This is a genomic window from Mesorhizobium sp. 128a, from assembly GCF_053848025.1.
In genome coordinates, this window is sequence record NZ_JBSPKY010000001.1 from 113,899 (window position 1) to 226,806 (window position 112,908).

Annotated in this window: 106 protein-coding genes, 1 tRNA gene and 1 riboswitch (2 of these 108 cut by a window edge); of the genes, 43 read left to right on the plus strand and 64 right to left on the minus strand. The window is 63.1% G+C overall.

Annotated elements, in window-relative coordinates; all coding sequences use genetic code 11:
• Positions 1-186, plus strand: partial view of a hypothetical protein gene (locus tag ACWTU9_RS00525; protein WP_455856637.1) — the 3' portion only. The gene continues 129 nt to the left of window position 1, outside the view; 186 of the gene's 315 nt are visible here — the last part of the coding sequence; the start codon falls outside the window, past its left edge; its stop codon occupies positions 184-186.
• Between the two features lie 3 nt (positions 187-189).
• Here ACWTU9_RS00525 and ACWTU9_RS00530 read toward each other — a convergent pair whose 3' ends face one another.
• On the minus strand, positions 190-1,527 hold the full coding sequence (locus ACWTU9_RS00530) for an MATE family efflux transporter (RefSeq protein ID WP_455857113.1): 1,338 nt from the start codon (positions 1,525-1,527) through the stop codon (positions 190-192).
• A gap of 114 nt (positions 1,528-1,641) precedes the next feature.
• Between ACWTU9_RS00530 and ACWTU9_RS00535 the strand changes: the two genes are divergently transcribed.
• Positions 1,642-2,544 carry a histone deacetylase family protein gene (locus ACWTU9_RS00535; RefSeq protein WP_455856638.1) on the plus strand — a complete coding sequence of 301 codons (903 nt, stop codon included), beginning with the start codon at positions 1,642-1,644 and terminating at the stop codon, positions 2,542-2,544.
• An 89-nt stretch (positions 2,545-2,633) separates the two neighbouring features.
• On the opposite strand, the gene ACWTU9_RS00540 is transcribed toward ACWTU9_RS00535, so the two are convergent.
• Positions 2,634-2,897 carry a DUF6460 domain-containing protein gene (locus ACWTU9_RS00540; RefSeq protein WP_454588008.1) on the minus strand — a complete coding sequence of 88 codons (264 nt, stop codon included), beginning with the start codon at positions 2,895-2,897 and terminating at the stop codon, positions 2,634-2,636.
• Between the two features lie 182 nt (positions 2,898-3,079).
• Positions 3,080-3,391 (minus strand): hypothetical protein, encoded by a 312-nt coding sequence (locus tag ACWTU9_RS00545; protein ID WP_455856639.1) that lies wholly within the window; start codon positions 3,389-3,391, stop codon positions 3,080-3,082.
• A gap of 371 nt (positions 3,392-3,762) precedes the next feature.
• On the opposite strand from ACWTU9_RS00545, the gene ACWTU9_RS00550 reads away from it, so the two are divergent.
• Positions 3,763-3,836 (plus strand) — tRNA-Gly (locus tag ACWTU9_RS00550).
• A 103-nt stretch (positions 3,837-3,939) separates the two neighbouring features.
• Here ACWTU9_RS00550 and ACWTU9_RS00555 read toward each other — a convergent pair.
• Together ACWTU9_RS00555 and ACWTU9_RS00560 are read right to left on the minus strand one after the other, a co-directional pair.
• Entirely contained in the window at positions 3,940-4,395 is a 456-nt protein-coding gene (locus ACWTU9_RS00555) for a hypothetical protein (RefSeq protein WP_455856640.1), read from the minus strand.
• A 176-nt stretch (positions 4,396-4,571) separates the two neighbouring features.
• Positions 4,572-5,561 (minus strand): LysR family transcriptional regulator, encoded by a 990-nt coding sequence (locus ACWTU9_RS00560; protein WP_455857114.1) that lies wholly within the window; start codon positions 5,559-5,561, stop codon positions 4,572-4,574.
• A gap of 295 nt (positions 5,562-5,856) precedes the next feature.
• On the opposite strand from ACWTU9_RS00560, the gene chvE reads away from it, so the two are divergent.
• The 4 genes from chvE to araD1 all read left to right on the plus strand — a co-directional run bounded on the left by chvE (position 5,857) and on the right by araD1 (position 11,050).
• Positions 5,857-6,927, plus strand: coding sequence for a multiple monosaccharide ABC transporter substrate-binding protein (chvE, locus tag ACWTU9_RS00565; protein WP_455856641.1), 1,071 nt, complete (start codon positions 5,857-5,859; stop codon positions 6,925-6,927).
• A 100-nt stretch (positions 6,928-7,027) separates the two neighbouring features.
• The gene (gene mmsA / locus ACWTU9_RS00570) at positions 7,028-8,560 is read left to right on the plus strand and encodes a multiple monosaccharide ABC transporter ATP-binding protein (protein ID WP_454588014.1); all 1,533 of its coding nucleotides are present in this window, start codon (positions 7,028-7,030) and stop codon (positions 8,558-8,560) included.
• Complete coding sequence (gene mmsB / locus ACWTU9_RS00575) at positions 8,557-9,843, plus strand: multiple monosaccharide ABC transporter permease (protein ID WP_454588015.1); 1,287 nt, start codon at positions 8,557-8,559, stop codon at positions 9,841-9,843. The genes mmsA and mmsB overlap by 4 nt, the downstream gene beginning before the upstream one ends.
• 211 nt (positions 9,844-10,054) lie before the next feature.
• Positions 10,055-11,050 carry an AraD1 family protein gene (gene araD1, locus ACWTU9_RS00580; protein ID WP_454576518.1) on the plus strand — a complete coding sequence of 332 codons (996 nt, stop codon included), beginning with the start codon at positions 10,055-10,057 and terminating at the stop codon, positions 11,048-11,050.
• Positions 11,051-11,220: 170 nt separating this feature from the next.
• Here the strand turns inward: araD1 and ACWTU9_RS00585 are convergent, their stop codons facing one another.
• Positions 11,221-11,991: an ABC transporter substrate-binding protein gene (locus ACWTU9_RS00585; protein WP_455856642.1), complete on the minus strand. Its 771-nt coding sequence runs from the start codon at positions 11,989-11,991 to the stop codon at positions 11,221-11,223.
• A gap of 101 nt (positions 11,992-12,092) precedes the next feature.
• The gene (locus ACWTU9_RS00590) at positions 12,093-13,187 is read right to left on the minus strand and encodes a 2'-deoxycytidine 5'-triphosphate deaminase (RefSeq protein ID WP_455856643.1); all 1,095 of its coding nucleotides are present in this window, start codon (positions 13,185-13,187) and stop codon (positions 12,093-12,095) included.
• 79 nt (positions 13,188-13,266) lie between these two features.
• Positions 13,267-13,344, plus strand: a riboswitch (SAM riboswitch).
• A gap of 57 nt (positions 13,345-13,401) precedes the next feature.
• Here ACWTU9_RS00590 and ACWTU9_RS00595 point away from each other — a divergent pair.
• The gene (locus tag ACWTU9_RS00595; RefSeq protein WP_455856644.1) at positions 13,402-14,592 is read left to right on the plus strand and encodes an O-succinylhomoserine sulfhydrylase; all 1,191 of its coding nucleotides are present in this window, start codon (positions 13,402-13,404) and stop codon (positions 14,590-14,592) included.
• Positions 14,593-14,631: 39 nt separating this feature from the next.
• Here ACWTU9_RS00595 and ACWTU9_RS00600 read toward each other — a convergent pair whose 3' ends face one another.
• Entirely contained in the window at positions 14,632-15,786 is a 1,155-nt protein-coding gene (locus ACWTU9_RS00600) for a glycosyltransferase (RefSeq protein WP_455856645.1), read from the minus strand.
• 244 nt (positions 15,787-16,030) lie between these two features.
• Here ACWTU9_RS00600 and apaG point away from each other — a divergent pair, with 244 nt between their 5' ends.
• The gene (gene apaG, locus ACWTU9_RS00605) at positions 16,031-16,423 is read left to right on the plus strand and encodes a Co2+/Mg2+ efflux protein ApaG (RefSeq protein WP_112565540.1); all 393 of its coding nucleotides are present in this window, start codon (positions 16,031-16,033) and stop codon (positions 16,421-16,423) included.
• Between the two features lie 182 nt (positions 16,424-16,605).
• Here apaG and ACWTU9_RS00610 read toward each other — a convergent pair whose 3' ends face one another.
• The 3 genes from ACWTU9_RS00610 to ACWTU9_RS00620 form a co-directional block, all read right to left on the minus strand.
• Complete coding sequence (locus ACWTU9_RS00610; RefSeq protein WP_455856646.1) at positions 16,606-17,637, minus strand: Hsp33 family molecular chaperone; 1,032 nt, start codon at positions 17,635-17,637, stop codon at positions 16,606-16,608.
• A gap of 95 nt (positions 17,638-17,732) precedes the next feature.
• A complete protein-coding gene (gene argF, locus ACWTU9_RS00615) occupies positions 17,733-18,644 on the minus strand; it encodes an ornithine carbamoyltransferase (protein WP_455856647.1) in 912 nt (303 codons plus the stop codon).
• A gap of 17 nt (positions 18,645-18,661) precedes the next feature.
• Entirely contained in the window at positions 18,662-19,861 is a 1,200-nt protein-coding gene (locus ACWTU9_RS00620) for an acetylornithine transaminase (protein ID WP_455856648.1), read from the minus strand.
• 359 nt (positions 19,862-20,220) lie between these two features.
• Between ACWTU9_RS00620 and ACWTU9_RS00625 the strand changes: the two genes are divergently transcribed.
• A complete protein-coding gene (locus ACWTU9_RS00625; RefSeq protein WP_181056251.1) occupies positions 20,221-20,739 on the plus strand; it encodes a GcrA family cell cycle regulator in 519 nt (172 codons plus the stop codon).
• Between the two features lie 145 nt (positions 20,740-20,884).
• Here ACWTU9_RS00625 and ACWTU9_RS00630 read toward each other — a convergent pair whose 3' ends face one another.
• The 3 genes from ACWTU9_RS00630 to ACWTU9_RS00640 form a co-directional block, all read right to left on the minus strand.
• Positions 20,885-21,892, minus strand: a complete 1,008-nt coding sequence (locus tag ACWTU9_RS00630) for a magnesium and cobalt transport protein CorA (RefSeq protein WP_455856649.1) — start codon at positions 21,890-21,892, stop codon at positions 20,885-20,887.
• A gap of 83 nt (positions 21,893-21,975) precedes the next feature.
• Positions 21,976-22,701: a phosphate signaling complex protein PhoU gene (gene phoU / locus ACWTU9_RS00635; RefSeq protein WP_454588021.1), complete on the minus strand. Its 726-nt coding sequence runs from the start codon at positions 22,699-22,701 to the stop codon at positions 21,976-21,978.
• Between the two features lie 115 nt (positions 22,702-22,816).
• Positions 22,817-24,082, minus strand: coding sequence for an ATP-binding protein (locus ACWTU9_RS00640; protein WP_455856650.1), 1,266 nt, complete (start codon positions 24,080-24,082; stop codon positions 22,817-22,819).
• 204 nt (positions 24,083-24,286) lie between these two features.
• On the opposite strand from ACWTU9_RS00640, the gene ppk2 reads away from it, so the two are divergent.
• On the plus strand, positions 24,287-25,192 hold the full coding sequence (gene ppk2, locus ACWTU9_RS00645) for a polyphosphate kinase 2 (RefSeq protein WP_455856651.1): 906 nt from the start codon (positions 24,287-24,289) through the stop codon (positions 25,190-25,192).
• A 54-nt stretch (positions 25,193-25,246) separates the two neighbouring features.
• Here the strand turns inward: ppk2 and ACWTU9_RS00650 are convergent, their stop codons facing one another.
• The 3 genes from ACWTU9_RS00650 to ACWTU9_RS00660 form a co-directional block, all read right to left on the minus strand.
• The gene (locus tag ACWTU9_RS00650; protein WP_455856652.1) at positions 25,247-25,456 is read right to left on the minus strand and encodes a hypothetical protein; all 210 of its coding nucleotides are present in this window, start codon (positions 25,454-25,456) and stop codon (positions 25,247-25,249) included.
• Between the two features lie 120 nt (positions 25,457-25,576).
• Positions 25,577-26,215 (minus strand): acyl-homoserine-lactone synthase, encoded by a 639-nt coding sequence (locus ACWTU9_RS00655; RefSeq protein WP_454576531.1) that lies wholly within the window; start codon positions 26,213-26,215, stop codon positions 25,577-25,579.
• Positions 26,216-26,488: 273 nt separating this feature from the next.
• Complete coding sequence (locus ACWTU9_RS00660) at positions 26,489-27,220, minus strand: helix-turn-helix transcriptional regulator (RefSeq protein WP_455856653.1); 732 nt, start codon at positions 27,218-27,220, stop codon at positions 26,489-26,491.
• A gap of 259 nt (positions 27,221-27,479) precedes the next feature.
• Between ACWTU9_RS00660 and ACWTU9_RS00665 the strand changes: the two genes are divergently transcribed.
• On the plus strand, positions 27,480-28,331 hold the full coding sequence (locus tag ACWTU9_RS00665) for a transporter substrate-binding domain-containing protein (protein ID WP_454576533.1): 852 nt from the start codon (positions 27,480-27,482) through the stop codon (positions 28,329-28,331).
• Positions 28,332-28,487: 156 nt separating this feature from the next.
• Here ACWTU9_RS00665 and ACWTU9_RS00670 read toward each other — a convergent pair whose 3' ends face one another.
• Both ACWTU9_RS00670 and ACWTU9_RS00675 read right to left on the minus strand, forming a co-directional pair.
• On the minus strand, positions 28,488-28,901 hold the full coding sequence (locus tag ACWTU9_RS00670; protein ID WP_454588026.1) for a tellurite resistance TerB family protein: 414 nt from the start codon (positions 28,899-28,901) through the stop codon (positions 28,488-28,490).
• Entirely contained in the window at positions 28,879-29,076 is a 198-nt protein-coding gene (locus tag ACWTU9_RS00675) for a hypothetical protein (RefSeq protein WP_455856654.1), read from the minus strand. The genes ACWTU9_RS00670 and ACWTU9_RS00675 overlap by 23 nt, the downstream gene beginning before the upstream one ends.
• Between ACWTU9_RS00675 and ACWTU9_RS00680 the strand changes: the two genes are divergently transcribed.
• Positions 29,060-30,709, plus strand: coding sequence for a lysine--tRNA ligase (locus ACWTU9_RS00680; protein ID WP_455856655.1), 1,650 nt, complete (start codon positions 29,060-29,062; stop codon positions 30,707-30,709). The two genes, ACWTU9_RS00675 and ACWTU9_RS00680, sit on opposite strands and share 17 nt — an antisense overlap.
• Here the strand turns inward: ACWTU9_RS00680 and ACWTU9_RS00685 are convergent.
• The 8 genes from ACWTU9_RS00685 to ACWTU9_RS00720 all read right to left on the minus strand — a co-directional run bounded on the left by ACWTU9_RS00685 (position 30,672) and on the right by ACWTU9_RS00720 (position 40,071).
• A complete protein-coding gene (locus tag ACWTU9_RS00685) occupies positions 30,672-31,544 on the minus strand; it encodes a thermonuclease family protein (RefSeq protein WP_455857115.1) in 873 nt (290 codons plus the stop codon). The two genes, ACWTU9_RS00680 and ACWTU9_RS00685, sit on opposite strands and share 38 nt — an antisense overlap.
• Entirely contained in the window at positions 31,544-32,194 is a 651-nt protein-coding gene (locus ACWTU9_RS00690) for a S24 family peptidase (protein ID WP_454576536.1), read from the minus strand. Before ACWTU9_RS00690 ends, ACWTU9_RS00685 begins: the two co-directional genes overlap by 1 nt.
• A gap of 73 nt (positions 32,195-32,267) precedes the next feature.
• Positions 32,268-32,813: a thioesterase family protein gene (locus tag ACWTU9_RS00695; protein WP_455856656.1), complete on the minus strand. Its 546-nt coding sequence runs from the start codon at positions 32,811-32,813 to the stop codon at positions 32,268-32,270.
• An 11-nt stretch (positions 32,814-32,824) separates the two neighbouring features.
• Entirely contained in the window at positions 32,825-35,044 is a 2,220-nt protein-coding gene (locus tag ACWTU9_RS00700) for a 3-hydroxyacyl-CoA dehydrogenase NAD-binding domain-containing protein (RefSeq protein ID WP_455856657.1), read from the minus strand.
• 23 nt (positions 35,045-35,067) lie between these two features.
• On the minus strand, positions 35,068-36,276 hold the full coding sequence (locus ACWTU9_RS00705; protein ID WP_455856658.1) for an acetyl-CoA C-acetyltransferase: 1,209 nt from the start codon (positions 36,274-36,276) through the stop codon (positions 35,068-35,070).
• 33 nt (positions 36,277-36,309) lie between these two features.
• Positions 36,310-37,482, minus strand: coding sequence for an acyl-CoA dehydrogenase family protein (locus tag ACWTU9_RS00710; protein ID WP_455856659.1), 1,173 nt, complete (start codon positions 37,480-37,482; stop codon positions 36,310-36,312).
• A 51-nt stretch (positions 37,483-37,533) separates the two neighbouring features.
• On the minus strand, positions 37,534-39,324 hold the full coding sequence (locus ACWTU9_RS00715) for an acyl-CoA dehydrogenase (protein ID WP_455856660.1): 1,791 nt from the start codon (positions 39,322-39,324) through the stop codon (positions 37,534-37,536).
• Between the two features lie 288 nt (positions 39,325-39,612).
• Entirely contained in the window at positions 39,613-40,071 is a 459-nt protein-coding gene (locus ACWTU9_RS00720) for a MerR family transcriptional regulator (protein ID WP_454576542.1), read from the minus strand.
• A 483-nt stretch (positions 40,072-40,554) separates the two neighbouring features.
• Between ACWTU9_RS00720 and ACWTU9_RS00725 the strand changes: the two genes are divergently transcribed.
• From ACWTU9_RS00725 to ACWTU9_RS00740, 4 genes are all read left to right on the plus strand, one after another.
• The gene (locus ACWTU9_RS00725; protein WP_455856661.1) at positions 40,555-44,499 is read left to right on the plus strand and encodes a peptidoglycan-binding protein; all 3,945 of its coding nucleotides are present in this window, start codon (positions 40,555-40,557) and stop codon (positions 44,497-44,499) included.
• Between the two features lie 193 nt (positions 44,500-44,692).
• Complete coding sequence (locus tag ACWTU9_RS00730) at positions 44,693-45,616, plus strand: sulfite exporter TauE/SafE family protein (protein ID WP_454588035.1); 924 nt, start codon at positions 44,693-44,695, stop codon at positions 45,614-45,616.
• Complete coding sequence (locus ACWTU9_RS00735) at positions 45,616-46,407, plus strand: TIGR02186 family protein (protein WP_455856662.1); 792 nt, start codon at positions 45,616-45,618, stop codon at positions 46,405-46,407. The genes ACWTU9_RS00730 and ACWTU9_RS00735 overlap by 1 nt, the downstream gene beginning before the upstream one ends.
• A 184-nt stretch (positions 46,408-46,591) precedes the next feature.
• Positions 46,592-47,848 carry an Hsp70 family protein gene (locus ACWTU9_RS00740; RefSeq protein WP_455856663.1) on the plus strand — a complete coding sequence of 419 codons (1,257 nt, stop codon included), beginning with the start codon at positions 46,592-46,594 and terminating at the stop codon, positions 47,846-47,848.
• A 4-nt stretch (positions 47,849-47,852) separates the two neighbouring features.
• Here ACWTU9_RS00740 and ACWTU9_RS00745 read toward each other — a convergent pair whose 3' ends face one another.
• Positions 47,853-48,746 (minus strand): LysR substrate-binding domain-containing protein, encoded by an 894-nt coding sequence (locus ACWTU9_RS00745; protein ID WP_455856664.1) that lies wholly within the window; start codon positions 48,744-48,746, stop codon positions 47,853-47,855.
• Here ACWTU9_RS00745 and ACWTU9_RS00750 point away from each other — a divergent pair.
• Genes ACWTU9_RS00750 through ACWTU9_RS00765 form a run of 4 tightly spaced genes read left to right on the plus strand, consistent with a single transcriptional unit; the run spans position 48,696 to position 53,625 of the window.
• Entirely contained in the window at positions 48,696-49,028 is a 333-nt protein-coding gene (locus tag ACWTU9_RS00750) for a hypothetical protein (RefSeq protein WP_455857132.1), read from the plus strand. The genes ACWTU9_RS00745 and ACWTU9_RS00750 overlap by 51 nt on opposite strands.
• Complete coding sequence (locus ACWTU9_RS00755) at positions 49,025-51,955, plus strand: molybdopterin oxidoreductase family protein (RefSeq protein WP_455856665.1); 2,931 nt, start codon at positions 49,025-49,027, stop codon at positions 51,953-51,955. The genes ACWTU9_RS00750 and ACWTU9_RS00755 overlap by 4 nt, the downstream gene beginning before the upstream one ends.
• Positions 51,952-52,686, plus strand: coding sequence for a 4Fe-4S dicluster domain-containing protein (locus ACWTU9_RS00760; RefSeq protein ID WP_455856666.1), 735 nt, complete (start codon positions 51,952-51,954; stop codon positions 52,684-52,686). The genes ACWTU9_RS00755 and ACWTU9_RS00760 overlap by 4 nt, the downstream gene beginning before the upstream one ends.
• A gap of 3 nt (positions 52,687-52,689) precedes the next feature.
• Entirely contained in the window at positions 52,690-53,625 is a 936-nt protein-coding gene (locus tag ACWTU9_RS00765; RefSeq protein ID WP_455856667.1) for a dimethyl sulfoxide reductase anchor subunit family protein, read from the plus strand.
• A 7-nt stretch (positions 53,626-53,632) separates the two neighbouring features.
• On the opposite strand, the gene ACWTU9_RS00770 is transcribed toward ACWTU9_RS00765, so the two are convergent.
• Positions 53,633-54,511, minus strand: coding sequence for a LysR substrate-binding domain-containing protein (locus ACWTU9_RS00770; protein WP_455856668.1), 879 nt, complete (start codon positions 54,509-54,511; stop codon positions 53,633-53,635).
• A gap of 94 nt (positions 54,512-54,605) precedes the next feature.
• Between ACWTU9_RS00770 and ACWTU9_RS00775 the strand changes: the two genes are divergently transcribed.
• On the plus strand, positions 54,606-55,577 hold the full coding sequence (locus ACWTU9_RS00775; RefSeq protein ID WP_455856669.1) for a quinone oxidoreductase family protein: 972 nt from the start codon (positions 54,606-54,608) through the stop codon (positions 55,575-55,577).
• 11 nt (positions 55,578-55,588) lie between these two features.
• Here ACWTU9_RS00775 and pdeM read toward each other — a convergent pair whose 3' ends face one another.
• From pdeM to ACWTU9_RS00800, 5 genes are all read right to left on the minus strand, one after another.
• Positions 55,589-56,305, minus strand: coding sequence for a ligase-associated DNA damage response endonuclease PdeM (gene pdeM, locus ACWTU9_RS00780; RefSeq protein ID WP_455856670.1), 717 nt, complete (start codon positions 56,303-56,305; stop codon positions 55,589-55,591).
• Positions 56,306-56,308: 3 nt separating this feature from the next.
• Positions 56,309-58,867, minus strand: a complete 2,559-nt coding sequence (locus ACWTU9_RS00785) for a ligase-associated DNA damage response DEXH box helicase (RefSeq protein WP_455856671.1) — start codon at positions 58,865-58,867, stop codon at positions 56,309-56,311.
• Between the two features lie 210 nt (positions 58,868-59,077).
• Positions 59,078-59,950 carry a C40 family peptidase gene (locus ACWTU9_RS00790; protein WP_455857116.1) on the minus strand — a complete coding sequence of 291 codons (873 nt, stop codon included), beginning with the start codon at positions 59,948-59,950 and terminating at the stop codon, positions 59,078-59,080.
• A 16-nt stretch (positions 59,951-59,966) separates the two neighbouring features.
• On the minus strand, positions 59,967-60,317 hold the full coding sequence (locus ACWTU9_RS00795; RefSeq protein WP_455856672.1) for a MarR family winged helix-turn-helix transcriptional regulator: 351 nt from the start codon (positions 60,315-60,317) through the stop codon (positions 59,967-59,969).
• Between the two features lie 73 nt (positions 60,318-60,390).
• Complete coding sequence (locus tag ACWTU9_RS00800; RefSeq protein ID WP_455856673.1) at positions 60,391-61,752, minus strand: leucyl aminopeptidase family protein; 1,362 nt, start codon at positions 61,750-61,752, stop codon at positions 60,391-60,393.
• Between the two features lie 242 nt (positions 61,753-61,994).
• Here ACWTU9_RS00800 and ACWTU9_RS00805 point away from each other — a divergent pair, with 242 nt between their 5' ends.
• Complete coding sequence (locus ACWTU9_RS00805; protein WP_454588175.1) at positions 61,995-62,816, plus strand: tetratricopeptide repeat protein; 822 nt, start codon at positions 61,995-61,997, stop codon at positions 62,814-62,816.
• 124 nt (positions 62,817-62,940) lie between these two features.
• Here the strand turns inward: ACWTU9_RS00805 and ACWTU9_RS00810 are convergent, their stop codons facing one another.
• From ACWTU9_RS00810 to ACWTU9_RS00850, 9 genes are all read right to left on the minus strand, one after another.
• The gene (locus tag ACWTU9_RS00810; protein WP_455856674.1) at positions 62,941-63,957 is read right to left on the minus strand and encodes a type II secretion system F family protein; all 1,017 of its coding nucleotides are present in this window, start codon (positions 63,955-63,957) and stop codon (positions 62,941-62,943) included.
• Positions 63,958-63,997: 40 nt separating this feature from the next.
• A complete protein-coding gene (locus ACWTU9_RS00815; RefSeq protein WP_455856675.1) occupies positions 63,998-65,011 on the minus strand; it encodes a type II secretion system F family protein in 1,014 nt (337 codons plus the stop codon).
• A gap of 29 nt (positions 65,012-65,040) precedes the next feature.
• On the minus strand, positions 65,041-66,552 hold the full coding sequence (locus ACWTU9_RS00820) for a CpaF family protein (protein ID WP_454576559.1): 1,512 nt from the start codon (positions 66,550-66,552) through the stop codon (positions 65,041-65,043).
• A 29-nt stretch (positions 66,553-66,581) separates the two neighbouring features.
• The gene (locus ACWTU9_RS00825; RefSeq protein WP_454576694.1) at positions 66,582-67,865 is read right to left on the minus strand and encodes an AAA family ATPase; all 1,284 of its coding nucleotides are present in this window, start codon (positions 67,863-67,865) and stop codon (positions 66,582-66,584) included.
• Between the two features lie 54 nt (positions 67,866-67,919).
• Positions 67,920-68,657, minus strand: a complete 738-nt coding sequence (locus ACWTU9_RS00830; protein WP_455856676.1) for a CpaD family pilus assembly protein — start codon at positions 68,655-68,657, stop codon at positions 67,920-67,922.
• Positions 68,658-68,670: 13 nt separating this feature from the next.
• Positions 68,671-70,215 carry a type II and III secretion system protein family protein gene (locus ACWTU9_RS00835; protein WP_455856677.1) on the minus strand — a complete coding sequence of 515 codons (1,545 nt, stop codon included), beginning with the start codon at positions 70,213-70,215 and terminating at the stop codon, positions 68,671-68,673.
• Positions 70,212-71,027 carry a Flp pilus assembly protein CpaB gene (cpaB, locus tag ACWTU9_RS00840; protein ID WP_455856678.1) on the minus strand — a complete coding sequence of 272 codons (816 nt, stop codon included), beginning with the start codon at positions 71,025-71,027 and terminating at the stop codon, positions 70,212-70,214. The genes ACWTU9_RS00835 and cpaB overlap by 4 nt, the downstream gene beginning before the upstream one ends.
• A gap of 204 nt (positions 71,028-71,231) precedes the next feature.
• Positions 71,232-71,750 (minus strand): A24 family peptidase, encoded by a 519-nt coding sequence (locus tag ACWTU9_RS00845; RefSeq protein ID WP_455856679.1) that lies wholly within the window; start codon positions 71,748-71,750, stop codon positions 71,232-71,234.
• A 156-nt stretch (positions 71,751-71,906) separates the two neighbouring features.
• Complete coding sequence (locus ACWTU9_RS00850) at positions 71,907-72,077, minus strand: Flp family type IVb pilin (protein ID WP_454588054.1); 171 nt, start codon at positions 72,075-72,077, stop codon at positions 71,907-71,909.
• A 353-nt stretch (positions 72,078-72,430) separates the two neighbouring features.
• Here ACWTU9_RS00850 and ACWTU9_RS00855 point away from each other — a divergent pair, with 353 nt between their 5' ends.
• The 3 genes from ACWTU9_RS00855 to ACWTU9_RS00865 all read left to right on the plus strand — a co-directional run bounded on the left by ACWTU9_RS00855 (position 72,431) and on the right by ACWTU9_RS00865 (position 74,257).
• The gene (locus tag ACWTU9_RS00855; RefSeq protein ID WP_455856680.1) at positions 72,431-72,853 is read left to right on the plus strand and encodes a pilus assembly protein N-terminal domain-containing protein; all 423 of its coding nucleotides are present in this window, start codon (positions 72,431-72,433) and stop codon (positions 72,851-72,853) included.
• 152 nt (positions 72,854-73,005) lie between these two features.
• The gene (locus ACWTU9_RS00860; protein ID WP_455856681.1) at positions 73,006-73,596 is read left to right on the plus strand and encodes a TadE/TadG family type IV pilus assembly protein; all 591 of its coding nucleotides are present in this window, start codon (positions 73,006-73,008) and stop codon (positions 73,594-73,596) included.
• Between the two features lie 37 nt (positions 73,597-73,633).
• Positions 73,634-74,257 (plus strand): TadE/TadG family type IV pilus assembly protein, encoded by a 624-nt coding sequence (locus tag ACWTU9_RS00865; RefSeq protein ID WP_455856682.1) that lies wholly within the window; start codon positions 73,634-73,636, stop codon positions 74,255-74,257.
• Between the two features lie 10 nt (positions 74,258-74,267).
• On the opposite strand, the gene ACWTU9_RS00870 is transcribed toward ACWTU9_RS00865, so the two are convergent.
• Positions 74,268-75,233, minus strand: coding sequence for a phosphate/phosphite/phosphonate ABC transporter substrate-binding protein (locus ACWTU9_RS00870; RefSeq protein WP_455856683.1), 966 nt, complete (start codon positions 75,231-75,233; stop codon positions 74,268-74,270).
• A 174-nt stretch (positions 75,234-75,407) separates the two neighbouring features.
• On the opposite strand from ACWTU9_RS00870, the gene ACWTU9_RS00875 reads away from it, so the two are divergent.
• The 11 genes from ACWTU9_RS00875 (at position 75,408) to ACWTU9_RS00925 (ending at position 86,768) form a co-directional block, all read left to right on the plus strand.
• Positions 75,408-76,649 carry a phosphopentomutase gene (locus ACWTU9_RS00875; RefSeq protein ID WP_455856684.1) on the plus strand — a complete coding sequence of 414 codons (1,242 nt, stop codon included), beginning with the start codon at positions 75,408-75,410 and terminating at the stop codon, positions 76,647-76,649.
• Positions 76,642-77,532 carry a bifunctional DNA-formamidopyrimidine glycosylase/DNA-(apurinic or apyrimidinic site) lyase gene (gene mutM / locus ACWTU9_RS00880; protein ID WP_455856685.1) on the plus strand — a complete coding sequence of 297 codons (891 nt, stop codon included), beginning with the start codon at positions 76,642-76,644 and terminating at the stop codon, positions 77,530-77,532. The genes ACWTU9_RS00875 and mutM overlap by 8 nt, the downstream gene beginning before the upstream one ends.
• Before the next feature lie 41 nt (positions 77,533-77,573).
• A complete protein-coding gene (locus ACWTU9_RS00885) occupies positions 77,574-78,347 on the plus strand; it encodes an enoyl-CoA hydratase (RefSeq protein WP_455856686.1) in 774 nt (257 codons plus the stop codon).
• A gap of 238 nt (positions 78,348-78,585) precedes the next feature.
• Positions 78,586-78,852, plus strand: coding sequence for a 30S ribosomal protein S20 (rpsT, locus tag ACWTU9_RS00890; protein WP_023681995.1), 267 nt, complete (start codon positions 78,586-78,588; stop codon positions 78,850-78,852).
• A gap of 849 nt (positions 78,853-79,701) precedes the next feature.
• Positions 79,702-81,246 carry a chromosomal replication initiator protein DnaA gene (dnaA, locus tag ACWTU9_RS00895; RefSeq protein ID WP_454576571.1) on the plus strand — a complete coding sequence of 515 codons (1,545 nt, stop codon included), beginning with the start codon at positions 79,702-79,704 and terminating at the stop codon, positions 81,244-81,246.
• Between the two features lie 200 nt (positions 81,247-81,446).
• Complete coding sequence (dnaN, locus tag ACWTU9_RS00900) at positions 81,447-82,565, plus strand: DNA polymerase III subunit beta (RefSeq protein ID WP_454576572.1); 1,119 nt, start codon at positions 81,447-81,449, stop codon at positions 82,563-82,565.
• A 54-nt stretch (positions 82,566-82,619) separates the two neighbouring features.
• Entirely contained in the window at positions 82,620-83,759 is a 1,140-nt protein-coding gene (gene recF / locus ACWTU9_RS00905) for a DNA replication/repair protein RecF (protein WP_455856687.1), read from the plus strand.
• A gap of 100 nt (positions 83,760-83,859) precedes the next feature.
• Positions 83,860-84,615 carry a molybdopterin-synthase adenylyltransferase MoeB gene (locus ACWTU9_RS00910; RefSeq protein WP_455856688.1) on the plus strand — a complete coding sequence of 252 codons (756 nt, stop codon included), beginning with the start codon at positions 83,860-83,862 and terminating at the stop codon, positions 84,613-84,615.
• 4 nt (positions 84,616-84,619) lie between these two features.
• Positions 84,620-85,108, plus strand: a complete 489-nt coding sequence (locus ACWTU9_RS00915; RefSeq protein WP_455856689.1) for a GNAT family N-acetyltransferase — start codon at positions 84,620-84,622, stop codon at positions 85,106-85,108.
• Positions 85,105-86,358, plus strand: coding sequence for an aconitase X (locus ACWTU9_RS00920; RefSeq protein ID WP_455856690.1), 1,254 nt, complete (start codon positions 85,105-85,107; stop codon positions 86,356-86,358). Before ACWTU9_RS00915 ends, ACWTU9_RS00920 begins: the two co-directional genes overlap by 4 nt.
• Entirely contained in the window at positions 86,355-86,768 is a 414-nt protein-coding gene (locus ACWTU9_RS00925) for an aconitase X swivel domain-containing protein (RefSeq protein WP_455856691.1), read from the plus strand. Before ACWTU9_RS00920 ends, ACWTU9_RS00925 begins: the two co-directional genes overlap by 4 nt.
• Positions 86,769-86,777: 9 nt before the next feature.
• On the opposite strand, the gene ACWTU9_RS00930 is transcribed toward ACWTU9_RS00925, so the two are convergent.
• Positions 86,778-87,779 carry a 2-hydroxyacid dehydrogenase gene (locus tag ACWTU9_RS00930; RefSeq protein ID WP_455856692.1) on the minus strand — a complete coding sequence of 334 codons (1,002 nt, stop codon included), beginning with the start codon at positions 87,777-87,779 and terminating at the stop codon, positions 86,778-86,780.
• A gap of 157 nt (positions 87,780-87,936) precedes the next feature.
• On the opposite strand from ACWTU9_RS00930, the gene ACWTU9_RS00935 reads away from it, so the two are divergent.
• Positions 87,937-88,494: an SH3 domain-containing protein gene (locus ACWTU9_RS00935; protein WP_455856693.1), complete on the plus strand. Its 558-nt coding sequence runs from the start codon at positions 87,937-87,939 to the stop codon at positions 88,492-88,494.
• Positions 88,495-88,512: 18 nt separating this feature from the next.
• On the opposite strand, the gene ACWTU9_RS00940 is transcribed toward ACWTU9_RS00935, so the two are convergent.
• Together ACWTU9_RS00940 and irrA are read right to left on the minus strand one after the other, a co-directional pair.
• On the minus strand, positions 88,513-88,872 hold the full coding sequence (locus tag ACWTU9_RS00940; RefSeq protein WP_455856694.1) for a DUF4260 domain-containing protein: 360 nt from the start codon (positions 88,870-88,872) through the stop codon (positions 88,513-88,515).
• Between the two features lie 11 nt (positions 88,873-88,883).
• Positions 88,884-89,315: an iron response transcriptional regulator IrrA gene (gene irrA / locus ACWTU9_RS00945; RefSeq protein WP_454588073.1), complete on the minus strand. Its 432-nt coding sequence runs from the start codon at positions 89,313-89,315 to the stop codon at positions 88,884-88,886.
• Between the two features lie 242 nt (positions 89,316-89,557).
• Between irrA and fabA the strand changes: the two genes are divergently transcribed.
• The 4 genes from fabA to ACWTU9_RS00965 all read left to right on the plus strand — a co-directional run bounded on the left by fabA (position 89,558) and on the right by ACWTU9_RS00965 (position 94,107).
• Complete coding sequence (gene fabA, locus ACWTU9_RS00950) at positions 89,558-90,073, plus strand: 3-hydroxyacyl-[acyl-carrier-protein] dehydratase FabA (protein WP_455856695.1); 516 nt, start codon at positions 89,558-89,560, stop codon at positions 90,071-90,073.
• 124 nt (positions 90,074-90,197) lie between these two features.
• On the plus strand, positions 90,198-91,418 hold the full coding sequence (gene fabB, locus ACWTU9_RS00955) for a beta-ketoacyl-ACP synthase I (protein ID WP_455856696.1): 1,221 nt from the start codon (positions 90,198-90,200) through the stop codon (positions 91,416-91,418).
• 13 nt (positions 91,419-91,431) lie between these two features.
• Positions 91,432-92,244, plus strand: coding sequence for an enoyl-ACP reductase FabI (fabI, locus tag ACWTU9_RS00960; protein WP_454588075.1), 813 nt, complete (start codon positions 91,432-91,434; stop codon positions 92,242-92,244).
• Positions 92,245-92,553: 309 nt separating this feature from the next.
• Positions 92,554-94,107, plus strand: coding sequence for a putative bifunctional diguanylate cyclase/phosphodiesterase (locus tag ACWTU9_RS00965; protein ID WP_454588076.1), 1,554 nt, complete (start codon positions 92,554-92,556; stop codon positions 94,105-94,107).
• Positions 94,108-94,146: 39 nt separating this feature from the next.
• Here ACWTU9_RS00965 and ACWTU9_RS00970 read toward each other — a convergent pair whose 3' ends face one another.
• From ACWTU9_RS00970 to rimP, 10 genes are all read right to left on the minus strand, one after another.
• Positions 94,147-95,160, minus strand: coding sequence for a class I SAM-dependent methyltransferase (locus tag ACWTU9_RS00970; RefSeq protein WP_455856697.1), 1,014 nt, complete (start codon positions 95,158-95,160; stop codon positions 94,147-94,149).
• A 146-nt stretch (positions 95,161-95,306) separates the two neighbouring features.
• Entirely contained in the window at positions 95,307-97,454 is a 2,148-nt protein-coding gene (pnp, locus tag ACWTU9_RS00975) for a polyribonucleotide nucleotidyltransferase (protein WP_455856698.1), read from the minus strand.
• Between the two features lie 269 nt (positions 97,455-97,723).
• Positions 97,724-98,098 carry a 30S ribosomal protein S15 gene (gene rpsO, locus ACWTU9_RS00980; RefSeq protein ID WP_281401875.1) on the minus strand — a complete coding sequence of 125 codons (375 nt, stop codon included), beginning with the start codon at positions 98,096-98,098 and terminating at the stop codon, positions 97,724-97,726.
• A 96-nt stretch (positions 98,099-98,194) separates the two neighbouring features.
• Positions 98,195-99,289 (minus strand): magnesium/cobalt transporter CorA, encoded by a 1,095-nt coding sequence (gene corA / locus ACWTU9_RS00985; RefSeq protein ID WP_455856699.1) that lies wholly within the window; start codon positions 99,287-99,289, stop codon positions 98,195-98,197.
• 44 nt (positions 99,290-99,333) lie between these two features.
• On the minus strand, positions 99,334-100,296 hold the full coding sequence (truB, locus tag ACWTU9_RS00990) for a tRNA pseudouridine(55) synthase TruB (protein WP_455856700.1): 963 nt from the start codon (positions 100,294-100,296) through the stop codon (positions 99,334-99,336).
• Entirely contained in the window at positions 100,296-100,715 is a 420-nt protein-coding gene (gene rbfA, locus ACWTU9_RS00995) for a 30S ribosome-binding factor RbfA (RefSeq protein ID WP_454576588.1), read from the minus strand. Before rbfA ends, truB begins: the two co-directional genes overlap by 1 nt.
• Before the next feature lie 111 nt (positions 100,716-100,826).
• Positions 100,827-103,391 carry a translation initiation factor IF-2 gene (gene infB, locus ACWTU9_RS01000; protein WP_455856701.1) on the minus strand — a complete coding sequence of 855 codons (2,565 nt, stop codon included), beginning with the start codon at positions 103,389-103,391 and terminating at the stop codon, positions 100,827-100,829.
• Positions 103,388-104,038, minus strand: coding sequence for an RNA-binding protein (locus ACWTU9_RS01005; protein ID WP_455856702.1), 651 nt, complete (start codon positions 104,036-104,038; stop codon positions 103,388-103,390). The genes infB and ACWTU9_RS01005 overlap by 4 nt, the downstream gene beginning before the upstream one ends.
• A gap of 38 nt (positions 104,039-104,076) precedes the next feature.
• On the minus strand, positions 104,077-105,672 hold the full coding sequence (nusA, locus tag ACWTU9_RS01010) for a transcription termination factor NusA (protein WP_112566406.1): 1,596 nt from the start codon (positions 105,670-105,672) through the stop codon (positions 104,077-104,079).
• Positions 105,673-105,724: 52 nt separating this feature from the next.
• The gene (gene rimP, locus ACWTU9_RS01015; protein WP_112566409.1) at positions 105,725-106,357 is read right to left on the minus strand and encodes a ribosome maturation factor RimP; all 633 of its coding nucleotides are present in this window, start codon (positions 106,355-106,357) and stop codon (positions 105,725-105,727) included.
• A 349-nt stretch (positions 106,358-106,706) separates the two neighbouring features.
• On the opposite strand from rimP, the gene ACWTU9_RS01020 reads away from it, so the two are divergent.
• On the plus strand, positions 106,707-106,871 hold the full coding sequence (locus ACWTU9_RS01020) for a hypothetical protein (protein ID WP_454588084.1): 165 nt from the start codon (positions 106,707-106,709) through the stop codon (positions 106,869-106,871).
• A gap of 42 nt (positions 106,872-106,913) precedes the next feature.
• Here ACWTU9_RS01020 and trmB read toward each other — a convergent pair whose 3' ends face one another.
• From trmB to ACWTU9_RS01055, 7 genes are all read right to left on the minus strand, one after another.
• Positions 106,914-107,615: a tRNA (guanine(46)-N(7))-methyltransferase TrmB gene (trmB, locus tag ACWTU9_RS01025; protein WP_455856703.1), complete on the minus strand. Its 702-nt coding sequence runs from the start codon at positions 107,613-107,615 to the stop codon at positions 106,914-106,916.
• A gap of 20 nt (positions 107,616-107,635) precedes the next feature.
• On the minus strand, positions 107,636-108,901 hold the full coding sequence (gene metK, locus ACWTU9_RS01030) for a methionine adenosyltransferase (RefSeq protein WP_454576595.1): 1,266 nt from the start codon (positions 108,899-108,901) through the stop codon (positions 107,636-107,638).
• Positions 108,902-109,104: 203 nt separating this feature from the next.
• Complete coding sequence (locus ACWTU9_RS01035; RefSeq protein ID WP_112566421.1) at positions 109,105-109,524, minus strand: helix-turn-helix domain-containing protein; 420 nt, start codon at positions 109,522-109,524, stop codon at positions 109,105-109,107.
• 137 nt (positions 109,525-109,661) lie between these two features.
• Positions 109,662-111,254 carry an apolipoprotein N-acyltransferase gene (gene lnt, locus ACWTU9_RS01040; protein ID WP_455856704.1) on the minus strand — a complete coding sequence of 531 codons (1,593 nt, stop codon included), beginning with the start codon at positions 111,252-111,254 and terminating at the stop codon, positions 109,662-109,664.
• A gap of 87 nt (positions 111,255-111,341) precedes the next feature.
• Positions 111,342-111,560, minus strand: coding sequence for a VOC family protein (locus ACWTU9_RS01045; protein ID WP_455856705.1), 219 nt, complete (start codon positions 111,558-111,560; stop codon positions 111,342-111,344).
• The gene (locus tag ACWTU9_RS01050) at positions 111,551-111,808 is read right to left on the minus strand and encodes a hypothetical protein (RefSeq protein ID WP_455856706.1); all 258 of its coding nucleotides are present in this window, start codon (positions 111,806-111,808) and stop codon (positions 111,551-111,553) included. Before ACWTU9_RS01050 ends, ACWTU9_RS01045 begins: the two co-directional genes overlap by 10 nt.
• An 11-nt stretch (positions 111,809-111,819) precedes the next feature.
• Positions 111,820-112,908, minus strand: partial view of a hemolysin family protein gene (locus ACWTU9_RS01055; protein ID WP_455856707.1) — the 3' portion only. It continues 3 nt past the right edge of the window; only the last 1,089 of its 1,092 coding nucleotides appear in the window; the start codon falls outside the window, past its right edge — the gene reads right to left on this strand; its stop codon occupies positions 111,820-111,822.

Here is a 112,908-nt window from a genome sequence, read left to right on the forward strand (position 1 = left end):
ACAACCGCATTGCAGTCAGCGGCCGTTTGTTTCCTTGCCTATTCCGATATGCCTTATGCCGGGCACCCCGTCAGGAGCTGCGATTCAGTTGTAGCGGCGCTTGCGCCTTCCGCCCCCAAGACTGCCATCAACGTCTGCGAGGCGGCGGGCGAACTGACGCGAAATTGGGCCAGTGGCCGTTTCTGAGCGCTAAAACGCCGTCCGCACCCTTCGCGACAAAATCGTCAGCAGGCTGATGCCGCGCACCAGCAGGAAGACATGCAGCGCCGCCCACAGGCCGTGATTGCCCAGGGCCGGCCCCAGAGTGAGCAAGGCGGCGCTGAAGGCCAGGAACGACAACAGCATCATGTTGCGCATGTCGCGTGACCACGTTGCGCCGATGAAGACGCCGTCCATCTGGAAGGCCAGCACGCCGCTGAGCGGGGTTAGCGCGGCCCATGCCAGATAGACATCGGCGACGTCGCGAACGTTCTGCGATGTGGTGATCAGCGCGACCAGGCCGGCGCCGCCGAGCCAGAAGATCAGCGTGGCGGTTCCCGCCAGGCCGAAACCCCAGAACAGCGTCAATTGCACCGCCCGGCGAAACGAGGTTTCGGCGCGGGCACCGATGGCGCGTCCGGCCAGTTGTTCGGCGGCGGTGGCGAAGCCATCGAGGAAATAGCCGGCGACGAGGAAGAAGTTCATCAGCACGGCGTTGGCGGCCAGCGTCAGCGTGCCGAACTGCGCGCCCTGGCGGGTGAACAGCGCGAAAGCGGCGAGCAGCGAGAACGAGCGGATCATGATGTCGCGGTTTAGCGAGAGCATGCGCAGGAAGGCGGCCATGTCGAGCAGGCGATGGCGCGGCAGAACGGGCGCGGCCCTGAAGCGCCAGACGACGATGGCGAGGCCAAGCAGCATGGCCAGCAACTCGCCGGTGACGGTCGCCCAGGCGACGCCGGCGACGCCCCAGCCGAGCTTCAGGCCGAGCAGGATGCAGAGCAAGATGTTGATGCCGTTGAGCACCGCCTGCAGCATCAGCCCAAGCCCGCCCTCGCCGCGCCCCAGCACATAGCCGAGGATGGCGTAGTTGATCAGCGCGAAGGGGGCAGCGAGCATCCTGATCCTGATATAGACGCCCATCGCCTCGCTGACGCGCGGTTCGGCGCCGATGAATTTCTGGCCGGCGATGGCTATCAGCGGCGCAAGGGCGACAAGCGCGATGCCGGCGGCGACCGCGATCAGCACGGCGCGCCAGAACACCGCCTGCTCCTCCAACTGGTCGCCGCGGCCGAAAGCCTGGGCGACGAGGCCGGTGGTGCCGGAGCGCAGGAAATTGAAGGTGTTGAAGACGACGTCGAAGACCAGCGCGCCGGCCGCCAGGCCGCCGAGCAGGGCCGCGTCGCCAAACTGCCCGACCACCGCCGTATCGACGATGCCGAGCAGAGGCGTCGTCAGATAGGCCAGCGTCATCGGCACCGCGATGGCAAGCACCGAACTGTTGGTGACGGCGAAGGGCTTCGCGTCGGCTGGGATTGCGCCCTGGTCCAAGAGATTGCTGCCTTGCTGCTTGATCGAACAGCCGATGTGCCCCATTTTCCGGCCACCGCGCAATCACTCACGCCGCAATGGCCAACCGAATTATCGACCTTGGCGCGAGCCCTGATGCCCCTGCAGATCGTCCACCACCCCGACTACGATGCCGGCTTTGCCGTCAATCATCGTTTTCCGATGAGCAAATATCCGCTGCTGATGCAGGCCTTGCATACGCGAGGTCTGATCGGGTCCAGCGCACTGTCGATGCCGGAACCGGCGCTGGCCTCCTGGCTGAAGCTTGCCCATGCGGCCGACTATGTCGACCAGGTGATCGCTTGTGCGGTGCCTGAAAAGATCGAGCGCGAGATCGGCTTTCCCGTCGGGCCACGCGTTTCGCTGAGAGCGCAGCTCGCCGCCGGCGGCACGGTGCTGGCGGCACGGTTGGCGCTGGTCAGCGGCATTGCCTGCAACAGCGCCGGCGGCAGCCACCATGCGCGGCGCGCGCAAGGCGCCGGCTTCTGCACCTTCAACGACGTCGCCGTCGCTTCGCTGGTGCTGCTCGGCGAAGGTGCCGTGCAGAACATCTTGGTCGTCGATCTTGACGTCCACCAGGGCGACGGCACCGCGGACATCCTGAAAGACGAACCACGCGCCTTTACCTTCTCCATGCATGGCGAGCGCAATTATCCCGTGCGCAAGATCGCCTCCGACCTCGACGTCGCGCTGCCGGACGGCACCGGCGATGCGGTCTATCTCGAGCGGCTGGGCGTCCTCCTGCCGGAGCTCTCGGCCAAGGCGCCTTGGGACATCGTCTTCTACAATGCCGGTGTCGACGTCCATGCCGAGGACCGGCTTGGCCGGCTCTCGCTTAGCGATGACGGCTTGCGCACCCGCGACGAAATGGTGATCGGCCATTTCCGCGCGCTGGATATTCCGGTCTGCGGCGTCATTGGCGGCGGCTATTCGACCGATGTGGCGGCACTGGCGGCACGCCACGCCATCCTGTTCGAGGTAGCGTCAGTTTACGCCTGAGGAACCTCAGATTTGAGCATGATCTTTTCCGAAAACCGGCTTCCAAGTTTCGCTGACGCGGACCTGCGGTTCGGGATCATGCTCCCGACTCACTTCCGGTAATTTGCAACCCTGAGCAGGATGAAGACCGGCACCACGATCGCGGCGCCAAGCAGGATATAGCCGAAGAAGCGATAGACGGCGTTGAAGCCGAGATTCCACAGATCGATAAAGAATCCCTGGATGCGGTAGAACACGTCCATCGGCGTCCAGCCGAACGCGTTCATCACCAGGCCGACGAGGAACGACACGACCAACAGCTTGACGATCACCCTGACGGGCGAGTCGCCGAGAAAGCGCGTCAGTGCGGACAAGGGCCTGCCTCCAGATTCGGGTGCCGGATTCGGGCACAGGCTCAGAGATACGCACTTGGCCGCCTTGCATCAAGCCGCGGCGGCTCCGCAGTCGCCGAGCACCGTCTAGCAGGTATCCCTCCGACATATTGCGGACAAGCCGTGAGGTCAGCCGCTGCGGTTCGATCTTCGCCAATGCTTACCTAGCTTGCCCCGCCGAAGGGCAAGATGGAATTGGACCGATAGGTGTCCATCGTCGCGCCATTGCGATCTTCGTCGAACAGCGTCCTGCTGCCAAAGCTGGCGCGCAGACCGATCATGTACTTGTTGCTGGTGTTGAAAGTTTCGGATTCGACCGAAATTCGGTCGTGTTGGTAGCGGCCGAACAGCGACCATGGTGTACCTTCGAACCGATACGTGGCCTGGGCTGCAAGACTGACCGTATCGAAATCGGCAAAATCGAAGCCAACCCTGTTGAAGGCAACTTCGCCGTCGAGTCGCAGGTTCGGCTGCACGAAATAGCGCGCAACACCGCGAACGCCCCACTCGGTCGGATTGTCGAAATCCAGATCGACCTTGCCGTAGAAGGCTTGCCCATAGAGCGTCAGGTTGCCGAAAAGACCTGTGCCTCAGGCCCGACCGTGTAGTCGTCTGCAGCCGCAATCGCGCGGCGCCGGCCTCGGCCTCAACCTCGCCCGCCAGATCGCCGGGCTGCATGACGGGACGATCCGGATTCTGGATGGTTCATGGCGCGGCGCGCGCGTGCGCACGGAACTTCCCGGGCGAAAGTGATGCTCCCGCTGGCGAGGTTTCCAACAGCCGTTTCCCAACAGCTGTCCAAGGGCGATTGCCCGATGCAGGCCCATCATGATATCGAGAGACCGACGCGGGTATGATGTAATGGTAGCTTGTCAGCTTCCCAAGCTGAACGCGAGGGTTCGATTCCCTCTACCCGCTCCAGCAGAATCAAACGATTGGGTGGACCCTTTCCGGCGCCCTGCCGCAGGCCGGGCGCCGTCTGGTTAGGCGCGCCGGCAACCTGTCCGGCGCCGCCGCGGCCCGTTTATGCCAGCACGCCGCACAAAGGAAGGTGCTTTGCCACCTCGTCGGCTTCCATGCGCACTATGGTATGCGTCAGGCCGCCATGCTCATCGATCCATTGCCGCACCCAGTCCGGGTATTGCGAGATCAGGTAGTTGGCGGCGATCGCGTTCTGCCGCGCGCCGACCCCGAAAGGAAGGTGAAAGCCGAAGGAGGCGTGCGGGGTCACGCAAAGCTGCTCGACGGGCAGCGACAGGTAGAGCGTGCAGGCGCTGTCGCACGCGCCCTCGAAGCTCACCGGCTCGTCGGCGGCGCGCAGTTTGGCGATGTGCAGGGCGAAGTTCACGATCTGGCCACCGGGATTGTCGCCGACCGTTTCGGCATTCGCGGGCGGCGTCGTCAGAATGGCGGCGAAGAGTCCAATCGCCAAGGTCTTCAACGTCCATTCAAGCTTTGCAGGCAGCAGATCGATTTTCATTCCGGGGTCTCGCGTTTGTCTCGCGGGGCCTAGGCTAGCATCAAGATGGTTAACATTAGGCAACGCTCATCAATCTTCCGATCGGGCTGTTACACGAGCGCGAGCGCATCCTCCGAGCGGCCCTCGCGCGCAAGCACGGCGCCGCTCGGCCTTCGCTTCCGGCCGCAGCTCCGGCCCTACCCCACCTCGCGCAAAATGAAATCGTGCAGCATCTTGGCTGCCGGCGACAGCGCGCGGTTCTTTACCGTGATCAGGCTGTAGGGCCGGACCTCGATGTCGAACTCGGTCTGGACGACGTCGATGGCGCCGGCGAGACCGTCGGGGTTCTGGATGAATTTTGCCACCTGGATCGACACCGGGGCGATGGCGTCGGACTGCGCCACCATGACCAGGGTGAGCAGCAAAGAGCTGGTGTTGAGGATGCGGTCCGGCAACGCGATGCTGCGGTTCAAAAAATTGCTTTCCATCGCCTGGCGCAATGGCGAGCCGCCAGACTGGAAGACCCAGTCATAGGCGGCGGTATCCTCCAGCCGCACCGCCTTGCCATTGCTCAGCGGATGGCCGCGGCGCACGATCAGGCAGGCCTTCTCGACGCCGATGACGCGCGATTCGAACAGGCGCGGATTGAGGTCGTCGGGGATGCGCGCGATGATGAAATCATGGCGCGTGGCAATCAGCTCGCGCGCCAGCACGTTGGAGGTTTCGACCTGCATGGTAATCTCGATGCGCGGGTAGAGGCGGCGGATCTCGCGAATCGCCGGCACCGCCAGTTCGATCGCCGGCGCGGTGACCGCGCCGAGGAACACCGAACCACCCTTGCCGGCCTTGAGTTCGGATATTTCGCGGTCAGCCTCGCGCATTTCGAGCAGGATCGAACGCGCGCGCCTGGCCAGCGCCTTGCCGTAAGGCGTCAAGGTGATGCCGCGCGGCAGCCTTTCGCAGAGCTTCACCCCAAGCACTGCTTCCATCTCGGAAATCATGCGCGAGGCCGCCGGTTGCGAGATGTTCATCACCTGCGCCGCCGCGCTCACCCGACCGTGATCGTCGAGCGCCGCGATCATACGCATGTGGCGCAGGCTGAGCCCACTGCGCAGAAGTGTTTCACCATCGCCCGGCAATTCATCGTAACTGCCTGAAATTCCCCGATGATTTCCCAACGCCGCCATGCTCTTACCCGCTCCCGCCACGGTTCCGATCCGCATCAGTCATATACCGGTTTCGGTATAGCAACCACCGAAGATCGCATTTGACAGTTATGGCAAAGGGACACACCCTTCGCGCGTCCTCAAGACTTGACGGTCGATGACGAGCAGAATCGTATCGATTGAAATCAGGTACTGAGGGCCGATTGGGAGGATACCGGAGATCGATATGACGGCGGCGGCGCTTTGGCGCATCCGCCCGACTGCGCGGCCCGCGAAGCCCCGAGGTGTCGCGTCCATCAACCAGGGAGAGTTTTACGTGAAAATCATCAAGACACTGGCCGCAGTCGCGGCCCTTGGCATTGCTGCCATGAGCTATCAGGCGCACGCCGCCGACAAGGGTCTCGTCGGCGTGCTGATGCCGACCAAGACTTCGCAGCGCTGGATCAATGACGGCGACGCCGTCAAGTCCCAGCTCGAGGCTCTCGGCTACACGGTCGACCTGCAATACGCGCAGGACGACATCCCCAACCAGCTCAGCCAGCTGGAAAACGAAATCACCAAGGGTCCGAAGGCGCTGATTATCGCCTCGATCGACGGCACCACGCTCTCGGATGCGCTGCAGAAGGCCGCTGACGCCGGCGTCGTCGTCGTCGCCTATGACCGCCTGATCAAGAAGACCGCCAATGTCGACTACTACACCACCTTCGACAATTTCGGCGTCGGCGTGATCCAGGCGAACTCGCTGGTCAAGGGTCTCAAGGAGCGTTTCCCGAACACCAAGCCTTGGAACGTCGAGCTGTTCGGCGGCTCGCCGGACGACAACAACGCCTTCTTCTTCTACAACGGCGCCATCTCCGTCCTGCAGCCGCTGATCGATGACGGCTCGATCAAGATCAAGTCCGGCCAGACCGGCATGGACAAGGTCGGCACGCTGCGCTGGCTCGCCGCCACCGCCCAGGCGCGCATGGACAACCTGCTCTCCGCCAACTACTCGGATGGCAGCCGCGTCGATGGCGTTCTGTCGCCCTATGACGGCCTGTCGCGCGGCATCACCGCCTCGCTGCGCGCCGTCGGCTACGGCACCGACGCTCAGCCATGGCCGATCGTGACCGGCCAGGACGCCGAGACCGCCTCGGTCAAGCTGATCATCTCGGGCGAGCAGTACTCGACCGTGTTCAAGGATACCCGCGAACTGGCCAAGGCCACCGTCGAGCTCGTCGACAAGGTGCTCTCGGGCGGCAAGCCGGAAGGCCTCGATGAAAAGACCTACAACAACGACGTCAAGGTCGTTCCCTCGATCCTGCTGACGCCGCATGATGTCGACAAGTCGAACTACCAGGCACTGGTCGTCGACTCCGGCTACATCAAGGCCGACGAACTGAAGTAATCCGGTTGTAAAATCAGGGGTCCTGCGCAACGCAGGGCCCCTTTTCGTTCACCAGCGAGCCCGGTATTGTTTTCTACCGGCCTCGGAGGAGCTTGCCCTGATGACCTCGACGATTTTGGAGATGCGCGACATCACCAAGACGTTCCCTGGCGTGAAGGCGCTGTCGAACGTCAACCTCAGAGTCGAGGAAGGCGAGATCCATGCGGTGGTCGGTGAGAACGGCGCCGGCAAATCGACGCTGATGAAGGTGCTGTCGGGCGTCTATCCCGCAGGTACCTATGACGGCCAGATCATTTTCCAGGGCCAGGAATGCCAGTTCAAAGGCATCCATGACAGCGAACGCAAGGGCATCGTCATCATCCACCAGGAGCTTGCGCTGGTGCCGATGCTGTCGATTGCCGAAAACATTTTCCTCGGCAACGAGCACGCGAATTACGGCGTCATCGACTGGGACGCCAACGAGCAGCGCACCAGCGCGCTGTTGAAGAAGGTGGGCCTCAAGGAGGACCCCAAGACGCTGATCACCAATATCGGCGTCGGCAAGCAGCAGCTGGTCGAAATCGCCAAGGCGCTGAGCAAGGAGGTCAAGCTGCTGATCCTTGACGAGCCGACGGCGTCACTCAGCGAAAAGGACAGCCAGGCGCTGCTCGACCTGCTGCTCGAATTCAAGCGCCAGGGCATGACCTCGATCCTGATCTCGCACAAGCTCAACGAGGTCAACCGGGTCGCCGACAAGGTCACGGTCATCCGTGACGGGCGCACCATCGAGACGCTGGCCAAGAAGGACATCTCGGAAGACCGCATCATCACCTCGATGGTTGGCCGCTCGCTCGATGACCGCTATCCGCCGCGAGAACCGAAGATCGGCGAAGTCGTGTTCGAGGTGAAGAACTGGTCGGTCTATCATCCGCTCCATGCCGAGCGGCAGGTGATCAAGGGCATCGACATCAATGTGCGCAAGGGCGAGGTGGTCGGCATTGCCGGGCTGATGGGCGCCGGCCGCACCGAATTCGCAATGAGCCTGTTCGGCCGCTCCTATGGCCGCCGCATCACCGGCGAGGTGCTGCTCAAGGGCAAGCCGGTCGATGTCTCCACGGTGAGCAAGGCGGTCCAGCACGGCATTGCCTACGTGACCGAGGATCGCAAGACCTACGGTCTCAACCTCATCGACCACATCAAACACAACATTACGCTCGCCAATCTCGGCGGCGTGTCGCGCCACAGCGTGATCGACGATCTGCGCGAACTCGCGGTCGCCAACGACTATCGCAAGAAGACCAACATCCGGGCCTCCAGCGTCTATCAGATGACCGGCAATCTTTCCGGCGGCAACCAGCAGAAGGTGGTGCTGTCGAAATGGCTGTTCGCAGATCCGGACGTGCTGATTCTCGACGAGCCGACGCGCGGCATCGACGTCGGCGCCAAGTACGAAATCTACACGATCATCGCCCGCCTTGCCTCGGAGGGTAAGGCGATCGTGGTCATCTCGTCGGAAATGCCGGAGCTTCTAGGCATCACCGACCGCATCTACGTCATGAACGAAGGCCGCATCGTCGGCGAAATGCCCGCGACGGACGCAAGCCAGGAAAAAATAATGCGCGCCATCGTTCGGGGAGAAGGAAAAGCAGCATGAGCACCGAAACCGCCCCCGCCCCGCAGGGCAACGTCGCTGAAGAACAGCGTCCGCGCATCGCCGTTTCGGCGCTGACGACGAATTTGCGCGAATACGGTCTGATCATCGCGCTGATCGTCATCATGCTGTTCTTCCAGTTCACCACGTCGGGAACGCTGTTCAAGCCGGTCAACCTCAGCAACCTGGTGCAGCAGAACTCCTTCATCATCGTGATGGCGCTGGGCATGCTGCTGGTGATCGTATCGGGCTATATCGACCTCAGCGTCGGATCGGTCGCCGGTTTCATCGGCGCGCTGGCGGCAAACATGATGGTCATCTGGCAGCTCGGCCCGCTCAGCAATCCGCTGGTGGTTTCAATCGTCTGCCTGATCGTGGGCGGCCTGATCGGCGCCGCGCAAGGCTACTGGATCGCCTATCACCGGATACCAAGCTTCATCGTGACGCTGGCCGGAATGCTGATCTTCCGCGGCATCTGCCAGGCGCTGCTCGGCGGCGGATCCTCGGTCGGTCCGCTTCCGGGCGACTTCAAGGCGCTCAGCTCCGGCTTCATCCCAGACGTGATCGGCCCGCTGACGCTGATCCCGCCAACGGTGAACGCCGCCGGCAAGACCATCCTGGGCAGCGGCCTGACGCTGCACATGACGACGGTCGTGCTCGGCCTGATCGCCGTGCTGGCCTATGCCTATTTCGGGGTTCGCACCCGGCGCAAGCGCGAACGCCATGGCTATGAGGCGGAGCCCTTCCCCCTTTTCATCGTCAAGACGCTGGTCGCCAGCGCGCTGGCGCTGTTCCTGGTCTATGAATTCGCCAGCTACAGGGGCCTGCCGGTCGTGCTGCTGGTCATGGGCGTGCTGATCTCGCTGTTCGTCTTCGTCACCAAGCGCATGACCATCGGCCGCCGCATCTATGCGATGGGCGGCAACGCCAAGGCGGCGCAGCTGTCGGGCATCAACACCGAGCGGCTGACGCTGATGGTGTTCATCAATATGGGCGTGCTGTCGGCGCTCGGCGGCCTGATCATCGCGGCTCGTCTTGGCCAGGCGGTGCCGGCAGCGGGTCTCGGCTCGGAGCTCGACGTCATTGCCGCCGTCTTCATCGGCGGCGCCTCGGCGATGGGCGGCGTCGGCCAGGTCATCGGAGCCGTCGTCGGCGGCTTCATCATGGGCGTGATGAACAACGGCATGTCGATCATGGGCGTCAATGTCGACTGGCAGCAGGTGGTCAAAGGCCTGGTGCTGCTCGGCGCGGTGATCTTCGACGTCTACAACAAGAACAAGGCTTGAACAGGCTTAGGCGAGGCAACGAAGAAGGCATACGGGTCAAGATCGCGATGTTGCCGGCAACCTGCCGACATCAGCAAGTCCCCTGAGGGACCGAGCCCGCGAGCGCAATCCGGACGAAGAGTTCAACCCGTGGCGCGGCGTGGTCCGAGCCGCGCAGGTCAAGGTTTGCCAAGAGGCAACCGGGCCAAGGCACATGAGAGAGGGTTTCATCATGCTGATCTCCCAGATCCTCGACGACGCCGAGACGATCCGCGTCGTCGCCCGCAACGGCGGCGGCAAGACCAGGATCATCAATGGCGCCCGCAGCGTCTATTCGCTGGCGATGGAAGCCGCGCGCACCGGCACCGGTCTCGCCGCACTGATCGAGCGCAAGGGATACGGTGAGGCCGTGGACCTCGACGCCGCCTACAAGAAGGGCCGGCTGGTGTCGCCGATCAACCATCCCGATCCCGCGCATCTGCATCTGACCGGCACCGGGCTGACCCATCTCGGCTCGGCGGCGACGCGCGATTCCATGCACAAGAAGCTCAGCGATGGCGGTGAGGAACAACTCACCGATTCCATGAAGATGTTCCGCATGGGACTGGAAGGCGGCAAGCCGGCCAAGGGCCAGACCGGCGTGCAGCCGGAATGGTTCTACAAGGGCAACGGCACCATGGCGGTGGCGCCGGGTGCGGCGTTGATGTCGCCGGCCTTCGCGCAGGACGCCGGCGAGGAGCCGGAAATCGCCGGCATCTATGTCATCGGCGATGACGGTGCACCGTTCCGCGTCGGCTTCACGCTGTCGAACGAGTTTTCCGACCACGTCACCGAGCGGGTGAACTATCTGTTCCTGGCGCATTCCAAGCTGCGCAACGCCTCGTTCGGACCGGAGATCCTGATCGGCGACCTGCCGGCCGACATCAGAGGCGCCTCACGCATCCTGCGCGACGGCAATCTGCTGTGGGAAAAGCCGTTCCTGTCGGGCGAGGCGAACATGTCGCACACCATCGCCAATCTCGAGCATCACCACTTCAAATATTCAGCCTTCCGCCAGCCAGGCGACGTGCATGTCCACATGTTCGGCACGGCGACGCTGTCCTTCGCCGACGGCATCAGGACTGAAGCCGGCGACGTCTTCGAGATCGAAGCCGGGGATTTCGGCCTGCCGCTGCGCAACCCGCTGGAAATCGAGCAGCCGGTGAAGGTGGCGGTGAAGGCGTTGTGACGTAGCGCCCTTCCCTTCTCCCCCTGTGGGAGAAAGTGGATCGGCGCGCAGCGCCGAGACGGATGAGGTGTTCCAGGGAACACCAACGTCTCACTCCGCTGGAGCACCCCTCATCCGTCGCCTTCGGCGACACCTTCTCCCGCAAGGGGAGAAGGAAGAAGGTGCCTCCCTCAATAAATATCAAAATCGAAATACTTGGCCTGGATCTTCTTGTAGGTGCCATCGGCAACAATCGCGTCGATGGCCGCGTTGAGCTTGTCGCGGAGGGCGGTGTCTTCCAGGCGGACGGCGATGCCCGCTTGCGTCTCGGTGCCCTTGACGTCGCCGACCAGCTTGCAGCAGCCGTCACTCGCCTTCTTCAGCCAGTCCATCAGCACGAACTTGTCCGAAATCACCGCATCGAGGCGGCCATTCTGCAGGTCGGTGATCGCCTCTTCCTGGGTCGGGTAAAGTTTTGCCTCCGCACCGGCCTTGCCGTAGGCGTTCTGGGCGTAGTCAGCTTGGGTGGTCGAGGCCTGCGCGCCAACCGTCTTGCCGGCAAGGGCGGCCGGTTCGGTGGAGGTGAGGTCGGTGTCCTTCGGCGCCACAAGCGCCAGCGGCGTGGTGTAGTATTTGTTGGTGAAGGCAACCTGCTTCTTGCGCTCCTCGGTGATGCTCATCGAGGCGATGATGGCGTCGAATTTCTTCGCCTGCAGCGCCGGAATGATGCCGTCCCAGTCCTGGGTGACAATCTCGCATTCAATCTTCATCTGCGCACAGAGCGCATTGGCGATGTCGATGTCGAAGCCTTCGACCTTACCGTCCGCAGTGATGGTATTGAACGGCGGATAGGCGCCCTCAGTACCGATCTTCAATTTTTCCTGCGCCTGCGCCAGCGAGCCGGCCGCCATCACCAGCATGGCAGCGCCGGCTGCCGATATGATCCATCTTGATATCTGCATTTTTGGTTCCCCTTACACGCCGGTCTCTTGCCGGCCACCGAAAGGCAGCCAAGCATGGCGGGGCAACGCAGGCAAGTATTTTGCCTGGCGGTGATCGAGGTTCACCCGGCGGTGCGGAAATGCTTGGAGAGTTTCAGGCCTTGCGCCTGGTAGTTGGAACCGAGATCGGTGCCGTAGAGCGCCTGCGGCCGCTTCAGCATGTGTTCGTAGACCAGCCGGCCAACGATCTGGCCATGGTCGAGGATGAACGGCACTTCGTGGCTGCGCACTTCGAGCACTGCCCGGCTCCCGGTGCCGCCGGCCGCCGAATGACCGAAGCCGGGATCGAAGAAGCCGGCATAGTGGACGCGGAATTCACCGACCAGCGGATCGAAGGGCGTCATCTCGGCGGCGTAGAGCGGCGGCACGTGCACCGCCTCACGGCTGACCAGGATGTAGAATTCGTCGGGATCGAGCACCAGTTCGCCGGCGCCGCTCTTGTAAAGCGGCTCCCAGAAATCGACGACGTCCTGCGCGGCGCGCTTGTCTACGTCGACCAGCCCAGTGTGATGCTTGCCGCGATAGCCAACCAGGCCGTTCTGATCGCCGTCGAGGTCAATGGACAGCGCAATGCCGCCGCCGGAAATGTTGGGCGGCTCGGTCGCCACCAGCATCTCGGCGCGGTGCAATTCGTTCAGCTCTGCCTCCGACAACAGCGCATTGCCGGTGCGGAATCTGATCTGCGACAGCCGCGAGCCTGCACGCACGACGATCGGAAAGGTGCGCGGGCTAACCTCGAGATAGAGTGGACCATGATAGCCGGCGGCGATCTTGTCGAACTCGTGGCCGCGATCGGTCATCACCCGGGTGAAGATGTCGAGCCGCCCGGTCGAACTCTTCGGATTGGCCGAGGCGGATACGTTTGCAGGCAGTGCCAGGCTTTCCATCAGCGGCACGATGTAGACGCATCCGGTTTCCAGCACCGCCCCCTCGGCGAGGCTGAACTCATGCAGTTTCAGCCGATGAAGCTTGTCGGCGACCAGATGGTCAGGGCCGGGCAGGAAGGAGGCGCGCACCCGAAAAGCCTTGTCGCCGAGCCTGAGATCGAGGCTGGCCGGCTGGACCTGGTCGGCGTCGAGCGCGCGCGGCGACTTCAGCGCGCCGGACTGAAACAGCGCGGAAATGTCCTGATCGGGAAGAATGCCTGTCTGCCGCAAAAGGCTGGCTCCGTTCCAACTGGTACAAACCTCTTAATGAAGCCGGCAATTGACGCAAGCATGGCTGAGGTCTAAAGGGTCGTTATCCCGTGGTGATTTGGCCGGTCGGCTTGCAGCCACGTTAAACAAGTCGCTAAAGGACCGTCGGGCCGCAAGGCCGTATGGACCGGTTGCGACTTTCGCGGCCGGTTTTTTTGTGTCTGGAACAAAAACGATGAGCACCAAGAAGCGTAACTGGAAGCCTCAGACCGCACTCGTGCACGGGGGAACGCTGCGTTCCCAGTTCGGCGAAACGTCGGAAGCGATGTACCTGACCCAGGGCTATGTCTATGAGACGGCACAGGCCGCCGAAGCCCGTTTCAAGGGCGAGGAGCCTGGCTTCATCTATTCGCGCTACGCCAACCCGACCGTCGACATGTTCGAAAAGCGCATGTGCGCGCTGGAAGGCGCCGAAGATGCCCGCGCGACCGCATCGGGCATGGCGGCGGTGACGGCAGCGCTCCTGTGCAGCGCCAGGGCCGGCGACCATATCGTTGCAGCGCGCGCGCTGTTCGGCTCCTGCCGCTGGGTGGTCGAGACGCTGGCGCCGAAATACGGCATCGAGGCGACGCTGGTCGACGGCACCGACATTGCCAACTGGGAAAAGGCGGTGCGGCCGAACACCAAACTGTTCTTCCTGGAAAGCCCCACCAATCCGACGCTGGAAGTGGTCGATATTGCCGCCGTCGCATCGCTGGCGACCTCGATCGGCGCCAGGCTGATCGTCGACAATGTCTTTGCCACGCCCTTGCAGCAGAAGCCGCTGCAGCTTGGCGCCCACATCGTCGTCTATTCCGCCACCAAGCACATTGACGGCCAGGGTCGCTGCCTGGGTGGCATCATCCTGTCGGACAAGAAGTGGATCGACGAGAATTTGCACGACTATTTCCGCCACACCGGTCCGAGCCTGTCGCCGTTCAACGCCTGGACGCTGCTGAAGGGCCTGGAAACATTGCCCGTGCGCGTGCGCCAGCAGACGGAAAGTGCGGCCAAGATCGCCGATTTCCTGGCCGGGCAGCCGCAGATCGCCCGCGTCATCTATCCCGGCCGCGCCGACCACCCGCAGGCCGATATCGTCAAGAAGCAGATGACTGGCGGCTCGACGCTGATCTGCCTAGACGTCAAGGGCGGCAAGCAGGCGGCTTTCGCCTTGCAGAACGCGCTCGACATCGTGCTGATCTCCAACAATCTCGGCGACGCCAAGAGCCTGATTACCCATCCGGCGACGACGACGCACAAGAACCTCAGCGACGAGGCGCGCGCCGAGCTCGGCATCGGGCCGGGAACGCTGAGGCTGTCGGTTGGTCTCGAGGATACGGATGATCTGCTCGATGACGTCGAACAGGCGCTGAAGGCGGCCAAGTAGCGGCCTGGTCCGAAAAGCGAGGCAAAAGCCCGGCGTCGATCAGGCGCCCGACGAGGCCTCTTCCAGTTCCGTCATCGCCTTGGTGCGGATGGTCATGGCATTGCCGCGCCATTCGACCGCGCCGCCGAGCCAGCCCCGCGCCCAGATGGCGGGAAGCATCACATCGCGCACGATCATGGCGGTGACGATGCGCGGCGACAAATACCAGCCCTTGGCCCAGGCGAGCAGGCATTCCGGCACGTAGGCAAAGGCCAGGACAGCCAAGGCCGTGGTGGGCAGGCTGACGCCGGCGCTTGCCCCTGCGACCAGCGCCAGCAGCAACGGCACCGCCGCGCCGGTCAGGATTTCGGGCGTGTAGAACAGCGGGAAGGTGACGCGGCGCAGCCGCGCCCAGCGCGTCTGGCGCGACCAGATCTCGGCAAAGGTGCGCTGGCCGAGCGGCTGTTCGAACGGCGAGGCAACAAGATTGACGTGCAGGCCGAGCCCATTGACCAGCTTGGTCGCGGCAGCATCTTCGGCGATCTCGGCGGCAAGCGCCTCGATGCCGCCATTGGCGTCAAGCATCGGCTTGTTCCACAGCATGCTCTTGCCCTGGGCAAAGCCGAGGCCAAGGGCTTCGCCGGCATATTGCCAGCGCGCCTGCAGCGTGTTGAGGAAGGCGCATTCGACCTCGGCCCAGAACCCATCCGGCCGCGAGCCGATCGGGGTCGAGCAGACAAGCCCGGTGTCCGGCCGCCAGGCCGCCATCAGATGCTGTACGTAGTCGACAGGCATCAGCACGTTGGAATCGGCCAGGATGACCCAGTCGTGCTGCGCCGCCAGCCAGCCCTTGACGCAGTTGTTGAGCTTCGGGTTGGCGCTGACCCGGTCATCGCCGATGAGGAGCTGTGCCGGAATCTCGGGATGGTGGGCGATTGCAGCGTTGATAAGCTTGACCACGGGGTCTTCGGCATGGGCGACGCAGAAGATCAGCTCGTAATGCGGCCAGTCGAGGGAGAAGGCGCGCTGAAGCGTCTCCCGCGTGAAAGCCTCCACGCCGCGCGACGGCACGACGATCGAGACTGGTGCCGCCTTTGCAGCGGGCGGCGTGATGAGGAGCGGCCGCTTCAGGCTAAGCGAGGCCAGCACAATGCTGGCGAGGTTGGAGAGGAGCAGGAGTATCGAAAGCAGCGCTGCTATGAATGTCAGTTCCATCGAGATCTGGTCACTCCGGGAAAAAGCGGCCACGAGGGACCGTTTTCAACAGTTCGACAGAGCGCTGAGTCGCCCGACACGGTTCGTGCACACCATCATTGTCATGTGTCACTTAAATGACATTGTTGTTCGGCACCTGCCCATCAGGCCCCCACCAGGGGTCTGGCCAAGAATACGACGCGCACGGTTGACTGTGCGGGGGGGAGAGCGTCGACGATTTCGTCCGTATCGTTTGGAGCAGCCCATGTACCGCGCAGTCACGCGCAACATCGAAGTGCAGGTCAGACCGTTCTATCTGGAGGATCGCTCGGATCCGTCGGAGAACCGCTATGTCTGGGGCTACCAGGTGACGATCGACAACCAGTCGGACGAGTTCGTGCAGCTTATGTCGCGCTACTGGCACATCACGGACGGCAGCGGCCGGGTCGAAGAGGTGCGCGGCGCCGGCGTGGTCGGCGACCAGCCCGAACTCAATCCGGGCGACAGCTACCAATATACGTCAGGGTGCCCGCTCTCGACGCCGTCAGGCTTCATGGTCGGGCACTACACGATGCGCAACAAAAGGGGCGAGACGTTCGATATCGCTATCCCGGCGTTTTCGCTGGATCTGCCGGGGACGAGACGGACGGTGAATTAGCCTCTTTCTCCCCGTTTCACGGGGAGAAATGCCCGGCAGGGCAATGAGGGGCGGCGCCGGGCTGATGAGATTATCTTCCACGCAATGACGGATGTGCGCGCGGCCAACCGCCGAAGTCGGCGCTGCCCCTCATCCGCCCTTCGGGCACCTTCTCCCCGTGAAACGGGGAGAAGGAAGAAGCCTCACTGCTTCGCAAACTCCGCCGGGTCGAAGTCGTACTGGGTCGAGCAGAACTCGCAGGCGACGTGGATGCCGCCATCCTGCGTGCTCTCCCTGATCTCTTCGGCCGAAAAGCCTTCGAGGATGCCTCGGATCTTGTCGCGCGAGCAGGAACACTGGTCGGCGACAGGCACGCCGCCGAAGACGCGCACGCCATGTTCGTGGAACAGCCGGTAGAGCAGACGCTCGGCGCCGATGGTCGGGTCGATCAGTTCGGTCGGCTCGATGGTGCCGAGCAGGGCCAGCAACTCCTGCCAGGAATTGTCGGCCGGCTCGTTCGTCACGTCGCGCGGATCGCCGTCGCCGCCCGAAATGTCGGGCACGCGCATGCGCTCGGGCGACTGCGGCAGGAACTGCGCCAGGATGCCGCCGGCGCGCCACTGCTCGCGCGCCCCGCCAGGGCCCGGCGTCAGGAGCTTGGCAACCGAAAGCCTGATATCGGTCGGGATCTGCTCCGACTGGCGGAAGTACGTGCGCGCGGCGTCTTCCAGCGTCTCACCGTCGAGCTGGACGATGCCCTGGTAGCGCTGCGTGTGCGCGCCCTGGTCGATGGTCAACGCCAGCACGCCACTGCCCAGCAGCGTCTGCTGCGACGTTTCGCCGGCGGCGACCAGCGCCTCCAGCCGGTCGGCATCGAAGCGCGCATAGGCGCGCAATGCCGAGGGCGTGGAGAAATCCGCAACCAGCATGTCGACCGGCCCATCGGTGCGGGTCTGCAGGATGAACTTGCCCTCGAATTTGAGCGAGGTGCCAAACAGCACCGTCAGCACGCAGGCTTCCGCCAGAAGCCGGGCGACCGGCTCGGGATAGTCGTGGCGGCCAAGGATGGCGTCGAGCATCGGCCCGAGCTGCACGGTGCGGCCGCGCACGTCGAGCGGGCCGACCTCGAACGGCACGACATGATCGTCGCCGGCGTAGCCGAACTCGCCGAGTTTGGGGTGGTGTTCAGTCACTTGATGCGTTTCCAACATGACAATACTCCAGGGCGCGGCCATGCGGCCCGGAGGGGTGCATGCGTCCAAACGCGCTTGATTTGCGTGATGCGGCGCAAATAGGCATCGCGCCCCCGCAGATCAAGCGCCCAGACACTTCACGCGCCCAAGCACCAGGCCAAAACCGCCTTCTGGGCGTGGAGCCGGTTCTCGGCTTCGTCGAAGACCACCGAATGCGGCCCGTCGATAACCTCGTCGGTGACTTCCTCGCCCCGATGCGCCGGCAGGCAGTGCATGAACAGGGCGTCGGGCTTGGCCCTCGCCATCAGTGCCGCATTGACCTGATAGGGCGAGAAGACATTGTGGCCGCGCGCGCGGTGTTCCTGGCCCATCGACACCCAACAGTCGGTGACGATGCAATCGGCCTGGTCGACGGCTTCCTCGGGCGAGCGGGTGAAATGCAGCTTGCCGCCATTGGTCTTCGACCAGTCGATATGCTTCTGCGCCGGTTCGCTGCCTTCCGGCACGGCGACATTGAGGTTGAAGCGGAAGCGCGCCGAGGCTTCGAGCAGCGAATGCAGCACATTGTTGCCGTCGCCGGTCCAGGCGATGGTCTTGCCGGCAACCGGACCGCGATGTTCCTCGAAGGTCATGATGTCGGCCATCAGCTGGCAGGGATGGGTGTCGTCGGTCAGCCCGTTGATGACGGGGATGGTGGCATTCTCGGTCAGCTCGAGCAGCCGCTCATGCGACGTCGTGCGGATCATGATGGCGTCGACATAGCGCGACAGCACCCTGGCGGTGTCGGCAATGGTCTCGGAGCGGCCGAGCTGCATTTCGGTGCCGGTCAGCATGATGGTCTCGCCGCCGAGTTGGCGCATTCCGACATCGAAGGAGACACGCGTGCGCGTCGACGGCTTGTCGAAGATCATGGCCAGCACCTTGCCTTCGAGCGGCCTGGTGCGCTCGCCGGCCTTGAGGCGCGCCTTGCGCACCACCGCGTCGTCCAGCATGAACCGCAGATCGCCTTCGGAAACGGCGGAAAGATCGGTGAAATGGCGAAGTGACATCAGGAATGGTTCCGGGGTTACTTCGCGGCGGCCGCGGTGATGGCGTCGGCCAGGCCCTTGGCGCCGGCGCGGATGCGGTCGAGCGCCTCTTTGATCTCGGCATCGGTGACGGTGAGCGGCGGCAGCAGGCGAATGACGTTGTCGCCGGCCGGTACTGCCAGCAGATACTGGTCGCGCAACGCCATGTTGACCTTGGTGTTGGGCATGGCACATTTCAGTCCGAGCATCAGGCCGGTACCCCTGATGCCTTCGATGACATCGGGAAATTCGTCGGCGACTGCCGCCAGGCCCTGCTTCATCAGCAATGCCTTGCGCTGGACGTCTTCGAGGAAACCGTCTTCCAGCACCACGTCGAGCACGGCATTGCCGACCGCCATCGCCAACGGATTGCCGCCGAAGGTGGTGCCATGCACGCCTGCCGTCATGCCGACGACTGCCTCGTCGGTGGCGAGGCACGCGCCCATCGGGAAGCCGCCGCCAATGCCCTTGGCGATCGCCATGATGTCGGGCGTCACGCCGGTCCATTCATGTGCGAACAGCTTGCCGGTGCGGCCGATGCCGCACTGGACCTCGTCGAAGATCAACAGCAGGCCGTGCCGGTCGCAGAGCTGGCGCAGCCGCTTCAGCGATTGCGTCGGCACCGGGCGGATGCCGCCCTCGCCCTGCACCGGTTCGATCAGGATCGCCGCGGTCTCCGGCGTGATCGCCTTCTCGGCGGCATCGATGTCGTCGAAGCCGACCTGGTCGAAACCTTCGACCTTGGGCCCGAAGCCTTCGAGATATTTGTACTGACCGCCCGCGGCGATGGTCGCCAGCGTACGGCCATGGAAGGCGCCTTCGAAGGTGATGACGCGGAAGCGCTCGGGATGGCCCTTGACGAACTGGTAGCGCCGCGCCGTCTTGATCGCGCATTCCAGCGCCTCGGCGCCGGAATTGGTGAAGAACACCTTGTCGGCGAAGGTGGCCTCAGCCAACCGCTCGCCGAGCCGGGTCTGCCCAGGGATCTCGTAGAGATTGGAGACGTGCCAGAGCTTGGCCGCCTGCTCGGTCAGCGCCGACACCAGATGCGGATGGCCGTGGCCCAACGAATTGACCGCGATGCCGCCAGCAAAATCGAGATATCGCTCGCCCTTGTCGGTAACCAGCCAGGTGCCTTCGCCATGGTCGAAGGCCAGGGGTGCGCGAGTAAAGGTCTCGTAAAGCGCCGAACCGCTCATTATATGCGTCTCCGGTACCGGAAAATCAAAAAAGCCGCCAAAGCGGCGGCCTTGTGCGGCTTATCGTGTTTTTCGGCCATGAAGTCAACGAAAACGTCGTGCAAAGGCGCGCGGCAAGCTCCCCGACGGGACGCCGGCTCATAAGCGACCGGGCAAGTTGGGGAAAACCGAAAAAACCGATTCGTGTTGCACCTGGGACTCTTGTCACCGAGTCAACACATGAGGTAATTGTAGTCGGGAAATAACTAGATTTCGTGCGGCGGACCTAATCACCTAATATATGTGGTGTCTGCCCCGGCAAAGGTTGCCGGGTCGGGAATGGATTCCGGCTGCCGCACGCTTAGCAGGAGCGCGGTCTCATGAACTGGACTGACGAGCGGGTCGAACTTCTCAGAAAACTGTGGTCGGAGGGCTTGAGCGCAAGCCAGATCGCCGCACAACTTGGCGGGGTCAGCCGCAACGCCGTCATCGGCAAGGTGCATCGGCTGAAGCTGTCGGGCCGCGGACGCTCGACCGCAACGCCGGCGCGCCAGAAGAAGACGGCGCAGGGATCGTCCATCCAGAAGTCTGTGTCGCGCGCCGCAACCACGCAACGCCACGTCACCACCTCGATCGGTGCGACAGCGCTGCAGGCGCAGTTCGACGCCGAGCCGGTGGCTCGCCACTACATCCGCCCGGTCGAAAACGTCGTCGTGCCGATCTCGCGGCATCTGCAGCTTACCGACCTCACCGAGCGCACCTGCAAATGGCCGAATGGCGATCCGCTGTCGGAAGACTTCAACTTCTGCGGCAACGAGGCGGCCGAAACCGGTCCCTATTGCAAATATCACGCAAGGGTCGCGTTTCAGCCGGCTTCGGAGCGGCGGCGGAGCCGGTGAGCGAATAGCGAATAGCGAATAGCGAATAGCGAATAGCGAATAGCGAATAGCGAATAGCGAATAGCGAATAGCGAATAGCGAATAGAAACGGCTTGGCTTCTATGACAGGAGCAAGCTGTTTTTGCTATTCGCTACTCGCTCTCTTTCACAGCCAGCCATTTTTGCGAAACCGCCAGTACAAAAACACGCAGATGCAGGCGATCGCGGTCAGCACTACCGGGTAGCCGTATTCCATCTTCAGTTCCGGCATGTCATCGAAATTCATGCCGTATATGCCGGCGAACGCCGTCGGCACCGCCAGTATGGCGGCCCATGACGCCAGCTTCTTGGTATTCGCCGTTTCCTGGCTCTGGCCGACCAGCAGACTGGCTTCGAAGGCGAAGGCCAGAACCTCGCGCAGACTGTCGATTTTTTCCTGGACGGTGCGGATGTGGTCGGTCACATCGCGAAACAGCGGGTGCATGGCGGCATGGATCTGCGGCAGTTCGGCGCTGGTCAGCCGGCGGCAGACCTCGACCAAGGGAAGTGCGGCATTGCGCAGGCGCAACAGATCGCGGCGCAGCATATAGAGCCGCTCTATGTCGGGACCGGTCATCGGCTTCAGCAGGATCTTGTCCTCGATCGCCTCGACCTCGTCCTCGATCTGCTCCAGCACCGGCATGTAATTGTCGACGATGAAGTCGAGAATGGCATAGAGGACGAAGTCCTCGCCCTTGGCCAGCGAGTGCGGGCAGCTTTCCCAGTGCTGGCGCACGGCGGCATAGGAGGTCGACGGACCATGCCTGACGCTGACGATATAGCCTGAACCGACAAACAGATGGGTTTCGCCGAAGGTGACGCGGCCGTCGATCAACTGGGCGGTGCGGGCGACGATGAACAGGGCATCGCCATATTGCTCGATCTTTGGCCGCTGATGCGGATGCTCGGCGTCTTCGATCGCCAGCTCGTGCAAATGGAACTGCGCCTTGACGCGCAGCAACAGCTCGCGGTCGGGTTCGAGCAACCCGATCCAGACGACATGGCCGGATTTCTTCGCCCAGTCGCCGGCCTCTTCGATCGGGATGTCGGCGATGCGCTTGCCAGCGGTGTAGACGCTCGACGCGATGATGCCGGACAATGCCGGCGCCGGCTTGAACTCTCGGACATATTCCATCGCAGCCTCCGGAAGCAGAACCTGAGAAGCTTAACGCTGCGATAGCTTAGCGCAATATGATTAAGCGTTCGAGAGGCGGCCGTTCACTTGACCGGCACCGTCTGCGGAAGCGCAACCTTGTCGGTCTTGTCGCCTTTCGGCCGCTCGGCCGGTAACTGGTCGCCAGTGACGATGTAATAGATGGTCTCGGCGATGTTGGTGGCGTGGTCGCCGATGCGCTCGATGTTCTTGGCGCAGAACAGCAGATGCGTGCACGGCGTGATGTTGCGCGGATCTTCCATCATGTAGGTCAAAAGCTCGCGAAACAGCGAGGTGTACATGGCGTCGATCTGGTCGTCGCGATCGCGAACGAAGCCTATTCTGTCGACCGAGCGCGAGGCATAGACGTCGAGCACTTCCTTGAGCTGGGTCAATGCGAGCTCGGCCAGAGCCTCGAGACCGCGAAACAGGCTGGTCGGCTGGCGGCCGTCAATGACACTCACCACTCGCTTGGCGACATTCTTGCCGAGGTCGCCGACCCGTTCGAGGTCGGCGGAAATACGGATCGCGCCGACAATCTCGCGCAGATCCGTCGCCATCGGCTGGCGCTTGGCGATGATGACGATGGCCTTATCGTCAATTTCGCGCTGGCCCTCGTCGAGGACAATGTCGTCGCGGATGACCTTCTGGGCGAGGCCGGGATCGGCATTGACCAGGGCCTGGATTGCCTGCTCGACCATACGCTCGGCGTGCCCGCCCATCGCAGCGATGCGTTTCGACAGGTATTTCAGCTCTTCGTCATAGGCGCTGACGATGTGTACGGACTGCATGGATCAAATGCCTTCCTGGAATCCTTGGCCTTTTGAGTCGTTTCCTCGAATCCTGTGCTGATACGCTTGCCTGATGACAGAAAGAAGAAACAGGCAGTTAGCAAATAGTACTGCCTCAGCGCGCCGGCAAATGGACCGTGAACGCCGCGCCCTTGCCGACTTCCGACTTGATCGAAAGTCTGGCGTTGTGACGCGTCAAGATGTGCTTGACGATGGACAGGCCAAGACCGGTGCCTTTCTGGGTGCGGCTGCTCTCGACATCGATGCGGTAGAAGCGCTCGGTAATGCGCGGGATGTGCTCTTCGGGGATGCCTGGACCGTAGTCCCTGATGGTGACGTCGATGCCTGGTTCGGGACCGGCCTCGCTGCTGCCGATCGACACCGTGACACGTCCGCCCGGCTGACCGTATTTGCAGGCGTTTTCCAACAGGTTCTCGAACACCTGGAACAGCTCGTCGCGGTCTCCGGGCACGTCGAGCGGCCCCTCGGCATAGTCGCGCTCGATGACGACGCTGTTTTCCCTGGCGAGCGGGCCGAGCGAGTCGATGACGCTGTCGATGGTCTGGCGCAGATCGACCTCGGTGCCTGGCTTCAGATAGGGCTTCATTTCCAGTCGCGACAGCGACAGCAGGTCGTCGATCAGGCGTGCCATGCGGCCGGTCTGGTTCTGCATGATCTGCAGGAACTGCTCGCGCGCCGCCGGGTCGTTGCGGGCCGGACCGCGCAACGTTTCGATGAAGCCTGAGATCGAGGCCAGCGGGGTGCGCAACTCATGGCTGGCATTGGCGATGAAGTCGGCGCGCATGCGGTCGATTCGGCGCGTCTCGCTCTGGTCCTTGAACACGAGCACAAAGAGATCGGTGGCGTGGCCGACCGAGGACGCGCTGACCCGGTAGGCCCGTTCGACCGGCAGTTTCTCGGTGTAGTCGACGGCATCCGAGGCGACCGTTCCCGACAGCACGCTGTCCAGCAGTGCCTGCATCTCAGGGGCGCGGAATTTCAACGACAGCGACAGGCCGGGCGCGATCCCGCCAAAGGCGGCGAAGGCTGCGGCGTTGGCATGGACGATGGTGGCGGTGCGGTCGAAGATGATCAACGGATCGGCAACGGCTGCCGCGAGATATTCGCCGGAAAGCCGCTGCAGCCCGCTCGACTCGATCGCGGCATCGCTCTGGATGGACTGGCTGGCGCCGCCGGTCGGCAGCATCGCGGCGGCAAGCAGCACCGCACAGGCGAGCAGAACGACATAGACGGACATGCCGGCGAAACCATAGACGGCCGCGACAGCAACGATGCCCGCGGCGAGCAGCCAGCGGCCGTTCCACACCCTGGCCCTTAGCGCCCGCGCCGTGGTTATCCGCTCTGCGCCGGTGTCAGCCATTCGCGCGTCCTGCACCTTGCGCCGGCCGAATGAAACTTCCGCTGGACCGGCTTCCCGCATGACCCCGAAAATCGGAATCGATTTTCGGAAAGGATCATGCGCAAATCAAAAATGCTACAGCGTCCTTTGCGCGTCCAAACGGGACGCGCGGCGCTGTAGTGGCCCCCCATAGCATGAGTCCGCAAGCTGGAAAGGTTTGTCTCGATGAAAAAACCCAAGGAAAGTCCCGCGGCAGAGCCGGCAAAAGGTCCGCTAAAGATCAGGATCGACGGCAAGGAGCGGGAGTTCGATATCGAGAACCCCGAGCTTCCCAGCTGGATCGAGGACAACAAGCTGACCGCCGGCGACTATCCCTACGACAAGAAAATGAAGGGCGAGGAATATGACGAGACGTTGGAGCGGCTGCAGATCGAGCTGGTCAAGGCGCAGGCCTGGCTGCAGGCGACCGGCAAGCGAGTGATCGCGCTGTTCGAGGGGCGCGATGCCGCCGGCAAGGGCGGCACCATCTTCGTGCTGCGCCAGTATCTCAACCCTCGCACCGCGCGCAACGTGGCGCTGACCAAGCCGACACCGACGGAAGTCGGGCAGTGGTACTTCCAGCGCTATGTCGACCATTTCCCGACATCGGGGGAATTCGTCACCTTCGACCGCTCCTGGTACAATCGCGGCGGCGTCGAGCCGGTGATGGGCTTCTGTACGCCGGAGCAGCATGAGAAATTTCTCGACGAGACGCCGCATTTCGAACGGATGATCTCCAATGAAGGCATTTATTTCTTCAAATTCTGGCTGAACATCGGCCGCGAAACCCAGCTCGAACGGTTCCACGACCGCCGCTGGTCTCCGCTGAAGAACTGGAAGTTCTCGCCGATCGACATTGCCGGCATCACCAAATGGGACGATTACACCAAGGCCCGCGACCAGATGGTCGAGCGCACGCACAAGCAGTTCGCGCCATGGATCATCCTGCGGGCCAACGACAAACGACGCTCGCGGCTGGCCGCCATGCGGCGCATCCTGTTGTCGTTGCCCTATGATGGGCGCGATCTCGACGCCATCGGCAAGGAAGACAAGAAGATCATCGGCGAAGGGCCGTCATTCCTGGAGAAGTAGAGGCTGAAGGCACAGAGCCCATCCCTGATACAGGATGGGCTCTGTTGTCTGGCTTTACTGCAAACGTGCTGGCGTCATGCAGCCAGGCGGGCGATCCGCTGCAGCCGCTTCAGCGTGGTGTCGTCCTGCAGAGCCGCCTTGGAACGGGATGGTGCCGCCGACGCCGACGGCATCGCCGTCAACACAGGCCAGCACCGGCTTGGGGAACGTCGCCAGTGTGCGGAACATGTCGGTGACGGCGGCTTCATGGAAGGCCCTGGCCAAGCTTGCATAGGCGCGCCTGTCCAGAACGGTCGGCCGTCATGCGACGACACGGTGACGACCAGCGTGTGGGGCCGCGCAGTTCGGGTTGGGGCGTCAAAGCTCATCTCGTCGTCTCCGATCTCACGACGCCTGCCGCATGCCGATCATGTCGGGCGTGCCTCTGGCCAACACGGGGGCGTGATGGTTGCGGCGTGAGCGCACGACATCGAGCGTGTGGTCGTTGAAGGTCAGCAAGGTGGCGACGACCTGCTGGTTGCCATAGGTGCGCTGGTAACCGAGCGGCGTTGCCAGGAAATGCAGTTGCAGTGTCCGCAGCACCCACACCGGCTCGACCTCGATAATGACCTGATTGATATTGCGACCAAGGCCCCATTCGACGAAGCCGGCGATCAGCTCGGTGCCGACCGTAGACACGCCGCGCTTGCCATCGCGAAAGCCTGGCGCCACCGCGTAGCGGGTGAGCTCCCAGACATTCGGTCCCGAAGGGCGCCTTCCCTCGCAGAGTTCCGGCATCACGTCGCTCAGGAGATGCGGCCGCGTGGTCGGCAGCATGCGCTGATAGCCGGCAAGCTCGCCATTGCGGATGACAAGGTGGTGTTCGGCTGCATCATGGTCGAATTGATCGATCTCGAGGCCGTCCGGGCGATCGAGATCGGTCCACCGCATCTCATCGACGAAGACCTTGTAACGCAGGCGATGGACCGCCTCCCAAAGGTCGGGACGCTCCATCAATTGTTGAGTGTTGAGGGAAAATAGCATTGGCCGTCTCCTGGGCTTAAGAGGAAGATACGGTCGGGTTTCCCGAAAAAATTGCGCGAAGGTGTTGGCAAGAATTTCTGGGCTGCCACAGCCGCCATGGCTAATATAGCCGTGCCTAATCGCCTCCGCGACGGCTTGCCCGTTTGGCGGCGCCCAGTCTGCATTTGGCGTTAAGAAAGCATTAGCCGTCTCAAGAGGACGACAGGGTCGGTCTTTCCTGAATATAATTAGGCCAACGGGGCGGCCAATAATTTCGGGGCCGCCAGAACCGGCCTAGCTGATATAGCCGTGTCTGATTGCCTCGGCGACTGCCTGCACGCGATTGGCGGCGCCCAGTTTGCTCTTGGCGTTGAGAAGGTGTTTCTCCGAGGTATGCTCCGAGATGCCGAGGATCTGCGAAATTTCCCACTCGGATTTGCCAACCGCCGCCCATTGCAGGCATTCGCGCTCGCGCGGCGTCAATTCAATGTGATCGATAACCTTGCTGGCCGTCGTTTGAAGCTGCATGGCGCGGCCGAGGGCATAGGTGGAGGCCAGCGAGACCATTGCGAATTCGGCGTAGGACAGCTCGACCGCCTCACCGCCCAGCGAAACCAGCGCGATCTGGCCTTCGAGCGTGATCAGCGGGAAGGCGAGGCCATCACGCAGCTTGAATTCGCGAGCGTCGCGCATCACCTCGTCGCTGCTCTTGTCGGCGGGCATCCTTTGGACGGCCTCGCGCCATTGGAATGGCGCCCGCAACTGTTTCAAGTGGCTGACGACCGGATCGTGGTCGACATAGTTGCGCGTCAGGTAACGCTCCAGCCATTCATTAGGCCAATCGCAGAGCAGCACATGGTCCTTCTGCTGGCTGCTTGACATGCCGGGCTGCGGCACTGTCGCGGCTATCAGGGCCGTCAATCCGAAATTCGAGGTGACATTGAGTAGCCGTTCGCACACCTCAGCCGCCGTGCCGGCACGCTGCACCTGGTCAATATATTCCAGTGTCCGGTCAAAATGACCCATCGCAACATCAACCCCATGTTGCCTACTGCTCTTGAGACTGATGTTACGTGCCTGATCCGCACTTCGCCATCAACCCCGGATTGCAAGTCGCATATTTGGTTTTTCTAGCGCAGCGACCGTTTGCCCTCGGACCGAATCTGCGCAGCTATTTGCAACCTCACTAAAGCATAACCCGAAAGTTGCCACTTGAAATCAAAAACAATTGTGCCTGCACCGTTTTCGTACCAAAAGCCAATGGCAGAACGGTCGGAGTTCTTTCGTGACATTTCGCTGGATAGCCGTTGCCTTGCTGTCGCTGCTGGCCGGAGCGCAGCCGTTTGCCGGCGTTGCGCGCGCGGCGGGACCGCAGGTGCCGGTGCTTTGGGACGCCAAGGAACGGCTGCCGAAACCGGATCTCTCGGCGCTACCCAGGCTCCGATTCCTGACCACAACCGATTTCCCGCCCTTCAACTTTCTCGACGGCGCTGGCCGGCTGTCCGGCTTCCACATCGACCTGGCGCGGGCGATTTGCGCTGAACTCGACATCGCCGACAAATGCCAGATCCAGGCGCTGCCCTGGGCCGAACTCGACGAGGCGCTGCAGAAGGGCGAAGGCGAAGCGATCATCGCCGGAATCGCCGCGACGCCGGAATCACGGGCGAAATACAGTTTTTCGCGCTCCTATCTGCAGTTTCCGGCACGCTTCATCATGCCGAAGACCAAGGCCTTCGCCGAGCCTATCCTCGACAAATTGCGCAGCAAGCGGGTCGGCGTGCTGGCTGGCGCGGCGCATGAAAAGATGCTGCGCGATTATTTCGGCACGGTGCAGATCGTCCCCTTCAACAGCCCCGAAGACCTCTACAGCGATTTGAAAAGCGGCAAGATCGACGCCGCCTTCGGCGACGGCATGCGGTTTTCCTTCTGGCTTGGCGGCAAGGACGCGGCCGGCTGCTGCCGCTTTGCCGGCGGTCCGTACCTTGCCCCGGAATATCTGGGTTCCGGCATGACCATCGCCACAAGGGCCGGCGATCCGGCGCTGGCCGCGGCGATGGACTACGCGCTGCAGGAAATCTCGGTGAAGGGCACCTTTGCCGAATTCTATCTACGCTATTTCCCGGTCAGCTTTTTCTAGGGGCTGCTGATATTCAGAGGATGCCGGCCTGCGAACGGGCTGACACCTGCGCTTCAGGCGCTCACATACTTCAAGTACGCTCCGCTCCGGTTCTCGGCATCAGCCATTCTCGACTCGGCCTGACCTGAATTTCAACAGCCCCTACCAGCGAGACTTTCAAGTCAGCGTGCGTAGCCGCGCCTTGGCCCCGCGGGCGATTGCCGCGACGGTCAGCGTGTCGAGATCGAGTTGGCGCCGAATGAGCTGCAACACCCGCAATTCCTCCATGCGCATTTCGAGATCGACGGCGGCGACCTCGAAGGCGGCGGCATAGGCGGTGTCGTGCAGCCGCTCGGGCAAAGCCTTGCCAACACGCTCGAGAACGCCTTCCAACCCGTCCTTTTCATTCAGCATCTTCTGGCAATCCTGCGCGATGGCAATCAGCCTGTCCTGCTTGAAATCCTCGAAAACCGGCCAGCTGCGGACGACGTCGCCGATGCGCGCCAGTTCGACATCGGTCATGTCGCGGTCGGAAGCCGAGGTGATGACCATCAGGTAGATCAGGGCTTCATGCGTGGACGGCAGCGGCATTCAAAACTCCTTGATATTGGGTTTCGAAGGTAGGAGCGCGGTCTCCGCGCCGCAAGGAAAAACCGCCGCGCGCGTTGACGCCCAAGGCGTGCACGCCTAGAGACCGGTTGAAAAACTCCGATCCGGCGATGCCGGTGCATAATTTGGAAGACAGCGACATGACGGGATCAAACATCGCCGATCTCAACCCCGAAATGCTTGCGGCGGCAGCCGAAAGCAAGGCCTGGCCGTTCGAGGAAGCCAAAAAGATCATCGAGCGCTACAAAGGCGCCGACTTTCCCGAGACCGTCCTGTTCGAGACCGGCTATGGTCCGTCAGGCCTACCGCATATCGGCACGTTCGGCGAGGTGGCGCGCACCTCGATGGTGCGCCATGCCTTCCACGTGTTGACCGGAAACAAGATCAAGACCAAGCTTCTGTGCTTCTCCGATGACATGGACGGCATGCGCAAGATCCCGGACAATGTGCCGGATCGCGCCGCCCTTGAGCCATACTTGCACATGCCGCTATCCTCGGTGCCCAATCCGTTCGGCGGCGACTATGCAAGCTTTGCCGACCACAACAATGTGATGCTGTGCCGCTTCCTCGATACGTTCGGCTTCGACTACGAGTTCGCCAGCGCTACGCAGTACTACAAGGCCGGCCGCTTCGACGCGATGCTGGTGCGCGCCGCCGAGCGCTATGACCAGATCATGGCAGTGATGCTGCCGACGCTCGGGCCGGAGCGCCAAGCGACCTACAGCCCGTTCCTGCCGATTTCGCCGAAGAGCGGCCGGGTGCTCTACGTGCCGATGAAGCATGTCGACGCCAAGGCGGGCACCATCACCTTCGACGATGAGGGCACCGAGACCACGCTTTCGGTGACCGGCGGCAGGGTCAAGCTGCAGTGGAAGCCGGATTTCGGCATGCGCTGGGCAGCACTTGGCGTCGATTTCGAAATGTTCGGCAAGGACCACCAGACCAACGCCGTGGTCTACGACCGCATCTGCAACATCCTCGGCGGACGCGCGCCGGAGCATTTCGTCTACGAGCTGTTCCTCGACGAGAACGGCCAGAAGATCTCGAAGTCGAAGGGCAACGGGCTGACCATCGACGAATGGCTGCGCTATGCGCCGACCGAAAGCCTCGGCCTTTACATGTACCAGCGGCCCAGGCAGGCAAAAAAACTCTATTTCGACGTCATCCCGCGCGCCGTCGATGAATACTACACCTTCCTCGGCGCCTATCCGCGCCAAGACTGGAAGGAGCGGCTGGGCAATCCGGTCTGGCACATGCACGGCGGCGAGCCGCCGGCGATCGACCTGCCGGTGCCGTTTTCGCTGCTGCTCAACCTGGTCAGTGCCTCCAATGCGCAGAACAAGGATGTGCTGTGGGGCTTCATCTTGCGCCACACATCCGGCGTGACGCCGTCAACGCATCCCGAACTCGACCAGCTGGTCGGCTTCGCCATCCGCTACTTCGACGATTTCGTGCGGCCGGCCAAGGTCTATCGAACCGCCGACGCGGTCGAGCGCGAGGCACTGACGAAGCTGTCGGAGGCGTTGGCCGCCCTGCCGGCCGGTGCTGACGGCGAGGCTATCCAGAACGCTTCGCTCAACGTCGCGCGCAAGATCGAGCGCTACCAGGACCATTCCAAGCAGAGCCCGGACGGCGGTCCCGGCGTTTCCGGCGCCTTCTTCCAGATGATCTACCAGGTGCTGATCGGCCAGGAACGCGGCCCGCGCTTCGGCTCGTTCGCAGCGCTTTACGGCATTGCCGAGACGCGCGCGCTCATTGAGCGGGCTCTGGCTGGTCAGCTGGCGGCATAATTTCCGTCCCGACCGGCGGCGTGTCTGTCGCCGGGGCATCGAGGATCGGTTGCGACGCCGTCGGTGCGGCAACCGACGTTGGCGCCGGCGGCAGGCCGCCAAGATCGGGCGCAGCGCCGAAGATGCCCTTTTTGGCGTCGCGCGCCTTGTCGCCCGCTTCGACATAGGGGCCGCCCGAGACCGCACGCGCCCAGCCGTTTTCGACCAGCCACTGGCCGACATCCTGCTTGCCGATGCGGCATTCGGCGGCGATCAGCGCGCTGTCGGCCTCCGGCGGCACCTTGCACGCCACGGCCCGGCCGCGCAGGAAAGACCGGAATGCGGTGCGCGCGCGAACACCGCAAGCCCAGGACTTGCCGTCATCGGTGCAGGTCTCGTCCTCCTTGACGATGTCGATGCCGGAGACGGCCACGGAATAACCATTGGCGTCGATCAGGCCGGCGGCGGATGCAACCGGCTGGAACAGTTTTGTCCCGCCCCAGTCATCGACTGCTTTCGGCCGGCGCGGCCTAGGCGGTCCGGCCAGCGCGAGATCGCTCAGCGGTGCCCGCGGTTCGACCCGTTCGAGTTCCTCTGGCGGCAGCGGCGGCGGCGCGATTGCCTCGGGATCGATCGCCCTCGAATGCACCGGAGGCGAAGGCGCGGCAGGCTTGGCGGGCTGGGTTTCGGGAATGGCCGACGTTGCCGGCTCCCCGGGCACGGCGTCAATGCCCGGGTCGATCTGGTCGATGACGACGCTTCTCTGCTCGGGCTGCAGGACGCGGCCGCCAGCGACAACCAGGGCCACCATCGCCGGGATCGCCAGCACAGCCAGGGCCAGTTGGAGCAGCCGCACTACTGGCTTGCCCAGACGATCCGCGCCACCCATTCGACATCGCGCATCGCGATGTCGCGGTCCGGGTGGTCGGGATTGAGCGAGATCAGCACGATCGACTTCGTGGTCTGACGGTCGAGCACCTTGGCCATGACCTCGCCGGCATTGGTCTTGACGACGACGCGGTCGCCCTTACGGGTGGCGGCGCCCGGCTCGACGATCAGCACATCGCCATTGCGGTAGAGCGGCAGCATGGAATCGCCCTGCACCTTCAGCGCATAGGAGGTTTCCGTCGCCCGCGCCGGAAGCTCGACCAGATCCCAGCCCTGGCCGGAGGGATAGCCGGCATCGTCGAAGAAGCCTCCGGCGCCGGCCTGGGCAAAGCCGAGCAGCGGCACCGCTGAACGCTGCGCGGCTGCCTGGCCTGAAGCGGTCTTGGCGCGGCCTTCGACCAGCCCGGTGAATTCGTCGAGCGAGGCACCGGTCGCCTCGATGATCTTGGCCAGCGATTCGGTCGAGGGCCAGCGAGGCCGCCCATCCGAGGACAGCCGCTTCGACTTGTTGAACGCGGTCGAATCAAGCCCGGCACGCCGGGCCAGACCCGAGGCCGACAGCGAATAACGCTCGGCGAGAGCGTCGATGGCGGCCCAAACACGATCATGCGAGAGCAATCCGCTCTCCCTCGAAACAGGAAAAAATACCTTTTCCTTCTAGCGCTCGGCCACGGCTTTGTCCACCGGCGGTTCAGTCGCCCGACTTGGCCAGGCTGCGCAAATTTTGGTGAGAGGTCATGAAAATCCGCTCCACCTCCGTCGGCGGGCGCGGTGCTGTCGAATGGCCAAGTGCCGCCACGACTTCGTCTATGTCGACAAAGCGACGGCCGCCACGGTCGTAGACGCCGCCCGTGGTCATGATCAGCGCGGCCGTCTCGCCATTGTCGAGCACAAAGCGGTGCTTGCCGATGACCTGCGTGCCCTCCCAGGTTTCGATCGAGGACACCACTTCGAAGCGCCGCCACAACCTGATCTCGCGCACATAGGCCACCTGCAGCCCGCCGATCATCGGCGCCCAGCCTTTCTTGCGCGCCAGCGCGATGAGGCCAATGCGCAGGAAGATGTCGATGCGGCCAAGATCGGCCAGCATCATGTAGCGGGCGTTGTTGAGATGGCTGTTGAAGTCGATGTCGGTTGGCAGGCAGCGGAAAGCCAGCCGGCTTTCGCTACCGACCACATAGGGGCCACGGCGCCTTGCCGTGGCCATCATGCGCGCCAGACGCCCCCAGACGTACATGGGGCGCTAGATCAAGCGGCCTTCTTCACCTCACCCTTCGCATAGGGGTCGAAGCGCTGGTAGAAGGTCTCGCCTTTCTCGGCCAGGTCGAGGAGCAGCTTGGGCGCCTTGAACTCGGCGCCGTATTTCTTCTGCAGGCCCTTGGCGATCCTGACGAACTCCTTGGCGCCGATGCCGTCGATATAGGACAGCGCGCCACCGGTGAACGGGGCGAAGCCGAAGGCCAGGATCGAGCCGACATCGGCCTCACGTGGATCGGTGACGATGCCTTCTTCCATCACCCTTGCTGCTTCCAGCGCGATGGTGACCAGCAGGCGCTGCTGCAGCTCCTTATAGTCGACCTTCTCGGCCTTCAGCTGCGGGTAAAGGTCTTTCAGGCCCGGCCACAGCTTCTTCTTGGCGGGCTTCGCCGGATAGTCGTAGAAGCCCTTGCCGTTCTTGCGGCCGAAGCGGCCATGGGTATCGACCAGCGTGTTGATCAGCGCCATCTGCTTGGGATCGACGGCCTTGTCGCCGAGGTCCCTGATGGTCTGCTTCATGATCTTCTGAGCAAGGTCGATCGCCGTCTCATCGGTCAGCGCCAGCGGGCCGACCGGCATGCCGGCGGCCTTGGCGGCATTCTCGATCATCGGCGCCGGAACGCCCTCGATCAGCATCTTGTAGGCTTCCGACATGTAACGCAGCACGCAGCGGTTGACGTAGAAGCCGCGCGTGTCGTTGACGACGATCGGCGTCTTCTTGATGGCGCGCACGAAGTCGATGGCTGTGGCAAGCGCCTTGTCGCCGGTCTTCTTGCCCAGAATGATCTCGACCAGCATCATCTTGTCGACCGGCGAGAAGAAGTGGATGCCGACAAAATTCTTCGGCCGCGTCGAATTCTTGGCCAGCGCGGTGATCGGGATGGTCGAGGTGTTGGAGGCGAATATCGCCGACGATTTCAGCACCGCTTCCGCCTGTTCGGTGGCAGCCTTCTTGACGGCTGAATCCTCGAACACCGCCTCGACCACCAGATCGCAGCCGGCGAGGTCAGCATAGTCCGCCGTCGGCGTAATCAGCGACAGGAGCTTGTCCTTATCCTCGGGCTTGGCGCGGCCCTTCTTGACCTGATCCGAGATCAGGCTGTCGGAATGCGCCTTGCCCTTTTCGGCCGACGCCATGTCGCGGTCGAGCAGCACGACCGGGATACCGGCCTTGGCGGTGACAAAGGCAATGCCGGCGCCCATGAAGCCGGCGCCGAGAATGCCTATCTTCTTGAACTTCGTCTCGGACACTCCGGCCGGACGGCGGGCGCCCTTGTTCAGCTCCTGCAGCGAGACGAACAGCGAGCGGATCATCGCCGCCGCTTCCTTCGACTGCATGATTTCGGTGAAATAGCGCTGTTCGATCCTCAAGCCGGTGTCGAACGGCACCAACAGGCCTTCATAGACGCATTTCAGGATGGCAGCGGCGGCCGGATAATTGCCATAGGTCTCGCGGCGCAGGATGGCGATGGCCGGCGGCCACAGGTTGAAGCCGGCGGGCGAATAGATCTGACCGCCGGGCAATTTATAGCCCTTCTCGTCCCAGGGCTGGACGGCTTTCAGGCCGTTCTTGATCAATGCCTTGGCGGTCTCGATCAGCTTCGCCGGTTCGGCGATTTCGTGGATCAGGCCCATCGCCTTGGCTTTCTGCGGCGACAGGTTCTGGCCGGTGGTCAGCATCTGCAAGGCCTGCTGCTGGTCGGTCAGGCGCGGCACGCGCTGGGTGCCGCCGGCGCCCGGGAAAATGCCGACCTTGACTTCCGGCAGGGCCATCTTGACCTTTTCGGAGTCGGCGGCCACGCGGCCATGGCAGGCCAGCGACAGCTCAAAAGCGCCGCCCATGCAAGTGCCATTGATCGCCGAAACCCAAGGCTTGCCCGAGGTTTCGAGCTTGCGCCAAAGGGCACCCATGCGGCCGGCGTTGTCGAACAGCAACTTTGCCGCTTTCTCCGGATCCTTGGTCTTCTCCTTCGCAAAGACCGTCAGCATCTTCTGCAGCATGGTGAGATCCGCACCGCCGGAGAAGCTGTCCTTGCCCGAGGTGATCACTGCACCCTTGATGCCGGCATCGGCCACCACCTGATCGATGATCTTGTCGAGTTCGTTCATCACCTCTTCGGTGAAGACGTTCATCGAGCGGTCCGGCATGTTCCAGGTGACCAGCGCAATGCCGTCGGCGTCGGTGTCGACCGTGAAGTTTGTGTAAGGCATGTCTCTCTCCTTCCGGCCGAAAATCAGACGCGTTCGATGATCGTTGCGGTGCCCATGCCGGCGCCGATGCAGAGCGTCACCAAGGCGGTGTTGAGGTCGCGTCGCTCCAACTCGTCCAGAATCGTGCCCAGGATCATCGCGCCGGTGGCGCCGAGTGGATGGCCCATGGCAATGGCGCCGCCATTGACGTTGATCTTGTCGTGCGGAATGTCGAAGGCCTGCATGTAGCGCAGCACCACCGAGGCGAAGGCTTCGTTGAGTTCGAACAGATCGATATCCGACAGCTTCATCTTGGCGCGCTTCAACAGCTTTTCGGTGACGTCGACCGGACCGGTCAGCATCAGCACCGGCTCGGAGCCGATATTGGCGAAGGCGCGGATGCGGGCGCGTGGCTTCAGGCCCATGGTCTTGCCGGCCTTCTTCGAACCGAGCAGCACGGCGGCAGCGCCATCGACGATGCCGGACGAATTGCCGGCATGGTGGACGTGGTTCACTTCTTCCACTTCGGGATGCTTCTGCACGGCAACGGCGTCGAAGCCGCCCATTTCGCCGGGCATGACGAAGGACGGGTTGAGCGAGGCCAGCGACTGCATATCGGTCGTGGGCCGCATGTGCTCGTCATGATCGAGAATGGTCAGGCCGTTCTGGTCCTTGATCGGGATGACGGAGTTCTTGAAGCGTCCGTCGGCCCACGCCTTGCCGGCGCGCTTCTGGCTCTCGACCGCATAGGCGTCGACGTCGTCGCGCGAAAAACCGTATTTGGTGGCGATCAGGTCGGCCGAAATGCCCTGCGGCACGAACCAGCCGGGCAGACCGACCGACGGGTCCATGAACCATGCGCCGCCGGAGGCGCCCATGCCGACGCGCGACATCGATTCGACGCCGCCGGCAATGACGATCTCGTCGGCGCCCTGCGCGATCTTGGCGGCGCCGAAGTTGATGGCGTCGAGACCCGATGCGCAGAAGCGCGAGATCTGCATGCCAGGCGCCTTGTTGTCGTATCCGGCCTCGAAGGCGGCTGCGCGCGGAATGACGGAGCCGGCCTCGCCGACCGGATCGACGCAGCCGAAGATGATGTCGTCGACATTACCTGTATCGAGCCCATTGCGGTCGCGCAGCGCCTCGAGCGTCCTGGCGGCGAGCCGCACCGCCGGCACTTCGTGCAGCGAGCCATCCTTCTTGCCCTTGCCGCGCGGCGTGCGCACGGCGTCGTAGACATAAGCTTCGGCCATTTTCTTGCTCCTTGGGTTTGCCGGTCGTGGCTCTCAGAGAGAGCGGCCGATCAGCAATTTCATGATCTCGTTGGTGCCGCCGTAGATGCGCTGAACGCGGGCGTCGCGGAACATGCGGGCGATCGGATATTCATTCATGTAGCCATAGCCGCCATGCAATTGAAGGCATTCGTCGACGACTTTTCCCTGCAGGTCCGAGAGCCAGTACTTGGCCATCGAGGCGGTGACCGGGTCGAGACCGCCATTGATATGGCGGGTGACGCAGTCATTGTAGAAGACGCGGCCGATGGTGGCCTCGGTCTTCAATTCGGCGAGCTTGAACTGGGTGTTCTGGAACTCGATGATCGCCTTGCCGAAGGCCTTGCGATCCTTGACGTAGTCGATGGTCAGCGCAAGCGCGCGTTCGATCATCGCGATGGCGCCGGTGCCGATCTGCAGCCGCTCCTGCGGCAATTGCTGCATCAACTGGATAAAGCCTTGCCCCTCTTCATGACCGAGCAGGTTGGAGGTCGGCACCCGCACATCGTTGAAGAACAGTTCCGACGTGTCGTTGGCCTTCAGCCCGATCTTGTCGAGGTTGCGGCCGCGCTCAAAGCCATCGACCGCGTCGGTCTCGATGACGATCAGCGAGGTGCCCTTGGCGCCCTTGGCCGGATCGGTCTTGGTGACGACGATGATGAAATTGGCCAGCTGGCCGTTGGTTATGAAGGTCTTGGAGCCGTTGATCTTGTACTGGTTGCCGTCCTTCTCGGCCCGCGTCTTGACGCCTTGCAGGTCGGAGCCGGCGCCTGGCTCGGTCATGGCGATGGCCCCGATCAGTTCGCCGGTGGCCAGTTTCGGCAGCCACTTCTTCTTCTGCTCTTCGGAGCCGTAGTGAAGGATGTAAGGGGCGACGATGGCATTGTGCAGGCCGATGCCGAACCCGTCGACGCCGACATGGCCGATCGCCTCGATGATGGCGCTCTCATGCGCGAACGTGCCGCCGGAGCCGCCATATTCCTCCGGCATCGAGGCACAGAGCAGGCCGGCGGCTCCGGCCTTGCGCCAGCTCTCGCGGTCGACCATTTCGTTCTTCTCGAACTCGTCGTAGCGCGGCGCGATCTCTTCCGACATGAAGCGATGCGCCATGTCGTAAAGCATGCCGACCTCTTCCGCCGCCCAGGCAGGCTTCGGCAAAGAGAGCACTTCGGCTGGATTTGTCGCCACGATTTCCTCCGCGTTCCGACAATGTGGGCCGGCGGCGCCGGCCCGACAAACCTAGAACGCTTCCGCAGGCAGCGCCATTAGCGTATCCGCACCACTGGAAATGCGGGCGAGATGTGCCGACGTCTCGGGCATGATCCGCTCCATGAAGAAGCGCGCCGTCACCACCTTGTTGTCGTAGAAGGACTGGGTGCCATTGGCGCCGGTTTTGCCGAGAGCCGCCTTGGCCATCTGCGCCCACATATAGCCCAGCGCCACAAGGCCGAAGAGATGCATGTAGTCGGTAGACGCGGCGCCGGCATTGTCGGGCTTGGCCATGCCGTTCTGCAGCAGCCACATGGTGGCCGCCTGCAGGTCGTTGAGGCCCTTCTTCAGGGCCTTGGTGAACGGCGCCAGTCTCTCGTCGGCACGGTTCTCCTCGCAGAACTCGCCGACATCCTTGAAGAAGGCCTGGATGGCACGGCCGCCGTTGAGGCCGAGCTTGCGGCCGACGAGATCGAGCGCCTGGATGCCGTTGGCGCCTTCATAGATCATGGCGATGCGGGCATCGCGCACGAACTGGCTCATGCCATGCTCTTCGATATAGCCGTGGCCGCCGAACACTTGCTGCGCCATGACGGCGTGGTCGAAACCCTTGTCGGTGAGCACGCCCTTGATCACCGGCGTCAGCAGGCCGGTGTAGTCGTCGGCGGCCTGACGATCCTTGTCGTCATCGGAGCGGTGGGCGATGTCGGACTTGATCGCCGTCCACAGCGCCAGCGCGCGGCCGGCCTCGTTGAAGGCCTTCATGGTCATCAGCGAGCGTCTGATATCGGGATGGACGATGATCGGGTCGGCCTTCTTGTCCGGCGCCTTAGCGCCCGACAGCGAACGGCCCTGCAGCCGGTCCTTGGCGTAGGAGACCGCGTTCTGGTAGGCGATTTCGGACAGCGACAGTCCCTGCAGACCGACGCCGAGGCGGGCTTCGTTCATCATCGTGAACATCGCCTTCAGGCCGCCATTTGCCTCGCCGAGCAGCGTGCCCTCGGCCTCGTCATAGTTCATGACGCAGGTCGAATTTCCGTGGATGCCCATCTTCTCCTCGATCGAGCCGCAGGAGAGCGTGTTCTTGCCGGCTGGATTGCCCGAAGCATCGAGCTTGAGCTTCGGCACGATGAACAGCGAAATGCCCTTGACGCCTTCCGGCGCACCTTCGATGCGGGCCAGCACGAGGTGGACGATGTTGTCCGACATGTCGTGCTCGCCGGCCGAGATGAAGATCTTCTGGCCGGAAATCTTGTAGGTGCCATCGCCGTTCGGCACCGCCTTGGTGCGCAGCAGACCGAGATCGGTGCCGCAATGCGGCTCGGTCAGGTTCATGGTGCCGGTCCAGGAACCCTCGACCAGCTTCGGCAGCCAAGTCGCCTTCTGCTCGTCGGTGCCATGGGTGATGATCGCCGCGATCGCGCCTTGGGTCAGGCCAGGATACATCATCAGCGCCATGTTGGCCGACACCATGTATTCGGCAACCGCGGTGTGCACCGCATAGGGCAGGCCCTGGCCACCGAATTCCACGGGCGCCGCCAGTCCCATCCAGCCGCCTTCGCGATACTGGTCGTAGGCCTCCTTGAAACCTTTCGGTGTTGTCACCGAGCCGTCGTCGTGGCGCACGCAGCCTTCCATGTCACCGACACGGTTCAAGGGATGCATGACGTTTTCGGCGAGCTTGGCGCCCTCGGCGAGGATCGCCTCGACCACATCGGGCGTCGCGTCGGCAAATCCTGGAAGATTGGAATAGCGCTGGTAGCCCAGCACCTCATTGAGCACGAACAGCGTGTCCTGGACGGGAGCCCTGTAGATCGGCATGTGTTTCCTCCACCATGCGGGTCTTGGTCGCGGGATCAGGCCCCGAAAATGAGCTCTGGGCAGCATGCGGACCAATGTTGAAAGCGGGATAGCAAAAATTGACGTTTGCGTAAACGTCAATTTTATTGCCGCGACAAAATTTCCTTTTGCCAGCCTATCGGCACGAGGTGACGGACACCAGCGACGCATGGGTTGCGCAAGCGCGTATGATGGCAAACGAAAAGAGCCGCGCGGCTGACCGCACGGCTCTTGTTCATCGAAGCTTGCGCCGTAAATGGCGCAGCGAGTTCAGCTCGCGGCGCTGGCTGGAGCCGAACGCTCGGACAGCATCTGGCGCACGGCCGACATCGAGCCGCTCAGCTCGTTGATCGCGTCATCGATCAGCGCGCGCTGCTTCTGCAGGCGGGCAAGCTGCTTCTCCGACTTGTCGAGGGCCAGCCGCAGTTGCTTGGTGTTGGATCCCGTCGGATCGTAGAGATCCATCATCTGCTTGACGTCGCGCAGCGAGAACCCGACCTTGCGGCCGAGCAGGATCAGCTTCAGCCGCGCCTTGTCGCGACGCGTGTAGAGGCGCGTTGCCCCGTCGCGCTTCGGATTGAGCAGGCCCTTGTCTTCATAGAAACGCAGCGTGCGCAGGGTCACGCCGTATTTCTTGGCCATTTCGCCGATGCGCACGAGTTCCTCGCCGGCTTCGACAGAGATATTGTTGGTGTTGGCCGCGGCTTCGCCGGGCGAAACAAGTTTCATGGTCACTGGCTTTCCCCTGTAGTGGCGTCGCGGTCTCGGACCTTGCAACGCCTGAGTGGAAGCGGGGGCATGCTTCCAGTCGTGGGTTTCAACTAATTCATCGCAAAAGGCACGAAAAGCGCCCCTCTTACGTTTACGTCAATTCTATATCGATAGCCGCCTCATGACGCAAGGGCGTTCTGGGATTGCGAAACCTTATGCCGCACCCCCCGGTGCAGGTCCGAACGGGCGCTGCCTGTATTTCAGCAATGCGGTAACTTCTTAAGCTTGGTTAACGCCTTGTTTACCACGATGGGTGAAATGTGCGCATGTCGGTCATCCGTGTTTATCCTGTAGCGAATTTTTCACGGTTTTTCGGAGCGCGGGCCTGGCCCGGGAAGCTCGTCTTCCGCCGCAGCACAGCCGCGCGGCCGCCTTCGTTCCCGACAGGCACTTTGGGGAAAACTGGCAGCAAGCCGGCCATTCTGAAAAACGGGCGCATCGATGAACAGCAAGCGGTCCTATCTCGATACACTCAACGCCGGCAGGCCACGCAGGCCGAACACCACGCTTGATGAATTGAACCGCTCGCTGGAAACGCTGGAGCAGCGGCTGGAACGCAAGCGCGAGGACGCGGGAGAGCGCTTCGATCCGCGCCGGCCACCGGTCGAGCCGCGCTACGCCAGCGCGCAGCCCTACGCCCCGCCGCGCTGGTATGAGGATCCGCAGCCCGCGCCGCGGCCGAAAAGCCCGGCGCCGGCCGGCTTCGACCAGAACTATCAGGCGATCGCGCGCGACATCGACCGAGTGCGCGGCCAGGAGGACAGTGTCGCCGTGGTCGGCAAGATCGCCGGCGAATTGCGCGGCTTGCGCGAAGAACTGCGCCATCAGATGACTGCCGGCCTGCAGCGCGAATTTGCCGCCCTGCGCAAGGATATCGAGCGGGCATTCCAGGCGGGCAACCAGTCAGGCGGCTTGCCCGGCAAGGGCAGCGCGGAACTCGGCCTCGAATTCGAGCGGCTGTCCGGCGCCATCCAGACGCTGGCCGAGAAGAGCGACGACAGAAGCGTCAACATGCTGCGGCTCGAACTCGAGCAGGTGAAGACCGCGCTCGACACGCTGGCGCGCGAGGAAAGCGTGCTGAAGGTCGACCGCCGCTGGGACGATTTCGACCGCCGCTGGAGCGCGTTCGAGGACCGCGTCGACGCCGATCAGCGCAACCGCGCGGACGGCCCCGGTTTTTCGGCCCTGACCGACCGGCTCGAGCAGATCAGCAATGCCGTCAACAATCTGCCGGAATCGCTGTCGCTGCGCTCGATGGAGGAAAAGGTCCGCACGCTTGCCGGCGCCGTCGATCACTTCGTCAGCCAGCAGAACAACCGCGGCGGCGACACGCTCGGCCTGATCGACGAACGGCTTGACGAGATTACGCGCGCCATCGTCGCCTCGACCGTGGCCGCCCAGGCCAATTCCTTCGACCCCGAGCCGTTCGAGCGCATTGAGAAGCGGATCGCCTCGCTGGCGCAGCAGATCGAGGAAGTCATGCAGGTTCGTCCGAGCGGCGAGGTTCTCGACCGTCTCAGCATGCTGTCGAACCGGGTCGACGACCTCGCCGGCCGCGCCAATCTGCCGGAACAGGCGATGGAGCGCCTCGGCAAGCAGATCGCGATGATTGCCGACAAGATCGACCGCGCCCCGGCCATGCCCGACGCCGACTATATCTTCCAGGGTCTGGAACAGCGCTTCGACGTGCTGTCGGGCATGATGGAACGCCGGCAGGGCGACGCCATCGAGCAGGGCAACATGCTGTTTCGTGACCTCGAGCGGCGGCTGGACGAGGTCGCCGACCGGCTGGACCAGCGTCAGCCGCAAGCCGACAACACCGAAATCATGGACGCCATCGACGCCCGCTTCACCGCGCTTGCCAAACGCATGGAGACGCGTGTTCCCGATCCTGCCAACGAGGCGGCGATCCGCGGCCTGGAAAGCCGGCTCGAAGACATTTCAAGCCGGCTGGACTCGTCGGCCGCGCAGGTCGCCGGCATCGATCCGGCGCTGATCCGCAGCCTCGAGGCTCAGGTCTCCGGCCTGTCGGCGCATCTGTCGAAGCCCGGCACGCCGCTGCCGGAATTCGAGGACATCAGCCCGCGACTCAACGAAATCGAGAAATCGCTGGCCGGAACCCGCGAGTCCATCATGGGCGCGGCACGCGAAGCGGCCGAGAGCGCGGTGCGCTCGCTGGCCGATTCCAATGCCAACACTGCGGCCGTCACCGGCCTCGCCCAGGATCTGAAGACGCTGGAAGCGCTGACGCGCCGTTCGGACGAGCGCAATTCGCGGACATTCGAGGCCATTCACGACACGCTGCTCAAGATCGTCGACCGCCTGGGCTCGCTGGAGACCAGCGAGCCGGTCGAGGCGGTGAGCGAACTCCTGGATACGCCGGCCGAACCGGCGCGGCGGGCCCGCGCGGCCCGCGCCTCCAAGATCGCGGTCCAGGATGCGCCGTCGATGGACATCGACCAGCCGCTGCCGCTGACCGGAGACATGGCCGACCTCGACGGCCGCGCCGCCGCCATCATGCGCAGCGAGCCCGATATGCGCGCCGAACCAGACATGCGCAGCGAGCCGGTGCGGCGCTCGCCAGCCGAGGCTGCCGCGGCCGCTGCCCAGGCGGCGCTCGGTTCCGATGCGATTACCGAGAAGGGTGAAGGCACGGCCAAGAAGTCGCTGTTCGGCGGACTGGCGCGCGCCTTCAGGGGCAAGAAGCAGGCCGACATGCCGCCGCTTGCCGGCTCTGCGCCCAATGTCGACATGCCGAGCGTCGATCTCGACGAGCCGCTCGACCCGAAGCTCGCCAACCGGCCGCTGGAGCCAGGCTCAGGCGCACCCGACCTCAACGCCATCATGAAGCGCGTGCGCGATGAGCGCGGGCCGCCGGCGCGCCAAAGCACCGGCGATGCATCGAAATCCGACTTCATCGCCGCCGCCCGGCGCGCGGCGCAGGCAGCTGCCGCCGAGGCCGACGCGCTGAAACGCCAGTCCACCATGAAGGGCCCGGTGAAAGCGCTGCGGATCGGCGACCTGCTCAAGGCGCGTCGCAAGCCGATCCTGATGGGAGCGATCGCGATCATGCTGGCGCTTGCCGGCCTGCAGTTGGGCAAGGCCTTCTTCGCCGACCCGGTCGAGGTCGCAAGCAACGATACAGCGCCGATTGTCGCATCGCAGCCGGTCGAGATCGCCTCGGTTAATGCTGCCAGCCAACCCAAGGCAGACGCGCAGCCAGCCGTGCAGGACACGCCGGCTCGCATCGTCAGGCAGGTGGAGCCCTCGCAGCCGGCAGCTGGCAACGACGCACCGATGGATGCAGCCTCGGTCACCGCTCCCGAAGGACCGCCCTTCGAACCCGCGTCCGCGCCGATGGCTTTGGCCGATCCGGCCCCGACGCCAGACGCAATGCTGCCGACGACCGCCACTGCGGAACCGGCGGCGGCTGACGCGCAGCCCGCGGCTGCCGTCACGGCGCCCTCGGCATCGGATACGACCGGCACCGTTCCACCCGCTGACACCGCGGCAACGCCTGTCGTCGCGAAGATCGACATTCCGACCGATGCCGGCCCACAGGCTTTGCGCGACGCGGCCGCCGGCGGCGACGCCAAGGCGCTGTTCGAGCTCGGCTCGCGCTATGCCGAATCGCGCGGCGTGAAAGAAGACATGACGGCGGCCGCCAAATGGTACGAAAAATCGGCCGAACTGGGCTTCGCACCGGCCGAATACCGCATCGGCAATTTCTACGAGAAGGGCATCGGCGTCACGCGCGACATCAAGAAGGCAAAGACTTTCTACCAGCTCGCCGCCGCGCAAGGTAACGCCAGCGCCATGCACAATCTGGCCGTGCTCTTCGCCATGGCCGCGGACGGCGTGACCGACAATGAATCGGCCGCGCACTGGTTCCAGGCCGCGGCCGATGTCGGCGTCAAGGACAGCCAGTTCAATCTCGGCATCCTGGCGGCCAAGGGTGTCGGCATGAAGCAGAGCCTGGAAGAATCCTACAAATGGTTCGCGCTTGTCGCCAAGACCGGCGACAAGGATGCCGCGACCAAGCGTGACGAGGTCGCCAGTGCGCTAAGGCCCGAACAGCTCGAGCGAGCACGCGCCGCCACCGAACTGTGGAAGCCGAAGCCACTCGACCCGGCGTCCAACTCGGCCGACATCCCTGAATCCTGGCAGGAAGGTACGCCGCAGACGACCGCCAGCATCGACATGAAGAAGGCGGTCAAGAACATCCAGCTCATCCTCAACAAAAACGGCTACGATGCCGGCGGCGCCGATGGCGTGATGGGCGGCAAGACCAAGACTGCGATCATGGCTTTCCAGACCGACAACAAGATGCAGGCGACCGGCGAAATCGACGAAAAGCTGGTGAAGGCGCTGCTGGCGCACAAATAACGGCAGATGCGTCGCTAACGCGACGCCCTTGCCACACATTTGCCTGTTAACTGATTGAGATGTTTTTTGTTTCGGCAGGGCGGCGGGGTTTGACCCGGCCGCCCCGGCGGCGCAAGAAAAAATTGGCTTTTCGGTGCGACAATGCCCGCGAATGGCTGCAATCGCCGACAGGCAAACTGATCGAGACTGACGGGTGGGCATCTATCTCCCGATCGCGGAAATCTCCGTCAACGTCTTCGTCCTGCTGGCGATGGGCGCGGCGGTGGGTTTCCTGTCGGGTATGTTCGGGGTCGGTGGCGGCTTCCTGATCACGCCGCTCCTGATCTTCTACAACATCCCGCCGGCGATCGCGGTCGCCACCGGCGCCAACCAGGTCATCGCCTCCTCCTTCTCCGGCGCGCTGTCGCACATGAAGCGCGGCACGCTCGACTTCAAGCTCGGCGGGGTGCTTCTGGCCGGCGGCATTGTCGGCTCGACCGGCGGCGTCTTCGTCTTTGCCTTGCTGCGCCGGCTCGGCCAGCTCGATCTGTTCATCTCGCTGCTTTACGTCGTGCTGCTCGGCACCGTGGGCGGACTGATGCTGGTCGAAAGCGTCAATGCGCTGCGCGCCACGCGCAGCGGTGCCGCCCCGGTGTTGAAGAAATCCGGCCAGCACAACTGGATCCACCGGCTGCCGCTGAAGATGCGGTTCAGGGCCTCGAAACTGTTCGTCAGCGTCATTCCGGTCCTTGGGCTCGGCGCCGGCATCGGCTTCCTGTCGTCGATCATGGGCGTCGGCGGCGGCTTCATCATGGTGCCGGCGCTGATCTATCTGCTGAAAGTGCCGACCAACGTCGTCATCGGCACCTCACTGTTCCAGATCATTTTCACCTCGGCCTACACGACGCTGGTGCACGCCACCACCAACCAGACGGTCGACGTCATGCTTGCCTTCCTGTTGATGGCGGGCGGCGTCGCCGGTGCGCAATATGGCGCCAAGGCAGGCCAGAAGCTGCGCGGCGAACAACTGAGGGCGCTGCTGGCGCTGCTGGTGCTGGCGGTTGCCATCCGGCTGGCCATCGATCTCTTCGTCACGCCGCCTGACCTCTATTCGCTGACCGCCGCAGGCCTGAACTGATGCGGCGGTGGAGCACGTTCGCGACCGCCGCTTTGCTGTTCGCCCTCGCCCTGCCGGCGACAGCACAGTCGCCGAACCCGCTGCCGGAAGGCATCCAGATCGGTCTTTCCACGGACGCCGTATCGATCACCGCCGGCTTTTCCGGCGCCGACCTGACCATTTTCGGGTCGCTGGAAAACCCCGACCCGCTGGTCGCGCGGCAGGGGCGCTATGACGTCATCGTCGTGCTCGAAGGGCCGCCGCGGCCGGTGGTGGTGCGTCGCAAGGACCGGGTGCTCGGCGTCTGGGTCAATCTGGAATCCGAGACCTTCGAGAATGTGCCGGTGTCCTATTCCGTCGCCACGACGCGGCCGCTGCAGGACATCACCGAACCCAACAGCTACAAGCAGCTTTCGCTCGGAGCCTCCAACCTTTACATGAAGCCGGCCGACGCCACCGACAGCCCGGCGACGATCGAGGAATTCACCGTGGCGCTGCGCGAGCGCAAGGCGGCGACCGGCCTCTACAGCGAGAATGTCGGCGGCGTGCAGTTCCTGTCGCAAAACCTCTTCCGCGCCACGGTGCGGCTGGCGCCGAACGTACCAGTTGGAACGCATAAAGCCCGCGCGTTCCTGTTCAAGAGCGGCTTGTTCCTTAAGGAAAGCTCGGCCCAGCTCGAAATCCGCAAATCGGGTTTCGAACAGTCGATCTTTCGCGTCGCGCACGATTATTCCTTTCTCTACGGCGTCTTCGCCGTGTCGCTGGCCATGATCACCGGCTGGCTGGGCAGGCTGATCTTCCGCAAGGACTGACGCCCCGTGGGGAAATGGAAAGCCCATTCCCGGAAAAACAAGGTTCCCCTTTTCCCGTTTATGGGATAGATCGCCGCCTCCCAACCCTCGGGCAAATACGCACAATCAATTCGGCTAGCGGTCCGGACATCCGGATGACAGTGCTCTTCGGCTGGCCACCGCGACCCAATGACAGGAGGCTGCAATGCATCAGGCATTTGGCGGCATCGATTTCGGCACGTCCAATTCTACTGTGGGTGTGATCCGCAACGGCCAGGCACGGCTGGTGGCGCTGGAAGGGGAACAGCCGACATTGCCGAGTGCCGTTTTCTTCAACTTCGAGGACGGCCACACCTATTTCGGCCGCCGCGCGATTGCCGACTACACCGACGCCATAGAAGGCCGGCTGATGCGGTCGCTGAAGAGCGTGCTCGGCAGTTCGCTGGCGCATGAGAAGACGCGCATCAAGGCACGCCAGATCGGTTTCATCGACATTGTCGGAATGTTCGTCGGCCATTTGAAGAAGCGGCTTGAAGAAGATGCCGGCGCTCCGGTGGAGAGCGTCGTGCTCGGGCGCCCGGTGCAGTTCGTCGACGACGATGCGGAAGCCGATGCCAAGGCGCAGGGCGAGCTTGAAAAGGCGGCGCGAGCGCAAGGCTTCAAGCACATCGCCTTCCAGTTCGAACCGATCGCGGCGGCGCTCGACTATGAGCAGAACGTGAAGCGCGAGGAGCTGGCGCTGATCGTCGACATGGGCGGCGGCACGTCCGACTTCTCGATCGTGCGGGTTTCGCCGCAGCGCCCCCGCTCAAGTGATCGCAAGGACGACATCCTTGCCAATCGCGGCATCCACATCGGCGGCACTGATTTCGACCGGCTGCTCAGCATTGCCCATGTCATGCCGCAGCTCGGCTATTTGACGCCGACCAAGGACGGCAAACGCAATCTGCCGGCGAGCTATTTCATCGACCTGGCGACTTGGCAGCGCATCAATCTCGTCTACACCGCCAAGGCGATGACGCATCTCAAGCAAATCCGTTTCGAGGCCGTCCGCGCCGACCTGGTCGACCGCTTCATCCACATCGTCGAGCATCGCTACGGCCATGCGCTGGCCGGCCTGGTCGAACGGGCCAAGATCGCGCTGACGGAGCAGGCTTCGGCCGAAGTGGCGGTGGCCCTGCCCGCCGCGCGTTTTGCAGCCGAGATCAGCCGAGGCGGTCTGGAGGAAACGATTGCCGCCGACATCGAGCGGGTGTCCGCGACCGTGCGGCGCACGATTGCCGATGCCGGCGTGACGGCGTCTGAGATCACAGCCGTGTTCCTCACTGGCGGTTCGACCGCGATCCCGCTGGCAAGACGCGAAATCCTGTCGCTGGTGCCGGAGGCCGCTGTCATCGAGGGCGATATGTTCGGCTCGGTCGGGCTTGGCCTGGCGCTGGATGCGCAACGGAAGTTCGGCTAATCCCTCAACCGTGATCCGTGGAGGCGCCGAGATGCGCCTTCAACGCCATCTGCGCCAGGCTGGCCTGGCGGTCGCGGTGGGTGATCATGGCGAAGTCGCGCTTCGGCAGCTCGAGCGGTACCGACCGGAGACTGCCTTCGGCCACGGCGCGTCCGACAACGAGGTCGGAAATAATGGTGGCGCCGGCGCCCGCCTCGACCGCCTGGCGAACCGCTTCGTTGCTCGGCAGCACCAGGAATATCTGCAGGTCGGCAAGTGAAATCCCTTCGCGGCGCGCCAGATCCTCCAGAACCTCGCGCGTGCCCGAACCGCCCTCGCGGATTATCCAGCGCAAGCCCCTGATATCAGGGCGGCCCGGCGCGATTTCGGTGATCTCGGGATGCGAGGCGGCGACGACCAACATCAATCTGTCGACGTCGACCTTGGTGCGGCGAAGGATATCGGATTCGGTGCGCCCCTCGACCAGACCGAGATCGGCAGTACCGTCCAGCACATTGGCCTCCACCTGCCTGGTGTTGCCGATGGTGACGCTCAGCCGCACCGCCGGGTAGGCTTCGTGGAAAGAAGCCAGCCGGCGCGGAAGCCAGTAGCTGGCAATGGTCAGGCTGGCCGCGATCGAGAGGCTGCCGGCAACGGTCTGCGAGACATGCTCCAGCACATTGCGAGCGGCGGCGGCGCGCTCGAGCACGGCCTTGGCCTCCGGCAGGAAGCGATGGCCGGTCTGGGCCAGCTCGATGTTGCGGCCGACCCGGTTGAACAGATGGACGCCATGCTGCTCTTCAAGCGAGCGAATGGCGGCCGAGGCAGCCGACTGGGAAATGCCCAGAAGCTCGGCCGCCTTGGTCATATGGCCACGCTCGGCGACGGCGACGAAAATGCGCAACTGGTCGAGGGTCATGCGGTCATTAAGAACCAATTTCGATCGAATTTACAAGAACAACTGATTAGACAGATCGATAGCTTTATTCTACTTTTTCAGGTGAAGTTAGAAAAAATTCGCCAACAGATCGCAGCCAGCAAAATGATCGGGCGGTTCAGATCCCTGCTTGCGCATTGGACCCGTGGCCTCAGGCGGCGGCTGGCCGGCGACCGCTATCACCCTGAAGAGCATTATATGCGCGGCCCCGGACCGAAAACGCGGGCCAAATTCGCGGACCGCAAAAGCACCCCTGGCCTATGAACCACACAGCGCCGCGCGGGGCCAATTCCGCACCGTCGCAACAGCCGTTGGCCAACACCCGCGCGCCGGATGAAGGCGACGGCGTCGACACTTCGCCCACCGTTTCCGACAGCATCGCCAAGACCACCTGCTACATGTGCGCCTGCCGCTGCGGCATCGACGTCCACATCAAGGACGGCAAGGTGCGCTACATCAACGGCAACAAGGACCATCCGGTCAATCGCGGCGTGATCTGCGGCAAGGGCAGTTCCGGCATCATGCAGCATTACAGCCCGGCGAGGCTGAAGAAGCCGCTGCTGCGCACCGGTCCGCGCGGCTCGGGCGAGTTCCGCGAGATCGAGTGGGAGGAAGCGTTTGCGATTGCAACGGAACGGCTTTCCAACATACGCCGCACCGATCCCAAAAAGCTTGCCTTCTTCACCGGGCGCGACCAGTCGCAGTCGCTGACCGGCTGGTGGGCAAGCCAGTTCGGCACGCCGAACTTCGCCGCCCATGGCGGCTTCTGTTCGATCAATATGGCGGCCGGAGGGCTCTATACGATCGGCGGCTCGTTCTGGGAGTTCGGCGAGCCGGACTGGGACAACACCAAATACTTCATGCTGTTCGGCGTCGCCGAGGACCATGATTCCAACCCGATCAAGATCGGGCTCGGCAAACTCAAGGCGCGCGGCGCCAAGGTGGTGTCGATCAACCCGTGCAGGACGGGCTACAATGCCATCGCCGACGACTGGATCGGCATCAGGCCGGGCACCGACGGCCTGTTCGTGTCCGCCCTGATCCACGAACTGCTCAAGGCCGGCCGCGTCGATCTCGATTATTTGCTGCGCTACACCAACGCGCATGTGCTGGTCATCCAGGAGCCGGGCGCCGCCGATGACGGGCTTTTCCTGCGTGACAGCGACAACAATCTTCTCGCCTGGGACAGAGTGGCAAAGACCCCCGCCAAGGCGGAGGATGCCGATGCGAAACCGGCGCTGACCGGCAGCTATATGATCGATGGCCGCCGCTGCGTGCCGGTGTTCCAACTCATCGCCGACCGTTACATCGATGACAGCTACGCACCCGACGCGGTCGCGGCACGATGCGGAATTTCGGCCGACACCATCCGCCGCATCGCCGCCGAACTCGCGCATGTCGCTTTCGAACAGACGATCGAACTGCCGATTGCGTGGACCGACTGGGCCGGCCGCCGGCACGAGACGATCAAGGGGCGGCCGGTGTCGATGCACGCCATGCGCGGCATTTCTGCCCACTCCAACGGTTTTCACTCCTGCCGCGCTATCCACCTGCTGCAGGTGTTGCTCGGCACAGTGGATGTTCCCGGTGGCTTTCGTTTCAAACCGCCCTACCCACGCTCGGCACCGCCGGGACCGAAGCCTTGCGGCAAAACCGCAAAGCCGATGACGCCCCTCGACGGGATGCCGCTCGGCTTCGTCTGCGGGCCGGATGATCTGCTGGTCGATGAGGCCGGCACGCCCTTGCGCATCGACAAGGCCTATTCCTGGGAGGCGCCTCTCGCCGCCCACGGGCTGATGCATACGGTGATCCGCAATGCCTGGGCCGGCGACCCGTACCCGATCGACACGCTGATGATGTACATGTCGAACATGGCGTGGAATTCCTCGATGAACACCGTCGAGACCATTGCGATGCTGACCGACCATGACGAGGCGGGCAACTACAAGATCCCCTTCATCATCTATTCGGACGCCTATTACTCGGAGACGGTGCCGTTCGCCGATCTGGTGCTGCCCGACACCACCTATCTCGAACGTCACGACTGCATCAGCCTCCTCGACCGGCCGATCAGCCATGCCGACGGACCGGGCGACGCCATCCGCCATCCGGTGGTCGAGCCGGACCGTGACGTCAGGCCGTTCCAGTCCGTGCTGATCGAGCTTGGCGCGCGGCTCGGCCTGCCCTGCTTCGTCAACGACGATGGCTCGGCGAAATACCGCGACTATGCCGATTACATCGTCAACCATGAGCGTACGCCAGGCATAGGCCCGCTCGCCGGCTGGCGCGGCAAGGACGGCACCTCTGTCGGCAAGGGCGAAGTCAATCCTGACCAGCTGCAGCGCTACATCGACAATGGCGGCTTCTGGCACCAGGATTTTGCCGCCGACCAGCGCTACTACAAGATGGCCAACCGCTCCTATCTCGACTTCGCGGAGCAGATGGGGTTCATCCCCAGGGCCGAGCCCATCGTCTTCCAGCTCTACTCCGAACCGATGCAGCGCTTTCGCCTCGCCGCGCGCGGCCATGGTCGAGTCCAGCCGCCCGACAGTGAGCGCCACCGCATCGAGACCTATATGGACCCGCTGCCGTTCTGGTTTACGCCGTTCGAAGAGGCCGCCGTCGATCTCGAAAAATATCCGCTGCATGCGCTGACGCAGCGGCCGATGCACATGTATCATTCCTGGGGCTCGCAGAATGCGTGGCTGCGGCAGATCACCAGCCAGAACCGGCTATTCGTGCATCGTCAGACCGCGGCAAAGCTTGAGCTGATTGACGACGACTGGGTGTGGATCGAAAGCATCAATGGCCGTGTGAAGGGGCAGATCAAGCTGGTCGACGGCGTCAATGCGGATACGGTGTGGACTTGGAATGCCATCGGCAAGAGGCGCGGCAGCTGGGGGCTGAAGGACGACGCCGCCGAGAGCAATCGCGGCTTCCTGCTCAACCACATCATCGGCGACCAGACCTCGGCTGACGCCAACGGCAAACGCTATTCGAATTCGGATCCGGTCACCGGACAGGCGGCATGGTTCGATTTACGCGTGCGCATCGTCAAATGCGCTGCGGAAGACGCCGGCTTCACCGAGCCGCAATTCGAGCGTTTCAGCCAACCGCCAAATGTCGAGCCATCCCCCGACATCCTTCGCTACGGCGCCGAATTCCGCATCAACAGGGAGGCCGTGGAATGACCTGCCTTCCCGCCCATAACGACAAGAAGCTGGGTCTGGTCATCGACCTCGACACCTGCGTCGGCTGCCAGGCCTGCGTCACCGCCTGCAAGGAATGGAACACCGGCGGCCACATGGCGCCGCTGACCGACATCGACCCCTATGGCGGCGATGTCGACGGCGTCTGGTTCAACCGCGTGCACAGCTACGAACACACGACCGAGGCGGGCGGTCGCACAGTCAACTTCCCGCGTTCCTGCCTGCATTGTGAGACGCCGGCCTGCGTCACCGTCTGTCCGACCGGCGCGTCCTACAAGCGGGCATCGGACGGCATCGTGCTGATCGACGAAAGCAAATGCATCGGCTGCAAATTGTGTAGCTGGGCCTGCCCTTATGGCGCGCGCGAATTCGATACCGACGTCGGCGTGATGAAGAAATGCACGCTCTGCGTCGACCGCATCTACAACGACAATCTGGCGGAGGAAGACCGCGTGCCGGCCTGCGTTGCCGCCTGCCCGACCAGCGCTCGGCATTTCGGCGATCTCGGCGATCCCGCCTCGGCGGTGTCGCAACTGGTGGCCAGCCGCAGCGGCGTCGAGCTGATGCCGGAGATGGGCTACAGACCGACCAACAAATATCTGCCGCCACGCGCCCACACCGAGCGTGCAGCTTCAGTGCCGGAGCCAAGGCTCGAGCCGGTCAAGGCCGAAGGCGGCTTCCTCGGCTGGGTCGACCGCATGCTTTCGAACTGACCAATGCATCCAGCCTTCTCCGTCGTCTTCTTCACAACTGCCACAGGAGCGGGCTACGGCCTGCTGGCGCTGCTTGGCGTGCTTGCCGGGCTAGGATTCATCCCGGCCGATTTCTGGCTCGGCCTCATTGGCATGGGCCTGGCGCTCGGGCTGATTGCCGCCGGCCTGTTGTCCTCGACCGGCCATCTCGGCCGGCCCGAACGGGCCTGGCGCGCCTTCTCGCAATGGCGCAGTTCCTGGCTGTCGCGCGAGGGCGTGGCCTCGGTGGCGACCTTCATTCCGGCGGGGCTGTTCGGCATCGGCTGGGTGTTTTTTGGCCGCACCGGCGGTTGGGTGGCCATCGCCGGGTTTCTCGCAACGATCGGCGCAATCGTCACCGTCTGCACCACCGGTATGATCTATGCCTCACTGAAGCCGATCGCGCAGTGGCACAGCCCCTATACGCTGCCCGGCTATCTCATCTTTTCCGCGATGACGGGTAGCGTGCTGCTCAACGCGCTGCTGCAGGCCTTCGCTATCGGCTCGACCGCAATTGCCGCCACCGCCCTGCTGTTCACCTTGCTGGGCTGGGGCTGGAAGCTGGCGACGTGGCGCTACAATGATGCGCTGAAGATTGCCACCACTGCCAACACCGCCACCGGGCTCACCGGAGGTACGGTGCGCTCGCTGGAGTGGCCGCACACCGAAGAAAATTATTTGCTCAAGGAAATGGGCTTTCGCATCGCCCGCAAGCACGGCGCCAAGCTACGGCACATTGCGCAGGTGCTGGCCTTCGTCTTGCCTGCTCTGTTGCTCGTTGTTGCATTTGCCTTGCCCTGGCCGCTCGCGGCGGGGCTGTCGGTGCTCGCCGCCATTGCCCAGTTCGGAGGTATGCTAGTGGAGCGCTGGCTTTTCTTCGCCGAGGCCAAGCACACCGTGACCCTGTACTACGGCCGGTAGAGCATCGTCACGCGGCTCGTGCCGGCGGCGCCACGGGCAAGTCCTTCAGCAGGATTTCGATCGCGGCATCGACGACGGCTGTCCGACGGTCGTGTGCGTACAGACCGTATTGAACGATGAGCGGCTCGGGCAGGCCGGCCGGCGTCTTCAGCACCCGCATTGAGCCGGTGCGAACGGATTCCGGCGGAAGCAGCCCGACGCCCAGCCCGTTCTCGATCGCCGCCTGCAGGCCAGTGACACTCTGGCACGACAGAACAATCCTGTGCTGCCGGCCGGCGGCGACCAGTGCCTCTGTCATCCGCCTGCGCCACGGACAGGTTGCGCCGAAAGCAACGAGATCGAGCGGCCGTTCCGGATCCAGCACATAGTCCTGGGCGCAGACCCACTGCAGTTCGACGTTCCACGTCGTCAAGGCGTCGGCTGCTACGACCGATGTCGGGGCAATCATGACATCCAGTGCATCCTCGCTCCAGAGCCGTCCCAGCGCGACGCTGTGCTCGACCACCGCGTCGAGGCTGATGTCGGGATAGGTGCGATGAAGCCGCCCGAGTGCGGCCGAGAGCGCGGCGGAGGTGACTTCCTCGGCGAGACCGATGCGCACGCCGCCGCCAATGCCAGCCTGCTGCAGACGGGCCACCGCTTCATCGCCGAGAGCGAGGATGCGGGTCGCATAGCCCAGAAACAGTTCCCCCTCCGCGGTCGGCACGACACCGCGGCCGGTGCGCTGGAACAAATGCCGTTGCAGCAGACCCTCCAACCGGCGCATCTGCATGCTCAGCGACGATTGGGTTCTGCCGGTCTGTGCGGCCACCCTGCTCAGGCTGCCTTGCCGGCAGACCGCGACATAGGTGCGAAGAAGGTCGAGGCCGATCTGTTCAGATATCATCTTTTTTGTACTCTGATGTCATCGATATCAGCCTACAATGATATCACGCCGCGCGCTATCTCCCATTCAAGAGAACAGCGCGAGGAAGAAAACCATGAAAGCGATCCGTGTTCACCGCCATGGCGGGCCAGAGGTACTCGCCTATGAGGATGTCGACATTGGCCGGCCCGGACCGGGCGAGGTCCGCGTGCGCAACCGGGCGGTTGGCCTCAACTTCGTCGACATCTATTTCCGCACCGGCGAATATGCCCCGCCCACTTTGCCATTCACGCCGGGCAATGAAGGCGCCGGCGAAATCATCGCGGTCGGCGAAGGCGTCAGCGACTTCAAGCCTGGCAATCGCGTCGCCTATGTCGAGACGCTCGGCGCCTATGCCCAGGAACGCATCGTGCCAGCTCATTTCGTCGTGCGTCTGCCCGACGCTATCGATTTCGAGACCGGTGCCGCGATGATGCTGAAAGGGCTGACGGCGCAATATCTGCTGCGCCGCACGTTTCGCGTCGAGGCGGGGCACACTATCCTGGTGCATGCCGCGGCGGGCGGTGTCGGCCTCATCCTGACGCAATGGGCAAAGCACCTCGGCGCCACCGTCATCGGCACGGTCGGCTCGCCCGAAAAGGCCGGGCTCGCCCTGGCCAATGGCTGCGACCATGTCATCGACTACAGCAGGCAAGATTTTGCCGCGCGGGTGAAAGAGATCACCAATGGCGAGGGCTGCCACGTCGTCTATGACGGCGTCGGCAAGGCGACCTTCCCCGCCTCGCTCGATTGCCTGCGGCGCTTCGGCACCTTCGTCAGCTTCGGCACGGCGTCGGGATCGATCCCTCCATTCGACATCATGCTTTTGATGCAGAAAGGCTCGCTGTTCGCCACCTGGCAGTTGTTGTTTCATCATCTTGCCAAACGCGAGGACGTAGTCGCCATGAGCGAGGAACTGTTCGATGTCGTCCTGAGCGGCGCGGTGAAAATCCCCGTGCATACCCGGATGCCGCTCGCGCAAGTGGCCGAGGCGCATCGCCGTCTCGAAGCACGGCAGACGACCGGCGCAACAGTTCTGCTGCCTTAAAGCAGATCCGTTCAGCCCGGCCGCAGCATGGCGTGGGAAATGGCGAAGATGCGCTCGGCGCCGAGCATATAGGCCATCAGCGTCTCGCGGCGGAACAGGCCGGCATAGGCGCGGTCGAGCACGTTGAGCGAACCGGTATAGGCGCCGAAGGCCGGCATGATCATGCGTCCGCCATCGCCGGCAAAGCAGCGCCGCCGCACCGAGCGGCCGCGCTGGACGATGCGCGCGCAAGGGTGAAGATGGCCCGCGACTTCGCCCTCGCTTCTCACCTTCGACGGCTCGTGCCGAAACAGCAGCGAGCCAATGGCGAGTTCGCGCACCGTCTCTCCGGGCAGGTCGGCGGGCGCCTCCGGGTCATGGTTGCCGGCGACCCAGAACCAGTCGCGGCCGGCCATCAGCGCTTCCAGGCGCTCGCGGAAGGACTGATGCATGCGCTCGGCGCCACCGCCGTCGTGGAAGGAGTCGCCAAGGCTGATGACGATCGCCGGCTGGTAGTCCGATATCACCGCCTGCAGCCTGAGCAAGGTGGCGCCGGTGTCATAGGGCGGGATCAGCGCGCCGCGCCTGGCGAAGGACGAGCCTTTTTCCAGATGCAGGTCGGAGACCGCAAGCAGCCGCAGATCAGGGAAATAAAGCACGCCGCGCGGATCGCAGACCGCGCGCTCGCCGGCGATGCCGACAAAGTCGGCCTCGGCGATCAACGATGCGCGCGCCAGCGAAAAATTCATTCTTCAACCATTCCCGGCCTCAACCATCCCCGGCCCCATGGCTTCCTCGACCAGTGTCGCCGCATCCATCAGCAGCGTTTCGTCGGCCTCGCCGTTCACCGGCATCTTGCCGATCTCGAGCATGATCGGCACGGCAAGCGGCGATATCTGTTCGAGCGCCTTATGCACGATTCGACCCTGGATGCGCGAGAGCATGTCCGCAAGTCTGCTGACATCGAGCAGGCCAGCCGCCGCATCGGCGCGCGTCGCCTGCAGCAATATGTGGTCGGGTTCATGGCTGCGCAGCACGTCGTAGATCAGATCGGTCGAGACGGTGACCTGGCGACCGCTTTTCTCCTGGCCGGGGTGGCGCTTCTCGATCAGGCCCGAAATCAGCGCGCAATTACGGAAGGTGCGTTTGAGCAGCCAGCTGTCGGCCAGCCATGCTTCGAGGTCGTCGCCCAGCATGTCCTGGTCGAACAGCGCTGCGAGCGACGGCTTCCTCGCCTTGAACATCGCCCCCATATCGCCCAGCGACCATATGGCCAGCGCATAATCGGTGGCGACGAAGCCGAGCGGCCTGGCGCCGGCCCTATCCAGGCGGCGGGTGAGCAACATGCCGAGCGTCTGGTGCGCCAGCCTGCCCTCGAACGGATACGCCACGAGATAGTGACGATTGCCACGCGGGAAGGTCTCGATCAGCAGGTCGCCGCGTTTGGGTAATACGGATTTGTCGGCCTGGAACCGCAGCCAGTCCGACACCTGCTCGGGCAGTTTTTTCCAGCGTTGCGGATCGTCCAGCATGATGCGGACCTGTTCTGCGAGATATGTCGAAAGCGGAAATTTGCCGCCGCCATAATAGGGTACCTTGGCGTCGCTTCCCGGCGCGTTCGAGACGAAGCAGTCGTTCTCGCGAATGCCTTCGAAACGCAGCACTTTGCCGGCAAACATGAATGTGTCGCCATGCGTCAGTGTCTCGAGGAAGGCCTCCTCGATCTTGCCAAGAACCGCGCCGCCACGCGAGGCCGAGCCTTTGCTGCCGGCCTTGACGTAGCGCACATTGAGCGCCGGCACTTCGATGATCGTGCCGACATTCAGCCGGTATTGCTGCGCGACGCGCGGATTGGAGACCCGCCACATGCCGTCCTTGTTCAGGCGGATACGGGCGTAGCGCTCATAGTTCTTGAGCGCATAGCCGCCGGTGGCCACGAAATCGATGACGCGGTCGAATGTCGGCCGATCTAGGCTGGCATAGGGCGCCGCTGTCAGCACTTCTTCGTAGAGATCATCGGCGCGGAACGGACTACCGCAGGCGCAGCCCAGCACATGCTGCGCCAGCACGTCGAGCCCTCCATCGACCAAGGGCGGCGTGTCCTGCGCGCCGAGATAGTTGGCGTCTAGGGCTGCCCGGCATTCCAGCACTTCGAAGCGGTTGGCCGGAATGAGGATCGCCTTGGATGGTTCGTCCATGCGGTGGTTGGCTCGGCCGATGCGCTGCGCCAGGCGGCTGGCCCCCTTGGGCGCGCCGACATGGACGACCAGATCGACATCGCCCCAGTCGATGCCGAGGTCGAGCGTCGAGGTGGCGACAATGGCGCGCAAAGCGTTTTCGCCCATCGCCTTCTCGACGCGCCGGCGCTGGCCGACATCGAGCGAGCCGTGATGCAGCGCGATCGGCAGAGTGTCCTCGTTGACCCGCCACAATTCCTGGAACAAGAGCTCGGCCTGGCTGCGCGTGTTGACGAACAGCAGGGTCGTCTTGTGGCGCTTGATCTCGCGGTAGATCTCCGGCGTGGCATAGCGCGCCGAATGTCCGGCCCATGGCACGTGCTCCTCTGAATCGAGGATGGAGATTTCCGGCTTGGCGCCGCCGGTCACGACGATCAGCTCAGACATGTCGATGCTTGTCAGACCTTTGGGTGGATTCTGGCTGACCAGCCATCGCCGCAATTCATCGGGCTCGGCCACCGTCGCCGACAAGCCGATCGTCTGCAGGCCGGGCACAATGCTGCGCAGCCGCGCCAAGCCAAGCGCCAGCAGGTGGCCGCGCTTCGAAGTCACCAGCGAGTGCAGTTCGTCGAGCACGACATAGCGCAGGTCCTCGAAGAAGCGCTTCGCATCGGATGCCGCGATCAGCAGCGCCAGTTGCTCGGGCGTGGTCAGCAGAATGTCAGGCGGCGCCAATTTCTGCCGCGCACGTTTGTGCGAAGGCGTGTCGCCGGTGCGCGTCTCGATGCTGACGGGAAGCCCTATCTCTTCCACCGGCTTGCCGAGATTGCGTTCGATGTCGACGGCCAGCGCCTTCAGCGGCGAGATGTAGAGCGTGTGGATGCCGCGATGCGCCTGGCCGGGTTTGCGCTTCGGACGGTTGACCAGTTCGGTCAACGAAGGCATGAACCCGGCCAGTGTCTTGCCGGCCCCGGTCGGCGCGATCAGCAGCACCGATTGTCCGGCCTGCGCCTTGGCCAGCAGCTCAAGCTGATGGGCACGCGGCGACCAGCCTTTTTCGCCGAACCATCTGATGAACGGCTCGGGCAAGGCGACGGCGGCATTCTGTTCTGCAAGGCGCGGCTGCTCGGTCACGCGAAAGAGGTAGCGCGACGACGCGCGAACGCCAAGGAAAATCGGAACAAAAGGTGATCGAGGTGGGAAGGTGGATCGGCGCGATAGCGTCGAGACGGATGAGGGGTGTTCCAGCGGAGTGATGCGTTGGCGTTCCCTGGAACACCCCTCATCCGACCTCGCTTCGCGAGGCCACCTTCTCTCACAGGGGGAGAAGGACAGGCGCTTCCGCTACGGCCGCCGAAACCCAGTCGGCCCGCCGTACAGATACCCAATCCGATCAAGCGCGTCCTTGAGTCCTTCGCGCGAGACCAGCATGGTGTGGCCGTTGGCGTGGATCATGTCGTTGATGTCGGTCATGATCGCGACGTGGCCCTTCCAGAACACCAGGTCGCCGCGCTCCAGCCCGGCGAAGTCCGGGCCGGGATCGAGCGGCGCGCCGAGGCCTGCCGCCTGCATGTCGGAATCGCGCAGCACGTTGCGGCCAGCCATGCGCATGGCGAGTTGCACCAAGCCCGAACAGTCGATGCCGAAGCCAGAGGTGCCGCCCCAGAGATAGGGCGTGCCGAGAAACATCTCGGCCACTGAGACATAGTCGGCGGCGACATCGCCGAGCAGCCGCAGATGGCCGGCGATCAGCGCCTCACCGGAGGGGAGCAGCGCATAGTGGGTTCCGCGTGTTTCGGCAGCGCCGGTCACTGTCACCGTCGAGCCCATCGACAACTGGCCGCGGATCGGGAAGCGCAGATCCGGGCCGGGATAGAGGAAGGTGCGCGGCGCCGAGACGATGTGCGTCGGCGCGTGCTCGCGCGTACCCAGCATTGTTGCGCCGACGTAGCCGACATAACCGTCGCGATCGGCCTGGACCCAGGCCCAGCCCTCGGTCTCCTCGAAGACCAGCACATCGTCGCCGAACAGAACCTGCGTGTTGACGCCAGCGTCGGGGCGCGGCGCCTTGCGGATGTCAGCCACCGAGGCAGCAATGCGCGCCGGACGTCCAGTGACGAAACGATCGGCCGACACCTCGCCTTTCAGCCTGGCATCGGCGAGGTCGGAACGGAAGGCGTGAAGGCGGGCATCCCTGGCAGTCAATGTGTCATCCAGTCAAATCGGGTATCGGTCAGATAGGCAGTTCGTGAGCCTTGGCAACGATACCATCGCCGAAGCGCTCGACAAAGAGCGCGCCTTCGACGGTGCGCCGGATCAGCACGTTGCGCTTGTCGAACTCATCGCGGTGGCGCGACACCAGCTTCAGCGCACCCATCGTGTCGAGCGCGCGGGTGATGACCGGCTTGGTGACGTTGAGGCGGGCGGCCAGCCCGCGCACGGTGTGCGGCGGCGGATCGAGATAGATGGTGAACAGGATCGCCGTCTGGCGCATGGTGAGATCGGGCGCGTCGTCGCGCACCTGTGACAGCATCACCTGCTGCCACAGCCGCATCGCCTGGCTCGGACGCATCGAGATCGACATCGCACAAGCATGACGGCAAATTGTTTCGGTTCCGTTTCAGTTTTGGCAGCCGGCGCGCAACGCCCGGACAACCCTAGCCAAAGCGTTTCGAAATGACCCGTTCCAGCGCGCGGATGCCTTGCGCCTCGCCGCCCGCAGGGCCGTGGGGGCGGTCGGACGGGTTCCAGGCAAAGATGTCGAAATGCGCCCAGCCCGCCGTCCGCTCGACAAAGCGCTTGAGGAACAGCGCCGCGGTGACCGATCCGGCGAAGCCGTCCGTGGTGACGTTGTTGATGTCGGCGATCTTCGACGCCAGCTTGGCGTCATAGGGCCGCCACAGCGGCATGCGCCACAGCGGATCCTCTACGGCCACCGAGGCCGCCGCCAGTTCGGATGCCAGCGTCTCGTCGCCGGTGTAGAAAGGCGGCAGGTCTGGCCCGAGCGCGACACGCGCGGCGCCGGTCAGCGTTGCCATGTCGATCAAAAGGTCAGGTTCTTCATCATCGGCCAGCGCCAGCGCATCGGCGAGCACCAGCCGCCCCTCGGCGTCGGTGTTGCCGATCTCGACGGTGATACCCTTGCGGCTCACCAGCACGTCGCCAGGCCGGAAGGCATTGCCGGCAATCGAATTCTCGACCGCCGGGATCAGGACGCGCAGCCGCACTTTCAGTCCGGCGGCCATGATCATCGAGGCAAGGCCCAGCACATTGGCGGCGCCGCCCATGTCCTTCTTCATCAACAGCATGCCCGACGACGGTTTGATGTCGAGGCCGCCCGTGTCGAAACAGACGCCCTTGCCGACCAGCGTCACCTTCGGCGCGTCGTCCGGCCCCCAAATCATGTCGATCAGGCGCGGCGCGCCGACCGAGGCGCGGCCGACCGCGTGGATCATCGGGAAGTTCTGCTTCAACAGATCATCGCCCTTGATCACCGATATTTCGGCGTTGTGTGTGGCCGCCAGGGTCCGCACCGCCTTCTCCAGATCGTCCGGTCCCATGTCGCTGGTCGGCGTGTTGACCAGATCGCGTGTCAGGAAGACGCCGTCTGCGATACGGCGAACACGGCCTGCATCCACGCCGGGCGGCAGCGCAAAGCGCAGCGCCTTGCCTGGTTTCTTGCCGTAACGGGTGAAGACATAACCGCCGAGAACCAAGCCTATTGCCGCGAGCTCCGGCTCAGCGGGCGCTGACGCAAGGTGCCAGTCGCCTTCCGGCAAGGCTCTCGCCAGCGCACCGATCGCCAGCGCCCCCTCGCCTTTGCCGATGCCGAACAGGGCGCCGGCAACCGCGCCGTTTTCGCCGGGCAGGGCGAGCGTCCTGCCGGCTTCGCCGGAAAAGCCATTGGCGTCCGCCCAGGCCATCGTGGAGGGCGAAAGCCTCAAGGCCTCAAGGCCATCCCTCGCGACCAGATGGACGGGCAGGGCCGTGTTTAGTGTCTCGAAGAGTTCGACGGGCATTCGATGGTCTCCGGCGCAGGCTTGCAAGTCGTCCTCAGTCACCTGACAGGGACGTCGAATGATTTCAACATCTATGCACAGGGGCCAGGCATAGGAAAATGCCAAGCCAATGGCTTCCGGCGGGCCGCGTAACGATCTCAACGGGACGCTTTTTAACTATCCGTTAGGGTTAACAGAATATTTCTGGGGGAATGAAGATGGCCACGCAATGGCCACGCGCAGGAATGGAGAGCCCCGTGCCGATGCCGACCAACCGCAGGATGAACGTTACGGGCAAACGGTTGGTCACCGCGGCGTTGCTGATGGCGCTCGCCGCCGGTGTTGCCGGGTGCGGAACCAGCAAGCTCACTACCGGTTCGATCGGGCGCACCAGCGGCAAACCGCTGGAAACCATGTCGGCCAGCGAGTTGCACAGCGCGACCACGCGGCTCGGCGAATCCTACGCAAGGAACCCCAACGACAAGCGGCTGGCGACAAATTTTGCGGCGGCACTGCAGATGGACGGCGATGCCGACCAGTCGCTTGCCGTGATGCGCAAGCTGGCGATCGCCTACCCCAAGGATCGCGACGTGCTTGCCGCCTATGGCAAGGCGCTCGCAGCCAACGGTCAGTTCGAGCCCGCCCTCGACGCCGTGCGCCGGGCGCAGACGCCGGAATATCCGGACTGGAAGCTCATGTCGGCCGAAGCCGCCATCCTCGACCAGATCGGCCAGAAGGATGAAGCACGCCAGAACTACCGCAAGGCGCTCGACCTCAAACCGAACGAACCCTCGATCCTTTCAAATCTCGGCATGTCCTATGTGCTGGAAGGCGACCTGCGCACCGCCGAGACCTATATGCGCTCGGCCGCCCAGCAACCGAATGCCGACAGCCGGGTGCGCCAGAACCTGGCGCTGGTCGTGGGACTTCAGGGCCGTTTCGACGAGGCCGAGAAGATCGCCTCGCAGGAGCTTTCGCCCGATCAGGCGCAGGCCAATGTGGCCTACCTTCGCCAGATGCTTGCCCAGCAGAACGCCTGGAGCCAGCTCAAGGATCAGGACAAGGGCAAGCCGGCGACCAACTGAGCGCCGCATAGGCGCCGAACGCATCCTCCGCGCTGGGCAAGATCCATCCACACACCAAAGCTGAAAAGCCAGGAGCCGCATTGCATTTGCAGTGCGGCTCTTTTGTCTGGCTGCGACAAGCCCGTTACTGGCTTGAGGAATTGTGCTGGTCGCCGAAGATGCCGCGCTGGCTGACCTGCATGCCGGCCGGTCCAAGAATGATGGCGAACAAGACCGGCAGGAAAAACAGGATCATCGGCACGGTGAGCTTCGGCGGCAAGGCGGCGGCCTTCTTCTCGGCGGCATTCATGCGCATGTCGCGACTTTCCGAGGCCAGCACGCGCAATGCGTGCGCCACGGGCGTGCCGTAGCGCTCGGCCTGGACCAGCGCCTGGGACACCGACTTCACCGATTCCAGGCCGGTACGAGCCGCGAGGTTTTCATAAGCCTGCTTGCGCTCCTGCAGATAAGAGAGTTCGGCATTGGTCAGCACGAACTCCTCCGCCAACGCCACCGACTGCGAACCGATCTCATCGGCGACCCTGCGCATTGCAGCCTCCACCGACATGCCCGACTCAACGCAGATCAGCATCAGGTCGAGCGCATCCGGCCACGCCTGCTGGATCGACTGCTTGCGCTTGGCGGCACGGTTGTTGACGTAGAGGATCGGCGCGTAGAAACCGGCATAGGCCACAAGGATGCAGACGAACAGTTTCACGAAAGCCGGCCGGTCCGGCAGTCCGCCGAGCACGAACAGATAGATCGCCGCCAGTGCGAAACCGACAAAAGGCAGGACCAGACGGAAAAACAGGAAGCGTGTCAGCGGATTCTGGCCACGAAAGCCAGCCACTTTGAGCTTCTGCAGCGTGCCTTCATCGGCCAGCGCACGCCGCAGGTCCAGCCTGTCGACGATATTGCGCATGCCGATCGACTGTTCCTCGCGCAGGCCCTTGCGGCGGCGATCGGCTTCGTTGGCCAGCCGTGCGCGCTGCTTGGCGCGCAGTTCGTCACGCTCCAGCGCCACCGATTTCATGCGTGCCTTGAGCTGGTTGCCACTCAGGGCCGGGAGCAGCGTGAAGACGGTTGCGAATACCGCGATGCCGACCAGCAATGCGATCAGGAAGGCAGGATCGGTCAGCGATTTGACGACTTGGTCGGTCATTCGTTTTCAGTCTTTTCGTTCGAGCTTTCCGAGGTCGGGCCTAAACCTCAAAGTTCATCATCTTGCGCATCACCAGAATGCCGATCGACATCCAGACACCGGAACAGCCGAGGATCAGATTGCCGGTGCTCGTGGTGAACAACGGCATGATGTAATTCGGGCTCGACAGGTAGACGAGAAGGGCGACGACAAAAGGCAGGGCACCGATGATGACGGCCGACGCCTTTGCTTCCATGGACAGCGCCTGGACCTTGGCCTTCATCTTCTTGCGATCGCGAAGCACGCGCGAAAGGTTGCCCAGCGCCTCGGAGAGGTTGCCGCCGGCCTGCGACTGGATCTGGATGACGATGCCGAAGAAGCTTGCCTCGCTGCACGGCATGGTTTCAGCCATGCGCAAGGTGGCATCGGGGATGGACATGCCAACCTGCTGTGAATCGACGATGCGGCGGAACTCGGTCTTGACCGGCTCCGGCGATTCATTGGCGATGAGGCGAATAGCGTCGTTGAGCGGCAGGCCGGATTTGACGGCGCGTACGATGATGTCGAGGGCGTTGGGAAACTCGTTGAGGAAGGCCTTGACCCGGCGCGCGCGGCGAAACGAGACGAACCAGCGCGGCAGGCCGAGCGCGCCGGCCAGCAGGGCGCCTGGCAGGACCAGCATCGGCGCCCCGGCGAAATAGGCAAGCGCCGTCAGCGCGATGCCGCAAAAGGCGGAGTAGAGATAGAAACGCTCCATCGAGACCTGCATGCCGGCCTGACGAATCTGGGCCTTCAGCGGTGGCTTCTTGACAACGCGTTCGTTGGTCTTCTGCTTTTCATCGAGCTGTTTCAGCGAATCCTGAACGGATTTGCGCCGCTTGACCGCCTCCGCGGCACGGTCGCGTGAAGCCCTGACGACCGAACGATCGGTCTCGGCGGCCTTGATCGTCTCGAGCCGCTTGCCGGCCTGCTTCTCGTTGCTCATCCGGGTGAACAGGAACGCATAGGCGACCGCGCCGGCGCTGAAGCCGGCGAGCACGATGAACGCCAGTACGGTTGTATCAATTCCGAACATCAACCTCGGTCCCCACGCCTCCAGATGCGTCAGTCAGCGCGTTTCTCCATCGATTCCAGCGCATTGGCGAGGCGTTGTTCCTCGCCATAGTAGCGGGCGCGATCCCAGAAATGCGGTCGGCCGATGCCGGTCGACACATGCTCGCCAAGCAGCCTTCCGTTCGAGTCCTCGCCCTTGATGTTGTAGAGCACGATATCCTGCGTGATGATGACGTCGCCTTCCATGCCGATCACCTCGGTGATGTGGGTGATGCGGCGCGACCCGTCGCGAAGGCGCGCTGCCTGGATGATGACATCGATGGAGCCGACGACGATTTCGCGCACGGTCTTCTGCGGCAGCGAATAACCGCCCATGGCGATCATCGATTCGATACGGTTCAGGCATTCACGCGGGCTGTTGGAGTGGATCGTTCCCATTGAACCGTCATGGCCGGTGTTCATCGCCTGTAGCAGGTCGAAAACCTCCGGTCCGCGCACTTCGCCGACGATGATGCGTTCGGGCCGCATGCGCAGGCAGTTCTTGACCAGGTCGCGCATGGTCACCTCGCCTTCGCCCTCCAGATTGGGCGGGCGGGTTTCGAGACGCACCACATGCGGCTGCTGCAGTTGCAACTCGGCCGAATCCTCGCAAGTGATGACGCGTTCCTCGCGGTCGATATAGTTGGTCAGGCAGTTGAGCAGCGTCGTCTTGCCGGAGCCGGTGCCGCCGGAGATGACGATGTTGCAGCGGACGCGCCCGATGATCTTGAGGATCTCGGCGCCCTGCGGCGAGATCGCGCCGAACCTGACCAGCTGATCGAGCGTCAGCTTGTCCTTCTTGAACTTGCGGATGGTGAGCGCGGTGCCGTCGATGGACAGCGGCGGAGCGATGACGTTGACGCGGGAGCCGTCGGGCAAGCGGGCGTCGCAGATCGGGCTCGATTCGTCGACCCGGCGGCCAACCTGGCTGACGATGCGCTGGCAGATATTGAGCAGCTGCTGATTGTCGCGGAAGCGGATGCCGGTCTGTTCGACCTTGCCGTTGACTTCGATGTAGACGTTCTTGGAGCCGTTGACCATGATGTCGGCGATATCGTCGCGGGCGAGCAAGGGCTCCAGCGGACCGTAGCCCAGCACGTCGTTGCAGATGTCTTCGAGCAGCTCTTCCTGCTCGGCGATCGACATTGCGAAATTTTTGATGGCGATGATGTCGTTGACGATGTCGCGGATTTCTTCCCGGGCGCTCTCGGGATCGAGCTTGGCGAGCTGCGACAGGTCGATGGTGTCGATAAGCGCGGAGAAGACCTGGCTCTTGGTGTCGTAATAGGTCTCGCTGCGCTCGCGCTGAACCTTTCTTGCCGGCTCCGGCGCCATCGGCGGCGCCTCAACGGCACGGCGAGCGGGCGGCATTGCCGGCGCAGCAGGCGGCGGCGCTGCGGCGGGCCGGGCAAGAACCGCCGTGTCCGCAGGCTTCGCACCCGCCGGGGCCGCAGGCGGCGGTGCTGGCTGACGGAATTCCGGGGTGGACCGGCCGCCGTCGTCGGAGCCTCTTTTACCAAACATGATCGACTACCAATTCCGCTTGAGAAGCGTCATTTCTTGTTACGCGAGAGCTTGCCGAGCAGACCGCCAAGGCCTGCCTTCTTCTTGGCCTTGATTTCGCTGCGGCCGGTCAGCACATGCGCGATTTCATTGATCATGCCGACGACCGGGCTCTTGGCATCCATCTCGCCCAGCATGCGGCCGTTGTTGGCGGCGTTTCCAAACAGCAACGGGTCGAAGGCGATAACCGACATCGGCGTGATGCCGAGCGGTTCGGCGAAGTCGGAAGCGGAGATCTCGGGGCGTTTCGGCACGCCGGCCTGGTTGATGATGAGCTTCGGCGGCGGATCGTTCGGGCGAAGCCGGTGCAGCATATCGACCATGTTCTTGGTGTTGCGTAGATTGGCCAGTTCCGGTGTCGCCGTGATGACAATCTCGTCGGCCTTCATCAGTGTGTTCTTGGTCCAGCCGGTCCAGACATGGGGGACGTCGAGCACCAGCAGCGGTACGCTGCGCTGCGCGGTGTCGATGAGTTGCGTGAAGGCATCGGGATCAAAGTCGTAGACCCGTTCGAGAGTGGAGGGCGCAGCAAGCAACGATAGGTGATCGGCGCACTGGGCAAGCAGCCGGTCGAGATAGACCTCGTCGACCCGTTCGGGCGAAAACACGGCCTCGGCGATGCCTTGCGCCGGGTCCTGGTCGAAATTTATGTTGGCCGTCCCGAAAGCCAGGTCGAGATCGGCGACGACCACTTCCGATTTGAACAGCGATGACATCGCCCACGCCACATTATGGGCGATGGTCGACGAGCCGACGCCGCCCTTGGCGCCGACGAATGCGATGGAGCGGCCGATCGGCTCGGATTCCGGATCGACGAAGATCGACGACACCACGGAGACGACATCGGCCATCGACACCGGCGCTATGACATATTCGGAAATACCGAAGCGGATAAGTTCGCGGTAAAGCCCGACATCGTTGTAATGGCCGATCACCACGACTTTCGAGGAGGGATCGCAATATTCGGAAAGCTGGGCAAGCTGCTCCAGCAGCTGCTTCGGTTCGCTGCGCGATTCCAGCAGGATCAGGTTCGGCGTCGGCGCCGACTGGTAGAATTCGATCGCCGTGGCGATGCCGCCCATATGCACTTTCAGATGCGCCTTCGCCATGCGGCGATCCTCGGCGGCCCGCTCGACCGGATGCGCGACACCTTCCGTCTCGCAAAATGCCTGTATCGAAATACGCGGGACCGGCCGCAGCGCCTGCATCGCGGCAATATCCGTTTGCGAGCTGTCGCCGCCGTCTACGGGCGTGTCGTAGGCAAGATTGCTCATCGTCATGCTCTTTCCGTGACTTCTCTTTCCAGTCTCTACGCGGGGCTGGCGCTCCTAGTACGTCACTTCCGAATTGCCGAGGAACTCGTCCGAAATACCTCTGCCGCGATAGACGTCGATCACCGCGCCGCGGTTCTCGGCGTCGATATCGGACGGCTTTCTTGGCCCGAGCAGATCAGCCGGATTGGCGAGCTGCGCGGCGAGGTTGTTTTGGGACGAGCAGCCGTAATCGGCGTAGTGCTTGTTTTCCGAGGTCTCGAACAGGTCCTCGGGCCAGCGCCCGCATTTGTCGGTCTGGGCTCTCACCGAAATATAGGAGACGCGGATAGGCGCCGAGGCTTCCGGGGAAACCGACTGATAGGAGGTCACGACGATCCGGTTTCGCTTGATGCCGCTGGCAATCGCCAGCCTGGCGAAATCGCGCGCCGCGGCAGTCGCTGCCACCTCATTGGCCGAGCCGATGGGAGTTGCGATCGTCAGCGCCGGGGCGGCGCTCTTGTCGTAGCCGTCTAGGAAGCCCAGAAGCGTGTCGCGCTGCGAGCCCGTCATGCCGCGATCACCGGCGCCGACCGGAAGGTCGATCTTCTGGTTCTTCTCGGCAATCACGATCGGATGCGTGGTGCGATAATCGTCGGGGATTGCCCCAACCGTGATACTGTCGCGCTTGGCGCAACCGGCGAGCGAGGCCGCGATCGCGATCGCCAGGATCGGCATTGCCGATCGGCGGATCCGGGCACCACCGGACCGCGCTGTTGCGGCGACCGCCATTGCCTTCGATGCTGACTGAGACATGTCCGCTCCCCGCTTACTTGTAGATGAAGCCGACAACGCCGTGGTAGCGGCCGTTGGGCTTGTCGGTCTGCATGGTGCCGTACACGCGGTTGACGCGGCCAAGGAACATGGCCGGGCCATCGCCGGCGGCATTGAAATTGTCGTCCGGCTTGGCCAGGTCGTTGCGCGCCACCGGCCGCGCCAGATAGGGCGTGATGATGACTACCAGCTCGCTTTCGTTGTGGACGAAATCGCGGCTGCGGAAGAGCGTGCCGAGCACTGGGATCTTGGCCAGGCCGGGCAGACCCGATACAGCCTGGCGGACGTCGTCGCGAACCAGGCCGGCGATCATCATCGAGCCGCCTGACGGCAATTCGACGGTGGTGTCGGCAAGCCTCTTGCGGATTGACAGGAGCGTCGTGCCGGGCAAGTTGGCGGCGCCTTCCAGGGTGGTCGCACCTTCCGTGGTCGGCTCCGACACAGAGGTCCTGACCTTGAGGCTGATCCGGCCCGCCGACAGCACAACGGGCTGGAACTCGAGGCCTATGCCGTATTCGAGCTTTTCGTTGGTGTAGGTTACCTGGCCGGTCTGGTTATCGGTCGAAACGTTGTTCGTACGTGCGGTGATAAGATTGAATTCGCCGCCGGCCCTGAACGTTGCCTTCTCGCCCGAAACCGCCGTGAGGGTCGGTTCGGCAAGCGTCTTCATGACGCCGCTTTGCTCCATGGCGTTGATGTAGGCTTGAAGGCCATTGCCTTTCCCGTCACCCAGCAGATTCAGCGCCGAATTCTGCGAAAGCGGTTTGCCCAGCCCGTAGTTGGGCGAACTGAGCGCACCATAGGAAATGCCGTCGATGCTGCCGTTGCCGACCATATTGACGCCGAGTTGCTTCATCACCGAGCGGCTGACTTCGGCCACGGTCACCTTCAGCGTCACCTGGTCGTCGCCGATGATCTGCAGCAGGTTGACGATCTTCGAGACCCGGCGCTCGGCGTCCGGATTGTTGATGTCGACGCCGCCATTGGCATTGCCACCGGCCGCGGTCTGCGAATACTGGCCGGTCGTCGCTTCACCGCCTGACACGAAGATGGTTGCCAGATCGACGGCGCGCTTGGCATCGAGCGGCGTATCCACCGTGCCGGTCAGGACGACGTTGTCGTTCAGCAACTCGACCTTGATGTCGGCCGTCGGCAGGAAGCGCTTGAGATAGTCGTCCAACCCGGCGACGTCGCGTTCGACGGCCAGATCCAGACTGACGATCTGCTCACCATTGGGACCGAAGACGAAGATGTTGGTTTCGCCCACGGCCTTGCCGAACAGATAGATGCGCCTTGCCGTGCGGGTCACCGCATCGGCGACCGCGGGGTTGGCGACAAGAATGTCGTAGGCGTCGCTTGGCAGGTCGATGACCACCGATTTGTTGAGGCCGAGCTTGACGCGTTGCGTGGCCGTTGAGGCCGTGACTCCGGCCCTCTTGCCGGCGGCCTTGGCCTCGAGGGGGCCACTTGCATGGGCTCCGAGGAAAAGCAGGCCGATTGCCGCAGCCATGGTGACCGGCAGTTTAGCGATTAACCTCATTTCCTTGCCCCTACTTCGGAAACTTCGCCCGATTTGATCAACCGCACCGTTCCGCGCCGCCCATTGCCGGAAACGAGGTAGTCGGCTTCATCGGTCCCTTTTTCCTTGTTGTCGGTGATCGAGCGCAGCGCCAGCGTCAGGCGATCGGCCATCTGCTGGGCGACAGTGATGATCTCGGCCTGCTGCGGCGTCAGCTCCAGCGTCGCTGTCTGTCCGACCCTGGTCTTCTTGCCTTCCTCGTCCTCCTGGATGGTCTGGTCGATCGCCAGGACGCGGATGTTCTTGAGGATGGTTTCTGTGGTGAATCCGCTGCCGGCATTACCCGTGTCGGATCTGCGGGTCATGATGACGTCGACGAAATCGTTTGGCAGGATAAAGCCGCCTGCCGACGTATCGGCCGAGATCGCGGTGGCGACGGCACGCATGCCGGTGGGCAGGATCGACGACATGAAGCTCTGCCCTTCGCCGATCAGCTTGGAGCGCCGCAACGGCTCGCCGGTGTACATCGCAACGCGGGCGACGGAGCCTTTCAGCTTGTCCAGCGCGTCGGGTTCGACAGCGCGAGTGATGAAATTCGCGTTGATCCCTTCGGCCGGCCAGGACTCCCAGCTGATGTTGTTGTCAAGCGGGCTGCCCATGGCGACGTCGCCGGAGAGCACGAGCACGTCCTGCAAGGCGATGGCCGGCGCCTGAGGCGCGTCGACGACGACCTGCTGGGGCGGCGAGACCGCCACCATGTTCTTGGCAACGTAACCTGCACCACCCGCCGCAGCCACCGCTACGCCCAGAATGATCAGTCGGGATGCTGGCATCTGTCCGAACCCTCGCCTTTAGGCAAACCACCTAGCCAGGCCGGACTTTGCAGCGGCAATCGTCAAAACAAGGTTAATGTAATGCTTACGATCGTGATTAATTTAAGGTTTACATAAATTAGACGCATCCAACGCTGCGACAAAAAAGGCGGCCAAGCCGCCTCTTTGTCATTGATGCCGGAGCGGCAAAAGAGGTTCGCTTTATCAGGTCGCCAGCTGTGCCAGTGCCCATACCATTAAAGGTGAATCCGGATAGGTCAGTAGCCCGCCAATGCCGAGTGCAATGCCGTAGGGAACCCCAGTCGTGTCGTCGGCGAAATGGCGCAGGAACGGATTGTGGCTGGTGTAAGTCGCCAGCGGCGATTTCCGATAGACGAGGATGGCGAGCGTCAGCAGGCCACCGATGAACGTCGAAATCACGAGATACTCGACAAGGTGATTGTTAAATCCCATCCAGACAGCGGTACCGGCGAGCAGCTTGGCGTCGCCGCCGCCCATGCCGCCAAGCGCAAACAGACCGAACGTCACGGCCAGCACAAGGGCGCCGGCGGCGAAATGCCAGCCATAGGTTGCCCAGTCCATGCCCGTCAGCGGCGCAACCAGGGCAAACACCGCCAGCAACAACACCGGCACGCGGTTGGCGATCGTCATCGACAGCATGTCGGAGATCGCGGCAAAGAGCATGCAGAAAGGAAAGACGACGAAGATCAGCGCTTCAAGCATCGGCGCGGCACCCTGTTGCCAACTGAATCCGACTTCAGCCTAGACATATACGATTAACGATCGATGAGGCCGGGAACTCAAAATCGCCCGAGACGATGAAATAAGGGCCGCCAATGAGGCGGCCCTTAGCTCTAAAGCAACCAGGTTGCTTGGATATTACGAACCATTCACCGCAGTGGCGATGGCCGTGAACTTGTTGTTCAGCGCATTGCCGAGCGAACCAGCACCGACCATGATGGCAAGTGCGATGAGAGCGGCGATCAGACCGTATTCGATAGCGGTCGCGCCGGACTCGTCCTTCACGAAACGTGCGATCAGATTAGACATTCGAGAGCTCCTACTCCACGTGTTACAGCACTTCCGTCAACTTCTGTGGTGGTTGATCGGATGCTGCCAATCTAGGGAGAAGCTCTTTCAATCGGCTTAATAAACAGCCTTACCGATTCCTTTCGCGCCCCGAACAGCTTGCGTGGTTAACCGTAAACTAAACGCCAGACGGCGGCTCGCCTGCCCATTAAAAGGCCGCGAAAGCTGGAACTTCGCGGCTGTCAGCAGGACGCTCTTATATTAGCCGAGGACAAAATGCGCGCGGATATCCCAGGCCCGGTCATCGGCTTAACCGTTGGTTCACCAATCTCGTTCATGTTCCGTTGAACAAGTTGCCGCCTTGGAGCGCCTCGATGACCGTCGTGAAATCGTCATTCCTGCTTGCAGCGCTTCTCGCCGTCCCGGCTTTTGTGCTGCCGGCCAAGGCCGGAGCCGGCATCGAAGTGACGATGAACCAGGCCAAGATCGTCAAATTGACGCGTCCGGCCGACACCATCGTCGTTGGCAATCCGGCGATTGCCGACGCTTCCGTCCAGGATTCATCGACGATCGTGCTGACGGGCAAGGGCTTCGGCGTCACGAATCTGGTTGTGCTCGATCAGGATGGCAGCCCAATCATTGACGAGCAGGTAACCGTGGTGCGTCAGGACGCATCGTCGGTGCGTATCTACAGGCGCGCTTCGGTACAGACCATGTCCTGCACGCCCTATTGCGAGAGCTCGTTCAAGAGCGAGTCGGAGAAGACCTCCGAAGCCGAAATGAGCGCCGGCCAGTAAGCGTCTGGGCTGCTGTATCCCCGAAAAACGTCGCATCGGTTAGCGGCGGGTTAATGCTTTCCCGCCAAATTTAACGGTCATCCAAACCGGACCTCAATGGGTTCTCGCTACTGCTGCTGACGGTATTGTATCGGGATCGGCAGGGACGAGACATGGGCGAAGATTCAACACCGCAAATCGGCAAAGCAAGTGCGGGACCGGCGAAGCTCGGCCGCCGCTTTCTTGGCGATCGTCGCGGCAGCACGGCGATGGAATTCGCCATGCTGGCGATCCCGTTTGCGCTTCTCGTCTTCGCCATCCTCGAGAGCTGCATTTCGTTTGCCGGACAGGAAGTGATGGCCAACATCACCGACGATATCGCCCGCCAGGTGCGTACCGGCCAGTTGAAGCCGGCCGACCTGACCGGGACCAAACTCAGGGACCGCATCTGCGGCAGACTGGAGATCATGGTCGCCAAGACCTGCCCGGGGTTGCTGGTGGATCTGCGCGAATATCCGACCTTTGCCGATGCCGCCACGGCTGGATTCAAGATCGTCAATGGCGAGATCGTGCTGACGCAAGGCACGAATTCGATGAGCTTCGCGGTGACGCCGGGCCTGGCGGAATCGAAGAACATGCTGAGGGTCTTCTACAAATGGCCGGTCATGACCGATTTCATGGCCAAATCGATGGCCAATCTGAAAGACGGCAACACGCTGCATTTCGCATCGGTGACCTGGCAGAACGAACCGTTCGACGATTGAGAACTCAGCGTTATTTTGGCTTAAAAGGGAAACAGGCATGTATCGTGCGGGGGCACATCAGGGATTTTCGGGTATCTGGACAAGAGCGATGCGATTCTGCTCGGATCGCCGCGGCGTCGCGGCCATCGAGTTCGCCTTCATCGTGCCTGTGCTCCTGGTTATGTATTTTGTGACCATGGAGGCCTCGCAGGCTATCGAGACCAGCAAGAAGGTCAGCCGCATCGGCTCCATGGTCGCGGACCTGGTCACGCAGCAGACGACCGTCACAGCTGCCGATATCGATGCGATCATGAAGATCGGCACCTCGACCCTGCAGCCCTACAACCGCTCAACGCCGAACATCTTCGTCACGGCGATACAGGTCACGACCGACACGCCGCCAAGGGTAGAAGTCGTGTGGTCGCGCAAACTGGTCGAGGGCACCTACAGCGCCGGCGCCGACAAAAAAAGCATCACGACAGTTCCTCCCACGCTCAGGATCGCGGGCACCTTCCTCATCCGCGTCGAAAGCCAGCTCGGCTACGAGCCCATGATCGCATGGGACGTCGACAATGCGAAACGGGTTGGATTGACCACCTCCTTCTTCAGCACCATCAACATGGGCGAGACCTATTATCTCAGGCCGCGCCGGGTCCTGACGCTTCCCTGCAGCAACTGCTGAAGCGCCGGCTTTATTGGCCGCTGCTATCGCTGCTATCTGACAGCAGGCGCACGATAGCTCTTGCCATCGCATAGTCGCCAGCACCGGCTGACACGAAGCCGCCGGAATGTTTCGCTTCCACGAGATCGTAGACTTCCGGCGACTGCGATCTGAGATTGGTGAGGAACACGGTCAACCGGCGCTTGGCCTCGGGGTCGAGATCGCTGCGGACGGCATGGGGACCGTATCGCAGCAGGCCGGAGGTCCAGATGACCTGGAGCGCGGCTTCTGGAATCCCCGCCGCCTCCAGCCGCGCCGCCGTGCCGTCCGGATCAGCCGGCTGATCGCCAGCAATCGCTGCCCGGTTTCCCGCCGCGGCCCGCTCCCAGCCGAACACGGCATCGGCCTGGCCATCGACCAGCATCGCTTCGGCAGCGGCGGCCGAGCCGGCATGAGTGAGGAATGGCGCATCCTGGCTGATCTTGATGCTATCAGCGGCCAGCCCGGCGAGCGGCAGAAGAGAACTGCCGACATTATCGGAAGGCGCCATCGCTATGCGGTGCGTTTGCATGGCTGCGAGATCGGGAAGCTTGCTGTCGCGCGTCAAAAGCACGGAACGGATGCCGGTGGCACCGTCGGCATCGACCGGCGCCACCAGAGGTTCGACGCAGCCGCAACGCTCCGAGGCGGTGGCGTAAGCGGTCGCCGAATAGACCGCGTACTGGATCCTGGCATTGGCCTGGGCCTCGATCAACGCCGCATAGTCATGCGCGACGACGAATTCCACCTTCATGCCGAGCGCCTTGCCGTAGGCGTCTGTCAGCAGAGCCAGACCCGGAACCGTGTTGCCGGCGCCCGGCTCGGCAACGATGCCGATCCGAAACGTCCCGATCTGGTCGCGCCAGTCGGCGTGCGCGGCGTGCGGCAAGGCCAGCAACGCCACGGTGGTCGCCAATGCCCTCCAACCCGGCCCTATCGCGAGATGCGCCCGTCTCATCGATCCATGCCTCGTACCGCCGTTCCTCGAAGCACGTCGCACCCCGCAAGGATGCGTACCGCGCCAGACCGCCATCGCGACTATCGCGCCAGGTCACTGCCGCCTGGTTTGCGATTTGCCAATGCCGCGACGGGACCTTATGTCTGGTCACCCAGACTGGCAATGACGGCACCTATGGCGCGCGCTTTCCTCTTCGTTCTTGATTCTTTCGGCATTGGCGGCGCCGCCGATGCCGAACGCTATGGCGACGCCGGCTCGAACACATTCGGACATATCGCTGAAGGCTGCGCGGACGGCCGCGGCGATCGCGATGGCCTGCGCAAGGGACCGCTTCTGGTACCCAACATGGTTTCGCTCGGTCTCGGTCGCGCCGCGCAAACCGCAACCGGCTTCCGGTTCGACAGCAAGGCCGGCGCTGTATCAGCCTCCGCCTTCCATGGCGCCGCGCAGGAGATTTCGAGCGGCAAGGATACGCCGTCGGGTCACTGGGAAATCGCCGGCCTGCCGGTGCGCTTCGACTGGGGCTATTTCCCCGATACGGTGCCCGCCTTCCCTGCCGAACTGACCGAAGCGATGATCCGCGAGGGCAAGGTGCCGGGCATTCTCGGCAACTGCCATGCGCCGGGTACGGAGATCATCGAGCGCTTCGGCGAGGAGCACATCCGTACCGGCAAGCCGATCTGCTACACCTCGGTCGATTCTGTCCTGCAGATAGCAGCGCACGAGGTTCATTTCGGCCTGGAGCGGCTCTACGAGTTCTGCAGGACGGTGCGCCGGCTGGTCGACCCGCTGAAAATCGGACGGGTGATCGCACGGCCTTTCCTTGGCGAAACAACGGCCACCTTCGAGCGCACCTACAACCGCCATGACTACGCCGTGCCGCCGCCCGAGCCGACGCTGCTCGACCGGCTGACAGGGCGCGGCAGCAGGGTGATCGCGGTCGGCAAGATCGGCGACATCTTCGCCCACCGCGGTATCTCGGAAGTGCGCAAGGCGGCCGGTAACATGGCAATGTTCGACAAGGCGCTGGGCGCGATGGACGATGCCGGCGACGGCGACCTGGTATTCGCCAATTTCGTCGACTTCGACACCGAGTTCGGCCATCGCCGCGACGTCGCCGGCTATGCGGCGGCGCTCGAAGCCTTCGACCGCCGGCTGCCCGAGGCGCTGGTGAAACTGAAGCCAGGCGATCTGCTCATCCTCACCGCCGACCATGGCAACGATCCGACATGGCGCGGCACCGACCACACGCGTGAACGCATCCCGGTTATCGGCACTGCACCGGGTCTGACCGGCGGCGACATCGGGCTCAGAACCACCTTCGCCGATATCGGTGAGACCGTGGCCGAACATCTCAAGCTGGCGCGTGGCCGACACGGTACCTCCTTCCATGCGACGATAGGCAACCATGCCTGAACTGCCTGAGGTCGAAACGGTCCGGCGTGGCCTTCAGCCGGTTCTGGAAGGCACGCGCATCGTGCGTGTCGAGGCGCGCCGGCCTGATCTCAGATTTCCATTTCCGGCGAAGTTTGCGCAGCGGCTGACCGGCAAGACCATTACCGCGCTTGGCCGCCGCGCCAAATATCTGACCATGCATCTGGACGGCGGTCCGGTGCTGATCTGCCATCTCGGCATGTCGGGCTCGTTTCGTATAGAAACCGCTGGCGACAGTGCGACGCCGGGCGCGTTCCATCACGAGCGCTCGAAGGATGCCAAGCACGACCATGTCGTGTTCCAAGTCGTGTCGCCAGCCGGCGTCCAATCCCGCGTGATCTTCAACGATCCGCGCCGCTTCGGCTTCATGCTGTTTGCGGAAGGGGTGGCCGACGCGCATCCAATGCTGGCGGGACTGGGTGTCGAACCGACCGGCAATGCGCTGGACGGCGTCCTGCTCGCCTCGCTGCTGAAGGGCCGCAGATCGCCGTTGAAGGCGGCTCTGCTCGACCAGAAGCTGATTGCCGGACTCGGCAATATTTATGTGTCGGAGGCGCTGTGGCGCGCCGGCCTGTCGCCATTGCGCGAGGCGGGCACCATCGCCGGAACCGGCAAGAAGGCCAGGGAACAGAGTGAACGACTGGCCGAGGCGATCCGTTCGGTCATCGCCGATGCGATCGCCGCCGGTGGATCGTCGTTGCGCGATTATGTACAGACAGACGGGTCGCTGGGCTACTTCCAGCATTCTTTCGCGGTCTACGATCGCGAGGGTGAGCCCTGTCCGACGGCTGGCTGCCGCGGCCACATCGAGCGCATCGTGCAAAGCGGCCGCTCGACCTTCTATTGCCGGACCTGTCAGCGGTGAGCTAGACCGGTCTCTTCAATGCGGAACGTGGAGGCCAGCCCATGAGCTATGAAACCATCATCGTGGAGACGCGCGGCAAGGTCGGCCTGATCACGCTGAACCGGCCCAAGGCGCTCAACGCGCTGAATGCCCAGGTGCTGGCGGACATATTGGCGGCGGCAAAGGGCTTCGATGCCGATCCCGGCATCGGCGCCATTGTCATCACCGGTTCCGAGAAGGCCTTTGCGGCGGGCGCCGACATCAAGCAAATGCAGACCATCGCCTACGCCGACGCCTATGTGCAGGATCTTTTCGTCGGCTGGGAGGAATTCGCACGCACGCGCAAGCCGATGATCGCGGCTGTCGCCGGCTATGCTCTGGGCGGCGGCTGTGAGCTGGCGATGATGTGCGATTTCATCATTGCCGCCGACACGGCCAAGTTCGGTCAGCCCGAAATCACGCTCGGCGTCATTCCCGGCATGGGCGGGTCGCAACGGCTCACCCGCTTTGTCGGCAAGTCGAAGGCGATGGACATGTGCCTGACCGGGCGGATGATGGATGCCGCCGAGGCCGAGCGGAGCGGCTTGGCGTCGCGCGTCGTGCCGGCCGCCGAGTTGGTCGAGGAAGCACTGAAGGCCGCGGCCCGGATATCAGAATTTTCCCTGCCCTCGGTGATGATGGCCAAGGAGGCCATCAACCGCGCCTATGAGACGACGCTGGCCGAGGGTCTGCGCTTCGAGCGCCGGCTGTTCCACTCGCTGTTTGCGCTCGACGACCAGAAGGAAGGCATGGCGGCCTTTGCTGAGAAGCGGAAGCCGAATTTCACCAACCGCTAGCGTCAATGCGTTGGAGCGTGATGCCTGGACAAAACTTTCCCGTTTGTCCGGGAAAGCCGCTTCACAGTTTTCGGCATTATGCTCCGGCGGCAGAGGCCAAAAAGAAGCCAAAGCGGCGTTGACGTGCCGGGAAAGCTGAACTATAAGCCGCTCCAACCGAGGCGGCCGTTGGCTGCCCGTTTGTTTTTTGCGCCCTGCGGCATCCCGCATGCGCTCACCAGATCAGAAGAGAGGCACCATGGCCAATACCTCCTCGGCCAAAAAGGCAACGCGCAAGATCGCCCGCCGCGCAGCGATCAACAAGAACCGCCGCTCACGCGTGCGCACCTATGTCCGCCAGGTCGAAGAGGCACTGGCTGCCGGCGACAAGGCAGCCGCGCTGGAAGCCTTCAAGACCGCAGAGCCGGAATTGATGCGCGCCGCGACCAAGGGCGTGATCCACAAGAATACGGCATCGCGCAAGGTGTCGCGTCTGGCTCACCGCCTCAAGGTACTGTCGGCCTGATCGACCGTTCCTGAACTGTCGTTCTTTCAAACCCGGCCAATCGCGCCGGGTTTTTTCGTTTGCCGGCAAGCACTTAAAAAAGAACGCCTGCAAACCGCGCCCGGCCTGTATTCCAGAGTTCGGAATGGTTTGCCGGCACATACACTGCCAGTGATCTTCCAATCCGCCGAAACGGCCCACGCCAATAAATTTGGCTGTCACAAATTACTGATATTTTTCAATGACTTGCTGGAAGTGATCCACAGCTTGTTCACATCGCCTGTGGGCGACAGGCGGCAAGTTGGTGTCAAGCGAATTATTTCAGAAAATTTCAAACCGCACAGCCATTTTCATATTCGCGGCAAAAGGGTTTGAATCACAATGGCTTTGTCAAAATCTGCGGTTCCAGGACGGGACCCGAACCCTTCATCAGTAACCAGATTCCTTAAAAATCCGTTAGACGTGGCCTTGCCCTATCCACAGCGATTTCGGTAAGGTCTGTCCATCGAAAGGGACGGGCCATTAGCCCATAACCCAGCCTGAATCGGCCAGCTCACAGTGGCGGAATTCATGACGCGGATCAATTCCGCGAACGGGTATGGTTTGTCTTTTCGATGCGGTAGGGGACTGGCGTAATTTGTACATGGCAGATCGATGGCGCACCGGCGTTTTCGCCGGGTGGTGTCGCTTTGCCCGAACATGTCAGACGGACTGGCTTTAAGCAGCCGGGACCGATCCCTTGCTGACGAGGCAACGTCATCGCCGGCGGCGGCGGCGGTGTTGTAGCGAAGATACGGTCGTCGGAAACATGGGTGCAGGAGGCGCACTCCCGGCGGAAAAAAGGTACAAAAGAACAAGGGACGCACAATCATGCAGAGCGGCATCGAGCGGGATCTTACGGGCGACCTGCCATTTCCTGGAACATTGGTCGGAGCGCACGACATGGCGGCTTCCAGCGACGCGGACCAGAAGTTCGACCGGGTCAAGGCCCAGTTGAAAGCGCGTCTGGGAACCGAGGTCTATTCGAGCTGGTTCGGGCGGATGAAGGTGGCGGAGGCTTCCCGGGGCATTGTACGCATCTCGGTGCCCACGGCCTTCCTGCGCTCGTGGATCAATGGCCACTATCTCGATCTCATCGCCGATCTGTGGAAGCACGAGGATCCAGAGGTCCTGAAGATCGAGATCGTGGTGCGCACCGCGACCCGTCCGGCACGCAATGGCGTCGAGCCCGAAGCCGTGCCTGCGCGCAAGATGACCAAGCAGACGCAGACCGCACTGGCGGCCGGAACGGCGGGTCCAGGCCGGGTGGAGCGGGCGCCCGCCCCTCGCCCCGGTACGCCGATCGAGGCCGAGTTCCGGCACAATGTGCTGGGGTCCCCGCTTGATCCTCGCTACACGTTCGGTTCCTTTATTGAAGGCCCGTCGAACCGGGTGGCCTTCGCTGCCGCCAAAGCGGTGGCGGAATCGCAGTCGAGCGCGGTGCGCTTCAATCCGCTGTTCCTCCATGCCACCGTCGGGCTCGGCAAGACGCACCTTTTGCAGGCGATCGCGGCGGAGTCGCTCAAACAGAACCCGAAATCGCGCGTCGTCTACCTGACGGCCGAATATTTCATGTGGCGCTTCGCCACTGCGATCCGCGACAACAATGCGCTGACGCTGAAGGAACAGCTGCGCGACATCGACCTGTTGATCATCGACGACATGCAGTTCCTGCAGGGCAAGTCGATCCAGCATGAATTCTGCCATCTCATCAACATGTTGCTCGATAGCGCCAAGCAGGTGGTGGTCGCCGCCGACCGGCCGCCGTCGGAACTGGAATCGCTGGAGCCGCGCGTGCGTTCGCGCCTCAACGGCGGTGTCGCGCTCGAAATGTCGGCGCCGGACTTCGCCATGCGCATCGGCATGCTCCAGCTGCGGCTTGCGACAGCCAAGGTCGACGATGCGTCGCTCGATATTTCTGAGGAGATCCTCAACCATGTCGCCCGCACCGTGACCGGCAGCGGGCGTGAACTGGAAGGCGCGTTCAACCAGCTTCTGTTCCGTCAGTCGTTCGAGCCGGCGATCACCATCGACCGCATCGATGAAATCCTCGGCCACATCTATCGCTCCGGCGAGCCCAAGCGGGTGCGCATCGAGGACATCCAGCGCATCGTGGCGCGCCATTACAATGTGTCGAAAACAGAGCTTCTGTCGAACAGGCGCACGCGCACCATCGTCAAGCCGCGGCAGGTCGCCATGTATCTGTCGAAGGTGATGACGCCGCGTTCGCTGCCGGAGATCGGCAGGCGTTTCGGCGGTCGCGATCACACCACGGTGCTGCATGCCGTGCGCAAGATCGAGGACCTTTCCGGCGTCGACAACACGCTGGCGCAGGAACTGGAACTGTTGCGCAGGCTGATCAACGACCAGGCCTGAGCGGCGCGATAGTAGCCGGTTGGCGGGGTTCGCCCGCTTTATCCCCAGAAAGCCTGCGTAACCGGCGCGAACCGGTGGCGCAGGCTTGCGTTTATTGGCTTTTTCCTGTCAGTTTGCATAGATTCTGAGCCTGTTCAGACCTTTCGCGGGGCGCCGCCCACTGGTGACCCGTTCATTCATTCAAGCGAGCCTGTTTCGTCATGCGTGTTATCCTGGAACGGTCAAATCTTCTGAAGTCGCTCAACCACGTTCATCGCGTGGTCGAACGGCGCAACACCATACCGATCCTGTCCAACGTGCTGCTCAGCGCCGAGGGCGCCAGCCTTGAAATGAAAGCCACCGACCTCGACCTCGAAGTGACCGAAGCGACACCAGCAAAGGTCGAGCGCGGCGGGGCGACGACGGTTCCGGCGCACCTGCTCTACGACATCGTGCGCAAGCTCGCCGACGGCGCCGAGGTGATGCTGAAGACCGACGAGGACGGCAACGCCATGACGGTGACGTCGGGCCGCTCGAGCTTTCGTCTGCAATGCCTGCCGCAGTCCGATTTCCCCGAGCTTTCGGCCGGATCCTTCTCGCATATCTTCCGGCTCGATTCCGTCGCCTTGAGAGGCCTGATCGAGAAGACGCAGTTCGCCATCTCCACGGAGGAGACGCGCTATTATCTGAACGGCATCTACCTGCACACGCATGAGACGGGCGGCAAGCTGAAGCTGCGCTCCGTGGCGACCGACGGCCACCGCCTGGCGCGCGCCGAAATCGACGCCCCGGCTGGGTCCGAGGGCATGCCGGGCATCATCATTCCGCGCAAGACCGTCAGCGAGTTGCAGAAGCTGGTCGACGATCCAGATGTCGCGGTGACCACCGAATTGTCCGACACCAAGATCCGCTTCACTATCGGCAGCGTGGTTTTGACCTCGAAGCTGATCGACGGCACCTTCCCAGACTATCAGCGCGTCATCCCGACCGGCAACGACAAAAAGCTGATCATTGACCGGCAAAGCTTCGCCGCAGCCGTGGATCGCGTCTCGACCATTTCCTCCGAACGCGGCCGCGCGGTGAAGCTTTCGATCACCGAAGGCCAGATCACGCTTGCGGTGAACAATCCGGATTCGGGCAGCGCCACCGAGGAACTGGCGGCCGATTATTCGTCCGACCCGATCGAGATCGGCTTCAACGCCAAATATCTGCTTGACGTCGCCGCGCAATTGACCGGCACGGAAGCGAAATTCATGCTTGCCGATGCCGGCTCGCCGACGCTGATCCACGACATGGCCGACGAGACCGCACTCTACGTGCTGATGCCGATGCGGGTGTAGCCGCTGCGGCGCAGCACTGCAACGATTGCGGCGACTTCTACAGGCGGATAGCGGTTGCCTCAGCCCAGCCATATAAGTAAGCTAACACTTACCAATTTCCGCAACTATGCGGCGCTGTCGATCGACCTTTCTCCGGGCGCAGTGGTGTTTTCCGGCGACAATGGCGCCGGCAAGACCAATCTCCTGGAAGCCATTTCCCTGCTGACGCCAGGCCGCGGCCTGCGCCGCGCGCCTTATGCCGACGTTGCGCGCGAAGGTGGCGATGGCGGTTTTGCACTGCATGCAAGGCTAGACGGGCCGGAGGGTCAGGTCGAGATCGGCACCGGCATCACCGGTGGGGATGCCGCCGGTGAGGGCGGCCGCAAGGTGCGCATCAATGGCGCGCCTGCGCGCTCGGCCGACGCCATGCTGGAGTGGCTGCGCGTCGTCTGGCTGACACCAGCCATGGACGGCCTGTTTCCGGGACCCGCTGCCGACCGGCGGCGCTTTCTCGACCGGCTGGTGCTGGCGATCGATCCCGGCCACGGCCAGCGGGCGCTCGACTATGAGAAGGCGATGCGCGGGCGTAACCGTTTGCTTACAGAAGGCTCGCGTGACGGCGCCTGGTTCGAGGCCATCGAGACGCAGATGGCAGAAACCGGCGTAGCTATCGCCGCCGCGCGTGCCGAACTTGTGCGCCTGCTCGCCGCCATGATCGACAGGCTGCCTTCCAGCGGGCCGTTTCCGCAAGCCGATGTCAGTCTTTTCGGCGACCTGGAAAGCGATGTGGCCACTTCGCCAGCCGTCGACGTCGAGGAACGCTATCGCGCCGCCCTCGCCGATGGCCGCGAGCGCGACCGCGCCGCAGGACGCACGCTGGACGGTCCGCACCGTTCGGATCTTCTGGTGCGCCACCGCCCCAAGGCGATGCCGGCCGAACTCTGCTCCACCGGCGAGCAGAAGGCGTTGCTGGTGGGTATAGTGCTGTCGCATGCGAGGCTGACCGGCGAGATGTCGGGGATGACGCCGATCCTGCTGCTCGACGAGATCGCCGCGCATCTCGACGCCGGCCGGCGCGCCGCGCTGTTCTCGATCCTGGAAGACCTGAATTGCCAGGCCTTCATGACCGGAACCGATGCGGCGCTGTTTTCCAGCCTGAGGGGACGCGCGCAGTTCCTCACGGTCGACCATGGCACGGTTGGACCAACAGCCTAAACCTTTGTTTATGCATGTCGTTGTCCCAAAACCGATACACACTTTTGGGCGACATGCATTAGGACCTGACAAGGTTTTTTACCCGCTATATGGTTCGGCAATGACCCCTGCCGCCCTCACCGACGAAGAGCTTGAGCGCTATGCGCGCCACATAGTGCTGCCCGAGATCGGCGGCGCCGGCCAGCAGAGGCTAAAGCGGGCCAGGGTGCTGGTCATCGGCGCCGGCGGGCTCGGCGCGCCGGTGCTGGAATATCTTGCAGCCGCCGGTGTCGGCACGCTCGGCATCGTCGACGACGACACCGTCTCGCTTTCCAATCTGCAACGGCAGGTAATCCACGCCACCGACACGATCGGCACGGCCAAGACCGAAAGCGCCAAAGCGGCCATCGCCCGCATCAATCCCCATGTCGCGGTGGAACCGCACGATTTCAGGCTGACGGCCGACAATGCCGCTGCCCTCATTGCGCGCTACGACATCGTTGTCGACGGCTCCGACAATTTCGAGACGCGCTACGTCGTGGCCGATGCCTGCGCGGCGGAAAGGCGGCCGCTGGTGCATGCCGCCGTCGGCCGCTTCGACGGCTCGGTGACGGTGCTGATGCCGTTCGAGACCGGCGCCGACGGCAGACCGAACCCGGGATATCGCGACCTCTTTCCCGAAGCGCCGCCGGAAGGGCTGGTACCCTCCTGCGCAGTTGCCGGCGTCGTCGGCGCGCTGACCGGCGTCATCGGCACGCTGCAGGCGATGGAAGCGATCAAGCTGATCACCGGCATCGGCGAACCGCTGGTCGGCCGGCTGCTGCTCTACGATGCGCTGGCGGCGCATTTCGATACGATCCGCTACAAGAGAAGCTGAGCGCATGGGTCAGTCCGCGGGCGTTTTGGTCACTCAGCTTGGCCCCGGCTTCGATCGCTGGGACGAACTGCTTGGCCTGATCATGCGGGCTTTCGCGCCGATGGACGGTGTCATCGACCCGCCCTCCTCGGCGTATCTGCTGAACGTAGAAAATCTAAGGGACAGGGCTGGACGCGAGACGGTGTTCCTGGCTCTGCAGGACGGCCGGATCGCCGGCTGCGTTTTCGCTCTCGAGAGGACCGCCGATGTCTATGTCGGCAAGCTCGCCGTCGAGCCTGATTTTCAGGGGCAAGGCATCGGCGGGCAACTGATGCAGGCTGTCGAGGAATTTGCCCGAGGCCGCAACAAGGCCGCCATCGAACTCCAGACAAGGATCGAACTCACGGCAAATCACGCAACCTTTGACCGTCTCGGCTTTCGCGAAACCGCGCGCACGGCGCATCAGGGCTATGACCGGCCGACTTCGATCACCATGCGCAAGGAGCTCAAGTGAGCCTCGCCCTCAGCGCGCAGGAGCAGGCCGTCGCCTCCGGCCATGACGGGGCGGCGATGGCCATGCGCATCGTTGCCGAAAGTGCCGCCCTGCTCGGCGCGCCGCGGCTTATCCCGATCGCCTCGGCGCACATAGACGGCGCGCTCTATCACGGCGATTCCGGCACGCTGTTTGCCGAAAGGCTGGTCGAGGGCGGCGCGCGCGTCGCCGTGCGTTCGACGCTCAATGTCGGCGCACTCGATTTGATGGGGTGCTCGCGCGTGCGCCTCGAAGAGCCGGCGCTCGGCATGGCGCGGCGGATGATGGAGGCCTACCGCAAACTGGGCTGCGAGCAGAGCTGGACCTGCGCGCCCTATCAGGCCGGCCACCGGCCAGCCCAGGGCACTGACGTCGCCTGGGGCGAATCCAATGCCGTGGTGTTCTGCAATTCGGTGCTCGGCGCGCGCACCAACCGTTACGGCGATTTCCTCGACATCGCCTGCGCGATTGTCGGCCGCGCGCCGGACTATGGTCTGCATCGGCACGAGAACCGCCGGGCGCGGCTCATTTTCGATGTTTCGGGCCTGTCGCCATCCTTCCTCGCCTCGGAGGTCGCCTGGCCAGTTCTAGGCAGCCTGTATGGCCGCGAGGTGGGCAACGCGGTCGGCGTCGTCACTGGCGTGACCGGTCATCCCGGCGAGGATGCGCTGAAAGCTTTTGGCGCGTCTGCGGCATCGTCTGGCGCCGTCGGCCTGTTTCACATTGCCGGCGTGACACCCGAGGCGCCCGACGCCGCGACCATCCTGGCCGGCAACAGGCCGGAAACGATGATCCGCGTCACGCCGGAGATGGCCACGAAGGCCCGCGCCGGCCTATCCACGGCGGCCACGCAAACGGCCATCGATGCGGTGGCGATCGGCAGTCCGCACCTGTCTTCGGCCGAATTCGAAGCGCTGGAGCGCTTGATCGGCGGGCGGCGTCTTAGCGTGCCGATTTATGCCTGCACCGGCCGCCATGTGCTCGCCACACTGGAACAGAACGGCCAGCGCAAGACGCTCGAGGCAAGCGGCGTCATCATCGTTGCCGACACCTGCGTGGTGGTGACGCCGATCCTGCCGGACCTTGCCGGCGGCGTGCTGATGACCAATTCGGGAAAATTCGCGCAATACGGGCCGGGCAATACTGGCTACGCCGTGCTTTATGGCTCGCTGGCCGACTGCGTCGAAAGCGCGGTTGCCGGCAAGCCAAGATTTACGGATATCGCCGCATGAGCACCGTCGCCGAAATCCTGGTGCCGGGCAGCGGTGGCGAAGGCGAAGCACTGGTGCTGACCGCGCCGATCAGCTTCTGGGGCGGCGTAGACCCGAGGAGCGGTCACATCGCCGATGTCCGCCACCCGCAGCATGGCGAGACCGTTTCGGGCCGCGTGCTGTTCCTGCCGGGCACGATCGGCTCGTCCTCGGCCTCCGCCGTGCTGCTGGAGCTCGTCCACAATGGCCATGCGCCGGCAGCACTCGTGCTGCATGAGCCGGACGCGATTCTGCTGCTGGGGCTGATTGTTGCCCGGGAAATGGGCTGGCAGACACCGGTGGCACTCAGGCTCGAGCGCGATGCTTTCGAGGCCTATCGCGGCAGGCATGTACGCGTGGCCGAGGACGGCGCCCTGACGAGCGCTGCCTGATCGCTTATCTCACGTCCGTAGCGGCAACACGCGGTCCGGCGGGCGGTGGCCGTCGACGAAGGCGCGGATGTTGATGATGACCTTCTCGCCCATGTCGATTCGGCCTTCGAGCGTCGCTGAGCCCATATGTGGCAACAGCACCACTTTGTTCTTGGCCGCCAGCTTCAGCAGTTTTGAGTTCAGCGCCGGTTCGTGCTCGTAGACGTCGAGCCCCGCGCCGGCGATCTTGCCGTCCTGGATCAGCTTGACCAGAAACTCCTCGTCGATGATGTCGCCGCGCGCGGTGTTGACGATGTAAGCGGTGGGCTGAAGCAGCGCCAGCCGGCGCGCCGACAGGAGATGAAAGGTCGCCGGGGTGGACGGGCAATTGACCGAGATAATGTCCATGCGGGCAAGCATCTGGTCGAGGCTTTCCCAATAGGTCGCCTCCAGCCCTTCCTCGACCGCCGGCAGCACGCGATGGCGGTTATGGTAGTGGATCGACAGGCCGAACGCCTTGGCACGCCTGGCGACGGCGGTGCCGATGCGGCCCATGCCGACAATGCCAAGCCGCTTGCCCCAGATGCGTCGGCCGAGCATCCATGTCGGCGACCAACCGGCCCATTTCTTGTCGCTGGTCAGCACGGCGGCGCCTTCCGCCAGCCGGCGCGGCACCGCCAGCATCAGCGCCATGGTCATGTCGGCGGTGTCTTCGGTCAACACGTTCGGCGTGTTGGTGACGGTGATGCCTTTCCTGGCCGCCGCCTCCACGTCGATCTTGTCGACGCCATTGCCGAAATTGGCGATCAGCTTGAGATTGTCGCCGGCCTGGGCGATCAGCGCCGCGTCGATCTGGTCGGTGATGGTCGGCACCAGCACGTCGGCTTCCTTGATCGCCGCGACCAGCTCCGGCTGTGTCATCGGCCTGTCCTCGACATTCAGCCTAGCGTCGAAGAGTTCGCGCATGCGGGTCTCGACCGGATCGGGGAGCTTGCGTGTGATGACGACGAGAGGCCGTTTTTTGCCTGCCATTGTTTCCTCGAACCCGATCTCGTTGAGACCTCTTTAACCAAGACAGGCGAAACTGAATACCGGTCGCGGTGCCTGCCACTCCTGTAACAAGCGGTGCCGCCGAAGACAAAGAAAAAGGGGCGCCGAGGCCAAAGGGCACGCGCCGAAAGGAACGAAAGTGTCTGGTTTCGCGTCGCTTCGGCTGGTCCTCAGCGCAGCGCTTCTCGGCGCTCTCCTGCATTCCCCGCAAGCCGCGGCGCAAGGTGCCGCGGCACCTGTGCAGACGGTCACGCTCGGCCCGAGCGGCCTGCCGCTGCCGCGTTTCGTCAGTCTGAAATCGGCCCGCGTCAACTCGCGCGTCGGCCCCGGCGCCAACTATTCCGTCGACTGGATGTACACCAAGGCCGGCCTGCCGATGGAAATCATCCAGGAATTCGACACCTGGCGGCGCGTGCGCGATGCCGACGGTTCGGAAGGCTGGATCAACCAGTCGCTGCTGTCGGGCCGCCGCACAGCGATCGTGGCGCCCTGGCAGCGCGGCAAGGGTGGCCGAATCAATCTGCTCGACGATGCGGACAAGGACGCCAGCGTCGTCGCCATTATCGAGCCGGGCGTGACAGGTACGATCAAATCCTGCGACGGCCAGTGGTGCGAAATGACCTTCGACGGCCACACCGGCTGGATCGCCCAGTCGCAGGTGTGGGGCGCCTATCCCGGCGAGCACGTCAAGAACTGAGATTGCTGGAAAGGTCGCCTAGCGGCCAATGCGGCCGAGATGCGTGTCCTGGAAGCCGCTCGATAACTTCAAGCCGTAGCCGAGCGCGCGGTCGACGGCGATGTGAATGATCCAGATCAGACCAATCGCGATCGCTATCGAGTTGGCAAGGATGTATCCGGCGAGCGCCAGCAGCAGCGGGACAATCAGGATGTGCAAGGCGTTGTAGGCGATGGCGCCGACGCGCGGCCCGGCAAAGTAGCCGAGCATCGACAGGTCAGGCGCCAGGATGAGCAGGACAAACAGCCACCAGGAAACACCTGAGGCGGCATAAAGGACAACAGCCACCGCGGCGATCGTTATCCATTCCAGCCGGACCGCCAGATCTAGTGCTTTCATTGAGGTGCTGCTCAGATGCTGCGTTTCGGGCGCAGCCGCACCACGATGTCGACATTGGCAATTTCCATGCCCGCAGGCGGCTCCGGCAGGTTGGAAACGGTCACCGGACCGCTTTCGATGTCGAAAACCCGGTTTTCACCTTCGATGTAGAAATGATGGTGATCGGAGGTGTTGGTGTCGAAATAGGTCTTGGACCCCTCGACCGCCAGGATGCGCAGCAGGCCGGCCTGGGTGAACTGGTGCAGGGCGTTGTAGACGGTGGCGAGCGAGACCGGCACGCCGGCAGCGATCGCCTCCTCATGCAGCTCTTCGGCCGACAAATGGCGGTCGCCCTTGGCAAACAGCAGATCGGCCAGCGCGATGCGCTGGCGTGTCGGCCTTAGGCCGGCTTCGCGAACCCGCTTGTCCACAGCGACATTTTCCTTCCGGCAGCCCAGATCCATCAATCCGTCCAAGCCCACAGTTCTGCCTCAAGACACGCCCAGAGTGGCAAAAAAACGTCAACCACCGAGATTGGATACCTCTCGACATATATTCTGTTGGCCGAATGCGATCAATAGCGCGCATTGACCCGGGCAGACGGGCGGGTTAAGCGCAAACGCCGGTTTCCGGCTCGAAATGGATTGTGTTAGGAAACCAACGACAAGGGCGCCCACCGCCCGGGACTATCATGGGGACGAGATTGATGGCGGGTTCGAAATCCAGCTACGGTTATGAGGAATTGCTGGCCTGTGCCCGCGGCGAGCTGTTCGGGCCCGGCAACGCCCAACTGCCCTACCCGCCGATGCTGATGTTCGACCGCATCACTGAAATCAGCGAGACCGGCGGCGCCCACGACAAGGGCTTCATCCGCGCCGAATTCGACATCAAGCCGGACCTGTGGTTCTTCGCCTGCCATTTCATCGGCAATCCGATCATGCCGGGGTGCCTGGGCCTCGACGCGATGTGGCAGTTGACGGGGTTCTACCTCGGCTGGCTCGGCGAACCAGGCAAGGGCATGGCGCTGTCGACCGGCGAAGTGAAGTTCAAGGGCATGGTGACGCCGTCGGTCAAGAAGGTCGAATACGGCATCGATTTCAAGCGCGTCATGCGCGGGCGCTTGGTGCTCGGCATCGCCGATGGTTGGCTCAAGGCCGACGGCGAACCCATATACGCGGCGGCGGACCTCAAGGTGGGGCTGTCCAAGCAAACGGCCGCCTGACCGGCGCCACTGCAGCAGGGCGTTTCCCGAAACGCGCAATGACGCTGCAGCACTTTGATTTTGCGTATGATCGCCGACGAAAACCGACTACGGTTTCGGGATCATCCGCTGGAAGGAGTTGCGAATGAGAAGGGTCGTCGTCACAGGCCTCGGCATCGTATCGTCGATCGGCAACAATGCCAACGAGGTGCAATCCTCGCTCTACGATGCCAAATCCGGCATCAGCTTCTCCGATTCCTTCGCCGAACACGGCTTCCGCTGCCAGGTCTGGGGCGCGCCGACGCTCGACCCGTCGGCCATGATCGACCGCCGCGCCATGCGCTTCCTGAGCCAGGGCGCTGCCTGGAATCATGTCGCAATGGACCAGGCGATCGCCGATGCGGGGCTTGACGAAAGCGACATCACCAATGAGCGCACCGGCATCGTCATGGGCTCGGGCGGCCCCTCGACCCGCACCATCGTCGAGGCGGCCGAGATCACGCTCAAGAACAACAGTCCGAAACGCATCGGTCCGTTCGCGGTGCCGAAGGCGATGTCGTCGACTGCTTCGGCGACGCTCGCCACCTGGTTCAAGATCCACGGCGTTAATTATTCGATCTCGTCGGCCTGTTCGACTTCCGCGCATTGCATCGGCAATGCCTACGAACTGATCCAGTGGGGCAAGCAGGACGTGATGTTTGCCGGCGGCCATGAAGACCTCGACTGGACGATGTCGGATCTGTTCGATGCCATGGGCGCGATGTCGTCCAAATTCAATGACAAGGCGTCAACCGCGTCTCGCGCCTATGACGCCAATCGCGATGGCTTCGTCATCGCCGGCGGCGCGGGCGTCCTCATCCTGGAGGAACTCGAACACGCCAAGGCGCGTGGCGCCAAGATCTATGCCGAGATCGTCGGCTACGGCGCGACGTCGGACGGCTACGACATGGTGGCGCCGTCGGGGGAAGGCGCCGTGCGCTGCATGCGCCAGGCGCTGGCGACCGTGTCGACGCCGGTCGACTACATCAACACGCACGGCACCTCGACGCCGGTCGGCGATTCCCGAGAGATGGGCGCCATCCGCGAGGTGTTCGGCGACAAGATGCCGTTCATTACCTCGACCAAGTCGCTGACCGGCCATTCGCTGGGTGCGGCCGGCGTGCAGGAATCGATCTACTCGATCCTGATGATGCAGGGCGGCTTCATCGGCGAGAGCGCCCATATCGAAAACCTCGATCCGGAATTCGAGGCCATGCCGATTGTGCGCCAGCGTATCGACGACGCCAGGATCGACACGGTTTTGTCCAATTCGTTCGGTTTCGGTGGCACCAACGCAACGCTGATTTTCCAGCGCTATTCCGCATAAGGATTTGCCGGGCATGGACGGACTGATGAAGGGCAAGCGTGGGCTTGTCATGGGCGTCGCCAATGATCATTCGATCGCCTGGGGCATTGCCAAGAAGCTGTCCGAGCATGGGGCAGACCTCGCCTTCACCTATCAGGGCGACGCCTTCGGGCGCCGCGTCAAGCCGCTCGCCGAGAAGCTCGGGGCATCACTGGTCGTGCCATGCGACGTCGAGGACAGCGCATCGGTCGTGGCCACCTTCGAGACACTCGGCAAGGAATGGGGCGGGCTCGACTTCGTCGTGCACGCCATCGGCTTTTCCGACAAGAACGAGCTCAAGGGGCTCTACGCCGATACCAGCCGCGACAATTTCGTCCGCACCATGGTCATCTCCTGCTATTCCTTCACCGAGATCGCCCGCCATGCCGCCCCGCTGATGAGCGACGGCGGCGCGATGATCACGCTGACCTATGCCGGCTCCGTCCGCGTCATGCCGAACTACAACGTCATGGGAGTCGCCAAGGCCGGGCTGGAAGCCAGCGTGCGCTATCTCGCCAATGATTACGGCCCGCGCGGCATCAGGGTGAACGGCATATCTGCGGGGCCGGTGCGCACGCTGGCCGGCGCGGGGATTTCGGATGCGCGGCACATGTACTCCTACCAGCAGCGAAACTCGCCGCTGCGCCGCACCGTGACCATCGACGAGGTTGGCGGCTCGGCGCTCTATCTTTTGTCCGACCTCTCGTCAGGCGTCACCGGCGAGATCCATTATGTCGATTCCGGTTATCACATCGTGTCGATGCCGACACTGGATGAGTTGAAGCAGACCGACAGCGGACGCGATTAGAGCCCGTTCCATCCCGATGGAATCGGGGTGGGCGCCATCTCTTTGGTTAAGCATGATCTCCAGACAAACGGTTCCCGTTTGTCGGAGAAAACCAGAGACCACTTTTCGCGATAGAGCTCTGGATTCTTCCAGTAAAATTAGATGCATTGGCGGAAACTCATTTTAAGGAGATATCCGCTATAAGTCCTGTAGCTAGGGCACTGCGCGTTCTTGCTGGGCGCAAAGGATGCTTTAGGATTTATGAATTTGCGTGTGATCTTTCCGGAAAAGTCGAGTTGATTTTTGGGATCATGCAACAGGGACTGAGTGATGCCTGCTGTCAGCAACCCGAAGCGAACACCTGTGTTCCGACTGCTCACCGTCGCCGCCTCGGGCCTTGGCAGTTTCGTTCTCGGGCTCTGGGGTCTCAAGTTCGGTTTCGGTGACGGCTTTGCCGGCATGCAGGCGGGAACCATGGTCGGCATCGCGTCGGCCCTGTGCGCGCTGGCCGCCGCCGGTGCGGCCCTGTCCTTCTTCGCCGGCGTTGATGAATCGGTGGATTACGTCTTCAACGAAACCCATTTCGACAAGCTGACCGGGCTTTTGTCGCGGCCGGCCATGGTTGGCAAGATTGCCGACGCGGCGTCGGCGACGATCAAGACCGGCGAGCCGGTGTTCCTCATCGATATCGACATCGACCGCTTCAAGCAGATCAACGACGCTATCGGCTACAGCCATGGCGACGAACTGATAAGTGCCTTCACCAAGCGGCTGAGGGCCTCCATGCCTGAAGGCACGGTGATGGGGCGCATCGGCGCCGGCGAATTCGCCGTCCTCGTGTCGGAACATGAGATCCAGGGATCGATGGAAGCCACTGTCGAAACCCTGATCGAGGAGATGCTCAAGCCCTATCAGCTCGATTCCCACCTGCAATCGATCGGCCTGTCAGTGGGTATCGTGGCGATGCCGAAGGACGGCATCGATCCGGTCCTCATCCTGCGTCGCTCCAACCTGGCACTGCAGAATGCCCGCGCCGGCGGAGTGGGCAACTGGTCGGTCTTCCATTCCGACATGGGCCAGGTCGCCGACTACCGCCACTGGGTCGAATCCGAGCTGCACATTGCTTTCGACCGCGGCGATTTCGACCTTCACTACCAGCCGCAGCTCGACCTGCCGAGCGGCCGCATCGTCGGCTACGAGGCGCTGATCCGCTGGAAGCATCCTGAACGCGGCATGATCCCGCCGATGGAGTTCATTCCGATCGCCGAAGAGACCGGCATGATCCACCCGATCGGCAATTGGGTGCTGCACAAGGCTTGCAGCGACGCCCGCCATTTGCCCGAGGACTGTTTCGTTGCCGTCAACATCTCGCCGGTCCAGTTCATGACCAAGGATTTCGTCGGTATCGTGCGTGATACTATGGCCAGCACCGGCATCAAGCCATCACGGCTGGAGCTCGAACTGACCGAGACGGCGATGATGCAGGACCGCGACCGCGCCGCCATCATCCTGCAACAGCTTGCCGACATGGGCATTTCAGTGGCCGTCGACGATTTCGGCACCGGCTATTCCAACCTGAGCTATCTGATCGACTTCGCCTTCGGCAAGCTGAAGATCGATCGCTCTTTCATCAGCCGCATGGACACCGATTCCAATTCGGGTGCCGTCGTCTCGACCATCGTCGGTCTGTCACGCGCGCTTGGTGTCGGCATCATCGCCGAAGGCGTCGAGACCGAGAACCAGGCGACGCTCCTGCGGGCGGCCGGCTGCGAGATGGTGCAAGGCTATCTGTTCGGCAGGCCGGCGCCACTCAGGATCAAGCCCGGCGAGATCAGAGCGACCATTCCCGTCCACGAGCCGGCGCGCATCGTCAGCATGCATTGAGGCAGTTCTGTCCGCGGATGATCTTCTTGGGACCATGTCCTACCGACGCGCGGCAAAGACCTTGAACATGCCATCGCGGGCGAGTTCGGCATGGCTGGAGAAGACGGCCTTCAGAACCGGTTCGTAAGGCAGCTGACGGTTTGCCACCATGAACAGCCGCCCGCCCGGCTTCAGCGTCTTGCCCGCCGCCTGGATCATGCCGGCGCCGATTTCGGGCTCGGCGGCGCGGCTGCGATGAAAGGGCGGGTTCATGACGATGGCATCATAGCGCCGCTCGACCGGCTCGTTCAGCAGATCTATCCAGAAGAAGCCTGGCTCGAAGCCTGCCTGGCCGACATTGCCTTTCGCAGCCTCCAGCGCGTCGAAATCCGCTTCATAGAGGTCGAGCCCCGTGACACCAGGTGAGCGGGCTGCAACTTCGGCTGCGACATAGCCCCAGCCGGCGCAAAAATCGGCGATGTGGCCGCGCAGGTCTTTGGGCAGGTTATCGACCAGAAGTTTCGAACCGGCGTCGATACGGTCGAAGGAAAACATTCCGGGTGCTGTGCGGAAGCGGCCCTCGATCAGCGCGGCAGGGTTGGCGGTCCGGAGTTTTTCCGCAGCGGCCACATCGACAGGACGGCGAAGCCAGAAGGCAACGCCGTGATGCTTCGGCATATGCCCTTCGAGCGGGACAAGCTCGTCGATGCGCTTGCGCAGGCTGTCGATGCCGTCGTCTTTTCCACCGGCGACGACGATCAGCCCCCCGGGTGCGACGCGTGCGATTGCCTCGGCAAGGCGCATCTCGTTCTGGCCGCGATGGCGGCCGGCAAGCACGAGGGCAGCATCGAATGCGTCGCCTCCAGGCTGCGGCGTCACCGTGTAGCCAGCACGCTCCAGGGCGCGGAAATGCGGCCGGAAACCTTGCACGAGATGGAGCGCCGCCTCGAAACCTTCAGGCAGGCGGAAACCAGGTTCCGCACCCAGGAACAGGACGCGTTCGCCCTTTTGCGGCAAAGGCAGCGCCTCGGCTTCGAAGGGATGGAACAGTGTCTTCAGCGGCTCAGCGGCCATTCTTGCTCTCTTGTTTTGACGCAATTCCCAAGGGAAAGCGCTACGCGCTTTTCCCGGGAAAACCGCTCACACTTTTCCTGGAATTGCTCCAAACGAAAACGGGCGCGACCTATGCCGCGCCCGTTTCAATGTCACTATCAGACCGCTCAGGCGGCGTTTTCTTCGCCTTCGGCCTTCTTGTCGCGGGCGATTTCCTTGCCGGTGGCCTGGTCGACGACCTTCATCGACAGGCGGACCTTGCCGCGCTCGTCGAAGCCCATCAGCTTGACCCAGACCTTGTCGCCTTCCTTGACGACGTCCGAGGTCTTGGCGACCCGGTCATTGGCAAGCTGCGAGATGTGGACGAGGCCGTCACGCGGACCGAAGAAGTTGACGAAAGCGCCGAAGTCGGCGGTCTTGACGACCGTGCCTTCGTAGATCTCACCGACTTCCGGCTCGGCGACGATGGTGTGGATCCACTTCTTGGCCGCCTCGATCTCCTTGGCGTTGGCCGAAGCGATCTTGACCGTGCCGTCATCCTCGATGTTGATCTTGGCGCCGGTCTTCTCGACGATCTCGCGGATGACCTTGCCGCCGGAGCCGATAACGTCGCGGATCTTGTCGGTCGGGATATGCATGACCTCGATGCGCGGCGCGAACTCGCCGAGTTCGGGGCGGGCGCCGGTCAGGGCATGCGCCATCTCGCCGAGGATATGCTGGCGGCCATCCTTGGCCTGGTCCAGCGCGATCTTCATGATCTCCTCGGTGATGCCCTCGATCTTGATATCCATCTGCAGCGAGGTGATGCCGTTGGCGGTGCCGGCGACCTTGAAGTCCATGTCGCCGAGGTGATCTTCGTCACCAAGGATGTCGGAGAGAACCGCGAAGCGCTCGCCTTCCTTGATCAGGCCCATGGCGATACCGGCGACGGGCTTGGCCAGCGGAACGCCGGCATCCATCAGCGCCAGCGAGGTGCCGCAAACGGTCGCCATCGACGACGAGCCGTTGGACTCGGTGATCTCCGAGACGACGCGCAGCGTATAGGGGAACTGGTCAGCGCTCGGCAGCATCGGACGGATTGCGCGCCAGGCCAGCTTGCCGTGGCCGATTTCGCGACGGCCCGGCGAACCCATGCGGCCGGTCTCACCGACGGAGTAGGGAGGGAAGTTGTAGTGAAGGAGGAACTTCTCCTTGTACATGCCGGTCAGCGAATCGACATACTGCTCGTCCTCGCCGGTGCCGAGCGTGGCAACGACCAGCGCCTGGGTCTCGCCGCGGGTAAACAGCGCCGAACCGTGGGTGCGCGGCAAAACGCCGACTTCGGAGACGATCTTGCGGACCGTCTTGAGGTCACGGCCGTCAATGCGCGACCCTGTGTCGAGGATGTTCCAGCGCACGACCTTGGCCTGCAGTTCCTTGAACACCGAGCCGATCTGCTCGGACGTGTACTTGACGTCTTCGCCTTCGGCCGGGGCAAACGCTACCTTGACCTTGGCCTTGACGGCGTCGACGGCGGCGTAGCGCTTCTGCTTGTCGACGTTCTTGTAGGCGTTGCTAAGCTCGTCGCCGACGATCTTCAGCATCTCGGCTTCAAGCGCGGAATAATCCGGCGCAGTGAAATCGCGCGGCTCCTTGGCGGCAACTTCGGCCAGCTTGATGATGGCGTCGATAACCGGCTGGAAGCCCTTGTGGCCGAACATGACGGCGCCGAGCATCAGCTCTTCGCCGAGTTCCTTGGCTTCGGACTCGACCATCAGAACGGCGTCGGCGGTGCCGGCGACAACGAGGTCGAGCTTGGATTCCTGCATCTCGTCGACATGCGGGTTGAGCACATATTCGCCGTTGATGTAGCCGACGCGAGCGCCGCCGACCGGGCCCATGAAGGGGACGCCCGAGAGCGTCAGCGCGGCAGAGGTGGCGACAATCGACAGGATGTCCGGATCGTTTTCGAGGTCATGCTGGACGACGGTGACGACGATCTGGGTGTCGTTCTTGTAGCCGTCGGCGAAGAGCGGGCGGATCGGGCGGTCGATCAGGCGGGAAACCAGCGTTTCCTTTTCGCTCGGACGGCCTTCGCGCTTGAAGTAGCCACCCGGGATCTTGCCGGCGGCGTAGGTCTTTTCCTGGTAGTTGACGGTCAGCGGGAAGAAATCGAGGCCCGGCTTCGGCTCCTTCATCGAGACGACAGTGGCGAGAACCTTGGTCTCGCCGTAGGTCGCGAGCACCGCGCCGTCAGCCTGACGCGCGATCTTGCCGGTTTCCAGGATGAGCGGACGGCCGCCCCATTCGATTTCCACTTTGTGGTGATTGAACATGTCTTGTCCTTAATAAGCGGAAAGGGCCGCGCCGTTTCACGGTGCGCGGATGCCCTTTCCCTGGCTTCCTTTCTCGGGCAGCCACGGGCAAGACAACGGGAAGCTCGGGCGCTGGTCAGCGCACGAGCGTCCTGCAATCCTGCCCCATGACCGTCCATGGGCGGTTTCGAGTGGCCCTCTGCACGCTCGAAACCGGGTCTGGCCAATCGATACGACTGGCAGAATGCGCGACCGGCGGGCTCTCCTTCGAAAGCCCGCCGGTCAATTCGTCAACGGCGCAGACCGAGCTTCTCGATCAGCGTCTGATAGCGCGCGTCGTCCTTGCGCTTGAGATAGTCAAGCAGGCTGCGGCGCTGGGAGACGAGAGCGAGCAGACCACGGCGGGAATGGTTATCCTTCTTGTGGTCCTTGAAGTGGTCGGTCAGGTTCTTGATGCGCTCGGAAAGGATGGCCACCTGGACTTCCGGAGACCCGGTATCGCCCTTGGCGGTTGCGAATTCACCCATCAATTCCTTTTTGCGCTCGGCAGTAATCGACATCGTGTTTTTCCTTATCTGTTTGAGGAAACGGGTCGCCCTCAGCCGGGATGTCGTCCAGCAGGGGCCGGTGCAAGCAACGCGACATGGCGCGATGCTGCGGCGCATATAGGGCAATTCCCCGGAAAACACCAGCCCCATTCATAAAGCCGGCTTGTCGCAGGCTTTTGCTGGGGAATCCAAGATTTCCCTGATGCTGGACGCCTATAACCACTTCTTGCTTTTGAAGAAGACGATCAGGCCGACAGCAATGGCCAGCATGAACAGCAGCGAAGTCGGGTAGCCATAATAGGCCTTCAGTTCCGGCATGTTCCACGGCGAGCTTTCGGGGTCGAAATTCATCCCCCAGATACCAACCAGGAAGGTGAGCGGCATGAAGATCACCGAGACGATGGTGAGATAAGAAATGACATCGTTGGTGCGCGCCTGACTCAGCGACAGATGCATTTCGATCAGGCCGGTCAGCATGTCGCGCTGGTTCTCGACCAACTCGATCAGCCGCAATGCGTGGTCGAGCGTGTCGTTGAAGAAGATCTTCGTCTCGGCCTTCACATAGGGCACGTCGTTGCGGATCAGCGTCGCCAGCGCATCGCGCATCGGCCACAGCACGCCCTTGAGCACATTGGCATCGCGCCGCAATTCGTGCAGCTGGCGCATCTGATGCTTGTGCGGCGTGTTGAGCATCTCGTCCTCGATGCCATCGACTTCCTCGCTAGCGGCCTCGATCGGCGGGAAATAGCTGTCGACGATGGAGTCGATGAGCGCATAGGCCAGATAGTCGGCGCCGCGCGACCGCAAGCGGTTGGGCAGCGCCGCAGCGATGCGCTTGCGCACGGGGTCGAACGGATCGCCTTCGCGCTCCTGGAAGGTGACGACGAAATTCTTGCCGAAGAACACCGCGATCTGCTCGTAGCGATGCACCTTGACGTCGTCGATCATGCGCATGACGACGAAGGCGTGGTCTTCGAAGAAGTCGACCTTCGGCCGCTGGCCGGTGTTGACCACGTCTTCCAGAGCCAGCGGATGCAGGTTGAAAATCCGGCCGATCTCCTCGATCAGCTGGATGTTGGCGAGCCCGGTGCAGTCCAGCCAGACGACCGGCCAGTTGTCGCAATGGCTGTTGAGATCATCGATGCTGGCTTGTTCGATGGTCTTGTATTTTTCCGGCGAGATCAGTGTCAGCCGGAGCTCGGAGCGGCGCGCCGCCGGATCGGCAATCAGCGTGCCCGGCGAGGCGCCGACCGGCGGCCGCCGCGTTTTCACCGGCGCCCGCTTCTCCACCGCCTCAGCCTTTGCCATCTGCCCCTCGGATGTAACCTCGACGTAAAACTAGACGAGAGTGGTCAGCCGGCAAAGACCCGCTTCGGCTTGAACATGCCTTGCTCGATGGCGCCGATGGCGACCAGCTTGCCTCGCGCGGTGGCGCAGGCTTCCTCGGCTTCCACGGGTGCGTCGCGGCCGCGGATGATGACTGGATTGCCAAGGCGGATCTTGGTCGCCGCTTCGTCGCTGATGGCGATCTGCGGCAGGCAGTCGAGCGCCGCCGCCGTGTCGACAAGCAGCGCATCGATAGCGCCGAAGTCGATCGGCGCATCGGCAGCGCCATCGCCGTCAGCTTCGCTTTGTTCGCCGAAACGGGCGGCTTCCAGTTCGGCGACGGTGACGAAATCTTCCCGGGTGAACGGCTCGACCTCGACCCGGCGCAACTCGGCGATATGGCCGAAGCAGCCGAGGTCGCGGCCCATGTCGCGGGCCAGCGAGCGCACATAGGTGCCCTTGCCGCATTCGACTTCGAAAAGCGTACGATCGGCGGCGTGCTCGACAATATCGAGGCGGCCGATCTCGATTTCCCGCGCGGGTATGTCGACCGTCTCGCCCTCGCGGGCAAGGTCATAGGCACGCTCGCCAGCGATCTTGATGGCCGAGAATTGCGGCGGTGTCTGCATGATGACGCCGGTGTAGTTCGGCAGCAGCGCCCTGACGTCGGCCTCGGCCGGGCGCCGGTCGGAATTTTGTGTCACCGGGCCTTCGAGGTCGTCGGTCGAGCGCTCCTCGCCCCACGCGACGGTGAAACGATAGATCTTGGCGCCGTCCTGGACATAAGGCACGGTCTTGGTCGCCTCGCCGAGTGCGATCGGCAGCATGCCGGAGGCCAGCGGATCGAGCGTGCCGGCATGGCCGGCCTTTTCGGCCTGGAACAGCCATTTGATCTTGGAGACGGCTTCGGTCGAACCCATGCCGACCGGCTTGTCCAGCACCACCCAGCCGGAAATCGGCCGGCCCTTCTTCTTGCCGCGGCGCCCCACTATTTCTCGTCCTTGTCGTTTTGATTGTCTTCCGGCCCGAGATCACGCGCGACTTCAGGCGACTTCAACAGATCGTTGATCCTGGCGAAATTGTCGAACGACGTGTCGAGCTTGAAGCGGAACTCCGGCATGAATTTCATCTGCCGCAACGCACCGGAAACGCGGCCGCGCACGAACTTCGCATGCTTGTTCAGCGCATCGATCACCGCGCCGGTATCCTTGGCGCCGAGCGGCGAGACGAAAGCGGTGGCAACCCTCAGGTCAGGCGACATGCGCACTTCGGAGACCGATACCACGGTATTCTCGATCAGCGGATCGATGATCTCACCCCGCTGCAAGGTTTCGGAGAGTGCATGGCGCACCTGTTCGGCGACGCGCAACATGCGCTGGGATGGGCTGGAGACAGTTGGACGGGGCATTTTTCTCAATCCTGAAAGCGTGAGGCGCGGGATGGGACCGTGCCGCATGTCTCATAAAGTTTGGGCGGCGGCCTTTCGACCACCGCCCGGTCGTATCGACAGTATACGAACTCAGAGCGTCCTGGTCACCATCTCGACGCGGAAGCACTCGATGATATCGCCGACGCGCATGTCCTCGTAGTTCTGGAAGGCCATGCCGCATTCCTGGCCACCCGGGACTTCCGCAACTTCGTCCTTGAAGCGCTTGAGCGTCTTCAGCGTGCCTTCGTGGATGACGACGTTGTCGCGGATCAGGCGCACGCCCGCACCACGCTCGACCTTGCCTTCGGTGACACGGCAGCCAGCGATCTTGCCGACCTTGGTGATGTCGAAGATCTCGAGGATCTCGGCATTGCCGATGAAGGTCTCGCGACGTTCCGGCGATAGCAGGCCCGAGAGCGCCGCCTTCACGTCATCGACGAGGTTGTAGATGATCGAGTAGTAGCGGATCTCGATGCCCGCGGCCGCCGCGGCCGCGCGTGCTTGCACGTTGGCGCGGACGTTGAAGCCGATGATCGCGGCGCCGGAAGTTTCCGCCAGCGACACGTCGCTTTCGGTGATGGCGCCGGCGCCGGCATGAACGATGCGCGCACGCACCTCGTCGGTGCCAAGCTTGTCGAGAGCGGCGTTGATCGCCTCGATCGAGCCCTGCACGTCGCCCTTGATGACCAGCGGGAATTCCTTCAACCCACTCGTTTGCAACTGCGACATCATCTGTTCAAGCGAGCCGCGCTGACCGGCATGGCGAGCCACCGCCTTCTCGCGCGCCAGACGCTGGCGATACTCGGTGATTTCGCGGGCGCGAGCCTCGTTGTTGACCACGGCGAAGCGGTCACCGGCTTGCGGCGTGCCCTGCAGGCCAAGCACCTCGACCGGCATGGCCGGAGGCGCTTCCTTGATCTGCTCGCCGCGGTCGTTGACCAGCGCGCGCACCCGGCCCCATTCGTTGCCGGCGACGAGAATATCGCCCGGCATCAGCGTGCCGGTCTGCACCAGCACTGTGGCGACGGGGCCGCGGCCCTTGTCGAGCTGGGCTTCGATGACGACGCCCTCGGCGGTGCGGTCCGGATTGGCCTTGAGGTCGAGGATTTCGGCCTGCAACAGGATAGCTTCCAAGAGCTTGTCGAGATTGGTGCCCTTGGTCGCCGACACTTCGACGTCCAGCACTTCACCGCCCATGGATTCGACGAACACCTCATGGCGCAGCAGTTCCGAGCGCACCTTCTGCGGATCGGCACCGTGCTTGTCGATCTTGTTGATCGCCACGATGATCGGAACGCCGGCCGCCTTGGCATGGCTGATCGATTCGATGGTCTGCGGCATGACGCTGTCGTCGGCCGCCACCACCAGGATAGCGATGTCGGTGGCCTGGGCGCCGCGGGCGCGCATCGCCGTGAAGGCGGCGTGGCCAGGCGTGTCGATAAAGGTGATCTTCTGACCGTTCTTCTCGACCTGATAGGCGCCGATATGCTGGGTGATGCCGCCGGCCTCGCCGGAAACGACATTGGCGTTGCGGATGGCATCGAGCAGCGAGGTCTTGCCGTGGTCGACGTGGCCCATGATGGTCACGACCGGCGGACGCGACACCAGGTCCTCGGCATTGTCGGCGATGTTGAACAGGCCTTCCTCGATGTCGGACTCAGCGACGCGGCGGACCGTGTGGCCGAATTCGGTGGCGACCAGCTCGGCCGTATCGGCGTCGATGATGTCGCCCGGCTTCAGGATCTGGCCCTGCTTCATGAAGTACTTGACCACATCGACGGCGCGCTCGGACATGCGCTGCGCCAGTTCCTGGATGGTGATGGTTTCGGGCAGGATCACTTCGCGCATAACCTTCTCGCGCGGCTCATTGTGCATCGCGCGCTTGAATTTTTCCTGGCGGCGGCGCATCGACGACAGCGAGCGGGCGCGCGCATCCTCGTCGGAAAGCGCCGTGTTGAGGGTCAGCTTGCCACGACGACGGTCTTCCTCTGCCTTGGTCGGCTTGGCCGGACGCGCGACTTCGGGCGTGACCGGACGGCGAACCGGGACGCCGATGCCGGTGCGCTTCGGCTTGACCTCTTCCTCGTCGTCCGATGCCACCAGCTCGGCAGCCAGCGGCGCGCGGCGACGCGCCTCTTCTTCGGCACGGCGGCGGGACTCGGCCTCGGTCTGCAGGCGGGCTTCTTCCTCGGCCTGACGGCGCGCGGAGTCCTCGCGCTCGCGCTTGCGGCGCTCCTCGTCCTCAGCGCGGCGCTTGGCGTCTTCGGCTGCGCGCTGGCGATCCTCAACTTCGCGAACCTTGGAGCCTTCGAGCGCCCTGCGCCGGGCTTCCATTTCGCCGCGCGACAATTCGTTCAGCACCATGCCGCTGCGTTCGACCTGCGGCGGCGGGGGCGGCACCTTGGGCGCTTCCTGCACCACGGGGGCCGCCGCAACCGCGGGCTTGGGCGTCAAAACGGGTGCAGCCACCGGCTCCGGCTTGTCGCCGGGCATGGAGAACTTACGCTTTTTGATCTCGACCTGGACCTGCTTGGTGCGGCCATGCGAGAAGTTCTGGCGCACGACGCTCTGCTCGGTACCGGGGCGCTTCAGCGTCAAGGTCTTCTTCGGTGTAACACTCAACGTCTTGTCGTCGCCCGATTTCGTATCGTTCATTCCATATCCTCTGCAGCATCATCTTCGTCAGCAACGGCCGCAAGCATTGCCAGATCGTCGGGGGTTCCGCCCCGATATCGGTCGAGCGCAACCATGCGCTTCTCAACCGCCTTGCCCGCGTCTCCCGCGAGAACGGCAGCATGTATCACATTTGTGCCCCCCAATGCCAAGCTCAACTCGGCCTCGGAGAAAAGTTTGTAGGCAAAAACCGCGGGCCCGCCGAGGTGGACAGTTGCCCGCCGCGCCTGGTTGATCTTGCGCACGCCGTCGTCGGACGCTTCGGTCGCGTGGAGCACGAAAAGCGCCAGCCCGCTGCGCACCGCGCTCTCGACCTTGGTGGCGCCGAGAGCGATCGCGCCGGCCTTGCGGGCAAGGCCGAGCATGCCAAGAGCGGATCGTGCGAGCAGTCCGTCGACCATGCCACCGAGATCGGGCGGCACGGTCACTTGCGCCTTGAAGGCGCGGGCAAACAGGTTCTTCGCCGCCGCCTTGTCGATATGTAGGCGGTCGGCGCTCACCCAACAACCACGGCCGGGCAGGTTTCTCTTGATGTCCGGAACGACGGCCGAATCCGGGCCGACGACGAAACGGATCAGCTCATCCGGCTCGGCTTGCCTGCGGGTAACGATGCAGGTGCGATCGTTCATCTCGTCCTGGGGCGGGTTGTGTGCGATGCGGTTTCACCTCACGCACCAACAGCTTCGTCAGCCGGGACCTGTTCGGCTGCAAGCTCGTCTTCGGTGATCCAGCCGGCCTTGAGGCGGGCTGCCAGAACCATCTGCTCGGCATCGGCGCGCGACACGCCGTGATTGGCGAGAACGCCCGGATAAACCTTGGTCTCGCCGTCCTTGCGTTCCTTCCAGCCGGTCAGATCGTCGGCGGCATAGCCGGCGAAATCCTCGATCGTCTTCACGCCATCCTCGCCGAGCGTCACCATCATGGCGGTGGTAACGCCGGGGATCTCGCGCAGCTCGTCGGTGACGCCCAGCGCCTTCCGCTTCTCGTCATGTTCGGCTTCGATCTTCTCCAGGTACTCGCGGGCGCGGGTCTGGATCTCCGAAGCGGTGTCTTCGTCGAAGCCGTCAATCGAAGCGATCTCGCCCGAATCGACATAGGCGACTTCCTCGACACTGGTGAAGCCTTCGGAGGCCAGCACCTGGCCGACCATCTCGTCGACATCGAGCGCTTCCATGAACAGCGACGAACGCTCGACGAATTCCTTCTGGCGGCGCTCGGATTCCTCGGCCTCGGTCAGGATGTCGATGTCCCAGCCGGTGAGCTGCGAGGCAAGGCGCACGTTCTGGCCGCGGCGGCCGATGGCAAGCGACAGCTGGTCGTCGGGAACCACCACCTCGATGCGCTCGGCATCCTCGTCGAGCACGACCTTGGCGACTTCCGCCGGCTGCAGCGCATTGACGATGAAGGAGGCGGCCGAAGGCGACCACGGAATGATATCGATCTTTTCGCCCTGCAATTCGCCGACCACCGCCTGGACGCGGCTGCCGCGCATACCGACGCAGGCGCCGACCGGATCGATCGAGCTATCGCGCGAAATGACGGCGATCTTGGCGCGCGAGCCCGGATCGCGGGCGACCGACTTGATCTCGATGATGCCGTCGTAGATTTCCGGCACTTCCATGGTGAAGAGCTTGGCCATGAACTGCGGATGGGTACGCGACAGGAATATCTGCGGGCCGCGCTGTTCGCGGCGCACGTCGTAGACATAGGCGCGAACGCGGTCGCCATATTTGTAGTTTTCGCGCGGGATCAGCTCGTCGCGGCGGATAATCGCCTCGCCACGGCCGAGATCGACGATGACGTTGCCATACTCGACGCGCTTGACGGTGCCGTTCACGATTTCGCCGATGCGGTCCTTGTATTCGTCATACTGGCGGTCACGTTCTGCCTCGCGCACCTTCTGCACAATGACCTGCTTCGCCGACTGGGCCGCAATGCGGCCGAAATCCATCGGCGGCAGCTGTTCGGCGATGAAGTCGCCGAGCTGGGCGTCGGGATTGCGCTCGCGGGCCGAGGAAATGGCGATCTGGGTGGCGTAGTCATCGACCTTCTCGACAACTTCCATCAGCCGCTGCAGCTTCATCTCGCCGGTGGTGGCGTTGATGTCAGCGCGGATGTTGGTTTCCTGGCCGTAGCGCGAGCGTGCGGCCTTCTGGATCGCATCGGCCATGGCGGCGATGACGATCGACTTGTCGATCGACTTTTCACGCGCGACCGCGTCGGCGATCTGCAGCAGTTCAAGTCTGTTGGCGCTTACAACCATGTCTTTATCTCCCGAACTCAAGTGCCGGAGCTTCGGCCCGGCAGCTCAATCGTCATTCCTGTTCGTGTTCTTCCGTGGCGTCTTCGGAAACATCGTCTTCCGGCTCGCCGCGGCGTTTCTTGGCTTCCTTGCGTTCCCGATTGTCCTTCGACAGGGCGTCGCGGATGAGGTCGTCGGTGAGGATCAGCCGCACATCGGCGATCGCGTCATAGGGAACACGCACCGTCGGCTCTTCGCCATAAGCGGCCTTGTCCCGCTCGATCAGCACATCGTCTTCGGCGGCTTCGGCGATCTTGCCCTTGAAGCGCTTGCGGTCGGCGACCAGCACCGAGGTCTCCATCTTCACCAGATGGCCGGTCCAGGTGACGAAATCCGACTTGCGCACCAGCGGCCGGTCAATGCCTGGCGACGACACTTCGAGATGATAGGCCTTCTCGATCGGATCGTCGACATCGAGCGCCGGCGACACCGCGCGGCTGACCTCTTCGCAATCCTCGACGGTCATGGTGCCGTCCTCGCGCTCGGCCATGATCTGCAGCGTCAGGCCATTCTGGCCCGACAGATGCACACGCACGAGGCGAAAGCCGATGCCGCGCAACACCGGCTGAACGATCAGCGCGATGCGCGCATCGATGCCGCTTTCGCGGATGATGCGGTCGTCGGCTTCGCTTGCCGTTGCAGTCATGAGGTTCCTGTCGTTGCTTGCCGGAGCATGATCTTTCCGAAAACCGGGTCCCACCTTTCGGGATCATGCTCTGATACTGACCGGCAGGTAATAAAAAAGAGCGGGACCGGGTGGACCCACTCTTCGTCATACCGACCAAGAATTTGAGGCTGATATAGACGATCCCGGCCGGTGTTTCAAGTCTGTTAACGGGTCGAGCAAAGCACGGCCGAAGGCAGCCAGGCCAGGATTGCACCGAGCGCATGCAGCCCATGCGGTAACGGCACTGTGATTCCCGGCATGGCATCCCTATCTATGTTGCATCGCACAAACAGAGATAGCGCGCGGTGACGCGCGAAAGGTCAAGACAATGAACAACCGCAATGTGTTTTCCGCCATAGGCGATGCCTTCGCCCTGTTCGGCAGCGCCGTTGCCGCCTCGCGCGCCGTCGAAGCCGGCCGCAAGCCGCGCGCCAACGATCTGCGCAAGCTCGGCATGGACCCGACCGCCTTCGACAAGATGGGCCGTTTCTAAGGCTGCCAGTGATGCGGGATCATTAACCCCGCCGCATCTGTGTTATTTTCTGGTGAAGGTGAGATAGGCCGGCCGCCGGCCCTCGCGAATGGCTTTGGCCTCGTAGCGTGTGCCCGGCCAGCCTTCATAGGGCCGGTGCCAGTCGGCCGCGTCTTGCGCCTGCCATACGAGCGCGCCATGCACCCGGCAGCGCAACAAGGTCCAGTTCACATAGGTATCGATGTCGGACGCGAAGCGGAATTTTCCGCCTGGCTTCAGGACGCGTGCGAACCGGTCGAGATTGAGCCGACTGACGAAACGCCGCTTCCAGTGCTTCTTCTTCGGCCAGGGATCGGGATAGAGCAGGTCGATACCGTCGAGCGAGGCCTGCGGCAGCCAGTCGAGCAGGCGCGTGGCGTCGTCATTGTGAACGCGAAGATTGGCGAGCGGCTTTTCCCGCACCGCCATCATCAGCTTGGCCATGCCGTTGACGAACGGCTCGACGCCGATGAAGCCGGCCGCCGGGTCCTCCGTGGCGCGATGCAGCAGATGCTCACCGCCGCCGAAGCCGATTTCCAGCCGAACCGTTGAAACATCCGCGGCAAACAGCGTGCGCAACTCTGCCGGTGCTTCCGTGGAGAGGTCTAGGCCATAGGCCGCAAGGCCGCTTTCCAGCGCTGCCGCCTGCTGCGGGCGAATGGTCTTGCCGTGCCGGCGGCCGAAGAACCTTTCGGTCGCGCGGCTTCGCCTGTCCTGTGGATCCATGGCCGGGTCGCGCGCCGCCCTCAGGCGGCGACCGCGTCCTTGAGTGCCTTGGCGAGATCGGTCTTTTCCCAGGAGAAAGACCCGTCGCGACCGGCCTTGCGGCCGAAATGGCCATAGGACGAGGTCTTGGCGTAGATCGGCTTGTTGAGGTCGAGATGACGGCGAATGCCGGACGGCGACAGGTCCATCACGGTGCGCAGCGCATCCTCGAGCTTGGACTCATCGACCTTGCCGGTGCCGTGCAGGTCGACATAGACCGACAGCGGCTGGGCGACGCCGATGGCATAGGAAAGCTGGATGGTGCAGCGGTCGGCGAGCTTGGCCGCCACGACATTCTTGGCGAGGTAGCGCGCAGCATAGGCGGCGGAGCGGTCGACCTTGGTGGTGTCCTTGCCGGAGAAAGCACCGCCGCCATGCGGGGCCGCGCCGCCATAGGTGTCGACGATGATCTTGCGGCCGGTCAGGCCGGCGTCGCCGTCCGGGCCGCCGATCACGAACTTGCCAGTCGGGTTGATGTACCACATGCAATCGTCGGCGATCTTGAGGTCGCCGAGCGCCTCGCGGATGTAAGGTTCGACGACCTTGCGGACCTTCTTGGAATCCCAGGACGAATCAAGATGCTGCGTCGACAGCACGATCTGTGTCGCTTCGGCCGCCTTGCCATCGATGTAGCGGACGGTGACCTGGCTCTTGGCGTCGGGGCCGAGCTTGCCGGCCTCGCCGTTGTTTTCGTGACGGGCGGCGGCGAGAAGTTCGAGGATCTTGTGGCTGTAATAGATCGGCGCCGGCATCAGGTCCGGCGTCTCGCGGCAGGCATAGCCGAACATGATGCCCTGGTCGCCGGCACCTTCTTCGCCCTGGCGGTCGGCGGCGTTGTCGACGCCCTGGCCGATGTCGGGCGACTGGCCGTGCAGGAGAACCTCGATCTTTGCCGTCTTCCAGTGGAAGCCGGCCTGCTCGTAGCCGATTTCGCGAATCGCCTTACGGGCGACCGACTTGAACTTGGCCGGGTTGACGACAGGGTGGCCGGCGGCATCCATCAGGATCTTGCCGGCCTTGTCCTTCTTCAACAGTGTCTCGGGAACACGGACCTCACCGGCGATGACGACACGGTTGGTGGTTGCGAGCGTCTCGCAGGCGACGCGGACTTTCCACGGGTCCATGCCGGTCTTCTTGGCCTCGCGATAGACCAGATCGACGATCTCGTCGGAGATGCGGTCACAAACCTTGTCGGGATGACCCTCAGCAACGGATTCCGAGGTGAAGAAGTAGTTCTGCCGCGTCACGGGTGTCCCCTCTTGAAAAAACGATCGGCAGGGCTGCCGATTTTGGCGCGCCACGTGTTAACGGTGCCGGGCGCCGCTCGTCAAGCGGTGCAGCGGCTTTGGCATGAATGTTGCGGCAATATATCATGTACCACCGGCGGCACGTGCCGCCGGCAGTCGAGCGTCGAGGCTACTCGGGCCAATGGGTCAATCGACCCACCGAATCACTCGGCATCTTCGGCAGAAAGGGATTTCACCAGATCGATGATCCGGCGGCGCACCTTCACATCCGCGATCTTGACGAAGGCGCGGTTGAGCTGAAGTCCTTCCGGACTGCCGCAGAATTCGACGGCGAAAGCCATCGAAGCGTCCTCGGCAAATCCTCTATTACCCACCGGCTCCTGCCCTGGCGCATCTTCGAAAAAGAAGGCGACAGGCACGCTGAGTATCGAGGCTATTGCCTGCAGACGGCTGGCGCCGACGCGGTTCGTTCCCTTTTCATATTTTTGGATCTGTTGAAACGTAATACCGAGATTTTCACCCAGCTTTTCCTGGCTCATTCCAAGCATATTGCGCCGAAGCCGCACGCGACTTCCGACGTGGATGTCGATCGGATTCGGTTTTTTCTTGTTTTCTTCTGTCATTTTTTCCTCGCCGAATTTTTCCGGCCTTTTCTATTTTTCTTGCCCAAACGAAGCCGGAGCCAACTGCCCCAACAGAAACACCAACCGACTTCGAGAAAATTAGGCGATAACAGTATGAGTTTCTAATGTGTCGACTGTCAATTCACCCGTAGCCGTTGCCTTACGTTCAAGCTGAGGGCGATCGCGGCAAACAGGAACATGATCAGCATTCCGTTAACGCGGCGTCGAGCGGCGGAGATGAAAGCCTGGCCGGAGATGGGCACCCGCACGTCGATGGCGCCACGCGCATCGACCGCCAGGGCGTCAACGATGCGTCCTCGTGTATCGACAACGGCCGAAATGCCGTTGTTGGCTGCGCGCAACAGGGGCAATCCATTTTCCACCGCGCGAATCTGTGCCTGCCTGAAATGCTGGTACGGCCCGGGCGTGTCGCCGAACCATGCATCATTTGTGACATTCACAATAAGCTGAGATGACGTAGCGTCAACTGCCACGAGATCGGGAAAGATCACCTCGTAGCAAATAAACGGCAAGGCGCTGATGCCGCCGGTCAAAACGATCGGGTGACGCTCATTGCCGGCGGCGAAGTTCATCGGCCCGGCGACCAGCTGTTCGATGCCGAAACGGCTGAGCAGGCCGGAAAACGGCAGATACTCGCCGAAGGGCACCAGATGGACCTTGTCGACGGCGTCGGCAATCTCGCCCTTGTCGTCGATCGCCACCACGGAATTGTAATAGCGGCTGCCGGCATCGGCCCCCGATCCGCCTTCCTCGCGCACGACGCCGGCAATCAGCATCTGCCCGGGTTGCAGCATGTCGCCGAGCGCCGTCAGTGCATCGGGGCGCTCGGTGAACAGGAAGGGCACCGACGTCTCCGGCCACAGGATCAGCTGCGGTTTGTTGTGACCGGGATCCGGCGCGGCGGCCGACAGGCCCATCATGGTGGCAAAGATGCGGTCGCGCACCGAGGCGTCCCACTTCTCGCCGAGATCGACATCCGGTTGTACTATGCGGACATCGAGATTTTGCGTTGCCGGCTTGTCGGGGGTCGCCAGCCTGAAATAGCCGAAGCCGGCATGGGCGGTGACGAGCACGGCAAGCAATGCCAGTCCGAGGCGCAGGTGCCGGCGCGCGGCGAGCAGAGCCGGCATGGCAAAGACAAAGACCGCCAACGCGTTCATGCCGATCATGCCCGTGACCGACACGCTTTGCATCAGCAGCGGCACGGGCATCGCCGCATAGCCAACGGCATTCCAGGGAAAGCCGGTGAACAGGAAGCCGCGCAGCCATTCCGTCAGACCAAAAGCAAAGGCAAGGGCGGCGATGCGGCCGATGTCGTTGGTCCACAACAGCCGGGCGACGACGGCGGCGAAGCCGTAGAAAAACGCCAGCGCCAAAGGAATGCCGACGACCGCGAAGGGCAAGGCCCAGGCGAAGCTGTCAGCCTCAACCAGAAGCGCCTCGCCGATCCACCACAGGCCGGCAAGGAAATAGCCGAAGCCGAACCACCAACCAATGGCAAAAGCCGGCCGGAGGCGCCGCAGCCAGCTGTCGGAGGCCTCGCCGGTAGCGCCGTCGAGCAGCCAGACCAGCAGCGGAAACGAGACGAAACAGACGGCAAAGAAATCGTAAGGCGCCTGGGCGAGCACCGCCAGCGCACCTGCGAGAAACGCCACCAGCGCGCGCCGCCAGCCCCAAAGCAGAATTATCCGGCCGGCCAGGCGCTCCATGCAGACTTCCCAAGTCGTGCGAATCAGAAGCCAAGATTTATCAGATTTATTGAAACGCGACTCGCTGCGAACCGGCCAATCGCAGCGCTATCGGTGCCAGCCCTCGATGCTGAAGCCGCTCAGCTGTTCGGCCTCCTGGCGCGGAACGGCGCGCAGGGTCTGGGTGAAGGTCCAGACATGGCCTTCGGGATCGCGCGCCCGATATTGCCTCTCGCCGTAGAACTGGTCGGCAGGCTCCTCGACGATCTCGGCTCCGGCCGCCCTCGCCTGTTCGCAATGCGCGTCCAGGCCGCCTTTCAGTCGCACACAGACCGACTGTTCTTGCCGCCGACACTTGCCGGACTGGCGACGCGATCGGCCCATTCGGAATCGACGATGATGTAGCCGTCGCCGAAACGCATTTCGGCATGGACAAGCCGTCCGTCGGCGTCGCTGACCACCATGCTCGGCTCGAAGCCGAACGCCGCCTGAAGCCAGATCAGTGCCGCCCTTGGATCCCGATAGAAAACCCCGGAACCGAAGGTGGCGTGTTTGAACGGGTCGTTGACCGTCATCCGGCGCGAGATCAGGCCTGCTCGGTGCGAGCGGTTGCGCGGCGGCGGCGCTCGCCCTTCTGGTTCTGGACGATGCGCACGCGCTTGACGCGGCGCGGATCGGCATCCAGCACGTGGAATTCGAAGCCGGGTATCGCCTGCACGACTTCGCCGCGTGCGGGCACGCGACCGAGCGTGTTGAAGATCATGCCGCCGATGGTGTCGACATACTCGCCATGCTCACCGGCGGTGAAATCCTCGCCGATCATCTTGGCGACCTCGTCGATCTCGGCCTTGCCGTCGACGACGAAGACGCCCTCGCCGGTCTGGGTGATCAGCGGCTCGTCCTCGTCATGCTCGTCCTCAATGTCGCCGACGACCATTTCGACGATGTCTTCCAGCGAGGCGAGACCATCGGTGCCGCCATATTCGTCGATGACGAGCGCCATCTGGGTGCGCGTCGTCTGCATGCGGCCCATCAGGTCGGAGGCAAGCATGGAGGGCGGCACGAACAGCACCGGGCGGATCAGATTGAGGTCGCCGATGGTGCGGCCAAGATCGACCTGGGCAAGATCAAGAAGCGTCGTTGCCGGCGTCTTCCTCGATGTCCTGCCCTTCTTGACCCGGGCGACCTTGGTGATGTGCGCCAGCACGTCGCGGATGTGAACCATGCCGCGCGGGTCGTCGAGCGTCTCGGAATAGACCGGCATGCGGGAATGGCCGGACTGCTCGAACAGGCCGAGCAGATCACCCAAAGTCGTGGTGATCTCGACCGCTTCGATGTCGGCGCGCGGCACCATGACATCCTCGACGCGCACTTCGCGCAGGCGCAATATGTTGTTGAGCATGGCGCGTTCGCCGGGCGAAAACGATTCGACATCGCTGGTGGTTTCGGCAAGCGCGCCGGCGATCTCCTCGCGCAGGCTGGTGCCGTTGCGCTGCCGGAACAGGCCCAAAACGCGGTCGAACAGGGATGGACCGGCAGGCGTTGGCTCGCTGGCAATGCTGCCAGAAGCGGGGCTGCCGGAACTGGTACTCGGCCCCGATCCCTCTTCCGTCGTATCGGAAGGCTTGGGCGCACTGCCAGCCTCGGGGCGGGCGGCAGTTTCTGGTTTGTCGTT

Bases quoted from the DNA above. Each gene is read 5' to 3' on its own strand.
- ACWTU9_RS00535 (WP_455856638.1), top strand. From the start codon at position 1,642: ATGCCCCTGCAGATCGTCCACCACCCCGACTACGATGCCGGCTTTGCC.
- ACWTU9_RS00555 (WP_455856640.1), bottom strand. From the start codon at position 4,395: ATGAAAATCGATCTGCTGCCTGCAAAGCTTGAATGGACGTTGAAGACC.
- ACWTU9_RS00560 (WP_455857114.1), bottom strand. From the start codon at position 5,561: ATGGCGGCGTTGGGAAATCATCGGGGAATTTCAGGCAGTTACGATGAA.
- mmsA (WP_454588014.1), top strand. From the start codon at position 7,028: ATGACCTCGACGATTTTGGAGATGCGCGACATCACCAAGACGTTCCCT.
- mmsB (WP_454588015.1), top strand. From the start codon at position 8,557: ATGAGCACCGAAACCGCCCCCGCCCCGCAGGGCAACGTCGCTGAAGAA.
- araD1 (WP_454576518.1), top strand. From the start codon at position 10,055: ATGCTGATCTCCCAGATCCTCGACGACGCCGAGACGATCCGCGTCGTC.
- ACWTU9_RS00585 (WP_455856642.1), bottom strand. From the start codon at position 11,991: ATGCAGATATCAAGATGGATCATATCGGCAGCCGGCGCTGCCATGCTG.
- ACWTU9_RS00595 (WP_455856644.1), top strand. From the start codon at position 13,402: ATGAGCACCAAGAAGCGTAACTGGAAGCCTCAGACCGCACTCGTGCAC.
- ACWTU9_RS00600 (WP_455856645.1), bottom strand. From the start codon at position 15,786: ATGGAACTGACATTCATAGCAGCGCTGCTTTCGATACTCCTGCTCCTC.
- apaG (WP_112565540.1), top strand. From the start codon at position 16,031: ATGTACCGCGCAGTCACGCGCAACATCGAAGTGCAGGTCAGACCGTTC.
- ACWTU9_RS00610 (WP_455856646.1), bottom strand. From the start codon at position 17,637: ATGGCCGCGCCCTGGAGTATTGTCATGTTGGAAACGCATCAAGTGACT.
- argF (WP_455856647.1), bottom strand. From the start codon at position 18,644: ATGTCACTTCGCCATTTCACCGATCTTTCCGCCGTTTCCGAAGGCGAT.
- ACWTU9_RS00620 (WP_455856648.1), bottom strand. From the start codon at position 19,861: ATGAGCGGTTCGGCGCTTTACGAGACCTTTACTCGCGCACCCCTGGCC.
- ACWTU9_RS00625 (WP_181056251.1), top strand. From the start codon at position 20,221: ATGAACTGGACTGACGAGCGGGTCGAACTTCTCAGAAAACTGTGGTCG.
- ACWTU9_RS00630 (WP_455856649.1), bottom strand. From the start codon at position 21,892: ATGGAATATGTCCGAGAGTTCAAGCCGGCGCCGGCATTGTCCGGCATC.
- phoU (WP_454588021.1), bottom strand. From the start codon at position 22,701: ATGCAGTCCGTACACATCGTCAGCGCCTATGACGAAGAGCTGAAATAC.
- ACWTU9_RS00640 (WP_455856650.1), bottom strand. From the start codon at position 24,082: ATGGCTGACACCGGCGCAGAGCGGATAACCACGGCGCGGGCGCTAAGG.
- ppk2 (WP_455856651.1), top strand. From the start codon at position 24,287: ATGAAAAAACCCAAGGAAAGTCCCGCGGCAGAGCCGGCAAAAGGTCCG.
- ACWTU9_RS00655 (WP_454576531.1), bottom strand. From the start codon at position 26,215: ATGCTATTTTCCCTCAACACTCAACAATTGATGGAGCGTCCCGACCTT.
- ACWTU9_RS00660 (WP_455856653.1), bottom strand. From the start codon at position 27,220: ATGGGTCATTTTGACCGGACACTGGAATATATTGACCAGGTGCAGCGT.
- ACWTU9_RS00670 (WP_454588026.1), bottom strand. From the start codon at position 28,901: ATGCCGCTGCCGTCCACGCATGAAGCCCTGATCTACCTGATGGTCATC.
- ACWTU9_RS00680 (WP_455856655.1), top strand. From the start codon at position 29,060: ATGACGGGATCAAACATCGCCGATCTCAACCCCGAAATGCTTGCGGCG.
- ACWTU9_RS00675 (WP_455856654.1), bottom strand. From the start codon at position 29,076: ATGTTTGATCCCGTCATGTCGCTGTCTTCCAAATTATGCACCGGCATC.
- ACWTU9_RS00695 (WP_455856656.1), bottom strand. From the start codon at position 32,813: ATGTACGTCTGGGGGCGTCTGGCGCGCATGATGGCCACGGCAAGGCGC.
- ACWTU9_RS00700 (WP_455856657.1), bottom strand. From the start codon at position 35,044: ATGCCTTACACAAACTTCACGGTCGACACCGACGCCGACGGCATTGCG.
- ACWTU9_RS00705 (WP_455856658.1), bottom strand. From the start codon at position 36,276: ATGGCCGAAGCTTATGTCTACGACGCCGTGCGCACGCCGCGCGGCAAG.
- ACWTU9_RS00715 (WP_455856660.1), bottom strand. From the start codon at position 39,324: ATGCCGATCTACAGGGCTCCCGTCCAGGACACGCTGTTCGTGCTCAAT.
- ACWTU9_RS00720 (WP_454576542.1), bottom strand. From the start codon at position 40,071: ATGAAACTTGTTTCGCCCGGCGAAGCCGCGGCCAACACCAACAATATC.
- ACWTU9_RS00725 (WP_455856661.1), top strand. From the start codon at position 40,555: ATGAACAGCAAGCGGTCCTATCTCGATACACTCAACGCCGGCAGGCCA.
- ACWTU9_RS00735 (WP_455856662.1), top strand. From the start codon at position 45,616: ATGCGGCGGTGGAGCACGTTCGCGACCGCCGCTTTGCTGTTCGCCCTC.
- ACWTU9_RS00740 (WP_455856663.1), top strand. From the start codon at position 46,592: ATGCATCAGGCATTTGGCGGCATCGATTTCGGCACGTCCAATTCTACT.
- ACWTU9_RS00750 (WP_455857132.1), top strand. From the start codon at position 48,696: ATGGCCACGCTCGGCGACGGCGACGAAAATGCGCAACTGGTCGAGGGT.
- ACWTU9_RS00745 (WP_455856664.1), bottom strand. From the start codon at position 48,746: ATGACCCTCGACCAGTTGCGCATTTTCGTCGCCGTCGCCGAGCGTGGC.
- ACWTU9_RS00755 (WP_455856665.1), top strand. From the start codon at position 49,025: ATGAACCACACAGCGCCGCGCGGGGCCAATTCCGCACCGTCGCAACAG.
- ACWTU9_RS00760 (WP_455856666.1), top strand. From the start codon at position 51,952: ATGACCTGCCTTCCCGCCCATAACGACAAGAAGCTGGGTCTGGTCATC.
- ACWTU9_RS00765 (WP_455856667.1), top strand. From the start codon at position 52,690: ATGCATCCAGCCTTCTCCGTCGTCTTCTTCACAACTGCCACAGGAGCG.
- ACWTU9_RS00770 (WP_455856668.1), bottom strand. From the start codon at position 54,511: ATGATATCTGAACAGATCGGCCTCGACCTTCTTCGCACCTATGTCGCG.
- ACWTU9_RS00775 (WP_455856669.1), top strand. From the start codon at position 54,606: ATGAAAGCGATCCGTGTTCACCGCCATGGCGGGCCAGAGGTACTCGCC.
- pdeM (WP_455856670.1), bottom strand. From the start codon at position 56,305: ATGAATTTTTCGCTGGCGCGCGCATCGTTGATCGCCGAGGCCGACTTT.
- ACWTU9_RS00795 (WP_455856672.1), bottom strand. From the start codon at position 60,317: ATGTCGATCTCGATGCGTCCGAGCCAGGCGATGCGGCTGTGGCAGCAG.
- ACWTU9_RS00800 (WP_455856673.1), bottom strand. From the start codon at position 61,752: ATGCCCGTCGAACTCTTCGAGACACTAAACACGGCCCTGCCCGTCCAT.
- ACWTU9_RS00805 (WP_454588175.1), top strand. From the start codon at position 61,995: ATGCCGACCAACCGCAGGATGAACGTTACGGGCAAACGGTTGGTCACC.
- ACWTU9_RS00810 (WP_455856674.1), bottom strand. From the start codon at position 63,957: ATGACCGACCAAGTCGTCAAATCGCTGACCGATCCTGCCTTCCTGATC.
- ACWTU9_RS00815 (WP_455856675.1), bottom strand. From the start codon at position 65,011: ATGTTCGGAATTGATACAACCGTACTGGCGTTCATCGTGCTCGCCGGC.
- ACWTU9_RS00820 (WP_454576559.1), bottom strand. From the start codon at position 66,552: ATGTTTGGTAAAAGAGGCTCCGACGACGGCGGCCGGTCCACCCCGGAA.
- ACWTU9_RS00825 (WP_454576694.1), bottom strand. From the start codon at position 67,865: ATGAGCAATCTTGCCTACGACACGCCCGTAGACGGCGGCGACAGCTCG.
- ACWTU9_RS00830 (WP_455856676.1), bottom strand. From the start codon at position 68,657: ATGTCTCAGTCAGCATCGAAGGCAATGGCGGTCGCCGCAACAGCGCGG.
- ACWTU9_RS00835 (WP_455856677.1), bottom strand. From the start codon at position 70,215: ATGAGGTTAATCGCTAAACTGCCGGTCACCATGGCTGCGGCAATCGGC.
- cpaB (WP_455856678.1), bottom strand. From the start codon at position 71,027: ATGCCAGCATCCCGACTGATCATTCTGGGCGTAGCGGTGGCTGCGGCG.
- ACWTU9_RS00845 (WP_455856679.1), bottom strand. From the start codon at position 71,750: ATGCTTGAAGCGCTGATCTTCGTCGTCTTTCCTTTCTGCATGCTCTTT.
- ACWTU9_RS00850 (WP_454588054.1), bottom strand. From the start codon at position 72,077: ATGTCTAATCTGATCGCACGTTTCGTGAAGGACGAGTCCGGCGCGACC.
- ACWTU9_RS00855 (WP_455856680.1), top strand. From the start codon at position 72,431: ATGACCGTCGTGAAATCGTCATTCCTGCTTGCAGCGCTTCTCGCCGTC.
- ACWTU9_RS00860 (WP_455856681.1), top strand. From the start codon at position 73,006: ATGGGCGAAGATTCAACACCGCAAATCGGCAAAGCAAGTGCGGGACCG.
- ACWTU9_RS00865 (WP_455856682.1), top strand. From the start codon at position 73,634: ATGTATCGTGCGGGGGCACATCAGGGATTTTCGGGTATCTGGACAAGA.
- ACWTU9_RS00870 (WP_455856683.1), bottom strand. From the start codon at position 75,233: ATGAGACGGGCGCATCTCGCGATAGGGCCGGGTTGGAGGGCATTGGCG.
- ACWTU9_RS00875 (WP_455856684.1), top strand. From the start codon at position 75,408: ATGGCGCGCGCTTTCCTCTTCGTTCTTGATTCTTTCGGCATTGGCGGC.
- mutM (WP_455856685.1), top strand. From the start codon at position 76,642: ATGCCTGAACTGCCTGAGGTCGAAACGGTCCGGCGTGGCCTTCAGCCG.
- ACWTU9_RS00885 (WP_455856686.1), top strand. From the start codon at position 77,574: ATGAGCTATGAAACCATCATCGTGGAGACGCGCGGCAAGGTCGGCCTG.
- rpsT (WP_023681995.1), top strand. From the start codon at position 78,586: ATGGCCAATACCTCCTCGGCCAAAAAGGCAACGCGCAAGATCGCCCGC.
- dnaA (WP_454576571.1), top strand. From the start codon at position 79,702: ATGCAGAGCGGCATCGAGCGGGATCTTACGGGCGACCTGCCATTTCCT.
- dnaN (WP_454576572.1), top strand. From the start codon at position 81,447: ATGCGTGTTATCCTGGAACGGTCAAATCTTCTGAAGTCGCTCAACCAC.
- ACWTU9_RS00910 (WP_455856688.1), top strand. From the start codon at position 83,860: ATGACCCCTGCCGCCCTCACCGACGAAGAGCTTGAGCGCTATGCGCGC.
- ACWTU9_RS00915 (WP_455856689.1), top strand. From the start codon at position 84,620: ATGGGTCAGTCCGCGGGCGTTTTGGTCACTCAGCTTGGCCCCGGCTTC.
- ACWTU9_RS00925 (WP_455856691.1), top strand. From the start codon at position 86,355: ATGAGCACCGTCGCCGAAATCCTGGTGCCGGGCAGCGGTGGCGAAGGC.
- ACWTU9_RS00930 (WP_455856692.1), bottom strand. From the start codon at position 87,779: ATGGCAGGCAAAAAACGGCCTCTCGTCGTCATCACACGCAAGCTCCCC.
- ACWTU9_RS00940 (WP_455856694.1), bottom strand. From the start codon at position 88,872: ATGAAAGCACTAGATCTGGCGGTCCGGCTGGAATGGATAACGATCGCC.
- irrA (WP_454588073.1), bottom strand. From the start codon at position 89,315: ATGGATCTGGGCTGCCGGAAGGAAAATGTCGCTGTGGACAAGCGGGTT.
- fabA (WP_455856695.1), top strand. From the start codon at position 89,558: ATGGCGGGTTCGAAATCCAGCTACGGTTATGAGGAATTGCTGGCCTGT.
- fabB (WP_455856696.1), top strand. From the start codon at position 90,198: ATGAGAAGGGTCGTCGTCACAGGCCTCGGCATCGTATCGTCGATCGGC.
- fabI (WP_454588075.1), top strand. From the start codon at position 91,432: ATGGACGGACTGATGAAGGGCAAGCGTGGGCTTGTCATGGGCGTCGCC.
- ACWTU9_RS00965 (WP_454588076.1), top strand. From the start codon at position 92,554: ATGCCTGCTGTCAGCAACCCGAAGCGAACACCTGTGTTCCGACTGCTC.
- ACWTU9_RS00970 (WP_455856697.1), bottom strand. From the start codon at position 95,160: ATGGCCGCTGAGCCGCTGAAGACACTGTTCCATCCCTTCGAAGCCGAG.
- pnp (WP_455856698.1), bottom strand. From the start codon at position 97,454: ATGTTCAATCACCACAAAGTGGAAATCGAATGGGGCGGCCGTCCGCTC.
- rpsO (WP_281401875.1), bottom strand. From the start codon at position 98,098: ATGCGCCGCAGCATCGCGCCATGTCGCGTTGCTTGCACCGGCCCCTGC.
- corA (WP_455856699.1), bottom strand. From the start codon at position 99,289: ATGGCAAAGGCTGAGGCGGTGGAGAAGCGGGCGCCGGTGAAAACGCGG.
- rbfA (WP_454576588.1), bottom strand. From the start codon at position 100,715: ATGCCCCGTCCAACTGTCTCCAGCCCATCCCAGCGCATGTTGCGCGTC.
- infB (WP_455856701.1), bottom strand. From the start codon at position 103,391: ATGAACGATACGAAATCGGGCGACGACAAGACGTTGAGTGTTACACCG.
- ACWTU9_RS01005 (WP_455856702.1), bottom strand. From the start codon at position 104,038: ATGAACGATCGCACCTGCATCGTTACCCGCAGGCAAGCCGAGCCGGAT.
- nusA (WP_112566406.1), bottom strand. From the start codon at position 105,672: ATGGTTGTAAGCGCCAACAGACTTGAACTGCTGCAGATCGCCGACGCG.
- rimP (WP_112566409.1), bottom strand. From the start codon at position 106,357: ATGACTGCAACGGCAAGCGAAGCCGACGACCGCATCATCCGCGAAAGC.
- ACWTU9_RS01020 (WP_454588084.1), top strand. From the start codon at position 106,707: ATGAACAACCGCAATGTGTTTTCCGCCATAGGCGATGCCTTCGCCCTG.
- trmB (WP_455856703.1), bottom strand. From the start codon at position 107,615: ATGGATCCACAGGACAGGCGAAGCCGCGCGACCGAAAGGTTCTTCGGC.
- ACWTU9_RS01035 (WP_112566421.1), bottom strand. From the start codon at position 109,524: ATGACAGAAGAAAACAAGAAAAAACCGAATCCGATCGACATCCACGTC.
- lnt (WP_455856704.1), bottom strand. From the start codon at position 111,254: ATGGAGCGCCTGGCCGGCCGGATAATTCTGCTTTGGGGCTGGCGGCGC.
- ACWTU9_RS01050 (WP_455856706.1), bottom strand. From the start codon at position 111,808: ATGACGGTCAACGACCCGTTCAAACACGCCACCTTCGGTTCCGGGGTT.